Raw genomic sequence first — 113375 nt, 5'->3', positions numbered from 1 at the left:
CCGTCGTCTACACGATTGCCGAAGCGCATCAGCAGGCCGACCTCACTGCCGAGCCCGACATGGTGTTCGCGACGTACGTGATGATCCACGAACGTGGCGAGTGGCGCATCGCGCACATCCATGCGAGCCCGATCCCCGAACAGGCGGCCGGGCAGTTCGCCGCCAAGATCCGCCACGGGCAAGGCCCGCTGCATTGAATGACTTGACGAACACGCGGGGCGATCATGAGTACGGCTTCTCCGCCCACACCGCTTGACGGGGCCCACGGCCCCGACGACGACACACTGCGCTATCGCGCACCGCGCTGGCTGCCCAACAGCCACGCGCAAACCATCGTGCCGGCGCTGTTCGCGCGACGACCGGTCGTCGCGTACCGGCGCGAGCGATGGGAAACGCCCGATCACGACTTCATCGATCTCGACTGGGTCGCGCATCTCGACAGCGCGGCGCCGCGCCCCGACGCGCCGCTGTTCGTGCTGTTCCACGGCCTCGAGGGCAGCTCCGGCTCGCACTACGCGCTCGCGCTGATGGCCACCGCGCGCGCGAAGGGCTGGCACGGCGTGGTCCCCCACTTCCGCAGCTGCAGCGGCGAAATGAACCGCCAGCCGCGCTTCTACCACCTCGCGGACAGCGCCGAGGTCGACTGGATCCTGCGCCGCCTCGCCGCGCAGCATCGCGGGCCGATCGTCGCCGCCGGCGTGTCGCTCGGCGGCAACGTGCTGCTGCGCTGGCTCGGCGAGCACCGCAGCGACACGTCGATCGTGCGCGCCGCCGCCGCGATCTCGACGCCGCTCGACGTGCACGCAGGCGGCCGCGCGCTGTCGCAGGGTTTCGCGATGGTCTACACGCGCAGCTTCCTGAAGACGCTGAAGCGCAAGGCGCTCGTCAAGCTCGAGCAGTTCCCCGGCCTGTTCGACCGCGACGCGATGCTGAAGGCCGTGACGATGCACGACTTCGACGACATCGTCACCGCGCCGCTGCACGGCTTCAGCGACGCGAACGACTACTGGACGAAGGCGACCACCCGCCCGCTGCTGCCCGCGATCGACGTGCCGACGCTGATCCTCAACGCCCGCAACGATCCGTTCCTGCCCGCATCGGCGCTGCCCGGCCCGGCGGACGTGTCGCCCGCCGTCGAGCTCGACCAGCCCGAGGACGGCGGCCATGCGGGTTTCATGACCGGGCCGTTCCCGGGCCGGCTCGACTGGCTGTCGGTGCGGGTGTTCGGCTATTGCGCCCGGTTCGTCGATCATGGATGACATCGTCAGGCAGGCGCTCGCCAAGTGGCCGGACGTGCCGCACTGCACCGGCTGGCTGCTGCTCGACCGGCGCGGCGACTGGCGCCTGCGCGACGATGCGGCGCAGGCGGCCGGCGCGCTCGGCTCGCCGATCCGCCACGCCGCGCTGATCGCGTTCATCGCCCGCAACTACGACGCCGACGAACACGGCCAGTGGTTCTTCCAGAACGGGCCGCAGCGCGTGTACGTCGAACTCGCGTATACCCCATGGATCGTGCGGCTCGCCGAGCGGGACGGGCAGCTGGCGCTGGCCGACCAGGCCGGCCGGGCGTTCGAGCCGCACGAAGCGTGGCTCGACGATGCGGGCGGCGTGCTGTTCCGCGACGCCGGCACGCCGCCGCGCGTGGCCGCGCTGCACGATCACGACCTCGGGCTGTTCGCCGATCACGCGGATCTCGACGCGACGCCGCCCGTGCTGCGCTGGCGCGACGGCCATGCGCTGCCGCTCGGCGAGATCGCGCGCGACGACGTGCCCGCGCGCTTCGGGTTCGTCGCGAGCCCGGCCGAACGCGCAGGCAGCGCGAACGGGCCCTAGCTCCGGCCGTTCTTCTCGTCCTCGCGCTCTTCCTTGTAGCGCGCCTCGAACTCCAGCAGGCGCGCGTTGATCATCGACTGGTCGTAGAACGACACGTCCTTCGCGTCCCGCGCGTCCTTCAGCTGGCGAATCGCCGACGGCCACGCGCCGTCGAGCGCAAGCTTCTCCGCGAGCGCGCGGCGCCGCGCGAGCACGTCGCCGTGGCCGTCGCTCGCCTTCGCGAGATAGTCCCACCAGTCCGGCTGCTGCGGATCGGCCTGCGCCTGCGTGCGGGCGAGCGCCTGCGCTTCTGCGTAGCGGCGCGCGGCCAGCAGCGCCTGCAGATGCGCGACGATCGCCGCGTGCGACGCCGGCCAGCGCAGCTGCGCGAGCGCCGCGAGCCGAACCGCGTCGTCGGTGCGCCCCGCGCGGCGCGCGAGGTCCGCCGCCAGCACGTCGAGGCTCGGCGAGCTCGCGGCGGGATCGTCGTCGCGGCGCGCGCGCGCGTCGAACGCGGCGCGCGACGCGGCCAGCGCCTGGCCGGCCGCGTCGTACTGGTCGAGCAGCGTGTTCGCGAGCGCCACGCCGTACCAGTTCGCAGCGACGTTCGACGCCGTGTGGTCGTCGATCTCGAGCTGCATCCGGCGCGCCTCGGCCGCGATGTCGGTCGGCGCGCGGTTCTGCAGGATGCGCAGCCGCGCACGCACGAATCCGTACTCGGCCGACTGGTGCGGCTGGCGGTACGGCGCGCGGCGCGCGCGATCCTCCATGTCGGCGATCCGCTCGCCGGTCAGCGGGTGGGTGCGCGCATAGGCCGGCACGCCCGCGTCGCCCATCGACGCGCGGTCGAGCCGCTCGAAGAAGCCCGGCATGCCGTACGGGTCGTAGCCCGCGCCCGTGAGCAGCTGGAAGCCGACGCGGTCGGCCTCGCGTTCAGCGGAACGCGAGAAGCGCAGCTGGTTGTCGACCGCATACGCCTGCCCGCCCATCGCGATCGCGCTGCCGAGGTCGCCGCTGCGCGCGAGCACGCCGGCCAGCACGCCGAGCAGCATCGACGCGAGCGCCGTGTAGCCGGTCTTCTCGCTCGCGCTGATCATCCGTGCGATATGCCGCTGCAGCACGTGGCCCATCTCGTGGCCGACCACCGACGCGAGCTCCGATTCCGTCTGCGTCGTGACGAACAACCCGCTGTTGATGCCGATGAAGCCGCCCGGCATCGAGAACGCGTTGATCTGCGGGTCGCGCACCGCGAACAGGTCGAAGTCGGGCGCATAGCCGCCGATGAAGCGCGCGGCCGCCGCGGCCGCGAGCCGCGCCGCCATCGCGTTCAGGTAATCGCGGGCGAGCCAGTCGTCGAGATAGTCAGGGTCGCGCCGCACCTCGCGCATCACGCGCTCGCCGAGCCGGCGCTCGGCCTGCGGGGTCATCGCGCCGCCGGAGCCGTCGCCGAGGTCGGGCAGCTGCAGCGCGCGCAGCGGCCCGCGCAGGCTCGCGGCCGGGCCCGCGGCACGGTCGGTGCCCGAGAACCGGCTTTCGGCGCCGCCGTAGGTGCCGAACACGTCCGGCGCGATGCCGGACGGCACGGTCGAGATCGACGGCACACCGGCAGGCGCCGACTCGAGCGGCAACGCGCCCGTGCGCTGCGCGAAGCCGTCGGGCGGCAGCGTCAGGGCCGCCGACAGCAACACGACGAGCAACTGTTTGACACGCATGGCAGGATGATGGCGACGCCGTCCCGCGCGCAGCGCGCGCTTCGCGGCGATTGGTATGAATATCGTGGCCATTGTACCGGCGGCGCGGCAGCTGTCCCGCTCGGCCGATGCGCCAACTGCGCGCCGGCGCCGCGCACGCCGCTGCTATGATAGGCGCCCGTTGAAGGAGCACGACATGTCTGGACTCACCCACTTCGATGCCGCCGGCCACGCACATATGGTCGACGTCGGCGACAAGCAGGAAACGCGGCGCATCGCCGTCGCACGCGGCACGATCCGGATGCTGCCGGCCACGTTCGAACTGATCCGCGACGGCAAGGCGAAGAAAGGCGACGTGCTCGGCGTCGCGCGCATCGCGGCGATCCAGGGCGCGAAGCGCACCGCCGACCTGATTCCGCTGTGCCATCCGCTCGCGCTGACCCGCGTGGCCGTCGATTTCGAACTCGACGACGCGCTGCCGGGCGTGCATTGCGTCGCGCAGGTCGAGACGCTCGGGCGCACCGGGGTCGAGATGGAGGCGCTCACCGCGGTACAGGTCGGGCTGCTGACCGTGTACGACATGTGCAAGGCCGTCGATCGCGGAATGGTGATCACCGAGGTGAGCGTGCGCGAGAAGCGCGGCGGGAAGTCGGGGGACTGGAAGGCGCAGGCGTAAGGCCCCCGACCTCGAAGCCGGGCCTTCCCCGGCTGGTCAATTGCCCCCTGTCACGCTGGGCGGCAGCGTGACGCCCGACAGCTTCCACGACCATAACCCCTGGCGTTTGAAGATGAAGTCGATCGGTTCGTCCTGGTCACGCTGCGCCGTCACGGCAACCGTCGACCAGTTTCGATACCTGACCGAATAAGCGACGCGGCTCGCATCCGGCGTCGGCGCCGCAGCGGACGCCGGCGCGGCGGCAGGCCCGCCCGGCTGCCTGGAGCTCGCATCGGCCATCATGTGCATCACGCCGGCCGGCGTCACCATCGTATCGATAAACTGGTTGACGACACTCACGCCGAGCATCAAGCCGATATCGGCGAATGGATTTTGCTTGAGTTGCGGGTCGCTGGACAGCTTGTTTTGCATCACCATCGTGAACTGCGTCCGCAAGCTTTCGCGAAATGCCGGAAAATCGACATTGGAAGAAAATGCGTCGTAATCCTTTTCGATAATGTCCGATCGCATTGAGTGAAGCGTCATGTATGGGCTGGCATAGCTGGCGACCGCGCCCAGCACCACGATAGCCCCCGCGACCGCCATCAGCGATTTTTTCTTCATGGTCTCTCTCGTCTCTATTGGAGTTTCGGCAGTTTATCGAAATCCGCCGGGCGGCATACGGACACCCGAACGCCTGTGAACCGGCGGCTTGTCTTCCATTCGCGTGTGTGTAGAATTCGGAAAAAATTGAATTCATGACAACGCTGCGGCGTTTCATGGCTCATTCGAACAATCTGGTGAACCCGGTCGAAGGCCGCTTCGCAAATACCGAAGCGGCCTTTGTTTTGATTTAAGCGAACGCAAGCGGCGCCCCTGCCCGAAAGATCCGATCCCGCCATGAACAACACGCTGAAACGCGCCACGCTGACGCTTGGCCTGCTCGCCGCTTCGTCCGTCGCCTTCGCGGCAGGCACCTGCCCCGCCGCCGACACGGCAGCCCGCGCGGCGCTCGACGCACAGCGCCGCCTGCAGCAGATCCCCAGCCCGCAGAGCGCCGACGGCGACGCCGGCGTGTTGCCCGCGCAGCGCGACGCGATCCGCGCGTACAAGCAGGCGCTGGTCGGCGCGCTCGACGCACGGCTTGCATGCAGCGACGAGCGCATCGAACCGGCGGCGCTGCAGCGTACGCTCGCCGCCGCGCTCACCGCGCCCGCCGCCAAGCCGCAATCGAAGGGCAACGATTCCCCGTTCGGCGCGGACCTCGCCGTGCATGTCGAACGCGCCGCCGCGCCGCGTCCGGTCATGTTCGTGCGCGCCAGCTTCGGCATCACGTGCGGCGACGACAACCTGCTTGCCGGATACGCGTGGGAAGGCGGCGGCTGGCGGCGCGTGCTGCGCTGGCAAGCCGACGACTACCAGGACATCTCCGGCGCGTACGGCGGCGGCTACCAGTTCACGCCGCTGCCGGGCGGGCAGATCCTGATCGTGCACGGCACGCCGTGGTGCTCGTCGCGCTGGAGCGTGTTCGGCGCCGACGTCGTCATGCCGGCCGGCGGCACGGCCGCGCAACGCACGCTGTTTCACCTCCGTCAGGGCTACGCGATCGACGACGACGGCGTGCGGGTGAAAGCGCGCCCCGACGGCTTCGAGCTGCGGATGACGGTCGGCTCGCTCGACAGCGACGTGATGACGCGCGCCGGCATCTACCGCTACCGCATCGATGGCGACACCGTGCGCCGCGTCCAGCCCGCCGCCGCGAACGGCCGGGACTTCGTCGACGAATGGCTGAAAGTGGACGACGCGCTCGCGCGCGAATGGAGCGACCCGGCGGCGGCCGCCGCCGCGCTGAAGGCGCGGCAGGCGCTCAACGAGCGACGCAAGGCGCCCGATACGTCGTTCGCGTACGGGCCGGTGCGCGGGTGCTCGGCCGCGAAGGACCGCTACCAGGTCGAGATCGCGCTGACCGGCAAGTCAGACAAGCCCGTTGCAGCGCGTTACGCGCTGATCCGGCAGGAAGCCAACGGCTTCACGCTGCTCGGCCTGCAGGACGCGCCGGAGCCGAGTTGCCGCGGCGCGAACCTGATGCCGCGCCGCTGACGTCAATTGCCGCGCCGCGGCTCGAACACGAACGGCTGCGTCAGCGTGAACGGGTTCGCCGCGGGCCCGGTCTGCGTGCAGGTGGCGCGCGCCATCGCGTCGGCCGCGGCCCGGTCTGCCGCGGCATTGCGGCTGCTGGTCGTGACCGTCACGTTTTCCGCCACCCCGGAGGTCGTCATCAGCGCCCGCACCAGCACCGTCGCGGGACGCGCGAGCGGCTTCGCCGTGTCCGGATAGACGGCGCGCGGGATAGTGCAGGTCAGCTTGCTGTCTTGCAGCGACGACGCCGCGCAGCCGGCGAGCAGCGCGGCGACGACGGGCAGCGCAAGGTAGGTCGGGCAGTTAGCCATGTTCGAGTTGGAGTCTGTTGCATTGCTTCAGGGCGAGCCGCCGCGCGCCTGTGTTCCCCGAGGCTGCGACGACCGGATGCTGCCGCCGGCGATACCCGTCCGGATCGACGGGCATCGCGACGCTTGCGCGCATTGTGCGCGCGCTGCCCGGCCGGCGGCGGCGATTTGACGATACTTGACGCCAATCCGTGCAGACCGCCCGGAATGCGCGATCTGCACGGTAATCGATGCGGCGCCGACCGCGCCGGGCCGATCGGCGGGCGGGCTTAGTCGGCGTCCTCGTCGTCCGAGTCGTCGAGCGCGTCGGCCGGCACTTCGCCGTACTTCGCGACCAGCGTCGCCTTGAACGCCTTCAGCGACGGCTGCTCGTCGCACAGCTTGTACAGCGCCGCGAGCTGCTGCGGCCAGTCCTTCAGCTCCTTCGCGAACACGTGCAGGCGCACGACCGTATCGAGCGCGTCGGCCTCGCGGCCGTCCAGCGCCTGCAGCACCGCATAGCGGCGCAGCACGGTCTCGCCGGGCAGCAGCGCGATTGCGCGTTCATGCGCCGCCAGCTTCGCCGGCAGCGCGTCGCGCGAGATCGTGAGCAGCGTCGCCGCGCCATAGTCGCCCCACGCGCCGAACAGCAGCGACGGCGCATCGCGATACTGCGCGGCCGGGTCGCTGCCGTAATACAGCACTTCCGCGCGCTGGTAGTCGCGCAGCACCGGCACCACCGCCAGCAGGCCGCCGAACGTCAGCACCGCGAACAGCCCGAACGCCGCGCCGCTCGGCACGATGCGCAGCGGCTTCACCTCGAGCAGGCCGATCACGAACATCACCGGCAGCAGGAAGAACATGTACTGCTGCGGATACTCGACGAGCGCATGCATCAGCACGATGCCGACCAGCGCGAAACCGAACACGCGCGCGCTCGACTGCGGCGCGCGGGCCGCACGCACGAACCACAGCACGAGCGTGACGAGCAGCACGCCGAGGCCGATTGCGCCGGACTTCGCGAGCAGGTCGATGAAGATGTCGTGCGAGTTGTTCGCGATCTCGACGCCGCCGAGCGCGCGCGCGAGCGCGAACTGGTGCGACGGGAATTCACCCCAGCCGACGCCGAGCAGCGGATGCTCGCGGAACATCGTGAGCCCGTACTTCCACAGCGCGAGGCGCGGCGCGATCTGCCCGGCATCGCGCATCCGTTCGGCCGCCGACTCCGCGAGATTCAGGTGGTAGTGCACGTTGGCCCAGCGCACGGCGCCGTTCACCGCGACGAACACGGCAAGCAGCAGCACGGGCATCAGCCACGCACGCGCGCGCACGTTGGCCGGCACGCCCGGCTTGCCGCGCGATTCGGCCCAGGCCATCCAGAAGCCGGCCACCGCCATCACCGCGACCTGCAGCCACGGCCCGCGCGACACCGTCAGCGCGAGCCCGCCCGACAGCACGACGGACAGCAGGAGCCACGCCCACACGGCGAGCCGGCGCGTCTGCACGAGATACAGCGCGCCAGCGAGCGCGAACGCGATGTAGGTGGCCAGGTGGTTCGCCTGCGCCATGTTGCCGTACGGCCGGCGGTCGACCGCGATGTTGTACACCACGACGAAGGGCGTCAGCGCCGACTCGAAGCGGAACAACTGCACGACCTGGCAGAACACGGCGAACACGCCGCCGATCAGCAGCGCGCCCGCCATCATCCGCGCGGCCGATTCGGCAAGCTGCTCGCGCGCCAGCACGTAACCGGCCTGCATCGCGACCAGCGCCGCGCCGAGATAGCCGACCGCGAGCCAGTTCATCGACGGCACCCGCAACGGCATCAGCGCGACCTGCGCGACGAGCACGGCCGCGAAGGCGAGCGGCGCGGCGAACGCGGCCGGCGCCGCGAACGGCGCGGCCGGACGGCTCGCGCGCACCAGCAGGATCGCGGTCGCGCCCAGCAGCAGGTACAGCACCAGCGCGGAAAACTCGGAATAGAACGTCGGAATCGGATACGTGTGATTCGTGATCGCGTAAGGCACGATCATGGCAACCGCCAGCGCGACGAGCGGCAACGAGCGGGAAAAAGAAGTGGGCATGAGCAAACCGGAGATCAGCAACCGGCGCACTATACAAAACTTTCCCCGCTCTGTGCGGCGCGGTGGCGCGGAACGCACGCTACGCGCGACACTCCGCCGGCGCGTACCTGGCCGGCAGCGTCGCGCCGTCGGCCGGCAGCGGCCCCGCGCCCGGCGCCGGCAGCGACGACGCCTGCTTGCCGGCGGCGAAGCACTCCCACGTGATCGCGCCGGCCTGCATCGCGCCCTTCTTGAGCGCGACCCGGGCCGTCGGCGCATCGGCCTTGTCGGGCGCCGACGGCACCAGCACGAGCGTGTTCGTGCCGGCGGCCGCCACGCGGGCGGTAAAGACGACCGAAATCTGGCCCGTGTCGTCGTCGATCTGCACCGACTCGACGTTGCGGGTGGCGGCCGGCGGGCTGTAGCCGCCGCCGAGGCCCGCGCCGCTCGCCGCGTTGTCCGCGACCGCGAGCCGCGCGGACGATGCGAGCGCGAGCCCCTCGCCGACGCGCGAGCGCGCAAGGTAATCCTGGTAGGCGGGAATCGCATAGGCGGCAATGACGCCGACGATCGCCAGCACGATCATCAGCTCGATCAGCGTGAAACCGGCGGGACGCCGGCGCGCGCGCTGCAGATCGACGGCGAAACGGCGGAACAGGGAAACGGAAAAGGCTTCGAACATGACAGGCTCCGGAAACGAAAAACGCCTGCCGATCCAGGCAGGCGTTTCGATCGTAGCCAGCGGGCCGTGCGGCCGGCAGTCGGCCGGACGGCCAACGCGTCAGTGCGAACCGGATGCCCCCGACGCGCGGCGCTTCCTCAGCGCGTAGCCGGCCGCGACGACGAGCAGCGCGCCGGCGATGCTCGCGCCATGGATCGCCGCCGGCGTGTCGAGCAGCGGCCAGCGGTCGCCGGCCGGGTCGTTCACCATCAGCCCGCCGGCGATCCAGCCGAGCAGCCCCGCGCCGAGCGTGACGACTACGGGGAAGCGGTCGAGCATCTTCAGCACCAGCGTGCTGCCCCACACGATGATCGGCACGCTGACGACGAGCCCGAAGATCACGAGCGCGAGCCGGTGCTCGGGGTCGGCCCGCTCCGCCGCGCCGGCGATCGCGATCACGTTGTCGAGGCTCATCACCGCGTCGGCGATCACGATCGTCTTCACGGCCGCCCACAGCTTGTCGGCCGGCTTGATGCCGTCGTGCGCGTCGGCGGCCGGCGCCATCAGCTTGATGCCGATCCACAGCAGCAGCACGCCGCCCGCGAATTTCAGGAACGGCACGTCGAGCAGCACGACCGCAAACGCGATCAGCACGACCCGCAGCGCGATCGCGCCGGCAGTGCCCCAGATCACGCCGCGCAGCCGCTGGCTCGCCGGCAGGTTGCGGCACGCGAGCGCGATCACGACCGCGTTGTCGCCGCCGAGCAGGACGTCGATGACGACGATCTGGAGCACGGCGCCCCAATGAAGCGTGGACAGGAATTCGAGCATGGGCAAAAGCGGGAAGAAAAGTCGGCCTGGCGGATGCGGCCCGGCCTCAGGACGGCATGCCGCGAGCGTAACAAAAAAAACGCCGGCAAAGCCGGCGTTTTCTGCAGGACGAACCCACGCGGAATTTACAGCGCCTTCTTCAGCAGGCGGCCCATTTCCGACGGGTTGCGCGTGACGGTGATGCCGCACGCTTCCATGATTTCCAGCTTCGCTTCGGCCGTATCCGCACCGCCCGAGATCAGCGCGCCTGCGTGGCCCATGCGCTTGCCCGGAGGCGCCGTGACGCCCGCGATGAAGCCGACGACCGGCTTCTTCATGTTGTCCTTGATCCACTCGGCGGCATTGGCTTCGTCCGGACCGCCGATTTCGCCGATCATCACGACCGCATCCGTATCCGGATCATCGTTGAACATCTTCATCACGTCGATGTGCTTCAGACCGTTGATCGGGTCGCCGCCGATACCGACTGCCGACGACTGGCCGAGGCCCAGTGCCGTCAGCTGCGCAACGGCTTCATACGTCAGCGTACCCGAACGCGACACGACGCCGATGCGGCCCTTGCGGTGGATGTGACCCGGCATGATGCCGATCTTCAGTTCGTCCGGCGTGATCGTGCCCGGGCAGTTCGGCCCGAGCAGCAGCGTCTTGCGGCCTTCGCGACGCATGCGGTCCTTCACTTCGATCATGTCGCGGACGGGGATGCCTTCCGTGATGCAGATCGCGAGATCGAGGTCGGCTTCGACCGCTTCCCAGATCGCAGCCGCCGCGCCTGCCGGCGGAACGTAGATGACCGACACGGTCGCGCCGGTTTCTGCCTTCGCTTCCTTGACGCTCGCGTAGATCGGAATGCCTTCGAAATCTTCGCCGGCCTTCTTCGGGTTCACGCCCGCGACGAATGCTTCGCGGCCGTTTGCGTATTCACGGCAGGCGCGCGTGTGGAATTGACCGGTCTTGCCGGTAATGCCCTGCGTGATGACCTTCGTGTCCTTGTTGATCAGAATCGACATGTATTTTGACCTCTGTTCGATTGGCGTCGCGTGCAAACCGCGCCGCCATACCTATTCATTGAGCGCGCTTACTTGCCTGCGGCAGCCGCGACGACCTTCTGCGCAGCCTCTTCCATGCTGTCAGCCGAGATGATCGGCAAGCCCGAATCGGCCAGCATCTTCTTGCCCAGGTCTTCGTTCGTGCCCTTCATGCGCACGACGAGCGGCACGTTCAGGTTCACGGCCTTCGAACCGGCGATCACGCCTTCCGCGATCACGTCGCAGCGCATGATGCCGCCGAAGATGTTCACGAGGATCGCCTTCAGGTCCGGGTTCTTCAGCATCAGCTTGAACGCTTCGGTGACCTTCTCGGTCGTGGCGCCACCGCCGACGTCCAGGAAGTTCGCCGGCTCGCCGCCGAACAGCTTGATCGTGTCCATCGTCGCCATCGCGAGGCCCGCGCCGTTCACGAGACAGCCGATGTTGCCGTCGAGCGAGATGTACGCGAGGTCGAACTTCGACGCTTCGATTTCAGCCGGATCTTCTTCGTCCAGGTCGCGGTACGCGACGATTTCCGGGTGACGGAACAGCGCGTTCGAGTCGAAGTTGAACTTCGCGTCGAGTGCGATGACCTTGCCGTCGCCGGAGACGTTCAGCGGGTTGATTTCAGCCAGCGATGCGTCGGTTTCCCAGAATGCCTTGTACAGGCCTTGCAGGATCGCGCGCGCTTGCGGAATCGAAGCAGCCGGCACGCCGATCTTCGCGGCGAGGTCGTCGGCTTGCGCATCGAGCAGGCCCGTCGACGGCTCGACGATGACCTTGTGGATCAGTTCCGGGTGCTTCTCGGCAACTTCCTCGATGTCCATGCCGCCTTCGCTCGAACCCATCAGCACGATCTTTTGCGAGATGCGGTCGACGACCAGGCTGACATACAGTTCCTGCTTGATGTCCGCGCCTTCTTCGATCATCAGACGGTTGACCTTCTGGCCTTCCGGACCGGTCTGGTGCGTGACGAGCTGCATGCCGAGGATCTGGTTCGCGTATTCGCGAACCTGCTCGATCGACTTCGCCACCTTCACGCCGCCGCCCTTGCCACGGCCACCCGCGTGAATCTGAGCCTTCACGACCCAAACCGGGCCGCCGAGCTCTTCCGCCACCTTGACGGCTTCGTCAACCGAGAACGCCGGCTTGCCGCGCGGTACCGCGACTCCGAATTTCCGCAGGATTTCCTTACCCTGGTACTCGTGAATCTTCATGCGTGATTCCCTTCAGTCTGAGAGTTGGATGAAAAGTCGCTTAAGGACGCTTCTTCGAATGATTTCCGTTCATTCCTTCGTGCCGTCCCCAACGGGCATGTCCGATTCCGGCCGACTCGCGCCATACCAGCGCGGGTAGAACTGCTGCACCACCTCGCCGTCGAACCGGAGCGCGCGGCAGCGGCCCAGCTGGAACGGCGGCTCGGCGGGCGCGCCGTCGTCATGATCCGGCCGCTCGCCGCCGCCTTCCTGCACGCTCCACACGTCGCCGGCGAACGCCTGGATCGCCGCCGTCGGCAGCACGGCGCACAGCTCGGTGAGATGGGAGCAGCCCGCGACGCCGGACAGGAGCCGGTTCGCATCGCGACGGAAGTGACGGAAGAGATTGAGCCCGACGAGGGCCCGATAGGCGGGATTGGCGGACTGGCAGTGGCCCGGATATGGCACCCATTCCGACGACGCTTCGGCGTCGACGATATTGAGGTCACGATCGATGGTCACGCGCAGCCAGAGTTCATGAATCGGCAGGCCGTTCGGCCGGATGCCCGATGCAAGCGCGACGTCGCGCGGCTTGTGATCGGTCAGACAGGCTTCGATGTCCCACAAGCCGTCTTCGCGCTCGTAGGCTTCCGCTCGGATTGCGCGTCGATGTCGCAACTGACGGGGCACGGGCTCGGATAGCGGCATGCTGGAGGTTGAGGCCGAAGAGGAAAACCCGAGGATTTTAGCATATCGGGTATTTGAGACAGTTTGCCGCAACGGGGGGTATTCCCGTGTGTCGGGAAGCCGTTGCAATGCAGCAAAATCGCGCGCCGCGCGCGAGCGGAATGCTCAGTCGGCGCCGAACAATTCGTCGCCGCACTTGAGCAACTTCACGATGGTCGCGCTCGAGAAGCCGCGCGCGGCCAGGAAGCGTGCCTGCTTCGCGCGCTCGGCGGGCGTTTGCGGCAGTGCACCGAATTTCTTGCGCCAGACGGCCTGCGCGCGCGCCCATTCGGTCTCGCGAAGCTGCGCATTCACCTCCTCGACGAGCGCATCGCCAACCGCATGGCGCTTCAGCTCGTTGACGATCCGCGCGGCCCCGACACGCGACGCGCGGCGATGCACGAGACTCTCGGCGAAACGCGCGTCGGACAGCCAGCCGTCCTGCTCCAGCGCATCCAGCACCGGCTCGACGGACTCGTCCTCGCCGGCATAGGGCGCGAGCTTGCGCGCGAGTTCGGCGCGGCTGTACTCGCGCCGGGACAGGTAGCCGAGCGCGCGGCCCTTCAGCGAGCGGGCCGGTTTCGATGACGATGCCCGGGTGGACACCCCGCCCCCTGCTTCGGCTTCGGCGCCGGAGCGCGCGCCGGATGGCCGGCGCGTGCGGCGCGGATTCTGGCTCGTGCGGGTATAGACGTCTTCCGTCGCCGCCCCGGAGGCGGCGGACGCGCGATCGCGCGGGAAGGCGACACCGGACACGCGGCGGCGCGCCCGGTCGTGCGCGTCGAACGACTCGTCGTGTTCGAACGGATCGTCCGGTGCGCTGATCTCAAACGAAACGAGGGCATCGTCGGATGCCCTCGTCGCGGTGCGGTTCGCGGCTTGCGCCGCGGACCGCCGGCCGGTGCCGGGGGAGGCAGCGCGCCGGCCGGAGCCGCCCGGCGCATCGCGCCCGTCGTGCTCCTTCGGCTCGCCCGCATCATCCCGGCGCCTGACCATCACTCTTCTTCGTCCATCGCCTCGGCTTCGTTGCCTGCGCCATCGGGCATCGCGGCGACGCCGAGCGATTCGCGAATGCGGTTCTCGATCTCGCGTGCGATTTCCGGATTCTCGCGCAGGAATTCACGCGCGTTGTCCTTGCCCTGGCCGATCTTCTCGCCGTTGTAGCTGTACCAGGCGCCCGCCTTGTCGACGATCTTCGCCTGCACGCCAAGGTCGATGATCTCGCCCTGACGCGAGATGCCCTCGCCGTACAGGATGTCGAAGATCGCTTCGCGGAACGGCGGCGACACCTTGTTCTTGACGACCTTCACGCGGGTTTCGTTGCCGATCACCTCGTCGTTCTTCTTGATCGAGCCGATCCGGCGGATGTCGAGACGCACCGACGCATAAAACTTGAGCGCGTTGCCGCCCGTCGTGGTTTCCGGGTTGCCGAACATCACGCCAATCTTCATACGAATCTGGTTGATGAAGATCACGAGGCAGTTCGTGCGCTTGATCGTGCCGGTCAGCTTGCGCAGCGCCTGCGACATCAGGCGGGCCTGCAGGCCCGGCAGCGAATCGCCCATCTCGCCTTCGATTTCGGCCTTCGGCACGAGCGCCGCGACCGAGTCGATGACGATCATGTCGATCGAGCCCGAGCGCACCAGCGCGTCGGTGATTTCCAGCGCCTGCTCGCCGGTGTCCGGCTGCGAGATCAGCAGCTCCGGCACGTTCACGCCGAGCTTCGACGCATATTGAACGTCGAGCGCGTGCTCGGCGTCGATGAACGCGGCCGTGCCGCCCAGCTTCTGCAGCTCGGCGATCACCTGCAGCGTCAGCGTGGTCTTGCCCGACGATTCCGGACCGTAGATCTCGACCACGCGGCCGCGCGGCAGGCCGCCGACGCCGAGCGCGATATCGAGACCCAGCGAGCCCGTGGACACGACCTGGATGTCCTCGGCCGCCTCGCCGTCGCCCATGCGCATGATCGACCCTTTGCCGAACTGCTTCTCGATCTGCGCGAGTGCGGCGGCCAGCGCCTTGCTCTTCTCGGCAGTCAGCCCGGAGCCTTTCTTGCTATCTTCCATGAATCGTCCTTTGCTATGATGAGCAGCGTCTGATATAGGTGCGCCGGTTTCGATCCGCAGCGCGCGAATGCAGACACTGTATAAAAAAACAGTGTTTTGTGCAAGCCCGCAATGCGGGGCGTGCAACACACGAACCACTTCGGAGACAGCCGCGCCGGCGCGTGTCGCCCCGCCGGCCACCGGTCACGCACATGCGAATTCTCATCGCCGAAGATGACAGCATACTCGCGGACGGCCTCACCCGGTCACTCCGCCAATCGGGCTATGCGGTCGACCACGTGAAGAACGGCGTCGAGGCCGACACGGCCCTGTCGATGCAGTCGTTCGACCTGCTGATCCTCGATCTCGGCCTGCCGAAGATGCCCGGCCTCGACGTGCTGAAGCGCCTGCGCGCGCGCAATTCCAACCTCCCCGTGCTGATCCTGACCGCCGCCGACAGCGTCGACGAGCGCGTGAAGGGCCTCGACCTCGGCGCCGACGACTACATGGCCAAGCCGTTCGCGCTCAACGAGCTCGAGGCGCGCGTGCGTGCGCTGACCCGGCGCGGCGCGGGCGGCGGCCCGACCGTCGTGCGGCACGGTTCGCTCGCGTTCGACCAGGTCGGCCGCATCGCATACGCGAACGACCGCGTGCTCGACCTTTCCGCGCGCGAGCTCGGCCTGCTCGAGGTGCTGCTGCAGCGGATCGGCCGCCTCGTGTCGAAGGAGCAGCTCGTCGACCATCTGTGCGAATGGGGCGAGGAAGTCAGCAACAACGCGATCGAAGTCTACGTGCACCGGCTGCGCAAGAAGATCGAGCCGAGCGGCGTGCGGATCGCCACCGTGCGCGGCCTCGGCTACTGCCTCGAGAAAGCCGCCCCCGCGAGCCCCGCCGACGCGGCGGCGCCGCAGCCCGCGCCGGCCGGCACGCCGCGCTGACGGCCGGCCGTCGCCGCCATGGCCACGCCGGCCCAGCCCCGCCACCCGAGCGGCGAACCCGCTTCCGCCGCCGACGCCGCGCGCGACGCGCACTACGAGAACCCGTTCGCGCCGCCCGACGAGACCGACCCGCCCGACCCCGCGCGGCCGCGCTCGCTGTTCGGCGAGATCCTCGACTGGATGCTCGCGCCGCTCCTGCTGCTGTGGCCGATGAGCATCGCCGTCACCTATCTGGTGGCGAAGACGATCGCGAACGGGCCGTTCGACCGCGCGCTCGAGACCAACGCGTACGTGCTCGCGCGACAGATCCATCCCGTCAACGGCGTCGCCGAGCTGACGCTGCCGCAGGCGACGCGCGACTTCCTGCGCGCAGACAACGTCGACAGCGTTTACTTCCAGGTGCTCGGCGCGCGCGGCGAGCTGGTCGCCGGCGAAGCCGACCTGCCGCTGCCACGCGACGAGGATCGCCCGCCGCCGGGCGTCGTCGTATTCCGCGACGACCTGCTGCGCGGCAACGACGTGCGCGTCGCGTATACAACCGTCGCGCTGCCGCAGGCGAGCGGCACGCAGCCGGTGCTCGTGCAGGTCGGCGAGACGCTCGACAAGCGCAACGCGCTCGCGAACGACATCATCAAGGGCGTGATCCTGCCGCAGTTCGTGATCCTGCCGCTCGCGATCCTGCTCGTGTGGTTCGGGCTGTCGCGCGGGCTCGCGCCGCTCAACGCGCTGCAGGCGCACATCCGCGCGCGGCGGCCGGACGACCTGTCGCCGGTCGAGGCGCAGCGCGCGCCGCCGGAGATCGAGCCGCTCGTCACGTCGTTCAACGACCTGCTCGCGCGCCTCGAGCAGAACATGGCGCTGCAGAAGCGCTTCATCGCCGACGCCGCGCACCAGATGAAGACGCCGCTCGCCGGGCTGCGCACACAGGCGGAATTTGCGCTGCGCCACCCCGTGCCGGCCGACGTGCAGCGCTCGCTCGAACAGATCGCGACGAGCTCCGAGCAGGCCGCGCGGCTCGTCACGCAGCTGCTCGCGCTCGCGCGCGCCGAGAACCGCGCGAGCGGGCTGACGTTCGCGCCCGTCGAGATCGGCGCGCTCGCGCGGCGCGCGGTGCGCGACTGGGTGCAGGCCGCGCTCGCGAAACGCATGGACCTCGGCTACGAGGGCCCGGACGCCGGCGACGATGGCGCGCCGCTCGACGTCGCCGGCAACCCGCTGATGCTGCGCGAGATGCTCGGCAACCTGATCGACAACGCGATCCGCTATACGCCGGAAGGCGGCCGCATCACCGTGCGCGTGCGCGCCGAGCGCGCCGCGGGGTGCGTGCACCTCGAGGTCGAGGACACCGGCCCCGGCATTCCGGCCGCCGAACGCGAGCGCGTGCTCGAGCGCTTCTACCGGATTCTCGGCCGCGAAGGCGACGGCAGCGGCCTCGGGCTCGCGATCGTACGCGAGATCGTCGCGCAGCACGGCGGCACGCTGACGCTCGACGACCATGTCTACCAGGCGACGCCGCGCCTCGCCGGCACGCTCGTGCGCGTGACCCTGCCATTGGATGCGCCGGCCCCGGAGTAACCCTGACGTGCGCCGCAGCATCTTGCCGCGATAACGCGACTTGCGCGAACTTGCATGCCGTTCGCAGAACGATCGAAGAAAAAGGACGCCCCTCCACCACGGGTTAACGTGCACGCGCCGGGCGCCCGCGAGTCAGTGCGCCGTAAGTTTGCCCGCCAATAATCGTCGACAGGCTCGCTCCACGAGGCGGCCGCACACCTATATCAAGAGACTTGGAGACGATTCATGGCTACGTTAGGCGGGCACATTGCGCACTCGCCGATGACGGGCGAAGAGAAGAAGGTGATCTTCGCGTCGTCGCTCGGCACCGTGTTCGAGTGGTACGACTTCTATCTGGCCGGCTCCCTCGCGGCCTACATCAGCAAGAGCTTCTTCTCCGGCGTCAACCCGACGGCCGCCTTCATCTTCACGCTGCTCGGCTTCGCGGCCGGCTTCGCGGTGCGGCCGTTCGGCGCGATCGTGTTCGGCCGCCTCGGCGACCTCGTCGGCCGCAAGCACACGTTCCTCGTGACGATCGTGATCATGGGCGTGTCGACCTTCGTGGTCGGCTTCCTGCCCGGCTACGCGTCGATCGGCTTCGCCGCGCCGGTGATCTTCATCGCGATGCGGCTCCTGCAGGGCCTCGCGCTCGGCGGCGAGTACGGCGGCGCCGCGACCTACGTCGCGGAACACGCGCCGTCGCACCGGCGCGGCTTCTACACCGCGTGGATCCAGACGACCGCGACGCTCGGCCTGTTCCTGTCGCTGCTGGTGATCCTCGGCGTGCGCACGCTGATCGGCGAGCAATCGTTCGGCGCGTGGGGCTGGCGCATCCCGTTCATCGCGTCGATCCTGCTGCTCGCGGTGTCGGTGTGGATCCGGCTGCAGTTGAACGAGTCGCCGGTGTTCCTGCGCATCAAGGCCGAGGGCAAGACGTCGAAGGCGCCGCTCACCGAAGCGTTCGGCCAGTGGAAGAACCTGAAGATCGTGATCCTCGCGCTCGTCGGCCTGACGGCCGGCCAGGCGGTCGTGTGGTACACGGGCCAGTTCTACGCGCTGTTCTTCCTCACGCAGACACTGAAGGTCGACGGCGCGAGCGCGAACATCCTGATCGCGATCTCGCTCCTGATCGGCACGCCGTTCTTCGTGTTCTTCGGCTCGCTGTCGGACCGGATCGGCCGCAAGCCGATCATCCTCGCGGGCTGCCTGATCGCGGCGCTGACCTACTTCCCGCTGTTCAAGGCGCTCACGCACTACGCGAACCCGCAGCTCGAGCTCGCGACGATGAAGGCGCCGATCACCGTCGTCGCCGATCCGGCCGCCTGCTCGTTCCAGTTCAACCCGGTCGGCACGTCGAAGTTCACGAACTCGTGCGACATCGCGAAGAGCGCGCTCGCGAAGGCCGGGCTGAACTACGAGAACGTCGCGGCGCCGGCGGGCGCCACCGCGCAGATCAAGGTCGGCGACACCGTGATCGACGCGTATGACGGCAAGGCGGCCGACGCGAAGGCGAAGGGGGCGGCGTTCGACAAGACGCTCGCCACGACGCTGAAGTCGGCCGGCTATCCGGCGAAGGCCGACCCCGCGCAGCTCAACTGGCCGATGACGATCGTGGTGCTGACGATCCTCGTGATCTACGTGACGATGGTCTACGGCCCGATCGCCGCGATGCTGGTCGAGATGTTCCCGACGCGGATCCGCTACACGTCGATGTCGCTGCCGTATCACATCGGCAACGGCTGGTTCGGCGGCTTCCTGCCGGCGACCGCGTTCGCGATCGTCGCGGCGCAGGGCAACATCTACTCGGGGCTGTGGTATCCGATCGTGATCGCGCTGATCACGTGCGTGATCGGGCTGCTGTTCGTCAAGGAGACCAAGGACTCGAACATCTACGCGCAGGATTGACGGGTGCGGCCATGACCGGGGCGGCAACTTCTTTTCAAGGATATGAAAAAAGGTGTTGACACCCCGGTTAGGCTTCAGCATAATTCAGTTCTTCGGCGAATTAGCTCAGTCGGTTAGAGCGACGGAATCATAATCCGCAGGTCCGGGGTTCGAGTCCCTGATTCGCCACCATATGCAGCAAGAAAAGGGCTTAGCTACGGCTAAGCCCTTTTTGTTTTTGTCGATGCGAACGCATACGTTGCGTTTCATTTCGCAAGCAGCCGCTTGCAGCGCACTCCCCCGCAACACATCCCCCTCGATACGTCACGCCTGCCCGCGCAGCCGAGGCCCGGCCGCATGCGCCCACGAGCGCCGCCCTCGGGTTCAACCGGAGTTCACCGCCCGGCACGCGTTTTATAATGCAACCAATTCCCCGGGCAAATCCCGTGCTTCGTCTTCGCATGCAGTCGGACCGCCCCACCCATCGCACTCGTTCCGGCTCATTTCCGTGGAGGACACCATGGCCAAGCGCATCAGCCACAACAGCAGCGCGTGCGGAGTCGCCCGCCCGCTCGACGTGATCGGCGACGGATGGTCGCTGCTGATCGTGAGAGACGCGTTCGGCGGCCTGCGGCGCTTCGGCGAATTCCAGGAAAGCCTCGGGCTCGCACGCAACATCCTCGCGTCGCGCCTGCGCCATCTCGTCGAGCACGGCGTGTTCGAAACCGCGCCGGCGTCGGACGGCAGCGCGTATCACGAATACGTGCTGACCAGGAAGGGCCGCGCGCTGTTTCCGTTGCTCGTCGCGCTGCGGCACTGGGGCGAGGATTACTGCTTCAAGCCCAACGAAGCGCACGTCAGGCTCGTCGACCGCGAATCGGGCCGCCTCGTCCCGCACGTCGAAGTGCGCGCGCACGACGGGCGCACGCTCGCGCCCGAAGACACGATCGTCAAGTTTCCGCCTGCGCGCGCATCGTCCGCCGCGTCGAAGAAGAAGCCCGCGCGCTGAGCGCGCGGGCGCAACCGCCCGCATGACGCCGCGGCAGCACATATGGCGCTGCCGCGCCCGCACGCTTCGGACACGCGCCATCTCAAGTTGCATTTTGCAACTCATTGACCTACATTGGTCACTCGTCCGACTTCTCGCGCGATGCGCGGCCGATGCATGAACCGGCCTCATGGGCCGCACTCGCATCGGCATGCGCGCCCGGGCCGAGCCGCACATCGCCAATCACCTTTCCATTCCGCCATGCATCCGACACTCGCCGCCGATCTCGCCAACCTCGACGCCTTCCTCGACGACACGCGCCGCCATGCGGTCGCGGCCCTGTCATCGCTCGACGCGCGCCCCGCCGCCGTCGCCCCGCCGCCGGCCAGCCCGACGCCGCTGCCGGAGCATGGCGCAGGGCTCGACGGCGCGCTGGCGGAATTTACCGCGCGCTGGGCGCCCGGTTTCTCCGGCAGCGCGGGGCCGCGCTACCTCGGCTTCGTCACGGGCGGCGCGACGCCCGCGTCGCTCGCCGGCGACTGGCTGACCGGGATCTACGACCAGAACCCGACCGCAGGCATCGACAGCGCGGCGCCGGACCTGGAGCGCGAGACGATCGCTCGGCTGCGGCAACTGTTCGGCCTGTCCGACGCGCAGCAGGGCGTGTTCGTCACCGGCGCGACGATGTCGAATCTCGTCGGCCTCGCGCTCGGCCGGGAATGGCTCGGCGAGCGCAAGGGCGTGCGCGTGTCCGAACAGGGCGTCGCCGCGCTCGGCGACGTGCGCGTGCTGTCGGCGACGGCGCACTCGAGCGTCTACAAGGCACTGTCGGTGCTCGGCATTGGCCGCCAGGCCGTGCGCAAGGTCGCGACGCTGCCCGGGCGCGAAGCGATCGACATCGCCGCGCTCGAGGCCGCGCTGGCCCAGCAGAACGGCGAGCCGGCGATCGTCGTCGCGAACGCCGGCACCGTCAACACGGTCGACTTCGACGATCTCGCCGCGATTCACGCATTGAAGGCGCGCTATCCGTTCTGGCTGCACGTCGACGCGGCGTTCGGCGCGTTCGCCGCGCTGTCGCCGGAACACGCGCCGCTCGTCGCGGCGCTCGATGCGGCCGACTCGATCTGCATCGACCTGCACAAGTGGCTGAACGTGCCGTACGACGCCGCCGTGCAGTTCACGCGCCGCCGCGACCTGCAGGTGCGCGTGTTCCAGAACAGCGCCGCCTACCTCGGCGTGCCGACCGACAACCCCGACTTCGTCCACCTGACGCCGGAAAACTCGCGTCGGCTGCGCGCGCTTGCGACCTGGTTCTCGCTCGCCGCGTACGGCCGCGCGGGCCATGCGGAAATCGTCACGCGCAACATCCGGCTCGCGCAGTCGCTCGGCGAGCGGATCGGCGCGCAGCCCGGCTTCCGGCTGCTCGCCCCCACGCGGCTGAACGTCGTGTGCTTCACGCTGGCCGATGCGCCCGACGAAGCGCGCATCGGCGCGTACGTGCGCGCGGTGCGCGATCTCGGCGACGCGTTCATCACCAGCACGGTCTATGACGGCGTATGGGGGCTGCGCGTCGCGTTCTCCAACTGGCGGACCGGCGAAGCGGACGTTCCGCGCATCTTCGATTCGCTGAAACAGGCGCTCGCCACACTGCAGCACTGACGCGGCCGGCGCGTTCCGGCCGGGCATCCGGACGCGCCCGCGCACAAGACCGCACTGCCATCCACGGTATAGGTTGCATAACGCAACTCGATGGATTACGCTCCGCGCAGTTTCATTTTAAAACTCCAAGACGGAAGCAGGCCGTGCGTTGCGCACAGTACCGTCAATCCATTCGAATCGCCCCACCCGCCAGCGAGGTGTCGATGTCCACGCAGAGTGTCCTGTCCGCCGAATCGACGCCCTCGGCCCTGCGCAGCTGGCTCGCCATCGTCGTGCTCGGCATCGCCACGTTCACCATCGTCGTCACCGAATTCGCGCCGGTCGGCCTGCTGACGCTGATCTCCGACGACCTGCACCAGAGCCCGTCGACCGTCGGCCTGCTGGTCACGGTCTACGCGGCGATCGGCGCCGTCAGCGCGCTCGGCTCGGCGGTGATGCCGAGCCGCTTGCCGCGCAAGCCGCTGCTGCTCGTGCTGATGCTGATCCTCGTCGCGTCGAATGCCGCGGCGATGTTCGCGCACAGCTTCTCGTCGCTGATGGTCGCGCGGATCATCGGCTCGGCCGGGCACGGCCTGTTCTGGGCGATGGTCGCGGCGCTCGCGACGCAGATCGCGCCGCCCAACCGGATGGGGCTCGCGACGTCGATCGTGTTCGGCGGCGTGTCGATCGCGAACGTGATCGGCATTCCGCTCGTCAACCTGATCGGCCAGCAGCACGGCTGGCGGTTCGCGTTCGGCGCGCTCGCGCAGCATCCCGCGTTCGCCGGCACGCGCCCCTGATCGCACGTCGCCACCCGTCACGTTCACGTTCCAAGTTCGACAGGAGCCTGCATATGAGCAATCGAGTCTGCCTGATCACCGGCGTCGGCAGCGCCACGGGCGCGTCGATCGCGCGACGCTTCGCCCGCGACGGCTATCGCGTCGCGATGCTGGCGCGCAACCTCACGCGCCTGCAGGATTTCGAGCGGGAGATTCCCGGCAGCCGCGCGTTCGCGTGCGACGTCGCGGATCTCGACGCGCTGGCGACGACGATCGACGCGGTACGCGCCGAACTCGGCAAGCCGTCGGTCGTCGTGCACAACGCGGTGTCCGCAACCTTCGCGACGTTTCTCGACGCCGATCCGGCGCGGCTCGAGCGCAATTTCCGCGTGAATACGACCGCGCTGCTGCACCTCGCGCGCGCATGCGCGCCCGACATGATCGCGGCCGGCCACGGCGCGATCGTCGTGACCGGCAACACCGCGTCGTTGCGCGGCAAGCCGAACTACGCGCTGTTCGCGCCGACCAAGGCCGCGCAGCGCATCCTCGCCGAAGCGCTCGCGCGCGATCTCGGCCCGAAGCGCGTGCACGTCGGCTACGTGATGATCGACGCGGCGATCGACACGCCGTGGCTCGGCGAGGACGGCCGCGACCGGCCGACCTGGGTCGAACCGCCGGCCGACTGGCCGTTCGCGCGCGACGCGTATTTCGCGCACCCCGACGCGATCGCCGACGAAGTGTTCCACGTCGCGCACCAGCATCCGTCCGCGTGGTCTTTCGACTACCTGATACGCCCGTTCGCCGAGAAGTGGTAGCGCGCCCCGCGCCGCTACGCCGCCACCGGCCCGCGCGCCGGCTCGCCCGCGCGGGCCCCCAGCCGCCCGCGCCAATCTTCCCCGCCCTCCAGCGCCGGCGTCGACTCGAACAGCTCCGCGATCCAGTCGGCGAACACGCGCACCTTCGCGGACAGGTGCCGGTTGTGCGGGTAGACGATCGAGATCGGCTTCGGTTTCGGGTTGCAGCCGGGCAGCACCTCCAGCAGCGACCCGTCGAGCAGGTTCGGCAGCACCATGAACAGCGTCGGCTGGATCATCCCGAAACCTTCGACGCCGCAGGTCACGTAGGCATCCGAATCGTTGACCGTGACGCTCGCGCTCATCCTGACCTCGACTGGCTTGCCGTCGATCACGAACACCCACGGTATCGGCCGCGCGCCGTGGCTCGCGCGGAAATTCACCGCGACGTGCTCGGCGAGATCGGCGATCTCGTGCGGATCGCCGTGTCGCTTCAGGTAATCGGGCGAAGCGCAGGTCACGCGCTTGAGCATCCCGATCCGCCGCGCGACCATCGACGAATCCTCGAGCGGCCCGACGCGGATCATGCAGTCGATGCCCTCCTCGATCGGATCCACCGGCCGGTCGGACAGCCCGAGATCGAGCGTGATCTCCGGATAGCGCTGCCGGAACGCCGACAGCGCGGGAATCACGATCCGCCGCCCGAGCGAACCCGGCATGTGGACGCGCAGCACGCCGCTCGGCTTGCGGTTGCCCGTCTGGAAACTCGCATCGGTTTCCGCGATCTCGGCGATGATCTTCACGCAATGTTCGTAGTACGCGGCGCCTTCGGGCGTCAGCGACAGCCGGCGCGTGGTCCGGTGCATCAGCCGCACGCCGAGCAGCGCCTCGAGATTCTGGATGATCGTCGTCACCGATGCGCGCGGCATCGACAGCGTATCCGCCGCACGCGTGAAGCTGTTCGCGTCGACCACGCGGGTGAAGACTTCCATTGCCTGGATACGGTCCATGCTGCCCCCTTCGATTCGCCAGCGGAACAGGACAGCATAGAGCCCGTGGAAGGGGCGGCACAAGCCCCGCCCCATTGTTCGCGATTGCAGAATAGTTGAATGTTTCGGACTGGGAATCGGCGCCGATTCGCGCAGGTCGCGCCGCTCACCCGGCGAACCGTTCCCGATATGCCTGCGGCGTGACGCCCAGCACGCGCACGAAGCCGCGCCGCAACGTTTCCTCGGAGCCGAATCCGCAGCGCTCGGCGATCCGCTTGAGCGGCCACGACGTGTCGCCGAGCAGCCGCTGCGCGGTCTCGATGCGGATCTGCTCGACGGCGCGCGCGGGCGTGCGCCCGGTTTCCGCGCGGTAGTGGCGCACGAAGCTGCGCTCGCTCATCCGCGCGCGCTCGGCGAGCACGGGCACGGACAGGTCGCCGCCCAGGTGCTCGGCGATCCATGCGTGCAGTTCGCCGAAGCGGTCCCCGTAGCGGTTCCCGAAGCGGTTCCCGAAGCGATCGCCGACGCGCTCCGCGCTGCGCTGCATCGACAGCGTCGCGCTGAATTGCGCCTGCCCGCCCGGGCGCTTCAGGAACACGACCAGCTCGCGCGCGACATCGAGCGCGATCGCGCGCCCGAGATCCTCCTCGACGAGCGCGAGCGCGAGATCGATGCCGGCCGTCACGCCCGCCGAGGTCCACAGCGCGCCCTCGCGGATGAAGATCGGATCGGCTTCGACGCGGATGCGCGGGTAGCGCGCCGCCAGCTCGTCGCAGCGGGTCCAGTGCGTGACCGCGCGGCGGCCGTCGAGCAGGCCCGCCTCGGCCAGCAGGAAGGCGCCCGTGCAGACCGACGCGACCCGCCGCGCGCGTTCGGCCTGCCGGCGGACCCAGCGGACCAGCCGCGGGTCGCGCGACGCCGCGTGCACGCCCTGGCCGCCGGCGACGATCACCGTGTCGGCGGGCCGCCCGCCCGCGCGCAGCGCATCGGCCATCACGACGAGGCCCGCCGACGTGGCAACCGGCCCCGCTTCCGCGGCCACGACGCGCGGCGCATACGGCGCGGGCTGCCCGCGCTCGTTCGCGAGTTCGTTGACGGACGCGAACACCTGCAGCGGCCCGGCCACGTCGAGCAGTTGCGCGCCGGGAAACGCCAGCACGAGGATCGAACGCGGAGCGGTGGACATGGCGATTGGCGGAAAACGTGGGAGAGATGGCAATTTCGCCAAACACTACCCGCCTAGAATCGATCTGTCCAATCTGTCCTTCGCGCACCGCCCGCGGCGCGCCACTCGATCCTTCGGAGGGTTCACATGGCTCTGCAAATCGGCTTTCTCGTGTTTCCGGGCGTTCAGCAGCTCGACCTCACCGGCCCGCACGACGTGCTCGCGTCGCTGCCGGACGCTGTGGTTCACCTGGTGTGGAAGAGCCGCGAGCCGGTCGCGTCGAGCAGCGATCTCGCGCTGACGCCGACCCGCACGTTCGCCGATTGCCCGCCGCTCGACGTAATCTGCATTCCGGGCGGCATCGGCATCAACGCGCTGCTGACCGATGCGGAGACGGTCGCGTTCGTCCGGCAGCGCGCGGCGGCGGCCCGCTACGTCACGTCGGTGTGCACCGGCGCGCTGCTGCTCGGCGCGGCGGGGCTGCTGCGCGGGCGCCGCGCGACCACGCACTGGGCGTTCCATGAACTGCTCGAGCCGCTGGGCGCGGTGCCCGTGCGCGAGCGCGTCGTGCGCGACGGCAACCTGATCACGGGCGGCGGCGTGACCGCCGGCATCGACTTCGCGCTGACGATCGCCGCGGAACTGGCCGGCGACGACGAAGCGCAGGCGATCCAGCTGGAGCTCGAGTACGCGCCGGCGCCGCCGTTCGACGCCGGTTCGCCCGATACCGCGCCGGCCGCGGTCGTGCAGCGGGTGCGCGAGCGCTCGGCGGCCGTGCTCGCCCGGCGCCGGCAGGCGGTCGAGCAGGCCGTCGCCGCGATGCCGCGCTAGCCTGACGCTGCCGCCGCCGGCGCCCGATCGCGCGCCGGCGAACCGCCGCCATCCTTTCATCGAGCCCTGACCATGAACGTCTTCCGCAGCGCCGCATTCACGGCCGAGCGCGCCTGGGGCGCGCTCGACATCGCCAGCCTGAACGGCATCACGGTCCGCCTGCACTGGACCGACCAGCCCTATCGATGGCACGTCAACGACGGCGACGAGGTGTTCGCCGTGCTCGACGGCCGCGTCGAGATGCGTTACCGCGAAGCCGGCGTCGAACGGTCCGTCCTGCTCGCGGCCGGCGACGTGCTGCACGCGCCGGCCGGCACCGAGCACGTCGCGCACCCGCTCGGCGAGGCGCGCATTCTCGTCGTCGAAACCGAGGGGAGCGTCTAGTGCGGCCGCACGGCATCGCCCGAAATCGGGCCGATGCCGATCGCGCGATCTTGATAGACTTGCGCGCACACGCTCATACGGGATCCACGAATGAATCTCTACACCAAGGAAGGCAAACCGCTGCAGGTCGGCGGCCAGATCGTATTCAGCCGGACGGGGCGGGTGGTCGGACGCATCCGCGGCAGCAAGGTGTTCGGCCGCGACGGCCGCTACGTCGGCACGATCGCCGGCGATCGTCTCGTCTACCGCTCGACCGACAGCATCGCGGTGGGCGCGCCGTTCGCCGCGGCCAACCGGGCCAGCGTCGCGAGGCCGCACCGCGTCGCGTCGGTGGTCTGGGGCAGCGAGCCCGCGATCCCGGCCTGACGCGCCGCGCCGGCACGCGACAAATGAAGCGGCCCGCGCCAATGGCGCGGGCCGCTCTTTTTTATGCCGGCGTATGCGCGCCTAGCCGGAAATCGTCCCGGTTGCCTGCGACGGAATCAGCTTCGGCATCGGCTGGCACAGACACTGGCACAGGTCATGCTCGAGCGCGACGACCTTGCCCATCACGGTCATCGTGCGCTCGCCGCCGTCGGACACGATCACGCCCGGCGTCTTGCACGCGGCGCAGAACACGGGCGCGCCGAGATAGGCCAGCGGCCGGCCGTCGAACGACGATTCGGCGATGCCGTCGAGCACCACGCCGCCATGATCGGTGGTGTCGCCTTTCAGAATGAATTTGCGGGTCATGTTGTCGGATCTTCCCTCGGGGATGCCGCGATCCGCGGCCGCGCGGCCGCCGTCGGGCGTTCTCGGTATCCGCCCGTCGGTCGCGGGCGTGGCGTGAGCATATCACCGCCGCGGCGCCCGGCACCGGCGCCCCGCCGTCACACGAACAACGCGATGCTGAGCGCCGCGCCGCACAGGTACGTGCCGAGCGCGCCGACGAAGCGCGCGGGATTCGGCCTCGACATCGTCCGCCACGCGAGCAGGCCGGCCACGAGCAGGCACCGGCAGGCGGTCGCGGCGACGATCAGCGACAACACCGCGCCCGACGGCTCGTGCGCGCCGTGGTAGAGAAACAGCACCGCAAGGAACGGCGCATATTCGGCGGTGTTGCCGTGCGCGCGCACCAGCTTGCGGAGCGGATTCGTCGGATCCTCCGCGCAGCCCGAGCCGATGGTGGTGCGAAAGCGGCCGACGGAGACGGCCAGCCCGAGCCCGAACAGCAGGAGACCGAGAACCGCGGTGCAGGCGAGCGCGATGGAATTCATGTGCATGGGGACACCGGACAGGAGTGGAAACGGATTGCGATTGTCGCGGATCGTACCCTCGTCCGGCCGCTTCGGCCAGTTGACGCCCCCACCGACAACGCCCGCCCGGGCGGTTTGCGTCCGCCCAAAACGAAACGGCCGGCCGCCCGCGCCGAAGCGGACGTGCCGGCCGTGGCCCGGCGCGCCGGGCATGCGCGTTACACGCGCTCGACCACCGCGCCCGGTTTGACCTGAGCGCCTTCCGCGGTCGCGCCTTGCGCGCCCGCTGCGTCGACGCCGTCGTTCTCCGCGCCGAGCTGCCCTTCCCACTTCGCGATCACGGCGGCGGCGATCGAGTTGCCGACCGCGTTGGTCGCCGAGCGGCCCATGTCGAGGAACGTGTCGACGCCCATGATCAGCAGCAGCCCCGCTTCCGGCAGGTTGAACTGGTTGAGCGTCGCGGCGATCACGACGAGCGACGCGCGCGGCACGCCGGCCATCCCCTTCGAGGTCAGCATCAGCAGCAGCAGCATCGTCAGCTGCGTGCCGAGCGGCAGGTGGATGCCGTACGCCTGCGTGATGAACAGCACGGCGAACGTGCAGTACATCATCGAGCCGTCGAGGTTGAACGAATAGCCCATCGGCAGCACGAAGCTCGAGATCTTGCGGTTCACGCCGAACCGGTCGAGCGCGTCGAGCAGCTTCGGATACGCGGCTTCCGAGCTGGCGGTGGCGAACGACAGCAGGAACGGCTCGCGGATCAGGCGGATCAGCGAGAACGTGCGCTTGCCGAGGAACACGAGGCCCGCGAGCGTCAGCATGCCCCACAGCAGCGCGAGCGCGAGGTAGAAGCTGCCCATGAACTTGGCGAACGTCAGCAGGATGCCGAGGCCCTGCGTGGTGATCGTCGACGCGAGCGCCGCGAACACCGCGATCGGCGCGAACCACATCACCGCGCCGGTGACCTTCAGCATCACCTGCGCGAGATCCTCGATCACGCCGGTCAGGCGCCGGCCCTTCTCGCCGAGCGCGGACAGCGCGGTGCCGAAGAAGATCGAGAACACGACGATCTGCAGGATCTCGTTGTTCGACATCGCCTCGCCGATCGACTTCGGCACCAGGTGCGTGACGAAGTCCTTCAGCGTGAACGCGCCCGTCTTCAGGTTGGTGGCCGCGTCCGAGGCCGGCAGCGGCAGGCTCAGGTGGCTGCCCGGCTGCAGCAGCGTCGCGGTCACCAGGCCGAACAGCAGCGACACGAACGACGCGATGACGAACCAGCCGAGCGCCTTCACGCCGACCCGGCCGACCGCGTTGGTGTCGCCCATGTGGGCGATGCCGACGGTCAGCGTCGCGAACACGAGCGGCGCGATGATCATCTTGATCAGGCGCAGGAAAATATCGGACAGCAGCGACACGTAGCCGGCAATCTCCTTCGTGACCTTGGGGTCGGGAAACGCGCTGTGACAGCCGTAGCCGACCGCGATGCCGAGGATCATCGCGATCACGATGTAGGAGGTGATGTTGCGTTTCTTTTGCATAACGAATCCCGTTGCCCGGGCAAGCTTTAAGGATGTCTGAAAGGCGGGCGCGCGATGGCGTCCTGGGCGGGTCCGGGCGCCCCGCGGCGCGCATCATAACAGACCCTATCAGGCCCCATTTTGACGCGGCGCGAACCGGACAAATACGGGCGCAGGGTAGTCAACCAAATTCGCCGCCCCAACACCCATGCGCATTTCGAATACCGCCGGCCGAAAACGCGCATGGCGGGTACGGAACCTGCCTGACGTGTGCCACGGCGGTGCGGCGCCGCACCGATCCGGCCCGCTCACTCCGCCGCCCGCGGGAATGCGCGTTGCGAGCACGCATCTCTGTGTGGAACCGTCCTTGGCAGCAGGCCGTGGACGACTAAACTGGTTCTTAATGGGGTGCGGCCGGAGCCTGCCCCCACAGGGAGACGCCGCTATGAATCGGCCGCTGAATCGAATCCTGCCGCGGGTGACCGGCATTGCGTCGGTCTGGACGTGGATCAAATGGTCGCTGCTGGCCACGGTGCTGATCGCGGTCGCGATCGTCGCCCGGCTGGTGCAGGTCGAAATCGAGACCTCGCGGCTGCAGGCCCGCTACCTGTCCGACCTGACCCGCGACGTCGGCTATGCGGTCGAAGCCGGCGCGAGCGACCACGTGCGGTTCCCGGCCAACGGCCCGTACGACGAACGGCTCGGCTACGCGATGATCCCGGGGTTCCAGGCGCGGCTGCTCGCGCGCGGCTTCGTCGTCAGCAAGCAGGTGCGCGATTCCGAGCGGATGCTCGCGCTCGCCGATCGCGGCCTGTTTCTTCCGTACGACGAAAAGGACCAGACCGGGCTGATGCTGTTCGATTCGACGGGCGCCCCGCTGTTCGCGACCACCTTCCCGCAGCGCGTCTATCGCGACTTCGACGCGGTGCCGCGCGTGGTCGTCGATGCGCTGCTGTTCATCGAGGATCGCTACCTGCTCGACCCGAGCCAGCCGAACCGCAACCCGGCGATCGACTGGGGGCGCTTCGGCCGCGCGATCGTCGACCAGGGCCTGCACGTCGTCAACCGTCATCAGGCGCGGCCGGGCGGCAGCACGCTCGCGACGCAGATCGAGAAATTCCGCCACTCGCCCGGCGGCCGCACCGCGACGCCGCCCGAGAAGCTGCGGCAGATCGCGTCGGCGTCGGTGCGCGCATACCTGAACGGCCCGCAGACGATGGCCGCGCGCCGCACGATCGTCGTGCACTACCTGAACTCGGTGCCGCTCGCGGCGCGGCCGCACATCGGCGAGATCACCGGCATCGGCGACGGGCTCGCCGCGTGGTACGGGCGCGACTTCAACGACGTGAACCGGATCCTCGCCGCGCCCGCCACGGCCGAGAACCTCGATGCGCAGGGCGAGGCGTTCCGCCAGGTGCTGTCGCTGATGATCGCGCAGCGCGCGCCGTCGTATTTCCTGAACGGCGGCTACCCGACGCTGCAGCGGCTGACCGACAGCTACCTGCGGCTGCTCGCCGCCGGCGGCGTGATCACGCCCGCGCTGCGCGACGCCGCGCTCGCCGCGCAGATCGACCGCGCAAAGCCGCCCGCTGCGGCGCACGTGCAGTCGTTCATTTCGCGCAAGGCGATCACGTCGGCGCGCGCGTCGCTGCTCTCGGCGCTCGGCCTCGACGATCTTTACCAGCTCGACCAGCTCGACCTGCAGGCGACCAGCACGCTCGACAACGGCGTGCAGCAGGCGGTCGCCGAGCGGCTCGCGAAGGCGGCCACCCGCGACGGCGCGCAGGCCGCGGGCCTGTACGGCTACGAGATGCTCGCGCCGAAGGACGATCCGTCGCACCTCACGTACAGCTTCACGCTGTACGAGCGGCGCAACGGCGCGAACGTGCTGCGCGTGCAGACCGACAGCGTGAACCAGCCGTTCGACGTCAACCGCGGCGGGCGCATCAACCTCGGCTCGACCGCGAAGCTGCGCACGCTGATCACGTACCTGCAGATCGTCTCCGACCTGCACGCGCGCTACGGCGCGCTGTCGAACGCAGCGCTTGCGCGCGTGCGGCCCGACCCGCTCGACAACCTGTCGCGCTGGGCGCTCGACTATCTGTCGCACACGCGCGACCGCTCGCTGCAGGCGATGCTCGACGCGGCCGTCGAGCGCAAGTATTCGGCGAGCCCCGACGTGTTCTACACGGGCGGCGGCGCGCAGGTGTTCAGCAACTTCGAGAAATCGGACAACCACCGGATCCTGACGCTGCACCAGGCGTTCGAGCATTCGGTGAACCTCGTGTTCGTGCGGCTGATGCGCGACATCGTCCACTACGAGATGATCCGCACGTCCGGGCCGTCGACGTCGTGGCTCGGCGATCCGGAACAGCGCCGGCAATACCTGCAGCAGTTCGTCGACGGCGAGAGCCAGGTCTACGTGAAGCGCTTCTACACGCGCTACGCGGGCAAGCCCGCGGACAGCGCGCTCGCGCTGATGCTGAAGGACGTGCGCAAGTCGCCGCCGAAGCTCGCGACCGTGCTGCGCAGCGTCGCACCGAACGAATCGCTCGCGTGGTTCAGCGCGCAGATGCGCGCGCAGCTGAAGGGCACGCCGGCCGCGACGATCGACGACGAAGATCTCGCCGCGCTCTACGCGAAATACGCGATCGACCGCTTCAACCTGAACGACCGCGGCTATATCGCGAGCGTGCATCCGCTCGCGCTGTGGACGCTCAACTACCTGCGCGCGCATCCGGACGCGAAGCTCGCCGACGTGCAGCGCGACAGCCGCGACGCGCGCTTCTACACGTACTCGTGGCTGTACAAGACGCGCTACCACGGCACGCAGGACCGGCGCATCCGCCGCATGGTCGAGGTGCGCGCGTACGCGGCGATCAGCAAGTCGTGGCGCGAGCTCGGCTATCCGTTCGCCGAAGTCACGCCGTCGTACGCGGCGGCGATCGGCGCGTCGGGCGACCAGCCGGACGCGCTCGCGAAGCTGATCGGGCTGATCGCGAACGGCGGCGCGAAGGCGCCGACCGAGACGATCTCGCGGCTCGACTTCGCGAAAGGCACGCCGTACGAGACGCATTTCGTGCGCGCGGCGGCGCAGCCGCAGCCGACGCTGTCGCCTGAAATCGTCGACGTCGTGCACGAACTGCTGCGCGACGTCGTGCAGAGCGGCACCGCGCGGCGCCTCGCGGGCGGCATGACGCTGCCGAGCGGCAAGACGCTCGAGGTGATCGGCAAGACCGGCACCGGCGACCAGCGCTTCAACGTCTATGCGCGCGGCGCGCGGCTGATCGAGTCGCGCAAGGTGAACCGCAGCGGCACGTTCGTGTTCATGCTCGGCGACCGCTTCTTCGGCGTGCTGACGGCGACCGCGCACGAGCCGTACGCGGCGCGCTACGACTTCACGAGCGCGATGGCGGTGCAGTTGCTGAAATCGATGGCGCCGGCGCTCGCGCCGCTGATCGAGCGGCCGGCCGCGAGCGGCCCGCAGGCCGAGGCGCCCGCGCCGCCGCAGGGGCGCGCGCAGGCGTCGTGAGCGCGCCGCTCAGTGCGAGCGGCCGTCGTAATGCGTGACCGGCAAGGTGTCGACGTCGACGTCGTCGAGGCAGCGCACGTTGATCGCCGCCATCCGGTTGCCCTTCGGATCGGTGCCCTCGCCGAACGTGTGGATCCCGCAGCGCTTGCAGAAGCGATGCTGGATCACGTGCTTGTTGAACGTGTAGGTCGCGAGGTTCTCTTCCGGCGTCAGCAGGTACAGGCTCGTGCGCGGCACGAACCACATCAGCGCGGCCTTGCGCCGGCAGATCGAGCAATTGCACGCCATCACGCCCGTCAAGTCGCCGTCCACCTCGAACTGCACGTCGCCGCAATGGCAGCTGCCTCGGTAAAGCATGGTCGTCTCCTGTCTGGCCCGCTCGAATCGGCGGCCATTGGTCAAGTCGCGGTGATGCGCTTACAGTAGCGTGCCGCCGGCGCCCCCGCAACGTCCGGCGCCCACCGACGATCGAGGAGACCGACATGCTTGAACTTCGCCCCGGCTGCGAATGCTGCGACAGGGACTTGCCGCCCGATTCCGCCGACGCGCGGATCTGCACGTTTGAGTGCACGTTTTGCGCCAGCTGCACCGACACGGTCCTGAAAGGACAATGCCCGAACTGCGGCGGCGAACTGGTCGCGCGGCCGCGCCGCCCGGCGAGCCTGCTCGCGAAATATCCGGCGTCGACGCAGCGGGTTCTCAAGCCCAACGGCTGCGCGGCCGCCTGAGCGGCGCTATCCCGGCCTCGACGCGGCGCGCCCCGCCCCGCGTCATCCCATCACGTCGACTCGATGCGCGCGCGGGTGACCGCGAGCAGCGCCGCCATCGCGCGGCGCGCGCCTTGCGCGTCGCGCGCGCGGATCGCATCGCACACGGCCAGATGCTCGGCGAGCGACGCGTTGTACACGTCGGCGCGGCGCGCATTCAGCCGCAGCTGCGCCTCGAGCGTGCGGTCGATCAGCGCGCCGAGCGGCACCAGCAGCTCGTTGCCGCCCGCCTCCAGCACGCTCAGGTGAAACTGCAGGTCGGCGCGCACCCATTCGTCGACGTTGCGCGCGTCGGCCATCGCGCGCGCGGCCGCGTCGACCGCTTCGAACGTGTCGAGCCCGTGCGCGCGCGCGGCGAGCGCGGCCGCATGCGGCTCGACCATCTCGCGCATCTCCTGCAGCTTCAGCGCGAACGCGAGCGGCGGCGCGACGCGCGCGTACCAGTCGAGCAGGTCCGCATCGAGCAGGTTCCACGCTCGGCGCGGCCGCACCCGCGTGCCGACCTTCGGCCGCGATTCGACGAGCCCCTTCGAGGTCAGCGTGCGCAGCGCCTCGCGCAGCACCGTGCGGCTCACGCCGAACATCTCCATCAGCTCGGGCTCCCTCGGCAGCAGCGATTCCGGCGGGTAGTCGCCGCGCAGGATCGCCGTCGCGAGCCGGAATGCCGTCTGTCCATGCAGGTCGTGTTGAATGGTCGTTCTCCCGGAATGCGAACAGCCCGGCCCAAGGCCGGGCTGCCCACTATCTGCGCAATAGTGCTATTAATACTATTTTTCGATCGTATCCGCTAGGATAGCCGCAAAGTCCCTCCCCTGGAGACCCGCGTCATGAAGATCACCCGCCTCGAAACCTTCGTCGTCCCGCCGCGCTGGCTGTTCCTGAAGATCGAGACCGACGAGGGCATCGTCGGCTGGGGCGAGCCGGTGGTCGAAGGCCGCGCGCACACGGTCGAAGCGGCCGTGCACGAACTCGCCGACTACCTGGTCGGCAAGGATCCGCTGCTGATCGAGGATCACTGGCAGGTGATGTACCGCGCGGGCTTCTACCGCGGCGGGCCGATCATGATGAGCGCGATCGCGGGCGTCGACCAGGCGCTGTGGGACATCAAGGGCAAGCATCACGGCGTGCCCGTGCATGCGCTGCTCGGCGGCCAGGTGCGCGACCGCATCAAGGTCTATTCGTGGATCGGCGGCGACCGGCCGAGCGACGTCGCGAACAACGCGCGCGCGGTCGTCGAACGCGGCTTCAAGGCGGTGAAGATGAACGGCTCCGAGGAGCTGCAGATCGTCGACACCTACGACAAGGTCGAGCAGGTGATCGCGAACGTCGCGGCCGTGCGCGACGCGGTCGGGCCGCACGTCGGCATCGGCGTCGACTTCCACGGCCGCGTGCACAAGCCGATGGCGAAGGTGCTCGCGAAGGAGCTCGACCCGTACCGGCTGATGTTCATCGAGGAGCCCGTGCTGTCGGAGAACGCCGAGGCGCTGCGCGACATCGTCAACCAGACCGACACGCCGATCGCACTCGGCGAGCGGCTCTACTCGCGCTGGGATTTCAAGCACATCCTCGCGGGCGGCTACGTCGACATCATCCAGCCCGACGCGTCGCATGCGGGCGGCATCACCGAGTGCCGCAAGATCGCGACGCTCGCGGAATGCTACGACGTCGCGCTCGCGCTGCACTGCCCGCTCGGCCCGATCGCGCTCGCCGCGTGCCTGCAGCTCGACGCGGTCAGCTACAACGCATTCATCCAGGAACAGAGCCTCGGGATCCACTACAACCAGGGCAACGACCTGCTCGACTACCTGCGCAACCCCGAGGTGTTCCGCTACGACGGCGGCTTCGTGACGATCCCGCAGGGCCCGGGGCTCGGCATCGACGTGAACGAGGAGAAGGTGCGCGAGATGGCGAAGACCGGCCACCGCTGGCGCAACCCGGTGTGGCGCCACGCGGACGGCAGCGTCGCCGAATGGTGATGGCGGGCGCGGCGCCGCGCGGGCGCCGCGGCGTTCGATAACGCCGGCGTCAGCCGAGCGCCGCGAAGCCCGGCACGCTGGCGGCCAGCACCGCGGCCGCGACGAACACGCCGAGCATCGTCAGCCCTTCGAGATGCAGGACGTTACGGAACGTGTGCGCGTCCTCGGTCGACGCGGTGCGGCGCAGGCGCGGCAGCGCGGAGAAGCGGTTCAGCCCGCCGAGCACCAGCGCAAGCGCAATCAGCAGCGCCTTCAGCAGCAGCACGCGGCCCCACGCGCTGCCGTCGAGCGGCGCGAGCGAGCCGCCGAGCCCGCGCAGCGCGTTGAGCGCGCCGGTGCCGAGCACGAACACCACCGCGACGATCGACGTGCGCGACAGTTGCTGCCCGATGCGGATCAGCGCGCCGCGCGCGACCGACGAGCCGAGCGCCGGCAGCACCGCGAGCCCACCCGCGAGCACGAGCCCGCCCCACACCGCGGTGACGAGCAGGTGCAGCGTCTGCACGGCGGCAGCCGCCGAGAACAGGCCTGTGTCGGCCACGTGGCCGAGCAGCGCCTTGCCGGCCGCGATCACGATCACCGCGAGCCACAGCACCGCATACGCGAGCGGGCCGTCCGGCCGCAGCAGCGCGGCGACGGCCAGCACGAGCGCGCCGCCGAACGCGACACTCCACGCGAAGCCCGCGTGAGTTTGCGCGAGCACCGTCGGAATCGCGCCGAAGGCGCCGCCGAGCCCCGCGCCGCTCATCGCCGCCGCTTCATAGACGAGCCAGCCGAGATCCGCGAGCACCAGCACCGCGGCCGCCGCCGCGAGCGAATGCTGCGCGCGCAGCCAGGCCAGATGCGACGGCGCGATGACGGGCCGCGCGCCGTCCTTCGCGAGCCAGCCCTTGAGCAGCGCCGAACCCACCGCCATCGCGAAGGCGGCGTCCATCAGCGCGGCGAGCGCGACCTGCCCGATCCACAAGCTGTCGACTCTCATCGCGCACGCCCTCCGTTGCGGCCGCAACGGGACGGCATGCCGGCGGCGCGGCGGCGGGATGGACAACGGGAGGCGGGCAACGGCACGGTAGAAAACGTCATCGATGAATCCGGAAACAGGGGGGAACGACACGATCTGCGGCGGAGGCGGCGCCGCGCGACCCGCGAGTGTACGGTCTTCGATGGCCAAAACGCACGCCGGTTCACACCGGGACCACACGACGCGCGTCAAATTGTCGCAAGTCGCAAACAGACAGGAATCGATGACTATTAGCCAAATAGCCGTCATTACCCATCGATGATAGAATGCCGCGTCGCAGCAGCCCGGCTGCCCCTGCCTTCATGCCGAGCCGGTCGTAGCCCGGACAGGTCCCCGACGAATAATCATGGAGTCTCGTGTGTCTTCAAGACGCCTCTTCCGTCCGCTGCTCGCCGTTCTGTTGATCGGCGGAGCGGGCCTTATGAGCGCTGCCCAAGCGCAGACCAAGCCCACGGAGCAAGCCCAGGCCCATCAGGCGCCGCTCAAGGCGCCCGATACCATGGCCGAGCGCGTGCGCGGCTGCACGGCCTGCCATGGCGTCCATGGCCAGGGCACGGACAACGATTACTTCCCGCGTCTTGCCGGCAAGCCGGCCGAGTACCTGTACAACCAGCTCGTCAACTTCCGTGACGGCCGGCGCAAGTACCCGCCGATGAACTATCTGCTGACGTACCTGAACGACGACTACCTGCGCGAGATCGCCGAGCACTTCTCGGCCGAACGCCCGCCGTACCCGGCGCCGGCGAAGCCGAGCCTGCCGGCCGCGACGCTCGCGCGCGGCAAGCAGCTTGCGACGCAGGGCGATCCGTCGCGCAAGCTGCCGGCCTGCGTGGCCTGCCACGGCGCGACGCTCACCGGCATGCAGCCGGCGATCCCGGGCCTCGTCGGCCTGCACGCCGACTACCTGAGCGCGCAGCTCGGCGCATGGCGCTCGGGCAACCGCCACGCGAAGGCGCCGGATTGCATGCACGACATCGCCGCCAAGCTTTCCGACGAAGACGTGACCGCCGTGACGGCATGGCTCGCCGCCCAACCGGCGCCCGCCAACCCCGTGCCGGCCCCGGCCCGCGCGATGAAGACTCCGCTTGCCTGCGGCAGCGAACCGCAATAAGGCTAGGGAGACAGACACAATGAAACGCAAGTCCCTGTTTGCACTCTCGGCTGTCGCGATCGTCGCGGCAGCGGCCCTCGTGCCGGTCCTGTGGCCCGGCAACGACACGCTGCACGGCGCCGCCGCCGTCGCGGCCACGCCGGCCGACCAGGCCGCGCTGATCAAGAAGGGCGAATACCTCGCGCGCGTCGGCGACTGTATCGCGTGCCACACCGTGCGCGGCGGCAAGTCGTTCGCGGGCGGCCTGCCGATGGCGACGCCGTTCGGCACGATGTACACCCCGAACATCACGCCGGACGACCAGAACGGCATCGGCAAGTGGACGTCGGACGACTTCTACCGCGCGATGCACACGGGCCGCTCGAAGGACGGCAGCCTGCTGTACCCGGGCTTCCCGTTCGCGAGCTACACGAAGGTCACGCGCGCGGATTCCGATGCGATCTACGCGTACCTGCGCTCGGTCGCGCCGGTGTCGGTGCCGAGCCGTCCGCATGAACTGAAGTTCCCGTTCAACAACCGCAACCTGCTGATCGGCTGGCGCACGCTGTTCTTCAAGGAAGGCGAATACAAGCCGGATCCGACCAAGTCGGTCGAATGGAACCGCGGCGCGTATCTCGTCGAAGGCCTCGGCCACTGCTCGATGTGCCACACGTCGATCAACATGATGGGCGGCCCGGTGAACTCGTCGGCATTCGCCGGCGGCCTGATCCCGCTGCAGAACTGGTACGCGCCGTCGCTGACGAACGACAAGGAACTCGGCCTCGGCGACTGGCACGTGCAGGAGCTGTCCGACCTGCTGCAGGCCGGCGTGTCGCAGAAGGGCGCGGTGTTCGGCCCGATGGCGGACGTGGTTCACAACAGCCTGCAGTACATGAGCGACGAAGATACGCGCGCGATGTCGACGTACCTGAAGTCGATCCCGCAGAAGGCTGAAGCGCCGAAGAACATGCAGTACGAGCCGTCGAAGCAGTTCGGCAACGTGCTGCTCGAGCAAGGCAAGAAGATCTACGCGGACAACTGCGCGACCTGCCACGCCGAAAACGGCCAGGGCAAGCCGCCGGCCTATCCGCCGCTCGCGCAGAACCACTCGATCATGATGGAATCGGCCGTGAACCCGATCCGCATGGTGCTGAATGGCGGCTATCCGCCGAGCACGTTCAAGAATCCGCGTCCGTACGGGATGCCGCCGTTCGCACAGTCGCTGTCGAACCAGGAGGTTGCGGCAGTCGTCTCGTACATCCGGATGTCGTGGGGCAACAACGGTTCGCCGATCTCGCCGCAACAGGTGAGCGACCTGCGTTCCGCACCGCTCGACTAAACGACGCGTAACGCAAACGGGGCGCGGCTGCGGGAAACCGCGGCCGCGCCCTTTTGTCTTTTTGCGACGCCATTCCCCGCGCAGGCCGCGCGAGGCGTCGCCGACCATAACACCCAAGAGCCGTATCTATATGTCTTTCGAATCCCTCGGCCTGGCCGAACCGCTCGTCAAGGCGGTCAATGAGCTGGGCTATACGTCCCCCACCCCGATCCAGTCGCAGGCGATCCCCGCCGTGCTCGGCGGCGGCGACCTGCTCGCCGGCGCGCAAACCGGCACCGGCAAGACCGCCGGCTTCACGCTGCCGATCCTGCAGCGCCTGCACACCTTCTACGCGGAACACCACAACGCGAAGCGCGCGGTGCGCGCGCTGATCCTCACGCCGACGCGCGAACTCGCCGCCCAGGTCGAGGAAAGCGTGCGGGCGTACAGCAAGTACCTGAAGCTGCGCTCGACCGTGATGTTCGGCGGCGTCAGCATCAATCCGCAGATCGATGCGCTCCGGCGCGGCGTCGACATCGTCGTCGCGACGCCGGGCCGCCTGCTCGATCACATGCAGCAGAAGACGATCGACCTGTCGAATCTCGACATCCTCGTGCTCGACGAAGCCGACCGGATGCTCGACATGGGCTTCATCCACGACATCAAGCGCGTGCTCGCGAAGCTGCCGCCGCGCCGCCAGAACCTGCTGTTCTCCGCGACCTTCTCCGACGAGATCAAGGCGCTCGCCGACAGCCTGCTCGATTCGCCGGCGCTGATCGAGGTCGCGCGCCGCAACACGACCGCCGAATCCGTCGCGCAGAAGATCCACCCGGTCGACCGCGATCGCAAGCGCGAGCTGCTCACGCACCTGATCCGCGAACACAACTGGTTCCAGGTGCTGGTCTTCACGCGCACCAAGCACGGCGCGAACCGGCTCGCGGAGCAGTTGACCAAGGACGGCATCAGCGCGATGGCGATCCACGGCAACAAGAGCCAGTCGGCGCGCACGCGTGCGCTGTCGGAGTTCAAGAACAACACGCTGCAGGTGCTCGTCGCGACCGACATCGCCGCGCGCGGCATCGACATCGACCAGCTGCCGCACGTCGTCAACTTCGACCTGCCGAACGTGCCGGAAGACTACGTGCACCGGATCGGCCGCACCGGCCGCGCGGGCGCGACGGGCGAAGCGGTGTCGCTGGTGTGCGTCGACGAGAAGCAGTTGCTGCGCGACATCGAGCGGCTGATCAAGCGCGAGATTCCGCAGGAAGTGATCGCGGGCTTCGAGCCCGATCCGAACGCGAAGCCGGAGCCGATCCAGCAGCGCCGCGGCCAGCAGCCGCGCGGCGGTAATGGTGGCAATGGCGGCGGCGGTGGCGGCAATCGCGCGCCGCGCGGCGGCGCGTCAGGCCAGCCGGCCGCGAAACGCGACGGCGCCGCGCAACCGAAGGCCGCCACGGCGAAGGCCTCGAAGCCGCGCAATTCCGGCAATTCGGGCAACGGCGGCAACAGCGGCCGCCCGGGCAACGGCGGCGGCAATGCGGCCCGCCCCGCCAGCGGCAACGCCGCGCACGCGAACCGCAACCGTTCGTCGCGCAGCGGCCAGCGCGGTCACTGAAGCCGCGCGGCCGCGCGCCGCAGGTGCTCGACCTGGCGCTGCCAGCGCTCGAGCACCGCGGTGCGCGCCCCTTCCAGCGCAAACGTGACGCCCGTCGCGAGACGCGCATAGCCGACCCGCTGCGCATCGCCGTGCGCGATCGTCGCAGCGAATCCGGCCAGCCCGCCGAACGCCCCTTCGAGCGGCGCGACCTTCAATTGCGCCTGCAGGAACGCGCCGTCGTCGACCAGCGTCAACGCGGCGGTGCGCCGCTGCGCGAGCGCGCGTGCCGCACGCGAGCTCGGCCACAGCGCGAGCAGCAGCACGCGCGCATCGCGCGCATAGATTTCGCCGACGCTGAGCAGCGTCGTGCGCAGCTGGCCGTCGTCGGTCGCGACGATCAGCTGCGCCGCGACGTCGGCCTTGCGGTCGAGCGCGGTGCCGTCGAACAGCGACACGACGGACGGCGGCCACGCGTCGAACGTCCATTGCTCGAGCGCGTGGCGATGCGAATCGGTCATGATGGGGCGGCCTCGTCGAATGGCGGATGATGGCGCAGCATACCCGCGACCGGCCGGCCCGTGGCGGGATCAGCGGAAGAACACGTGCTGCGTGAGCTTCGTGAGCGGATAGTGGATGCCCGGCTGGATCTTCGCGGGCAGGTCGAGCGGCTTGAGCAGCATCTTGATGCACATGTCGGCCGACAGGTTGCGCCGCACGAGCGAACTGATGCGCGCGACCCGCGCACGGCTGTATTCGCTGTCGCCGATGCGGTCCGGATAGCGGATCGCGAACACGTGTCGCAGCGCGATCTCCGAATCCTCGTTCTTGATTTCCATCACGCGGCGCATCAGCGCGCCGAGCACGGCGAGCCGGCCATTGCCTTCGAGCCGGTTGTACTTCTTGAAATATTTGAAGAAGTGCTTGTAGTGGCGCACTTCGTCCGTGCGGATGTTGTCGGTGATTTCCTTCAGCACGGGCTCGTCCGAGCACTCGTTGATCGCGCGATAGAGCGTGGCCGTGCCTGTCTCTACGACGCAGCGCGCGACCATCTCGAGCGCGCGGGTTTTCTCGAACGCATCGATCGAGCAGGTCTTCGAATACTCGTCGAAGAAGTTCGCGAACGCGGTATCCCAGTCGAACTCGGGCCACACGTGCGCGATATACGCCTTCAGCGCGCGGCCGTGCTGCAATTCTTCGTGCTCCCATGCATTGTTGAGCCACGCGGATACTTCCGGATCGTCGTTGAAGAACTCGCTCAGGTTGCTCGTGTAGAGATCCGAACCGCTCTCGATGAACGACGCCGCGCACAGCAGCAGCAGCAAATCCTCGTTCGCCGCGGCGCGCTGACGATCGATCCGGTTCAGGTCGATGTCCTCGATTCGCCACGGCATGACATGCGTCGTTTCAGTGTGCATGGTGTTGCGCTCCCAGTCGCCCCATCCGGCGACCGACCCACGCCCGCGGCGTGGGCGCCGGCCTTTTCGAATGCGGCGTGATGCTTGACGTTATTAGGAATGGGTCCGGCCGAACCATGCAGGCATCTTAGCCGGACTTCGATGATCGTGCTTCAGAGCACTGACCATGCCCGGACGGCGCAGTTCCGCGCCGTTCATTGCCGTTCGTTAGACAAGTCCTTCGAACACGTCTCGCGCGAACGCAACGGGCGGCCGCCTGGCCGCCCGTTCGTCATGCCCGCTGGAAGCGAACCGTCAGAAACCGTCAGAAGCTGGCCGCCAGCCCGTCGCGCCGGCTGTCGCTCGCGGCCACATAGCCGCGCTCGGGATCGTCGCGGTCGAGCCGCCACACGAACTGGCCCGAGCCGAAATCCATGTAAGGATCGTCGATCGACTGGATCGTATGGCCGCGCGCGGCGAGCGCGTCGACCGTCGCGCGCGCCATCGTCGATTCGACGTCGAGCGTGAAATCGCGGTTGACCTTCCAGCGTGGCGCGTCGCACGCGGCCTGCGGCTGCTGGCCGTAGCCGAGCATCCGCACGACGGTCTGCAGATGGCCCTGCGGCTGCATGTCGCCGCCCATCACGCCGAAGCTCATCACCGCATGGGTGCGCCCGTCGACCTCCTCGGTCACGAACGCCGGAATGATCGTGTGGAACGGCCGCTTGCCGCCCGCGACGACGTTCGGCGACGCAGGGTCCATCGAGAAACCGTGCCCGCGGTTCTGCAGCGCGATCCCCGCGCCGGGCACGACGAGCCCCGAGCCGAAGCCCATGTAGTTGGACTGAATGAAGCTCACCATCATCCCGCGCTCGTCGGCCGCCGACAGGTAGATCGTGCCGCCCGACGGCGGCCGGCCGTGGCCGAAGTGCGTCGCGCGCGCCGGGTCGATGCGCTTCGCGCGCTCGGCGAGGTAGGCATCGTCGAGCATCTGCGCGGGTGTGACCTCCATCGCGCGCGGGTCGGCGACATAGCGGTAGACGTCGGCGAACGCGAGCTTCATCGCCTCGATCTGCAGGTGCTGCGACTCCGGCGAATCGACCGGCCACTCGGCGGCGCCCGCCTGCTCGGCGATGCCGAGCGCGATCAGCGCGGCGATGCCCTGCCCGTTCGGCGGGATCTCGTGAATCGTGCAGCCGCGATAGCGCTTGCCGATCGGCTCGACCCATTCCGGACGATACGCGCGCAGGTCGGCTTCGGTCAGCGCGCCGCCGCCGTCGCGCGCGAACGCCGCGATGCGCTCGGCGAGCGCGCCCTCGTAGAACGCGCGCGCGCCGTCCTTTGCGAGCGTGCGAAGCGTGCGCGCATGGCCGGGCAGGCACACGCGCTCGCCCACCTCGGGCGCGCGGCCGCGCGGCATGAAGGTGTCGGCGAAGCCCGGCAGCGCGTGCAGCTCGGGCACGGCGGCCGCCCACTTGTGCGCGACGATCGGCGGCACCGCATAGCCGCGCTCGGCGATCTCGATCGCCGGCTCGAGCAGGTCGGCGAACGGCAGCGAGCCGAACTTCGCGTGCAGCGCCTCCCAGCCCGCGACCACGCCCGGCACCGTGACCGTGTCCCAGCCGCGCGTCGGCTTGCGCGCGCGGCCGTGCGCGTCCTCGCCGTGGCGGCGGCGGAAGTAGTCGACGTTCCACGCGGCCGGCGCGACGCCCGACGCGTTCAGCCCGTGCAGCGTGCCGCCATCCCATACGAGCGCGAATGCGTCGCCGCCGAGCCCGCACGACACCGGCTCGACCACCGTGATCGCCGCCGCGGCCGCGAGCGCCGCGTCCACCGCGTTGCCGCCCTTCCACAGCATCCGCAGGCCCGCCTGCGCGGCGAGCGGGTGCGACGTCGACACCACGTTGCGGGCGAACACCGGGATGCGCGTGGTCGGATACGGGTTGTGCCAGTTGAAGCCAGTCATCGGTTCCACCTCGTCGGAAGCTGAAGGGGCGCGGGCGAGCGCGCGGGCAATCCGCCATTGCAGCGCGAGCGGCGCGATCCGGCAAATTCATTTGTCACATGAATCCATGCATGCCGCGCATGAATGCGCCGGCGACACGCCGGCCGGCGGCGTCCGGCATGCCGGCCGAACGCCCTTACAATACCCGCTCCGTCTTCACGACTTCGCCACCGAGCCATGACCCGAGACCCCCGCCTCACCCTCAACGCGCGCCAGCAGGAATTGCTCGAATGGGTGCAGCGCGACGGCTTCGTGACCGTCGACGATCTCGCCGCGCATTTCGCGGTGACGCCGCAGACGATCCGCCGCGACGTCAACTGGCTGGCCGACCTCAACCTGCTGCGCCGCTACCACGGCGGCGCGAGCCTGCCGACGAGCTCGGAGAACGTGTCGTACACCGCGCGCCAGCGGATGTTCCACGACGAGAAGCGGCGCATCGCGGCGCTCGCCGCGTCGCACATCCCCGACCAGGCGTCGCTGTTCATCAACCTCGGCACGACCACCGAGGAGGTCGCGCGCGCGCTGAACCGCCATCACGGGCTGCACGTGATCACCAACAACCTGAACGTCGCGTCGATGATGAGCGGCTACCCCGACTGCGAGGTGCTGATCACGGGCGGCATCGTGCGGCCGTGGGACAAGGGGATCGTCGGCGAGCTCGCGATCGACTTCATCCGCCAGTTCAAGGTCGACTACGCGATCATCGGCACGTCGGCGATCGAAACCGACGGCACGCTGCGCGACTTCGACACCCGCGAGGTGCGGGTCGCCGAGGCGATCATGCAGCATGCGCGCACCGTCTACCTCGTCGCCGACCACTCGAAGGTCGGCCGGCCGGCGCTGGTGCGCCAGGGCCACCTGAGCCAGGTGCATGCGCTGTTCACCGACAAGCCGCTGCCGCCGGAGATGGCGGAGACGGTCGCCGCCGCCGGCACCCAGGTGTACGTCGCCGAATGACGGCGGCGATGCTGCACCGCACCTGAAACTTCAAGTGAAATCAAGAAGTTGGCGCGGCAACCGAACCGCTCGCGGCACATTCTTCTGTCAAACGGAAAATTAACGGGGCGCGATTTGGCGTTGCCGAATCGCTCGACTAGACTCCAGTTCCCCGGCCCGTTCGCTCGTTCCCGCCTGTGCCCAGGCGCGTGCGAATCGCATGGCCGGCGAATGCAGCTTTTCCCCCCAAGCCATACCCCGCCGGGTATCGCGCGTCGGCCGCGGGGCCGGATGCGCGGGCAGTCCGAATGCCATGGAGAGAACGATGCTGAGTCCGCATGAATTCGCCACGCTATTGCTTGTGAAGGATGCTCCCGATCAGGCCAACATGGATCGCGATGAGCTCGACGCCCTGCTCGAGCAGCAACTCGTCCGCCTCGAAGGGCTCGGATCGGGACGCAAATACTGCGTGACCGAGACGGGTGACGCGGCGCTGCGTTCCATCAAAGTCCGCTATTCCTGACCTGACCGCGCGCGCCGGCCCGCCGGCCGCGCTGTTCCCCTCCCGCCTGCCGCCACCCGCGACGCTCAGCCGCCGCGCAGCGTCGGATCGACCGCCGCGCGCCAGCTGATGGCCTTCGCGCGCGCGTCGTTCAGATACGCGACCCAGCCGGCCCGCGCCGGCGCATCCGGCGCCGCGTAGCGCGCCGAAAGTTCGTTTACGAACGCGCAATAGTTCGCTTCCGACACCCCGCGATACCGCTTCGCCACATACGCGTCGTACAGCGCCGAATAGACCGGCTGCGCGTCCGCACCCCAGTCGCGCGCGGCGCCGCCGCATGAAGTCTGCAGCGTCGCGAACGACGGCCCCCGCCAGCTGCCGTCGAGCGGCGGCGTGCCGACGCAGCCCGCCAGCAGCACGGCGAACGCGCCGGCCCACATCCCTAGGGTCTGTTTGCATATGGAACGCACATGCGATTTCGGGCATTCCCCTGGAATGGCTTTTTTAAAGTTTGGGGTTGCCACGAGAACGGCCGCTCGCCGCGTTGCGCTCCTCGCGAATACGTCCAGTATTCGCGGCGTCGCGCGCCTCGCGAGCGGCCGTTCTCGTGGCAACGCATGTGCTTTCCATATGTAAACAGACCCTGGTCGCATGATTCACCTCGAAAAACGGTCGATTCGCCCAGTATCGTCCCGGATCGCGGAATGCGCCACCCGCCCCTCTTTATCGAACTTTACTTTTTCGAATTCGTTCGTTAAATTTCGAATCCGAACATTTTGTGTTCGTCAATTTCCATCAGACGATAAGGACAGCAGGTGACCCAACCGAATCGCTACGATCTGCTCGTCGTCGGCGGCGGCATCAACGGCGCGGGCATTGCGCGCGATGCGGCCGGCCGCGGCCTGTCGGTCCTGCTCTGCGAGCAGGACGATCTCGCGTCGCACACGTCGTCGGCCAGCACGAAGCTGATTCACGGCGGCCTGCGCTATCTCGAGTACAAGGAATTCGGGCTCGTGCGCAAGGCGCTGCAGGAGCGCGAGACGCTGCTGCGCGCGGCGCCGCACATCATGTGGCCGCTGCGCTTCGTGATGCCGCACATGCCGAACCTGCGTCCGGCCTGGCTGATCCGCATCGGCCTGTTCCTCTACGATCACCTTGCGAAGCGCGAGCTGCTGCCCGGCTCGCGCGGCATCGACATGCGCCGCCATCCGGCCGGCGCGCCGCTGATCGATTCGATCAAGCGCGGCTTCGTGTATTCCGACGGCTGGGTCGACGATGCGCGCCTCGTCGTGCTGAACGCGCTCGACGCGAAGGAGCGCGGCGCCGAGATCCTCACGCGCACCAAGCTGGTGTCCGCCGAGCGGCGCGGCGACGAATGGGAAGCGCGGCTGCAGCACGCGGACGGCTCGATCCATGTCGTGCATGCCCGCGCGATCGCGAACGCGGCCGGCCCGTGGGTCGGCGACGTGCTGCACGGCGCGCTCGGCCGCGGCGCGCAGCACAGCGTGCGCCTCGTGAAGGGCAGCCACATCATCACGCGCCGCCTGTTCGATCATGATCACGCGTACATCTTCCAGAACCCGGACAAGCGGATCATCTTCGCGATTCCGTACGAGCGCGACTTCACGCTGATCGGCACGACCGACGTCGAATACACGAGCGATCCGGCCAAGGTCGCGATCGACGGCAACGAGACGCAGTACCTGTGCGACTCGATCAACCGCTACTTCAAGCGCAAGATCGCGCCGGCCGACGTGCACTGGACCTATTCGGGCGTGCGCCCGCTGCTCGAGGACGAGAACGCGGCGAACGCATCGGCCGTCACGCGCGACTACCGCCTCGAGCTGGACGACGGCGCGGGCGCGCCGCTGCTGTCGGTGTTCGGCGGCAAGATCACGACGTTCCGCAAGCTCGCGGAAGAAGCCGGCGACATGCTGTGCCGCGCGCTCGGCCGCGACGCCGCGCCGTGGACGGCCGGCGCGCCGCTGCCGGGCGGCGACATCGCCGATGCGAAGTTCGACGTGTTCGCCGGGCAGTTCGCGAAGCGTCACCCGTGGCTGCCCGCCGCGCTCGCACGCCGCCTGGCGCGCGCGTACGGCACGCGCGCCGAGCGCGTGGTCGGCGGCGCGAAGTCGCTCGCCGAGCTCGGCGCGGAAATCGCGCCCGGCATCCACGAAGCCGAACTGCGCTACCTGCGCGACGTCGAATGGGCGACCCGCGCGCAGGACGTGCTGTGGCGCCGCTCGAAGCTCGGCCTGCACGTCGCGCCGGGCACGCTCGACACGGTGACGGCCGCGCTCGACGCGTGGTTCGCCGCCGCGCAAGTGCATCACGCCTGACCGATTCACGACTCACCCAGACGCGCCGCCTTCGTGCGGCGCGCATCACAACTAAGCCAATTACGGATGGAGATGAGAGACATGCAGGATCAGTACATTCTCGCGCTCGACCAGGGCACGACGAGCTCCCGCGCGATGCTGTTCGATCGCCAGGGCAATATCGTGTCGACTGCGCAAAAGGAATTCGAGCAGATCTACCCGCAACCCGGCTGGGTCGAGCACGACCCGCAGGAAATCTGGTCGACGCAGGCCGGCGTCGCCGCCGAGGCCGTCACCCGCACGGGCCTGAACGGCACGTCGATCGCCGCGATCGGCATCACCAACCAGCGCGAAACCACGATCGTCTGGGATCGCGAGACGGGCCAGCCCGTCTACAACGCGATCGTCTGGCAGGACCGCCGCACCGCCGACTTCTGCGACGCGCTGAAGGCGCAGGGCCTCGAGGCGAAGGTGCGCGCGAAGACGGGCCTGCCGATCGACGCGTACTTCTCCGCCACCAAGATCCGCTGGATCCTCGACAACGTGCCCGGCGCGCGCGACAAGGCGCAGCGCGGCGAGCTCGCGTTCGGCACCGTCGACAGCTGGCTCGTGTGGAACTTCACGAAGCACGAGCTGCACGTGACCGACGTGACGAACGCGTCGCGCACGATGCTGTTCAACATCCACACGCGCCAGTGGGACAACGAGCTGCTCGAACTGCTCGACATCCCGCGCAGCATGCTGCCGGAAGTGAAGGCATCGTCCGAGATCTACGGCCACACGAAGACCACCGTCTTCGCGTCGAAGATCCCGCTCGCGGGCATCGCCGGCGACCAGCAGGCCGCCCTCTTCGGCCAGATGTGCACGACGTCGGGCATGGTGAAGAACACCTACGGCACCGGCTGCTTCCTGATGATGAACACCGGCAGCAAGCCGATCGAGTCGAAGAACAACCTCGTCACGACGATCGCCTGGCAGATCGGCGACGACGTGCAGTACGCGCTCGAAGGCAGCATCTTCATCGCGGGCGCGGTCGTGCAGTGGCTGCGCGACGGCCTCGGCATCATCAAGAGCGCGGCGGAAATCGAAGCGCTCGCGGAAAGCGTGCCGCACACCGACGGCGTGTACCTCGTGCCCGCGTTCGCCGGCCTCGGCGCGCCGCACTGGAACGCGCGCGCGCGCGGCTCGCTGTTCGGCGTCACGCGCGGCACGACGTCCGCGCACCTCGCGCGCGCGGCGCTCGATTCGATCGCGTACCAGTCGCTCGACGTGCTCGCGGCGATGGAAGCCGATTCCGGGATCAGCGTCGGCGAGTTGCGCGTCGACGGCGGCGCCAGCGCGAACAACCTGCTGATGCAGTTCCAGGCGGACCTGCTCGGCGTCGACGCGGTGCGTCCGCAGATCACCGAGACGACCGCGCTCGGCGCGGCCTATCTCGCGGGCCTCGCGATCGGCTACTGGAAGAACCTCGACGAACTGCGCAGCCAGTGGCAGCTCGACCGCCGCTTCTCGCCGTCGATGCAGAAGGAGCAGGTCGAACGCTGCATGTCGGGCTGGCAGCGTGCGGTGCGCGCCGCGAAGGCGTGGGCCGACGACACCCAGTAACCGTCCGCGGCAACCACGCAATACAACAATGCAGGCGGGCCGCGCGACGCGCGAGTCCGCCGCAACCTACGAGAGACAACATGTCACCTTATTTCGCAGAATTCATCGGCACCGCGATCCTCGTGCTGCTCGGCAACGGCGCGGTCGCCAACGTGCTGCTCGCCAACACCAAGGGCAAGGGCGCCGACCTCATCGTGATCGTGTGGGGCTGGGCGATGGCCGTCTTCGTCGCCGTCTACGTGACCGCGTCGTTCAGCGGCGCGCACCTGAACCCGATCGTCACGGTCAGCCTCGCGCTCGCGCACAAGTTCGCGTGGTCGAAGGTCGGCGGCTACATCCTCGCGCAGATGCTCGGCGGCATGGCGGGTGCGCTGCTCGTGTGGCTCGCGTATCGCCAGCACTTCGCGAAGGAAGCCGATCCGGACCTGAAGCTCGCGGTGTTCTGCACCGCGCCGGCGATCCGCAGCGTGCGCCACAACGTGCTGACCGAAGCGATCTGCACGTTCGTGCTGATCCTCGGCGTGCTGTATCTCGCGTCGCCGCAGGTCGGCCTCGGCGCGCTCGACGCGCTGCCGGTCGGCCTGCTCGTGCTCGGCATCGGCATCTCGCTCGGCGGCCCGACCGGCTACGCGATGAGCCCGGCGCGCGACCTCGCGCCGCGCCTCATGCACGCGCTGCTGCCGATTCCCGGCAAGCGCGACAGCGACTGGCGCTACGCGTGGATTCCGGTGATCGGCCCGCTGCTCGGCGGGTCGCTCGCGGCGGGGCTGTACCTGTCGCTGCACGTGCCGCACTGACGCACCCGCTACGCAGACGCTGCGCGCGTCGACACCCGACAGCCCGCGCGCCGCAAGGCCGCGGGCTGTTTTTCATCCGCCCGGCGCCGACGGCAGCGTCTTCAGCTTCACGCCCGCATCGGCGAGCGCCGCGGGCGCCACCGGCGCACCGCGCTCGTCGGCGCCTGCCTCGCGAGCATCTCGCGATCCTCGGACGGGCACCCCGAATCGGCGACGTCGATCGGCTTTGCGCTGCTGTCCGCGCTGATGTTCGGGCTCGGGTTCTGGCTGCAGGGCGCCTTCGCGGTCAAGAGCCTCGGCGTCGTCGGCGCGCTGTGGATCTACTGCCTGACCGCCGTCGTGATCCTGTTCACGACGCTCGCGCAGCGGCGCAAGCTGGCCGCGCTGCCGCGCTCGATCGTCGCGCCGATCATGTCGATCAGCCTGTTCAACCTGCTCGGCTTCTTCACGCTCGCCTACGGCGCGACCACCGGGCACGTGGCGATCGTCACCGTCCTCAGTTCGCTCGCGAGCGGCGTCACCGCGCTGCTCGGCTTCTTCGTGCGCGGCGAGCGGCCGAGCGCGCTGCAGTGGCTCGGCATCGCGACGATCATCGCCGGCGTGGTGACGCTCAGGCCGACGCCGCAGGTGCTGATGGGCTGAGTGGCGGATCGCGCACGGCTTCGTTGGCGGCACGCGCGTGAAAGCACGTATCATGGCGGCTGAAGGGCGTCGCCGACGCCCTGCTTCTTCACCGCCATGCTCGATCACCTCATCTGCGACTGCGACGGCGTGCTCGTCGACAGCGAAGTCATCGCCGACCGCGTACTCCTCGAAACGCTGTCCGCCACATTCCCGCACATCGATTTCGAGGCCGCCGCGAAAACCGCGTTCGGCCAGCAGACGTCGCGCTTCCTCGCCGGCCTCGAAACGCGCTACGGCATCACGATGCCCGGCAACTTCATCGAGACCATCGAGCACAACATCGAAGCGGGGCTCGCGCAATCGCTCGCGCCGATCACCGGCGTGCGCGACGCGCTGCTGCAAGTGGGCCTGCCCGCGGCGGTCGTGTCGAACAGCCGCCTCGCGCGCGTGCGCAGCTCGCTGAAGCGCGCGGCGCTCACCGAGATCTTCGGCGAGCGCGTATTCAGCGCCGAGCAGGTCGCACGGCCGAAGCCCTACCCCGACGTCTACCTGCATGCGGCAAGCACGCTCGGCGTCGCGCCGGCGCGCTGCATCGTCGTCGAGGACAGCGTGTCGGGCCTGAATGCCGCGCGCGCGGCCGGCATGAAGACGATCGCGTTCGTCGGCGCGAGCCACATCCCCGACAATTACGCGGACGCGCTGCGCGCGATGGGCATCACGCGGATCATGCGCCACATGGACGAGCTGCCGTCGCTCGTCGCCGCCGGCATGCGCGGCGAGTTCGGCGACGTGCAGTCGTAATTCCGGCGACGCCTCCTGCGGGCGCGGGCGCGTCGCTTGTCATGCGTCGCGATGCGCCGCGCGGGACGCAGTGGTCGGTCAGGCCACTGGTGCGCGCCTTCAACCGGCTGGGGATTCGTCAGGAACGGATGAGCCCCGGCCGTTCGATCAGGCTTCGCTGAGGCAGCCTTCGCGCGCGGCCGCCAGCGCCTCGCGAAACTCGACCAGCTCCGCGATCGTCAGCATCGGCAGGCCGTGCTGTTGCGCGAAACGCGCGACGTCGTCGCCGCGCGTCATCGTGCCGTCCGGGTTCATCAGCTCGCACAGCACGCCGGCCGGCTTCAGCCCCGCGAGAATCGCGAGGTCGACCGTGCCTTCGGTGTGGCCGCGGCGCGCGAGCACGCCGCCCGGCTGCGCGCGCAGCGGGAACACGTGGCCCGGGCGGACGATGTCATGCGGCACCGCGTCGTCGGCGATCGCCGCGCGGATCGTCGTCACGCGGTCGGCCGCCGACACGCCCGTATGCACGCCTTCGCGCGCCTCGATCGACACCGTGAACGCCGTGCCGTTGCGGCTCTCGTTGGTCTGCACCATCGGCGGCAGCTCGAGCGCGCGCACCTTGTCGTCGGTCAGGCACAGGCAGACGATGCCGCTGCACTCGCGGATCAGCAGCGCCATCGTCTCGGGCGTGATGCGCTCGGCGGCGACGATCAGGTCGGCTTCGTTCTCGCGGTCGTGATCGTCCTGCAGCACGACCGCGCGGCCCGCGCGCAATGCGTCGAGCGCGGCGGCGATGCGCGGCGGCACCGGTTCGGCGTCGAGCAGAGGAAGGTCGGCGAAGGCGTCGGCGGGCGCCGACGAACGGGGCAAAGCGGCAGAGGTAAAGGACATGTGAAACGCTCCTCGCAATTCGATGTGGGCGAAAAACGTTTCAGGGCATTGCAAACAGACAGAACGACGATCCGCCTCGCGCGCGGCGCAAAGCGGCCCTGACGGACATGACTATCTGCACATCTTCTCTCATCCGGACTGTGACCGTCGGCTCTGGCATTCGACCAGATCTGCTGACCCCGCGCAGGCTGCGCGGGCGCTCGCGGGCTCGCCGGCTTACGCCAGCCTACCGCCGGTGGGGAATTCCGCCCCGCCCTGAAGACGCACTGATTGCCGGAAAAACCGGCCGGCAAAGCATACAACAGCTGCACGCGCGGCGCAGCGAACTTCATGCAAGACCTTACTGACGACGCCGTCTAACGACACCGTCCGAATGGACTGGCGCGGCCGGCCAGGTGCGGCCGGCCAGGTGCGCCTAGCCCGCCGCCCGCGCCGCATCCGGCACGAGCCAGCGCGGCGGCACCTCCGGGCTCACCGTCACGCGAAACGCGCGCGCCTCGCTGTCGCCCGGGTTGCGCAGGCTGTACGGCTGGTCGGCGTCGAACACGATCGCATCGCCGGTCGCGAGCAACTGGCGGCGCTCGTGCACGCTCACCTCGAGCGTGCCCTCGCTGACCACGAGGTTGACCGTCGTGCCCGGCGCGCGGCGCGCGCCCGGCTCGGTGTGCAGCGGCGCGATCCGCAGCTCGTGGAACTCGGCCGCGGCCGGCTCGCCTTCCGGATAGAGCGCGCGCGCCGAGAAGCGCCCGTTCGAGCTGACGACGCGCGATGCGCGCTCGGCCGCGAGATGCTCGAAGCCGTTCACCGCATGGCGGCGCAGGAACGCCGCGACGGACACCTTCAGCGCCGCGGCGATCTTGCACAGCACCTTGATCGACGGCACGCTGCGCGCCGACTCGATCTGCGCGAGCATCGCACGCGACACGCCGGACAGCCGCGCGAGCGCATCGAGCGACAGTTGCCGCTCGGCGCGCAGCCGCGCGAGATTGACGCCGACGACCTGCTCGAGCACGTCGAGCGACGCCTGCGTCCGGACATCGACGGCATTGCCGGACTCCACGGAAGACACATCGCGCACCAGCGCCAGGGGTGAATACATTGCATTGCCTCCGGGCCGCGGCGCGGCCCTGCGAATGATGGGGTAAGCCGGATGGGTATCGGGTTGCGCCTCGATCGAAGCGCGTACCGAGACGCTATCACCCGGCTTTCCACGGGCAAACGAAGTTATCTTCACACCGTTATCAGCATCGCGGAGGAATGCGTTCCGCCACGGTCCGTTCCCACGCTATTGCGCCGTCGCGCGCGTTGCACGCTGCGCCGGGCCGCGCGCATCGAGCCGCGCCGCGAGCCACGTGACGGCGAGCGCCGCGCCGGTCACCGCGGCCGCGACCCACGGCAGCGCATCGAGCGCGACGCCGTGGCCGAGCGCGAGGCCGCCGAGCCACGCGCCGCCCGCATTGCCCACGTTGAACGCGCCGATGTTGAGGGTCGACGCGAGATGCGGCGCGCGCGCCGCCTTCTCGACGACGCGCGCCTGCAGCGGCGGCACCGTCGCGAACGCCGCGATCCCCCACACGAACACGGTCACGGCGGCCGCGACCGGCTGGTGGCTCGTCTTCGCGAACACGGCCATCACCGCGATCAGCGCGACGAGGATCGCCATCAGCGACGGCATCAGCGCGCGGTCGGCGAGCTTGCCGCCGAGCGTGTTGCCGATCGTCAGGCCGGCGCCGAACAGCACGAGGATCAACGCGACCGCGCGCGGCGAATAGCCGGCCACGCTTTCGAGGATCGGCGCGATATAGGTGAACACGACGAACACGCCGCCGAAGCCGAGCACGGTCATCAGCAGCGCGAGCCACACCTGCGGCTCCTTCAGCACGCGCACTTCGCGGCCGAGCCCGATCGGGCCGCCGTCGTGGCGGTTCGGCACCCATGCGGCGATGCCCGCGAGCGACGCGACGCCCAGCGCCGCGACGATCCAGAACGACGCGCGCCAGCCGAGCAGCTGGCCGACGAACGTGCCGAACGGCACGCCGAGCACGTTCGACAGCGTGAGGCCCGTGAACATCAGCGCGATCGCGCTCGCGCGCTTGTCGGCCGGTACGAGCGACGCCGCGACCACCGCGCCGATCCCGAAGAACGAGCCGTGCGCGAACGACGTGACGACGCGCGCGACCATCAGCATCGCGTAGCCGGACGCAATCGCGCACAGCACGTTGCCTGCGATGAAGATCGCCATCAGCAACTGCAGCGCGGTCTTGCGCGGCATGCGGCTCGTCAGCACCGCGAGCAGCGGCGCGCCCGCCGCGACGCCGAGCGCGTAGCCGGTCACGAGCAGGCCGGCCGACGGCAGCGACACCGCGAGGTCGCGCGCGACCTCGGGCAGGAGGCCCATGATGATGAATTCGGTGGTGCCGATGGCGAAGGCGCTGATCGCAAGCGCCAGCAACGGGACGGGCATGGTGTTCTCCGGGAGCGGCGGGCGCGGCGCCGCAACGGTGCCGCGCCGCACAAGATGACGGGACGTGCGCGCATTCTCCGGAATCCGCCGATTTTTGATAATTGGCGTAGCATTTGAATCATTTTCAAAAATTATTGGAAAACCGGATGGACCGACTGGGCGATATCCGGCTGTTCGTCGAAGCGGCGGAGCTGGGCAGCCTGTCCGCCGCCGGGCGCAAGCTGAACCTGACGCCGGCCGCCGCGAGCGCGCGTCTCGCCAAACTCGAGGCGCAGGTCGCGACCCGCCTGTTCGAACGCTCGACGCGGCAGCTGCGGCTCACCGACGAGGGCCGCCTGTACCTGAACTGCTGCCGCCAGGCACTGCAGGCGCTCGACGATGCGGATGCGATGCTGCAGGCGGGCCGCAATGTCGTCGGCGGCAAGGTGCGGCTGTCGTCGACGTCCGATTTCGGCCGCAACCAGCTGCTCGCCTGGCTCGACGCATTCACCGCGCGATATCCGGACGTGACGTTCTCGCTGACGGCGGCCGATTCCTCGTTGAACCTGTGGCAGGACGAGATCGACCTCGCGATCCGCTTCGCCGCGCCGCCCGACAGCGCGCTGATCGCCCGCCGGCTCGCCGCGAACCGGCGCGTGCTGTGCGCGTCCCCGGCGTTCGTCGCGCGGCACGGCACGCCGCGCGATCCACACGATCTGGCCCGCTTTCCGTGCATCGTGATCACGCTCGCATCCGGGCCGCTGAACGCGTGGCGCTTCACGCGCGACGGCGAGGTGCAGACCTACACGGTGCCGCTCGCGAACGCGTTCGAGACGAACGACGGCGGCCTCGCCCGCGAGTGGGCGCTGCGCGGCCACGGGATCGTGCAGAAGTCGATCTGGGATGTCGCGGACGACGTGCGCGCGGGGCGGCTGCGCGTGCTGCTGCCCGAGTGGCGGCAGGACGACGCGCCGCTGCATGCGATTCATCACAGCAGGCGCTACATGGCGCCGCGCGTGCGCGTGCTGCTGGATTTCCTCGTCGAACGCTTCGCGCGCGAGGAGGCGGCGCTCGACGACCTGCTGAACGCGTGCCGCTGAGTGCACCGCGGCCGGAGGATGGCCGGCGGGTCACGGGGTCCGAACGCAGCCGCGCCGGCGTCGCGCCGCCGCAACCGGCCGGCCGCCCGGGGCGGTGCGAAAAGCTATAATGAAAGGCTTTCCCGACGGCTTTTTCCCGCGTGCGCTCCCGCGCACATCCCCGCGCATCACGTGCCCGGGGCCGGACGACGGCCGTCCCGATTCACCCTTGACGACGCCCCCAGGTCAACCACTGCGAACGGCGAATCCCCATGACCAAGAAAGTTTACGTAAAGACCTTCGGCTGCCAGATGAACGAGTACGACTCGGACAAGATGGTGGACGTGCTCAATGCCGCCGAAGGCCTCGAAAAGACCGACACCCCCGAAGACGCGGACATCATCCTGTTCAACACCTGCTCGGTGCGCGAGAAGGCGCAGGAGAAGGTGTTCTCCGACCTCGGCCGCGTGCGCGAGCTGAAGGAAGCGAACCCTAACTTGCTGATCGGCGTCGGCGGCTGCGTCGCGAGCCAGGAAGGGGCGTCGATCGTGTCGCGCGCACCGTACGTCGACCTCGTGTTCGGCCCGCAAACCTTGCACCGCCTGCCGCAGATGATCGACGCGCGCCGCTCGAGCGGCCGCGCGCAGGTCGACATCACGTTCCCCGAGATCGAGAAGTTCGACCACCTGCCGCCCGCGCGCGTCGAGGGCCCGAGCGCGTTCGTGTCGATCATGGAAGGCTGCTCGAAGTACTGCAGCTACTGCGTGGTGCCGTACACGCGCGGCGATGAAGTGTCGCGCCCGCTCGACGACGTGCTGACCGAGGTCGCCGGCCTCGCCGACCAGGGCGTGCGCGAAGTCACGCTGCTCGGCCAGAACGTGAACGCGTACCGCGGCGCGCTGACGGCCGGCGCGAGCGAGATCGCCGATTTCGCGACGCTGATCGAATACGTCGCCGACATCCCCGGCATCGAGCGGATCCGCTACACGACGTCGCACCCGAAGGAATTCACGCAGCGCCTGATCGACATGTACGCGAAGGTACCGAAGCTCGTGAGCCACCTGCACCTGCCGGTGCAGCACGGCTCCGACCGGATCCTGATGGCGATGAAGCGCGGCTACACGGTGCTCGAGTACAAGTCGGTGATCCGCAAGCTGCGCGCGATCCGCCCCGACCTGTCGCTGTCGACCGACCTGATCGTCGGCTTCCCCGGCGAGACCGAGGCCGACTTCGACAAGATGATGGCGCTCGTGCACGAGATGAGCTACGACACGAGCTTCTCGTTCATCTACAGCCCGCGCCCCGGCACGCCGGCCGCGAACCTGCACGACGACACGCCGCGCGAGGTCAAGCTCAAACGCCTGCAACATCTGCAGGCGACCATCGAGGAGAACGTCGCACGCATCAGCCAGTCGATGGTCGGCAAGGTCGAGCGCATCCTCGTCGAGGGGCCGTCGCGCAAGGACCCGAACGAACTCGCGGGCCGCACCGAGAACAACCGGGTCGTGAATTTCCCGGCGCCGCTCGCGTCGCACCCGCGCCTGATCGGCCAGATGATCGACGTGAAGATCAATCACGCGTATCCGCACTCGCTGCGCGGCGAGCTCGTGCTCGCGCACGACGACGCGAGCACGGCCACGCACTAGGGTCGGTGTGCGCATGGAACGCGCATGCGAATGCCCGAAATCGCTCGCAGGGCAAGAAGTGAGGAGCGCCGTTTGGCCGAGCCAAACAAGCGACGAACGACGCCGCCATGCGGGCGATTTTGGGCATTCCCCTAGAATGTATCCTTTAGTTTCGGGTTGCGACGAGAACGGCCGCTCGCCGCGTTGCGCTCCTTGCGAATACGCCTGGTATTCGCAGCGTCGCGCGCCTCGCGAGCGGCCGTTCTCGTCGCAACGCATGCGCGTTCCATGCGCACACCGACCCTAGTTCCACCAGGAGCCCGACGCCACTTTGAAGACCACCCAACCACTGGAATTCACCGCGCCGCGCGACGACAACGCGCGCCTCGCGAATCTCTGCGGCCCGCTCGACGAAAACCTGCGGCAGATCGAACAGGCGCTCGACGTCACGATGCAACGGCGCGGCCACCGGATCACGATCCGCGGGCGCGGCGCGAAGCTCGCGCTCACCGCGCTCGAAAACTTCTACAACCGCGCGCGCGATCCGCTGTCGGTCGACGACATCCAGCTCGCCCTCGTCGAGGTGCGCCACACGGGCGGCAACGGCCGCGTCGAGGACACCCTCGACGTGCGCTTCCGCGGCGACCCCGACCATCCGTTCGACGAGCCGGTGATGCGCATCGACGACGAGGAACTCGAGGAGCCCGCGCCGAAGCTCTACACGCGCCGCGCCGACCTGCGCGGCCGCACGCCCGCGCAGCGCGAGTACCTGAAGCAGATCCTGTCGCACGACATCACGTTCGGCATCGGCCCGGCCGGCACCGGCAAGACCTATCTCGCGGTCGCGTGCGCGGTCGACGCGCTCGAGCGCGACCAGGTCAAGCGCATCGTGCTGACGCGCCCGGCCGTCGAGGCCGGCGAGCGGCTCGGCTTCCTGCCGGGCGACCTCGCGCAGAAGGTCGATCCGTACCTGCGGCCGCTGTACGACGCGCTGTACGACCTGCTCGGCTTCGACAAGACGGCGAAGATGTTCGAGCGGCAGATGATCGAGATCGCGCCGCTCGCGTACATGCGCGGCCGCACATTGAACCACGCGTTCATCATCCTCGACGAGGCGCAGAACACGACGCCCGAGCAGATGAAGATGTTCCTCACGCGGATCGGCTTCGGCTCGAAGGCGGTCGTCACCGGCGACACGAGCCAGGTCGACCTGCCGCGCGCGCAGAAGAGCGGTTTGATCGAGGCGCAGCAGGTGCTCGGCGGCGTGCGCGGCATCGCGCTCACGCGCTTCACGAGCGCCGACGTCGTCCGGCATCCGCTCGTCGCGCGCATCGTCGAGGCGTACGACGAGTTCCACGCGCAGCACAAGGACGCCTGACACCCTCGCGCGTCGCCCCGGCCCGGCCCGCCCGATGGCGCGCCGGGCTTTTTTTCGGCCGCGCGGCGAGCGGTCGAATTCGGGTGGGATCGGCCGTTTGGTGTATGCTCATCGCGTTCCAATTGCCCGACGCGTCATGAAATCGTCCCGCTCCAGCAAGTCCGCCCGTGCCGACAAGGCCACGTCCGAAACACCCCGCCTTTCCCTGTTCGACGCGAAAGGCAAGGTCAGGTCCATCGATGCATCGGGGCTGCGGATCGACTTTGCCGACGGCCGCAGCCTGATGTTCGACCTGTCGGGCAGCTCCGGCGAAGCCGCCGTCGCGATCGTCGCGCAGCACACCGATCCGGCGATGCGCGCGAAGCTCGCGCTGCAGCCCGAACACTACGACAGCGTGACGCTGCACGTCGGCGCGGAGCCCGCGCCGCGTGACGTCGGCGCCGACGGCGAACCGCTTCGCGAGCCCGAGCTCGACCTCGCCGTCCAGTACGGCGACGATCTCGACGCCGCCGCGCGCAAGGCGCTCCCGAAGCGCAAGCTGATCGCCGAATGGATCGCGCCCGCGCTGTTCGCCGATGCGCAGCTCACCGTGCGCTTCGTCGGCGAGGAGGAAGGCCGCGCGCTGAACGACAGCTACCGCCACAAGGATTACCCGACCAACGTGCTGACCTTCGCGTACGACGACGCGCCGGACGGCACCGTGATCGGCGACCTCGTGCTGTGCTGCCCGGTCGTCGAGAAGGAAGCGCACGAACAGGGCAAGCCGCTCGTCGCCCACTATGCGCACCTGCTCGTGCACGGCGCGCTGCACGCGCAGGGCTACGACCACGAAACGAGCGACGAGGACGCGGCCGAGATGGAAGCGCTCGAAGTCGACATCCTCGCCAAACTGGGCTTCCCGAACCCGTACCGTTAAGCCGGGCCGTCACCGATGCGCAACGCCGCCCCGCTCCCGCCTGCGTACCCGCCGTCGATCGGCGAGGGACGGCTGCTGACGGAAGACGAGCTCGCGGCGTCGCTCGCGCACACGATGCGCGACTGGGACGGGCAGCGCGATCTGTGGCTGTTCGGCTATGGGTCGCTGATCTGGAACCCCGGCCTGCCGACCATCGACGCGCTGCGCGGCAAGGTGCACGGCTACCACCGCGGCCTGTACCTGTGGTCGCGCGTGAACCGCGGCACGCCGGAGCGCCCGGGCCTCGTGCTGGCGCTCGACCGCGGCGGCTCGTGCAGCGGCATCGCGTTCCGGCTCGCCGGCGCGACCGCGCAGCCGCACCTCGAAACGCTCTGGAAACGCGAGATGCCGATGGGCTCGTACCGGCCCGCATGGCTGCCGTGCTCGCTCGAGAACGGCGAACGCGTGCAGGCGCTCGCATTCGTGATGCGCCGCGACGCGCCGACCTATACCGGCAAGCTGACGGATCCCGTCGTGAAGGAAGTGTTCGGCTGCGCGGCCGGCCGCTACGGCACGACGCTCGACTACGTGAGCCGGACCGTCGACGCGCTGCGCGCGAGCGGCATTCCCGACCGCGCGCTGGAAGGGCTGCTCGCGCGCTGCCGGTAACGCCGCGCGGCGCCACCCGCCGGCCCGCCGCCCTGTTCATCTTCGAAGGAGGCCGCGATGAAACTGTCGGGCTCGCCACGCTTCAAAGCCGCCGTACTGATCGTCGCCGCGGCCCTGTCGTTGTCCGCCTGCGGCGTGCTCGGCTGCGGCGGCGCCGCCGCGAACGGGATCGCCGCCGGCGGCTGCTCGGCCGGCATGCGGTTCTGAGCGCCGTTCCGGCATGCCTGCGCCCGGCGGCCAATCGTCGCAGCGGCCGGCTGCCCGCGCCGGATTTTGTCCGCCGCTGCCTCGCCGCGCCTTTCTGAGATAGGATGGAAAGCAAGGGACGGCGCGGCGCCGAGCCGGTCCGTCCCCGAGCGGGGCCCGCGCGGCTGCCCGCCCTGGCCGGACGGCCGGGTGACACGGCCGCGCCATGCCCTTGGTGTATCCTTGCCAATTCCGTGACAGCGCGCCCCGACATGAGCCGGGCGCACCACCATGAACGATTCGTATCCCAGTCGAAAGTCCAACGACAAACCGCATGAAAAGCGCTCGCTGCTCGAGCGCCTGACCGACTTCATCTCGCCCGAGCCCGAATCCCGCGGCGAGTTGCTCGAAATCCTCCAGGACGCGCACGAACGCAACCTGATCGACGCCGATTCGCTGTCGATGATCGAAGGCGTGTTCCAGGTTTCCGACCTGTGCGCGCGCGACATCATGGTGCCGCGCGCACAGATGGACGCGATCAACATCGCCGACAAACCCGAGGATTTCATCCCGTTCGTGCTCGAGAAGGCGCACTCGCGCTACCCCGTCTACGAAGAAAACCGCGACAACGTGATCGGCGTGCTGCTCGCGAAAGATCTGCTGCGCTTCTACGCGGAAGAGGAGTTCGACGTGCGCGGGATGCTGCGCCCCGTCGTGTTCATTCCGGAATCGAAGCGCCTGAACGTGCTGCTGCACGACTTCCGGGTCAACCGCAACCACCTGGCGATCGTCGTCGACGAGTACGGCGGCGTGGCGGGCCTGATCACGATCGAGGACGTGCTCGAGCAGATCGTCGGCGACATCGAGGACGAATATGACTTCGACGAGGAAGCCGGCAACATCATCGCCGCGCCGGACGGCCGCTACCGCGTGCGCGCGCTGACCGAAATCGAGCAATTCAACGACGCGTTCGGCACCGATTTCTCCGACGACGAAGTCGACACCATCGGCGGCCTGATCACGCACCATTTCGGGCGCGTTCCGCATCGCGGCGAGAAGGTGCAGCTCGGCAACCTCGTGTTCGAGATCCAGCGCGGCGACGCGCGCCAGGTGCACGTGCTGCTGGTGCGCCGCAATCCGCTCGCCAGCCGACGCGCCGAAACGTCGCACGAGGACTGACCGCCGCGCGGCGTCACTTTCAACCACCGCTTCGCCATTTTCGCTTCGCATGGACGATCCGATCCCGTCCCGCCCGGCTGGCGGCCTTTTCGCGCCGGCGCCCGGCCGCACGCTGCCGCGCTGGCACTACCCCGCCGCGCTGCTCGCCGGCGCGGCCAATACCCTGACGTTCGCGCCGACGCCGCACGGCGGCTGGCTGCAGCTCGCCGTATTCGTCTGGTTTTTCGCGCAGCTCACGCGCACCGCAAGCTGGCGCAGCGCGGCGCTGACGGGCGGCGCGTTCGGCTTCGGCAACTTCATCAGCGGCATCTGGTGGCTCTACATCAGCATGCACGTGTACGGCGAGATGGCCGCGCCGCTCGCCGGCGGCGCGCTGGTGCTGTTCTCGCTCTACCTGTCGCTGTACCCGGCGTTCTCGGCCGGGCTGTGGTCGTTCTGCGCGGGCCATGCGTGGCACCGCCGCGCCCCCGACCCGCGGCCGTTCGCGCCGACCTGGCACGGCGCATTTGCGTTCGCGAGCGCCTGGGCGCTCGGCGAGTGGCTGCGCGGCACGCTGTTTACCGGTTTTCCGTGGCTCGCGAGCGGCTATCCGCAGGTGGACGGCCCGTTCGCGGGCTTCGCGGCGATCGTCGGCGTGTACGGCATCGGCTGGGTGCTGGCGCTGTTCGCCGCGCTGGTCGTGCAGGCGCTGGCCGCCGCGCGCCCGTCGCCCGCGCGGGAAACGGGCGCAGCCGGCAAGCGGCCCGTGCGGATCGCGGCGCCGGCCGGCGTCGCGCTCGCGCTGGTGGTCGCCGGCATTGCGCTGTCGCAGGCGGCGTGGACCGTGCCCGCGAACGCGCCGCTCGACGTCCGGCTGCTGCAGGGCAACGTGAAGCAGGACATCAAGTTCGAGCAGGAAGGCATCGACGCGGCGATCAAGATGTACCAGCAGATGATCACCGAGAAGCCGGCCGACCTGATCGTCACGCCGGAAACCGCGATCGCGGTGATGATCCAGGAACTGCCCGAGCCGTTCGCGCGCGCGGTGCGCAAGTTCAGCGACGGCACCGGCACGTCGGTGCTGTTCGGCGCGGTCGGCGCGTCGGTGACCGACGACGGCCGCTACGTCGACTACACGAACAGCCTGTACGGCGTGACGCCGAACTCGCGCGACATCTACCACTACGACAAGCACCACCTCGTGCCCTTCGGCGAATTCATCCCGTGGGGGTTCCGCTGGTTCGTGAACCTGATGAAGATGCCGCTCGGCGATTTCGCGCGCGGCGCGCCGGTGCAGAAGCCGTTCCTCGTGCGCAACCAGCCGGTGATGGCCGACATCTGCTACGAGGACATCTTCGGCGAGGAGATCGCCGCCACCATTCGCGACAATCCGCAGCCGCCCGGCGTGCTCGTCAACGTGACGAACCTCGCGTGGTTCGGCGACACGATCGCGCTCGACCAGCACCTGCAGATCGCGCGGATGCGCGCGCTCGAGACAGGCCGGCCGATGCTGCGCGCGACCAACACCGGGATGACCGCCGCGATCGACGCGCGCGGCCGCGTGCTGGGCCAGCTCAAGCCGTTCACGATCGGCTCGCTCGACGTGCGCATCGAAGGCACCAGCGGCTTCACGCCCTACGTGACGAGCGGCAACAACACCGTGCTCGCGGTGTCGTTCGTGCTGCTCGCGTTCGGGTTCACGTTCGGGCCGGGGCGGCGGCGCAACGGCAAGCCGGCGCGCGGCGGGCAGGCGTGACGTAGCCGGGTTCCCGCGGCCGTCGCTCACGCGACCGGCGGCGGGAACCCGGCCCGGCAGCATGGCCGGACCTTCGATCAGGCGCGCCGCGGCGCCTGCTCCGCCATCTGCCGCAAATCCCGCGCAACCGCCTCCATCACCGCCCCCCACTCGCCGAATGCCGGCTGCCGGTACAGCGTCGCGCCCGGATACCACGGGCTGTCGCGCCGCTCGAGCAGCCACGGCCAGTGCGGGTTCACGTCGAGCAGCACCCACGTCCGCGCGCCGAGCGCGCCGGCCAGATGCGCGACCGACGTGCACACGGTGATCACGAGATCCAGTGCGCCGATGAACGCGGCCGTGTCGTCGAAGCTCGCCAGTTCGGCGGTGTGATCGGCGATCGGCAAGCCGGCCGCGCGTGCGGCGGCGACATCGGCCTGCGCGCCCGGCTGCAGCGAATGGAACGCGACACCGTCGATCCCGCGGAACGCCTCCACGTAGCGCTCGATCCCGACGCGCCGGAACGGGTTGCGCTGGTGCCCCGCGCTGCCCGTCCAGACGAGTCCCACCTTGAGCCGCCTGTCCCCACCCAGCCGCGCGCGCCACGCATCGCGCGCATGCGCATCGGCCCGCAGATATGGCACCGACGACGCCAGCGTCGCATCGCCCGTGCCGAGCATCAGCGGCAGGCTGATCAGCGGCACTTCATAGTCGAACCGCGGCAGCGCATCGACGCCGCCGCCCGCGCTGAAAACATCCGCATGCGCGCCGAGGCTGCGCTGCATCAGCGCGCCCATCTGCGGAAACGTGTTCCATGCCAGCCGCCCACCCTCGCGATGCACGCGCTCGGCAAGCGGCGCGACGAAGCGGCAGAACTGCAGCACGTCGCCCATCCCCTGCTCGCCCCAGACGAGCAGCGTCTTGCCCGCCAGCGGCTCGCCCCGCCAGCGCGGGCCGGGCAGCGCCGGCAGGCGCCCGCGCAACTCGCCGGAGCCGTCCCAGCGCGCCTCGTGCTCGCGCCAGCCGGCCGCATAATCGCCGCGCACGAGATGAATGATCGCGAGGTTGAAGCGATACGACGCATCGCCGGGCGCCAGTGCGCACGCGCGCGCCGCGTAGCGCTCGGCGTCGTCCCAGCGCTGCGCCTCCTTCATCGTCAACGCGACGTTGTTCATCGCGAGCGCATTGTCGGGCGCGATCGCGACGAGCCGTTCCGCGCACGCGAGCGCGCCCGTCAGATCCTGCCCGGCCAGCCGCGCGACGACGAGGTTGATCCACGCCTGCACGTCGTGCGGATCGACGTTCACCGCCTCCTCGAGCAGCGCGACCTCCTCCGCGCGATCGCCGCCCGACAGCCGCAGCGCGATCGCCAGGTTGTTGCGCAGCGACGGCAGGTCGGGCTCGCTCGCCAGTGCGGCGCGATAAGGCGCGACCGCTTCGGCGTGGCGGCCGTCCATCTGCAGCGCGTAGCCGAGGTTGAACCGGGCGGCCGCATTCGGATGCAGGCGTGCGCACCGGTCGGCGAGGGCAACCGCATCGGCCGTGCGCTGCCGCCCGGCGAGCGCGATCGTGAGCCGTGCGAGCGATGCCGTGTCGACGGCGTGCAGATGCGCGGCGGCGGCGAGCCATAGATCATGTGCGGCGTGCTCGCCGCGCGCCTGCGCGTCGGCGGCCCGTTCGAGCAGCGCGAGCAGCGGCGGCAGCAGCGGAACCAGGAAGTCGTTCGAATCGTCCATGCGGTCGGAAACGGTAAGGGCACGTTCGCGCGCATGCCGCGCGAACCGGAATACGCGCATCTTAGCGCCCGCGCGACCCGATGCGGCGCCTGCCGGCGCATGCGCGAACCGCGCCGCCGGCCGGAGCTCGATACGCGTTCGCCGCCGTTCCGGCCGCACCCCGCGCCGATCCGGTAAAATTGCACGTTTCAGCACACTAACAAGCCGCGCCGCCGCGCGAGCCGACCCTCCGGGCCCGCCCGGAGCGCCGCCCGCAACGGAGCGCCAGCGCCACGAAGGCTCTTCATGCTTACGTTTCAGCAAATCATCCTGACGCTGCAGTCCTACTGGGACAAGCAGGGTTGCGCTCTGCTCCAGCCCATCGACATGGAAGTCGGCGCGGGCACCTCGCACGTCCACACGTTCCTGCGCGCGGTCGGCCCCGAGCCGTGGCGCGCCGCGTACGTGCAGCCGTCGCGCCGGCCGAAGGACGGCCGCTACGGCGAGAATCCGAACCGCCTGCAGCACTACTACCAGTACCAGGTCGTGCTCAAGCCGGCGCCGGAGAACATCCTCGACCTGTACCTCGGCTCGCTGGAAGCGCTCGGCTTCGACCTGAAGCAGAACGACGTGCGCTTCGTCGAGGACGACTGGGAGAACCCGACGCTCGGCGCGTGGGGCCTCGGCTGGGAAGTGTGGCTGAACGGCATGGAAGTGACGCAGTTCACGTACTTCCAGCAGGTCGGCGGCCTCGACTGCAAGCCGGTGCTCGGCGAGATCACCTACGGCCTCGAGCGCCTCGCGATGTACCTGCAGAAGGTCGAGAACGTCTACGACCTGATCTGGACCGAATGGGAAGAACAGGGCCCGGACGGCCCCGAGCTGCGCCGCCTGACCTACGGCGACGTCTACCACCAGAACGAAGTCGAGCAGTCGACGTACAACTTCGAGCACGCGAACGTCGACCTGCTGTTCACGTTCTTCAACAGCTACGAAGCGGAAGCGAAGCGGATGATCGACGCGCAGCTCGCGCTACCCGCATACGAGCTCGTGCTGAAGGCCGGCCACACGTTCAACCTGCTCGACGCGCGCGGCGCGATCTCGGTGACCGAGCGCGCGGCGTACATCGGCCGCATCCGCGCGCTGTCGCGCCTCGTCGCGCAGGCGTATTACGAATCGCGCGAGAAACTCGGCTTCCCGATGCTCGGCAACCCGCCGGGCGTGCCGGGCCTCACCTCCGATGCCCAGGAAGCCGCGCAGCCGGCCTGGGTGCCGCCGCTGAAGGCCGAACGCAAGATCGATCAGGACTGACGAGACTTCTTCACATCATGACGCACAATCATCCCGCCCCCCTGCTCGTCGAACTGCTGACCGAAGAGCTGCCGCCGAAGGCCCTCGCGCGCCTCGGCGACGCGTTCGCCGAAGGCCTTGCGCAGCGCCTCGCGGCGCGCGACCTGATCGAAGGCGAGCTCGTCTTCGAGCGCTATGCGACGCCGCGCCGCCTCGCCGTCGTCGTGCAGAACGTGCGCGCGGTCGCGCCGGAAAAGCAGGTCCGTGAAAAGGTGCTGCCGGTGTCGGTCGCCCTCGACGCGGAAGGCAAGCCCACCGCCCCGCTCGCGAAGAAGCTCGCGGCGCTCGGCCACCCGAACCTGTCGGTCGCCGATCTCGAGCGCGCGCAGGACGGCAAGGCCGAAGCGTTCTTCGTCAACTACGCGGCCGCCGGCGCGACGCTCGCCGACGGCCTGCAGGCCGCGCTCGACGAAACCCTCGCGAAGCTGCCGATCCCGAAGGTCATGACCTACCAGCGCCCGGACGGCACCGACGTGCAGTTCGTGCGCCCGGTGCATCGCCTGACCGCGCTGCACGACAACCGCATCGTGCCCGTCACCGCGTTCGGCATCGACGCCGGCGACACGACGCTCGGCCACCGCTTCCTGTCCGACGGCCTCGTCGCGATCACGCACGCGAGCGCCTACGCGAGCACGCTGCGCGACAAGGGCCGCGTGCTCGCCCACTTCGGCGACCGCAAGGAAACGATCCGCACGCAGCTGAACGAGCACGCGAACGGCGACACCGTCGTGATGCCGGAAGCGCTGCTCGACGAAGTGACGTCGCTGGTCGAATGGCCGGTCGTCTATCCGTGCCGCTTCGAGGACGAATTCCTGCAGGTTCCGCAGGAATGCCTGATCCTCACGATGCAGACCAACCAGAAGTATTTCGCGCTGACCGACGTCGCCGGCAAGCTGCGCTCACGCTTCCTGATCGTGTCGAACATCGAGACGAAGACGCCGGGCGAGATCGTCGAAGGCAACGAGCGCGTCGTGCGCCCGCGCCTCGCCGACGCGAAGTTCTTCTTCGAGCAAGACAAGAAGAAGCCGCTCGCGGATCGCGTGCCGCTGCTCGCGAACGTCGTCTATCACAACAAGCTCGGCTCCGCGCTCGCGCGCGTCGAGCGGCTCGAGGCGCTGGCCGGCGAGATCGCGCCCGCGATCGGCGCCGACGCGGCGCTCGCGCAGCGCGCCGCGCGTCTCGCGAAGGCCGACCTGCTGACCGACATGGTCGGCGAGTTCCCCGAGCTGCAGGGCACGATGGGCACGTACTACGCACGCCACGACGGCGAGCCGGACGACGTCGCGATCGCGTGCACCGAGCACTACCAGCCGCGCTTCTCGGGCGACACGCTGCCGTCGACGCCCGTGTCGACCGCGGTCGCGCTCGCCGACAAGCTCGAGACGATCGTCGGCATCTGGGGCATCGGCCTCGCGCCGACCGGCGAGAAAGATCCGTTCGCGCTGCGCCGCCACGCGCTCGGCGTGCTGCGCGTGCTGCTCGAGAAGCAGTTGCCGCTCGACCTGATGTCGCTGCTGCGCGTCGCGCATGCACGCTTCGCGGCCGTGCCGGAAGTCGCCGAATCGACCGACGCGATCTTCGCGTTCTTCATGGACCGCCTGCGCGGCCTGCTGCGCGAGCGCGGCTACACGGCCGGCGAAGTCGACGCGGTGCTGAGCCTGAACCCGACGCGCCTCGACGACATCGTCGCGCGCCTCGACGCGGTGCGCGAATTCACGCGCCTCGCGGAAGCCGAGGCGCTGGCCGCCGCGAACAAGCGGATCTCGAACATCCTGAAGAAATCGGAAAGCGCGGCGAACGGCGCGGTGCAGCCGACGCTGTTCGTCGAAGCGGCCGAGAAGGCGCTGCACGAGCAGCTCGCGCAGGTGACGCCGCGCGTGCAGTCGCAGCTCGAAGCGCATGCGTACACGGGCGCGCTGTCGGCGCTCGCCGCGCTGCGCGCGCCGGTCGACGCGTTCTTCGACGGCGTGATGGTCAACGCCGACGATCCGGCGCTGCGCGCGAACCGTCTCGCGCTGCTGTCCGCGCTGCACCAGCAGATGAACTGCGTCGCAGACATCTCGAAGCTCGCCGCATAAGAAGGGCCGCACGATGCCGACCAGTCTCACCAGGAAGCTCGTCGTCCTCGATCGGGACGGCGTGATCAACGTCGATTCGGACGCGTTCGTCAAGTCGCCCGACGAGTGGATCCCGCTGCCCGGCAGCCTCGAGGCGATCGCGCGGCTCAACCATGCGGGGTATCGCGTGGTGGTCGCGACCAACCAGTCCGGCATCGGCCGCGGCCTGTTCGACATGGCGACGCTGAACGCGATGCATCTGAAGATGCATCGCGCGGCGGCGGCGGTCGGCGCGCGCATCGACGCGGTGTTCTTCTGCCCGCACACGGCGGAAGACCACTGCGACTGCCGCAAGCCGAAGCCCGGCATGATGCAGATGATCGCCGAGCGTTTCGAGATCGATCCGGATCACACGCCGGTGGTCGGCGATTCGCTGCGCGACCTGCAGGCCGGCATCGCGCTCGGCTTCCAGCCGCACCTGGTGTTGACCGGCAAGGGCAAGAAGACGCTCGCCGCGGGCAACCTGCCGCCCGGCACGAAGGTCCACGACGACCTGCGCGCGTTCGCGCTCGACTTCCTTTCACACGAACACGAGTGATGCGGCTGCCGCGCGCATCCTCCCTTACGCCAGACACACGCCGATGCGCTTCGTCCGCTCCCTGCTGCTGCTGATCTACTTCATCCTGTACACGGTGCCGTACGCGACCGCGTGCTTCATCGCCTTTCCGTTCCTGCGCGCCGACGCGCGCTACTGGATGGCGGCCGGCTGGTGCAAGTCGACGCTGTGGGTCGTGCGCTGGCTGAACGGCATCCGCTACCGGATCGAAGGCTACGAGAACCTGCCCGACGGCCCGGCCGTGCTGCTGTCGAAGCACCAGTCCGCCTGGGAGACGCTCGCGTTTCCCGCGCTGATGCCGAAGCCGCTGTGCTACGTGTTCAAGCGCGAGCTGCTGTACGTGCCGTTCTTCGGCTGGGCGCTCGGCATGCTGCACATGGTTCATATCAACCGCAAGGAAGGCAAGAACGCGTTCGGCTCGGTGATCAGCCAGGGCAGGAAGCGGCTCGCGGAAGGCGCATGGGTGATCATGTTCCCCGAAGGCACGCGCACGCCGGTCGGCAAGCAGGGCAAGTACAAGACGGGCGGAGCGCGCTTCGCGATCGAGACCGGCGCGCCGGTCGTGCCGATCGCGCACAACGCGGGCAATGTGTGGCCGCGCAATTCGTTCACGAAATACCCGGGCGTGGTCACGGTGTCGATCGGCAAGCCGATCGACTCGGCCGGCCTCACGCCCGACGCATTGAACTCGCAGGTCGAAGCCTGGATCGAAGCGGAAATGCGCCGCATCGACCCTGGCGCGTACCGCTCGCCGGACAATTCCGCAAGGCGTAATGCCGCGCGCGTCTGAGTCACCCGGGCTGTCCCCGTTGCGCACCACAAGACGAAGCGAACTGATGAAGAAGCGTCCGCGGCCACGACCTGCCGTCGTGGCCCTCGATCATCGCCAGCTGGACCTGCCGCTCTTCGACGGGCCGGCCGCCGCGCCGTCCGCGCCCGCTGCACCGCCCGCGCCGCCTGACGCGGCGCCCGGCGCGGCCCCGGCGCCCGATCCCGCCCGCGACCGTTCGCGCGTGCGCACGTTCGCGCTCGACAGCCGGGTGCTCGAATATCGGTTGAAGCGCTCCGCGCGCCGCACGATCGGCTTCACGATCGACGGCAGCGGGCTGACGATCACCGCGCCGCGCTGGGTCACGCTCGCCGACATCGAGGCGGCGATCACCGAGAAGCAGCGCTGGATCTTCGCGAAACTCGCGGAATGGAAGACGCGCACCGAGCAGCGCGCACTGCCGCAGATCGACTGGCGCGACGGCGCGCAGCTCCCGTACCTGGGCAAGTCGGTGACGGTCGCGCTCGCGTCCGATGCGGGCACCGTCGCGTTCGACGGCGACGCGCTGCGGCTCGCGCTGCCGCTGCCCGCGCAGGCCGACGCGCAGCAGATCAAGGATCGCGTGCAGGGCTGGCTGCAGGGCGAGGCGAAGCGGATCTTCGGCGAACGTCTCGCGCACTACGCGGACAAGCTCGGCGTCACGTATTCGATGTATGCGCTGTCGTCGGCCGCGACGCGCTGGGGCAGCTGCTCTAGCGACGGCAAGATCCGCCTGAACTGGCGGCTGATCCATTTCCCGATGTCGATCATCGACTACGTCGTCGCGCACGAGCTGTCGCACCTGCGCGAGATGAACCACAGCCCGCGCTTCTGGCAAACCGTCGAATCGATCTTTCCGGAATTCCGCGAAGCGCGGCATACGCTCAAGCATCACCCGCCCGAGCTGCTGCCGGCGCTCTGAAAACGAACGGGCGGCGCGGGACACCCCGCGCCGCCCGTCTCGCGACGCGCATCGCGCGCGCCGCGGCCGCTTCATCCGGCGCTCAGTGCGCCTTCTTCTGGATGAACTCGATCTTGTAGCCGTCCGGATCCTCGACGAACGCGATCACGGTCGTGCCGTGCTTCATCGGGCCCGCTTCGCGCGTGACCTTGCCGCCCTGTGCCTTGATCCGGTCGCACGCCGCGTATGCATCGTCGACTTCCAGCGCCAGATGCCCGAAACCCGTGCCGAGGTCGTACGACGGGGTATCCCAGTTGTGGGTCAGCTCGATCACCGTGCCCGTGCTTTCGTCCTCGTAGCCGACGAACGCGAGCGTGAACCTGCCTTCCGGATAGTCGTTGCGACGCAGCAGTTTCATGCCCAGCAACTCGGTGTAGAACCTGATCGAGCGGTCGAGATCGCCGACTCGCAGCATCGTGTGCAGCAAACGCATTTCTTGTACTCCATGGGGACTTGCCTGAACGGCAGACTCTACCAGAGTCGGGGGGATCCCGCCGGGCGCGCCCCGCGCACACGCCGGTGGCGGTCGCGAGCCTCGCGTACAGTCGGTGATCGTCGCGTTCGTCAGCTATCTGTCGTGGTTCTGGCTGCCGACCCGCCACATCGCGTCGCGGCTGTCGGTGTTCACGTTCCTGTCGCCGCTGTTCGGCGTCGCGTTCGGCGTGCTGCTGCTCGGCGAATCGGTCGGCTGGCGCTTCGTGTCCGCCGCGGCGCTGGTGTCGATCGGGATCGGCTTCGTCAACGCGCCTGCGCGCGACGCGGTCCGGCATCGCCGCTCCGCACCAATGAACAAGGCTGCCCGCCAGGGCAGCCTCGAAGTCCGGCGCGCGGCACGCACCCGCCGCGCTGGCTATCCGGCCTTGCGCACCGCCGCGAGCGCCTGCGCGACGCCGACATACTCGGCCACGCTCACGTCTTCCGCGCGGCGCGCGAGATCGAAGCCGAGCGCATCGAAATCGATCGTCTCGCGATAGTCGCCGAGCGTATTGCGCAGCATCTTGCGGCGCTGCGAGAACGCCGCCGTCACGATTTCGCCGAGCAGCACGGGATCGACGTCCGGCAGTTCGTGCGGCTCGTACGGAATCATCCGCACGATCGCCGAATCGACCTTCGGCGGCGGCTGGAACGACTCCGGCGGCACGTCCATCATCTTGTCCATCACGTAGCGGTACTGCAGCATCACGGACAGGCGCGAGAACGCCTTCGAGCCCGGTTCGGCGACCATCCGCTCGACCACTTCGTTCTGCAGCATGAAATGCTGGTCGACGACCACGTCGGCGAACGTCATCAGGTGGAACAGCAGCGGGCTGGAAATGTTGTACGGCAGGTTGCCGACGATGCGCAGCGACGGCTTGTCGCCCGCCGCCGCGAGCGCGCGGAAGTCGAACGCGAGCGCGTCGCCCGCGTGCAGCTCGAGCAGCGGGCCGAAGCGCTTCTGCAGCCGGGTAATCAGGTCACGGTCGAGCTCGACCGCATGCAGCGGCGATTCGGGCGTCGCGAGCCGCGCGATCAGCGGCTCGGTCAGCGCGCCGAGGCCCGGGCCGATCTCGACCATCCGCTGGCCGCGCGCCGGGCCGATCGTCGCGACGATCGAGTCGATCACGCCGTGATCGACGAGGAAGTTCTGCCCGAAGCGCTTGCGCGCGAAATGGCCCTGGTGCTGTCTGCTGTTCGACATCGACTGAAAAAAACGAAAACGCGTTGAATGGAATCGGGCCGGGCCGCTTTGCCGGGCCGCGTCAGGCCGCGCGGCGATGGCGCGCCATCGTGACCGCGGTATCGAGCGCGGCGATCATGCTGCCCGGATCGGCGCGGCCGGTGCCGGCGAGATCGAGCGCGGTGCCGTGATCGACCGACGTGCGGATGATCGGCAGGCCGAGCGTAACGTTGATCCCCTCGCCGAACGTCGCGTACTTGAGTACCGGCAGGCCCTGGTCGTGAAACATCGCGAGCACGCAGTCCGCATCCGCCAGATAGCGGGGCTGGAACAGCGTGTCGGCCGGATACGGGCCGCGCGCATCGATGCCCTGCGCCTTCGCGCGGGCGAGCGCGGGCTCGATCACGTCGATCTCCTCGCGGCCGAGATAGCCGTTCTCGCCGGCGTGCGGGTTGAGCCCCGTCACGAGGATGCGCGGCGCGGCGAGGCCGAAGTCGCGCCGCAGGTCGCGATCGATGATGGCGAGCGTCTCGAGCAGGCCGTCGATCGTCAGCGCGGCCGACACGTCCTTCAGCGGCAGGTGCGTCGTCGCGAGCGCGACGCGCAGCGGCGTCGCGCCGGTGCCGGCCAGCATCATCACCACGCGCGGCGTGCCGGTGCGCTCGGCCAGGTATTCGGTATGGCCCGTGAACGGCACGCCCGCATCGTTGATCGTGCTCTTCTGCAGCGGCGCGGTGACGATCGCATCGTATTCGCCCGCGAGCGCGCCGTCGATCGCCGCGTCGAGCAGCGCGAGCACGTAGCGGCCGTTCGCGGCGTTCAACTCGCCTGCGCGCGCGGGCGCGGCGAGCGGCTGGCCCGCGACGGCAATCCGCCCGCCGGCGACGAGCGCCGGCCAGTCCGCGCCAACCGCCGCCGCGCGCCCGGCGAGCAGCGCCGCGTCGCCGAGCACCGTGAAGCGCGCGTCCGGCCAGCGCCGCGCGGCGTCGCGCAGCGCCTGCACGGTCAGCTCCGGACCGACGCCGGCGGGCTCGCCGGTCGTGATCGCGATATGCAGCGCGGGCGACGTCATCGGCGGCTCGCTCAGTTCTGCGGGCCGAAGCCGCCGATCTTGAACTGCACGTACGACGAATCGCGCAGCTCGCGCAGCCAGTCGGCATACGCCTGCTCGGCCTTGCGCTGGCCGATCGCCTGGCGTGCGATGTCCATCTGCTGCTGCACCGAGCCTTCGGACTCGCGGCGCTCCAGCACCTGGATCAGGTGGTAGCCGTATTCGGTGCGCACGGGAATGCTGACCTGGCCGTCCTGCAGGTTGTTCATCGCGCGCTCGAACTCGGGCACCGTCTCGCCGGGGCTGATCCAGCCGAGATCGCCGCCTTGCGATGCCGAGCCGTCCTGCGAATAGGTGCGGGCGAACTTCGCGAAATCGCCGCCGGACTCGACCTGCTTGCGGATGTCGATCAGCTGCTGGCGCGCCTGGCCTTCGGACTTGCCTTCGCCGACGCGCAGCAGGATGTGGCGCACGTGCGTCTGCACGATCTTCGGCGCGGCGGCCGACGCGCCCTGGCTCTGGCGGCGGTCGACGAGGCGCACGATCTCGAAGCCGTCCGGCACGCGCACGAGCGTCGGATTGACCTGGCCCGGACGCAGCTTCGACGCGGCCGCGACGACGTCGGCCGGCAGCGCGCCCGGCGACTTGAAGCCGAGATCGCCGCCCTTCTTCGCGTCGTTCGCTTCCGAGTTGTTCTTCGCGAGGCGCTCGAAATCCGCGCCCGACACCGCCTGCTGCAGCAGCCCTTCGGCCTTCTTCTGCGCGGCCTCGATTTCGGCCTGCGGCGCATTGGTCGGCGCCTTCACGAAAATGTGCTGGAAGCGCAGGTCCTGCTGCTGCGACGCGTTCGGCCCGCGCTGGCTCGCGATATAGCTCGCGACTTCCGCGTCCGACACGGTGATCTTGCCGTCGACCTCGCGCTCGCGCAGCTTCGACAGCGTCAGCTCGGTGCGCGCGTCGCCGCGGAACACGCTCCAAGGCACGCCTTGCGCCTCGATCCGCGCGCGGTACTGGTCGAGCGTCATGCCGTTCGCCTGCGCGAGGCGCTGCAGCGTCGACTGCACGGCCGCGTCGTCGACCCGGATCCCGTCGTCCTTGGCTTTCTGCACCTGGATGCGCTCGAGCACCATCTGGTTCAGCACCTGCGCGCGCATCTGGTCGAGCGGCGGCACCGGCGCATTCTGCTGTTGCAGGCGGCGCGAGATCAGGCCGACGCGCTGGTCGAGCTCGCGGCCCGTGATCACGTCGTTGTTGACGACCGCGACGACTTCATCGGTGAGCTGCGCGCCTTGCGAGCCGAGCGCCTGCGCCGCGGCCGGCGCGGCGGCGAGCAGCGCGGCGGACGCGGCGAGGCCGGAGACGACTGCCGCGAAGCGAAGGGTTTTCTTCATTGCCACTGATACTCCATTGAAATCGTGCTGATCCGGTGCCGGCGCCGTGTTCCGCTCGCGGACGCCCCGGCGTTAGTCGTAGTTGCTGAAGCGCGACAGCGGCGGCGCCGCCGGCGGCAACGGCATGTAGCCCGGCACCCCGGCCCGGAACGCGTTCACGAGGCCGTTGTCGATGCTCGACAGCCCCTTGAGCGTCAGCTGCGCCATGAACCGCGTCGCCGAAGTCTGCTGTTGCGACGAGTTCACGCCGTTCGCATACCGCTGGATACCGACCCCGAGCGCCCAGCAATCGGCGTCGTATTGTAAGCCGACCAGCCCGTCGATCACCCGGTCGCCCGAGAAGTCGTAGTTGAAGCGGCCGACCGCATACAGCCGGCGGGTCAGCGGCCACTGCGCGGACACCAGGAACTGGTTGATCGGCCGGCCATCGAGCGTCTGGGTCGCGCGCGTGTAGCGGTAGCCGACGTTGATCACCTTGCGCAGCTCGGGGCTGTAGCCGAAACCGATGCTCGATTTCACGAGCTGGTTGTTGTTCTGGTTGTACTGGAACGCCGTTTCCGACGCGAAACCCGAGCCGAGCTTGAGCGCGGCGCCCGCGATCAGGTCCGAGTGGCGCGCCTGCGACGCGGCCGGGGTCGACTTCAGCGTCACGCGCTGGTCGGTGAAGTAGTACTGCTGCGCGATCATGAAGCGCGCGCGCTCGTCGCCGGTGCGCGGATCGATGAAGCGCGACGTCAGCCCGGCCGTCAGGCGGTTCGCGTCGGCGAACCGGTCGTTGCCGACGAACGTGTTCGGCTGGTAGATCTCCGCGAGGCCGAAATCCGATTCCGCGGTGTCGAACAGCGGCGCGTTCGACTGGTTGCGGTACGGCGTATACACGTAATACAGGCGCGGCTCGAGCGTCTGGATGAAATCCTGGCCGAACAGGCGCACCGAGCGGTCGAAGATCAGCCCCGAGTCGAAGCTGACCGTCGGGATCGATTCGGTGAAGCGCTTCGGATTGTTCGGCGTGTTCGACGCCACGTAGCTCAGGTCGTACGACGCGAAGTGATACTGGACCTTCGGCACCGCGAAGTAGCCGGGGCCGTAGATGCCGTACGCGATGTACGGGTTGAACACGACCCGGTCGCCCTGCGTCGTGTCGGCCGTCGTGATGCGGAAACGCGAATAGTCGGCTTCCGCGCCGAAATCGAAGCCGCCGACGTTGTACTTCGTGTACTTCACGTTCAACTGCGGTTCGCGGCCGTACGGCGGCGCGCTCGACGGCGGCAGCGTCTGCCAGTGCTGGTAGCGCGCGAGCACCGACCACGGGCCGTTGTTGTACGTGAGCCCGGCTTCCTGCTGGTACAGCGTCTGCGTGCCGGTCACGAACTGGTTCGAGATGGACGCGAGGTCTTCCGGATAGGTGTTGTCCGAGACCTTGTTGTAGTAGACGTAGCCGCCGAAGCCGCTGCCGAAGTTCTGCTGGTGCTGCCAGTAGATCGCGTAGCGGTTGCGATGCGCGAGCCGGTCGTCCGGCAGGTACTCGCCCGTGAGCGTGCCCGAATAGCTCGCCGACAGGTAGCGGAACGTCGCCTGCGTCTGCACCCCGCGCTTCGTGATGATGCGCGGCGTGATCGTCAGGTCGCGGTTCGGCGCGATATTGAAGTAGTACGGCAGCGACAGCTCGAACCCGTTGTTCGAGTTGATCGAGAACGTCGGCGGCAACAGGCCGCTGCGCCGCTCGCCCGACAGCGGGAACGTCAGCCACGGGCTCGCGAAGATCGGCACGCCCTGGAAGAACAGCACGCCGTTGCGGGCCGTGCCCTCGTCGGCACCCGTGTCGAAGTCGAAGCGGCTGCCCTTGATGTACCACGCGGGATTCGTCGCGCACTGGCACGCGGTGTAGGTGCCGTTGACGAACACCGAACGCTCGGCGTCGAGCAGGTCGACGCGCTCCGCGCTGCCCGAGCCGCCCGTCGTGCTGAAATGGTACTTCGGCGCCGTCATGAAGCCCTGGTTCGCCTCGACCTTCAGATGCGCCTCGGGCCCGCTGAACGACGTGCCGGCGTTGACCACGCGGACCTGGCCGTACGCATCGGCCGTGTCCGTATCCTGGTCGTAATGGATCGCGTCGGCCTTCACGACCGCGTCGCCGCGGCGGAGCTCGGCCGAGCCCTTCGCGGCCAGGTCCTGCTCGGCCGTGCCGCTCGTGTGGTCGGCGATCACGAAGGTGGCCGGCTTCGCGCCCTCCTTCAGCGGATGCTCCTCGAGCTGGGGCGCGAGGCGAAGATCCCACGGCGAGTCGAGCGGCTGCGGCTGCGCAGCCGCACCCGTCAGCTGCGCGTGCGACACCGCCGGCACGAGGCCGGGCACGGCCAGGAGCGCGAGCGCGAGCCGCCGTTTGCGCGGCACCCCGTCACCGGGGAAAACATTCGGGAATAGCGGTTTGGGCGGCATCTATCGTTTGGCGAATCGCCCCTCGTCAACCCGTGCGCTCGCGCATCGCGGCCCGCGCAATCGAACCGTGACTGCGGCTGAGCGCAAACCAGGGGAGGCGATCGGGCGAACGGCGCGACAGGCAGCGGGCCTGCACGGCAGATGCTGACGCGGGGCGCGTCAAAAAAGTCGTGGGGTATTATATGGCAAGACGTTCCCCCCTCCTCCGAGTTTCATGACGCCCCCATCCGACGATTCCCGCCTCGACGCGCTCACCGCCTGGCTGCACCCGCTCGCCGAGCGCTACGCCCTCGATCTCGCCACCCTTGCGCCCGCGTCCGAGGACGCCAGCTTTCGCCGCTATTTCCGCGTCGCAGCCGCGTCGCAGCCCGGCGGCTCGCTGATCGCCGTCGACGCGCCGCCGCCCGAGAAATGCCGCGAGTTCGTGCAGGTCGCCGGGCTGCTCGCCGGCGCGGCCATCCACGCGCCGCAGGTGCTGGCCCACGATTTCGACGCCGGCTTCATGCTCGTGACGGATCTCGGCCGGACATCGTACATCTCGGTGCTCGACCCGGCCGATCCGCTCGCCGCCCGGCCGCTGATGCGCGACGCGCTCGATACGCTGATCCGTTTCCAGCTGACGTCCGCGCCGGGCGTGCTGCCGCCGTTCGACGACGCGTTCCTGCGCCGCGAGATGGAGCTGATGCCCGAGTGGTACATCGGCCGGCACCTCGGCAAGACGGTCAGCGACGCGATGCGCGGCACGCTCGAGCGCACCTTCGCGCTGCTGATCGCGAGCGCCCGCGCGCAGCCGCAGCGCTTCATGCTGCGCGACTTCATGCCGCGCAACCTGATGGTCTGCACGCCGAACCCGGGCGTGCTCGACTTCCAGGACGCGGTGGAAGGCCCGCTGACCTACGACGTCGTGTCGCTGCTGCGCGACGCGTTCATCAGCTGGGACGAGGAATTCGAGCTCGACTGCTTCGCGTACTACTGGGAAAAGGCGAAGAAGGCCGGCCTGCCGGTCGATCCGGACTTCGGCGAGTTCTACCGCCAGCTCGAATGGATGGGCCTGCAGCGGCACATCAAGATCCTCGGCCTGTTCGCGCGCATCAACTACCGCGACGGCAAGCCGGCCTACCTCGCGGATCTCCCCCGCTTCCTCGCATACGCGCGCAAGGTCGCGCTGCGCTACCGCCCGCTCGTGCCGTTCGCGAAGCTGCTCGACGAGCTCGAAGGCACGACGGCCGACGTCGGCTATACGTTCTGAAGATGAGTCATCCTCTCACCACGGCGATGATCTTCGCCGCCGGGCGCGGCGACCGGATGCGCCCGCTCACCGACACCTGCCCGAAGCCGCTGCTCGCGGTGGGCGGCAAGCCGCTGATCGTCTGGCAGATCGAGCGGCTCGCGCAGGCGGGCATCGAGACCATCGTGATCAACCATGCGTGGCTCGGCGCGCAGATCGAAGCCGCGCTCGGCGACGGTGCGCGCTGGGGCGTGCGGCTAGTCTATTCGGCCGAAGTCGACGCGCTCGAAACGGCGGGCGGCATCGCGCAGGCGCTGCCGCTGCTCGAGCGCGACGGCCGGCCGGCCGTCTTCGTCGCGGTCGCGGGCGACGTGTTCTGCGAATTCGACTACCGGGCGCTCGCCGCGCATGCGGCGCGGATGGCCGCGCTCGACACGCCCGCGATGCATCTCGTGATGGTGCCGAACCCGCCGTTCCATCCGTCGGGCGATTTCGCGCTCGGCGACGACGGCCGGCTGTCGCTCGACGGCGCCGCGCGCGTCACGTTCGGCAGCATCGGCCTGTACGACACGCGGATGTTCCACGACCTCGCGCCCGGCACGCGGCGCGCGCTCACGCCGTACTTCCGCGCGACGATCGAAGCCGGCCGGGCAAGCGGCGAGCTGTACGAAGGGATCTGGGAAAACGTCGGCACGCCCGCGCAGCTCGGCGAGCTCGACGCGCGGCTGCGCGCCGCGCGCTGACCGGAGCGGGCCGCGCTCCGTGCGCCGGCCCGCTCAGACTTCCTCGGCTTCTTCCCCGCCCGCCGCCGCGCGCTGCTGCTGCAGCGCCCACATCTGCGCATACAGCCCGTCCGCGCGCACGAGTTCATCGTGCGTGCCGCGTTCGACGATCCGCCCGTGATCCATCACGAGAATCTGCTGCGCGTGCACGACCGTCGACAGCCGGTGCGCGATCACGAGCGTCGTGCGATGCCGTGCGATCTGCTCGAGCTCGTGCTGGATCGCGCGTTCCGAGCGCGAGTCGAGCGCGGAGGTCGCCTCGTCGAACAGCAGGATCGGCGGGTTCTTCAGCAGCGTGCGCGCGATCGCGACGCGCTGCTTCTCGCCGCCCGACAGCTTGAGGCCGCGCTCGCCGACCGGCGTGTCATACCCCTTCGGCAAGCTCTCGATGAAATCGTGGATATGCGCGGCGCGCGCGGCCGCGATCACCTCGTCGCGGGTCGCGGTCGGCCGGCCGTACGCGATGTTGTAGTAGATCGAATCGTTGAACAGCACCGTATCCTGCGGCACGATGCCGATCGACGCGCGCAGCGAATCCTGCGTCACGTCGCGGATGTCCTGCCCGTCGATGCGGATCGCGCCGCCCGCCTGCCGGTCGAGATCGTAGAAACGGAACAGCAGGCGCGACAGCGTCGACTTGCCCGAGCCGCTGTGGCCGACCACCGCGGTCGTCGTGCCCGCGTCGATCGTGAACGTGACGTCGTGCAGGATCGACCGGGCCGGCTCGTACGCGAAGTTCACGTGCTCGAAGCGCACCTGCGCGCCGGCCACCGCGAGCGGCGGCGCATCGGGCGCATCCGCGACTTCCTTCGCCGCCGACAGCAGCCCGAACATCCGGTCCATGTCGGTCAGGCTCTGCTTCAGCTCGCGATATACGACGCCGAGGAAATTCAGCGGAATGTACAGCTGCAGCATGAACGTGTTGATCAGCACCAGGTCGCCGAGCGTCAGCTTGCCGGCAAGCACGCCCTGCGTCGCGCGCCACAGGATGAACACGAGCCCCGTGCCGATGATCGCCTGCTGGCCGAAGTTGAGCACCGACAGCGAGTTCTGCGAACGGATCGCGGCCTTGCGGTAGCGCTTCAGGTTCTCGTCGTAGCGCTGCGCCTCCCATTCCTCGTTGCCGAAGTACTTGACCGTCTCGTAGTTGATCAGCGAATCGATCGCACGCGAATTCGCGCGCGAATCGAGCTCGTTCATCGTGCGGCGGAAATGGGTGCGCCAGTTGGTGACCTTCACGGTGAACACGATGTATGTGATCAGCGCGGCGAACGTCACGTACGCGTAGTAGGCCTCATATTTGACGATGAAGAAGCCGAGCACGAGGCCGACCTCGACGAGCGTCGGCAGGATGCTGTACAGCGAATACGAGATGAGCTGCTGGATGCCGCGCGTGCCGCGCTCGATGTCGCGCGACATGCCGCCCGTCTGGCGCTCGAGGTGGAACCGCAGCGACAGCCCGTGCAGGTGCCGGAACACCTGCAGCGCAAGCTGGCGCACCGCGCTCTCGGTCACCTTCGAGAACAGGATCTCGCGCAGCTCGGTGAACAGCGACGTCGACAGCCGCACCAGCGCATACGCGATCACGAGCAGCCCGACGCCGCCCGCGAGCACGATCGCGGCCGACTGCTCGGCGCGGCCGAGCGCGGTGAGCTGCTGCACCCCGGCGAGATGGTCGACGATGCGCTTCATCACGACCGGCACGCCGAGGTTCGCGACCTTCGCGCCGATCAGGCAGCCGAGCGCGAGCAACACGCGCCATTTGTAGGTCGTCAGGTAAGGCAGCAGCGAACGAATGGTCTGCCAGTCGTTGCGGGGCCCGGATTGAAGCGGCGCGGGCTCGCCGGAAGCGGGAAATCGGCGCATGGGGGACAGGGCGGTCGGCGGTGCGCGCCGGGCTGCATGGCCGCCGGCTCACCCGCTTTCTCGTACAATTTGCGAACGTTGTATTGTCGCAGAAGCCGGTTCGCGCCGCTGTCGGCGGCCTGCCCGGCCGCCCGCGCGGGCCGGCGCGTCTTATTACAGGATGAAAGCTTCGCCATGACCGACTCCCCGCTCGCCCTCCCGCAAAAACAGCCCGCCCTGCGCGTCGTCCCGCAACCGTCCGACGCGAACGTCCACGGCGACGTGTTCGGCGGCTGGATCATGTCGCAGGTCGACATCGCCGGCTCGATTCCCGCGAGCCAGCGCGCGAACGGCCGGGTCGCGACCGTCGCGGTCAATTCCTTCGTGTTCAAGCAGCCGGTGTTCGTCGGCGACCTGCTGAGCTTCTATGCGACCGTCACGCGCACCGGCAACACGTCGGTCACGGTCGACGTCGAAGTATTCGCGCAGCGCATGCGCCTTGCCGGAGAAGTCGTCAAGGTGACCGAAGCGACGCTCACCTACGTCGCGACGGGCCCGGACCGCAAGCCGCGCTCGCTGCCGCCGCTCGCGTAACGTCCGGGGGCCGGCACGGCCGCCGCGTCAGTGCGTGGCCGTCAGCCCGAATTCCCGCATCGCCGGCAGGAAATCGTGGTTCAGCTTCGGCTTGCGCGACAGCTTGACCAGCACGTAGCGCTGGAACGGCGCGAGCCGCTGCCATTGCCCGACGTCCGGCGCCGGCAGCCCCGCCAGCGCACTCTGCTGCACCAGCGCATCGGGCACCCGCTCGGTGCTGCGCCAGGTCGGCTGATCGTCCGGCTGGAACCAGCTCGGCTCGAGATCGGCGTGCGTGCGCAGCATCTCGAACAGCGCGTGGTCGAAATTGGGTTCGATCGCGGTGTCCTCGTCGGCGGGGAAGCGGGCGAGCAGCTTGCGATCCTCGAGCGGCAGCAATTGCCACTGCTCGAGCGAGATCCGCAAGCCGAAGCGGTCGAGGTTGAAACGCACGATCATCGGGATGTACGTGAAATTTTCCGATGAATCGCGTTCGAAATTGAAAAGCAACGGCGTGTCGCTGAGTCCCATGGCATGACCTGAAGTGGCGAATACCGGCGCGGCCGGCCTGCCTGGGGTATTTTAGAACCTCTGCGCGCGAATGGCGGCCCGATCGGCATTCCGCCCCGCGCGCGTCCAATCAACGGGAGCCAGTGTGAATCCGACCGAATCCGCCGAACCGCGCGGCGCGATCGAGCTGTCCGTGCGCCGCACGCGCGGCGACGCCGCCGAGACGGCGATCGACCACGTCGGCCAGGAATGGCCGGTCGCGCTCGTCTTCAACGGCATTTCCCACGCGGTGATGATGTGCACGCCGCGCGACCTCGAGGCGTTCGCGGTCGGCTTCGCGATCTCGGAAGGGATCGTCGCGCGCGGCAGCGACATCAAGGACATCGAGGTGATCCTGCACGCCGACGCGCCGCTGCCGCATGCCGAAGTCCATCTCGAAGTCGTCCAGCAGGCGTTCGCCGCGCTGAAGGACAAGCGCCGCGCGCTCGCCGGGCGCACCGGCTGCGGCGTATGCGGGATCGAAAGCATCGACCTGCTCGACCTGGCGCCGGAGCGGGTGCCCGACACCGGCTTTCTCGCGCGCCTCGCGCCCGACGCGCTCGCGCGCGCCGCGCGCGAGCTGCCGGCCCACCAGGCGTTGACGCAGCTCACCGGCGGCCTGCACGCGGCCGCGTGGTGCGACGCAACAGGCGCGATCCATGCTGCGTTCGAGGACGTCGGCCGCCATAACGCGCTCGACAAGCTGATCGGCTCGCTCGTGCTGGCGCGCGCCGACACGACCGACGGCTTCGTGTTCCTGTCGAGCCGCGCGAGCTACGAGCTGGTGCGCAAGGCGGCGCGCGTCGGGATCCCGATGGTCGCGACCATTTCCGCGCCGTCGTCGCTCGCGATCGCGATCGCGCGGCAGGCCGGCCTGCGGCTCGTCAGCTTCTGCCGCGCGACCGGCTACGTGGATTACGACACCGTGTGACGCAGCTCGGCGCCCGCCGGCGCGGGCGTGCCCGGCGCAGGCGGCGCGCTGGTCCGCTCGCTGGTCCGGTTGCCGAGGTAGTCGGTCCAGTAATGGTGCTCGGTATCGTAGAGCTTGCAGCGGCGGGCCGTGTCGAAATACCAGCGCCAGCTGAAGGGCTGCACGACGATGCGCCCGGGCAGCATGTCCTCCAGCTTCGCCTGCGCGGGCTTGAGCTGGTAGAGCGGCACGCTCATGTCGACGTGGTGGGCGGTGTGCTCCATGATGTGGTGCAGCAGGCCGCCGATGCCGAAGCGGAACGTCAGGTGCAGCGTGGTCGACACGAACGGCGCGGCATTCGACCACTCGGTCCGGTTCGCATGCCACGCGATGCGCGGATCGGTGTGGTGCACGTACACGACGAAGCCGATCATCGAGACCCAGAACAGGAACGGCACCAGCACGCCGGTCGCGAGCAGCAGCGCGACCGGCTGCCGCGTCGCCAGCGCCACCCACACGACGGCGGCGATCCACACGGCCGCGAAGCCGGTCACCAGCAGGCAGTCGCGCCGGAACACGGGCCGCGACGCGCCGATATAGGTTTTGGTCGGGAAATACATCCTCAGCCACCAGACCTCGACGAGATAGTAGAGCCCCGGCGCCCAGCCGCTGCGATAGATGCGATCGAGCATGCGGCGCACCGGCGACAGCGCGGCGAACTCCGCCGGCGTATGCGGCGCCCACACGAAGTCGAAGCCCTTCAGGTTCGTATAGCCGTGATGCACCACGTTGTGGCCGACTTCCCACAGGCTGTACGGCGTCAGCGACGGCAGGAACGCGATGCGGCCGAGCCAGCGGTTCAGCCGGCGATGGGGCGTCAGGCTCTGGTGGCACGCGTCGTGCCCGATGATGAAGAGCCGCCCGGTGATGAAGCCGGCGGCCATCCCGCACGCGATCTTGCCGACGATCGACGGGATCAGCAGCGCGCCCGCGAACGCCGCGAACAGCAGCAGGTAGTCGAGCACGAGCAGCGCGACCGGGCGCATGATCTCGCGCGTCGCGAACGGCACGAGCCACGCGCGAATGACCTTGCGATGGGGGATCGGCTCGTCGGGACGAACCGGTGTCTGGGAATCGTTGTTGACCATGATGCAGCAAGGCGCGCGAATCGCGCGCCCCCGAAAGGAAACCAGCCGCGCGACGTGCGCGGCGCGAATGCATGACCCGGATGCCGGTTAGCGCGACATCATGTTCATGCTGACGTTGTGCATCACCCACAGCGTCCCGAAGATCAGGATCAGCGCGGTGAGCACCGTGTAGCTGAACGCCATCACGTTCCAGCGCTGGCTGGACGAGGCGTTCATGTGCAGGAAGCAGGCGAGATGCACGACGATCTGCACGAACGCGAGCACCGCGAGCGTGATGATCGCCGCCTTCGGCGCCAGCATGCCGCCCATCACGAGGCCGAACGACGCGGCCGTCAGCAGCACCGACAGCACGAAGCCGACCATGTAGCCGCGGGCCGTGCCGTGCGCTTCGTCGTGGTGTATGAGTTCCGAATGGGCCATTTAGATCACGCTCGCGAGATAGACGAAGGAAAACACGCAGATCCAGACGATGTCGAGGAAGTGCCAGAACAGGCTCAGGCACATCAGGCGCCGGACGTCGCGCTCGGTCATGCCCGGGCCGCGCGCGATCTGCACGACGAGCACGACCATCCACAGCAGGCCGACGGCGACGTGCAGCCCGTGCGTGCCGACCAGCGTGAAGAACGCCGACAGGAACGCGCTGCGCTGCGGGCCCGCGCCCTCGGCGATCAGGTGCGAGAACTCGCGCATTTCCATCGCGAGAAACGCCGCGCCGAGCACGAACGTGACCGCGAGCCAGACGAACACCGTGCCGCGCCGGCGGCGCTGCGCGCCGAGCATCGCGAAGCCGTACGTGATGCTCGACAGCAGCAGCACGGCGGTCTCGAGCGCGACGCCCGGGATGTCGAACAGGTCCTTCGCGCCCGGGCCGCCCGCATACTGGTTGCCGAGCACCGCGAAGGTCGCGAACAGCGACGCGAAGATCACGCAGTCGGTCATCAGGTACAGCCAGAACCCGAACACCGAATGCGACGGCGGATGCGCGTGCGCCCCCGGATGGCGGGCCGCGCCCGCGAGAGTTTGAGATGACATCAGTTCGCCTCCAGTTCGGCTTCCGGCGACGGCGCGCGCATCCGCACGCCCGTGCGTTGTTCCTCGATCTTGCGGACGGTATCCGCCGGGATGAAATAGCCTTCGTTGTCCTGCGCGCTGTACAGCACCACCGTCGCGACGATGCCGACCAGGCCGGCGATCGCGAGCCACCAGATGTGCCATACCAGCGCGAAGCCGAGCAGCAGGCTGAACACGCCGACGAACAGGCCCGCGCTGGTATTCGACGGCATGTGGATGTCCTCGTACTTGACGTTCTTGCCGAGCCCGAGACCGAGGCCCTTCGCCTTGCGGTACGCAAGCTCGTCGAGCTCATGCACGTTCGGCGTCACGGCAAAGTTGTAGACCGCCGGCGGCGACGACGTCGCCCATTCGAGCGTGCGGCCGTTCCACGGGTCGCCGGTCGCGTCGCGATACTGCGGCAGGTGGCGGTTCCGCCAGCCGACCCACACCGAAGCGACCTGGCACACCACGCCGAGCGCAATCAGCACCACGCCGAACGCGGCGACCAGCAGCCACGGCTGCCAGGCCGGGTTGTCGTAGTGGTTCAGGCGGCGCGTCATGCCCATGAAGCCGAGCACGTAGAGCGGCATGAACGCGACGTAGAAGCCGGCCAGCCAGCACCAGAACGCGCGCTTGCCGAATTTCTCGTCGAGCTTGAAGCCGAACACTTTCGGGAACCAGAAATGAACGCCCGCGAAATAGCCGAACACGACGCCGCCGATGATCGTGTTGTGGAAATGCGCGATCAGGAACAGGCTGTTGTGCAGCACGAAGTCCGCGCCGGGAATCGCCAGCATCACGCCCGTCATGCCGCCGAGCGTGAACGTGACCATGAAGCCGATCGTCCACATCACCGGCGCCGTGAACTCGACGCGCCCGCGGTACATCGTGAACAGCCAGTTGAAGATCTTCACGCCGGTCGGGATCGCGATGATCATCGTCATGATCCCGAAGAACGCGTTCACGTTCGCGCCCGAGCCCATCGTGAAGAAGTGGTGCAGCCACACGAGAAACGCCAGCACCATGATCGCGCACGATGCGTACACCATCGTCTTGTAGCCGAACAGCGGCTTCTTCGCGAACGTCGCGATCACTTCCGAATAGATGCCGAACGCGGGCAGCACGAGGATGTATACCTCCGGATGGCCCCACGCCCAGATCAGGTTCAGGTACAGCATCGCGTTGCCGCCCGCCTCGTTCGTGAAGAAGTGCATGTCGAGGTAGCGGTCGAGGCCGAGCAGCGCGAGCGCGACCGTCAGGATCGGGAACGTCGCCATGATCAGCACGTTCGAGCACAGCGCCGTCCACGTGAACACCGGCATCTTCATCAGCGTCATGCCCGGCGCGCGCATCTTGATGATCGTCACGAAGAAGTTGATCGCGGTGATCAGCGTGCCGACGCCGGAGATCTGCAGCGCCCACAGGTAGTAGTCGACGCCCACGCCGGGGCTGAACTGCAGCTCGGAGAGCGGCGGATACGCGAGCCAGCCCACCTGCGCGAACTCGCCGATCACGAGCGAGATGTTCATCAGGATCGCGGCCATCGCCGTCATCCAGAAGCTCAGCGAATTCAGGAACGGGAACGCGACGTCGCGCGCGCCGATCTGCAGCGGCACGATCAGGTTGAAGAACGCGACCAGCAGCGCCATCGCCATGAAGAAGATCATGATCACGCCGTGCGCGGTGAAGATCTGGTCATAGTGATGCGGCGGCAGGTAGCCGGGGCCGTTGTACGCGAGCGCGAGCTGCAGGCGCATCATCACCGCGTCGGCGAAGCCGCGCAGCAGCATCAGCACCGCGACGACCAGGTACATCACGCCGATCTTCTTGTGGTCGACCGAGGTCAGCCATTCGCTCCACAGCCATTTCCAGCGGCCGGTGGCCGTCAGCGTGGCGACGATGCCCAGCACGACGAGCCCCATGAAGGCGCTCGCCCCCATGATGATGGGCTGGTCGAACGGGATCGCCGAAAGTGTCAGTTTGCCGAACATGCGTTACCCCTTCGTCGTACAGGCGGCGTCCTTCAGGTCGAGGACGTGCCCGTCGTTGTATTTCGCGATGATGTTGTGAAACAGCTTCGGGTCGACCGTCGAGAAGTAGCGCACCGGCGCCTTCTCGCTCGGCTGCGCGACGGTGCGGTATGCGGTCATGTCGAGCCGGTCGGACGAGGCCTTCACCTTCTGCACCCATGCGTCGAACTGCTCGCGCGGCTCGGCGAGCGTGCGAAACTTCATGTCGGAGAAGCCGCGGCCGCTGTAGTTGGCGGACACGCCCGCGAAGTCGCCCGCCTCGTCGGCGATCAGGTGCAGGCGCGTCTGCATGCCGGCCATCGCGTAGACCTGGCTGCCGAGCTGCGGGATGAAGAACGAATTCATCACCGAATCCGACGTGATGCGGAAATTCACCGGCGTGCCGACCGGAATCGCAAGCTGGTTCACCGACGCGATGCCGAGCTCCGGATAGATGAACAGCCATTTCCAGTCGAGCGCGACGACCTCGACGTCGATCGGCTTGACCGACGACTCGAGCGGCTTGTACGGGTCGAGCTCGTGCGTGGTCTTCCACGTGAGGATGCCGAGGAACAGGATGATCAGCGTCGGCACCGTCCAGATCACGACCTCGATCGCGGTCGAGTGCGACCACTCCGGCGCATAGGTTGCATTGCGGTTCGACGCGCGGTAACGCCATGCGAAGAACAGCGTGAGCAGGATCACCGGCACGACGACGATCAGCATCGTCCATGTCGAGGTCGCGATCAGCGCTTTCTCTGCGACGCCCACCGCGCCCTTCGGATCGAGCACGTGAAGATCGCTGCATCCGGCGAGTCCCGCCAGCAGCCCGATGACGGGGGCTGCGCGCGCCCCGCCGGTGATTCGTCTGATCATCGTTCGTTTGCCTGAGTGTCGTTGAGAAGGACTGCCGGGGTCGTGTACCCCCGCCGTCGCGCGGCGCGTGTCGACCGCAGCGACCTGCGCGCGAACTTTACGGAATGTTGCGGCGGTGCATCTTGACGACGAACAAACTTCGCCGATTTCCGCTAAAACGAGCCGAAAGCGGCGGCGGCGCCGGCTCGGGGCGATGTCCGTCAACCTCAGGCGGGGCAAGGGATTCGCGCGTCGGGGCGCGCAGCGCGTGGTGGGTGAGCGGTCGCGGCGAACGGGCGAAAGATCGCAGTGGTGCACCGCGACATGAAGGGCGTTGAAAGCCGATGGCGGGCGCAAATGAAAGCGCCCCGCGGATGCGGGGCGGCATGACTTCAGGCCGGCGCGGCGACGATCATCGGCCGCGCGCTCGCAGGCCGCGTCAGTCGAACTGGCGGAAGTCCGGCTTGCGCTTCTCGAAGAACGCGGTCATCGCCTCGCGCGCTTCCGGCTCGCGCAGCATCGTGCTGAAGTGCTGCGCCTCCTGCGCCATCCGCGCGGGCACCGCCGCACCGCCCGTATCCTTCAGCAGCGCCTTCGTCACGCGCAGCGACGAAGCCGGCAGCGCGGCGAGCTTCGCCGCCTGCTTCGCCGCGAACGCATCGAGCTCGGCGGCCGGCAGCACGCGGTTGACGATGCCGATGCGGTGCGCCTCGAGCGCATCGAACGCCTCGCCGAGCAGCAGCTTCTCGGCCGCCACCTGATGCCCGGCCAGGCGCGGCAGCAGCAGGCTCGACCCGGCCTCCGGGCACAGCCCGAGCTGCACGAACGGCAGCGAGAACGTGGCCGTGTCGGCCGCGTAGACGAGGTCGCAATGCAGCAGCATCGTCACGCCGACGCCCACCGCCACGCCCGGCACCGCGGCGACGATCGGCTTCGACGCGCTGCTGATGCGCGCGAGAAACTGGAACACCGGCGCGCTGTCGTCCTTCGGCGGCGCCTTCAGGAAGTCCTCGAGATCGTTGCCCGCGCTGAAGTTGCCGTCGCCGCCGCGCAGCAGGATCACGCGAACCGCCTTGTCCTCCTGCGCTTCGCCGAGCGCGTCGGCCATCGTCTGGTACATCGCGGCCGTCAGCGCATTCTTTTTCGCGGGCCGCGCAATGGTGATCGTCATCACGCCGTTGGCGCGTTCCACCTGGATGTCCGTCACAAGCGTCTCCTTGGCTGTATCCATTCCGAATGACAAAAACGGTGCGCGAGCTCGTGGCCCGCGCACCGTCGTACTGCTGTTCGCCTCGCTTACAGGCGTTCGATGATGCCCGCGGCGCCCATGCCGGTGCCGACGCACATCGTCACCATCCCGTACTTCAGGTTGCGGCGGCGCAGGCCGTGCACGACGGTCGCGGCGCGGATCGCACCGGTCGCGCCGAGCGGGTGGCCGAGCGCGATCGCGCCGCCCACCGGGTTCACCTTCGACGGATCGAGGCCGAGCTCGCGGATCACCGCGAGCGACTGGGCGGCGAACGCCTCGTTCAGCTCGATCCAGTCGAGATCGTCCTGCTTCAGGCCCGCGGCCTTCAGCGCGGCCGGAATCGCTTCCTTCGGGCCGATGCCCATGATTTCCGGCGGCACGCCGCGCACCGCGAAGCTCACGAAACGCGCGAGCGGCGTCAGGTTGAACTGCTTGAGCACCTTCTCCGACACGACGAGCAGCGCAGCCGCGCCGTCCGACGTCTGCGAGCTGTTGCCGGCCGTGATCGAACCCTTGTTCGCGAACACCGTGCGCAGCTTCGCGAGGCCTTCGAGCGACGTGTCCGCGCGCGGGCCTTCGTCGAGCGAGATCGTGCGCGTCTTCACGTCGATCTCGCCGGTCGCGAGGTTCGGGAAGCGCTCGGTGATCGTGTACGCGGCGATCTCGTCGTTGAACTCACCGGCCTGCTGCGCGGCGAGCGCCTTGCGGTGCGACTCGAACGAGAACGCGTCCTGGTCTTCGCGGCTCACCTTCCAGCGGTCGGCAACGCTCTCGCCGGTCATGCCCATCCCGTACGCGATGCCGAAGTCTTCGCTGCGATCGAAGATGTGCGGCGACATCGACGGCTTGTTGCCCATCATCGGCACCATGCTCATCGATTCGCAGCCGCCCGCGAGCATCGCGTCCGATTCGCCGACGCGGATGCGGTCCGCCGCCATCGCGAGCGCGGTGATGCCCGATGCGCAGAAGCGGTTGACCGTCACGCCGGCGACCGTGTTCGGCAGGCCCGCGAGCAGCGCGCCCATCCGCGCGACGTTCAGGCCCTGCTCGGCTTCCGGAATCGCGCAGCCGATGATCGCGTCCTCGATCAGCTTCGTGTCGAAGTCCGGCACATGTGCGACGGCCGACTTGATCGCGTGCACCAGCAGCTCGTCCGGGCGCGTGTTCTTGAAGACACCGCGCGGAGCCTTGCCGATCGGCGTGCGGCTGGCGGCGACAATGTATGCGTCTTGCAGTTGTTTGCTCATTTCAGACTCCTTGCCTGTCCACTCGCTCAGTTACGCACCGGCTTGCCGGTCTGCAACATGCCCATGATCCGTTCCTGCGTCTTCTGCGTGCCGAGCAGCTCGACGAACGCGCGGCGCTCCAGCGCCAGCAGCCATGCCTCGTCGACCAGGCTGCCCGCCTCGACGTCGCCGCCGCACACCGCTTCCGCGATGCGGCTCGCGATCAGGAAATCGTGGTCGCTGATGAAGCGGCCGTCGCGCATGTTGACGAGCGATGCCTTGATCGTCGCGATCGCCGAGCGGCCCGCCACCGGCACGTCCTTCGCCTTCAGCGGCGCGCGGTAACCCGTGTCGGCCAGCGCGCGCGCTTCCTTCTTCGCGGTGTCGAGCAGCTCGAACACGTTGAAGACGATCGTGTCGGACGGCTTCACGTAGCCCATCGCGCGCGCATCGTGCGCGGAGGCCGAGACCTTCGCCATCGCCGCGTTCTCGAACGACTTCGTGACGAACTTCAGGATGTCGGTGGTCGCGTTGGCCGCGGTGGCCGCGTCCGCCGCGCGCAGCGCCGCTTCCTTCAGGCCGCCGCCCGCCGGCACGAGACCGACGCCCACTTCGACGAGGCCGATGTAGCTCTCGACGTGCACCACGCGCTTCGCGCTGTGCAGCATCAGCTCGCACCCGCCGCCGAGCGCGATGCCCGACACGGCCGCGACCACCGGCACGTTCGCGTACTTCACGCGCAGCATGCCTTCCTGGAACTTCTTCACGAACGGCTCGATGCCCTTCGCGCCGCCCATCATGAACGCCGGCATCGCCTCTTCGAGGTTCGCGCCCGCCGAGAACGGGCCGCCCGGCGCGCCGAGCTTCAGCGACGTCGGCTGCCAGATCACCACGCCCTTGTAGTCCTTCTCCGCGAGCTCGATCGCCTGCACGAGGCCGTCGATCACGCTCGGCCCGATCGTGTTCATCTTCGACTTGAACGACACGATCACGACGTCGTCCTCGCCCGCGCGGTCGTCGACCCATGCGCGCACCGCATCGGTCTCGAACAGCGTCTTGCCGTAGGTCTTCGGGTCGGCGCCGGCTTCGCCGAGCAGCGGCGCACGGAACACTTGCTTCTTGTAGACGGCCAGGTCCGAACGCGGCACGAAGCGCTTCGACGCCGGCGCCCACGAGCCTTCGGCCGTGTGCACGCCGCCCTTCTCGGCCACCGGGCCTTCCAGCACCCACGACGGCAGCGGCACGTTCGCGAGCGCCTTGCCGGCCGCGATGTCTTCCTGCACCCACTCGGCAACCTGCTTCCAGCCGGCGGCCTGCCAGCCTTCGAACGGGCCTTCGTTCCAGCCGAAGCCCCAGCGGATCGCGAGGTCGACGTCGCGCGCGTTGTCGGCGATCGACTCGAGATGCACGCCGATGTAGTGGAACACGTCGCGGAAGATCGCCCACAGGAACTGCGCGTGCGGATGGTCCGTTTCACGCAGCAGCTTCAGGCGCTCGGCCGGCGGGCGCTTCAGGATGCGGCCGACCGTTTCGTCCGCCTTCGCGCCCGAATCGACATAGGTGCCCGTCTTCGCGTCGAGCACCTTGATCGCCTTGCCTTCCTTCTTGTAGAAACCGCCGCCCGTCTTCTGGCCGAGCGCGCCCTGCTTCACCAGCTCGGCGAGCACGGCAGGCGTCTGGTAGACCGGGAAGAACGGATCGTCGGCGAGGTTGTCCTGCATCGTCTTGATCACGTGCGCCATCGTGTCGAGGCCGACCACGTCCGCGGTGCGGAACGTCGCCGACTTCGCGCGGCCGAGGCGGCTGCCGGTCAGGTCGTCGACTTCGTCGAAGCGCAGGCCGAACTTCGCGGCCTCGGTGATCACCGCGAGGATCGAGAAGATGCCGACGCGGTTCGCGATGAAGTTCGGCGTGTCCTTCGCGCGCACGACACCCTTGCCGACGACGCTCGTCAGGAACGTCTCGAGCTGGTCGAGGATTTCCGGGCGCGTGTGCGCGGTCGGGATCAGCTCGACGAGGTGCATGTAGCGCGGCGGGTTGAAGAAGTGCACGCCGCAGAAGCGCGCCTTCAGCTCGTCCGAGAACCCTTCGGACAGCTTCGTGATCGACAGGCCCGACGTGTTGGTCGCGAAGATCGCGTTCGGCGCGATGTGCGGCGCGACCTTCTTGTACAGGTCGTGCTTCCAGTCCATCCGCTCGGCGATCGCCTCGATCACGACGTCGCACTCGGCGAGCTTCGCGATGTCATCCTCGTAGTTCGCGGCCTCGAGGTATTTCGCGTCGTCCTTCACGCCGAACGGCGCGGGCGACAGCTTCTTCAGGTTCTCGATCGCCTTCAGCGCGATCGCGTTCTTCGGGCCTTCCTTGGCCGGCAGGTCGAACAGCAGCACGGGTACGCGCGCGTTGACGAGGTGCGCGGCGATCTGCGCGCCCATCACGCCGGCGCCCAGCACGGCCACCTTGCGAATGATGAAATTGCTCACGGGATATCTCCGGATAGTGCCGCGCGGCGCGGATCGTATCAATGGCGGCGCGGCGATGTAGGTACCAGGAACCGTATCGGCCGGGCGACGCGCGGTGCGCGCGCCGCCCGGCGTCCGATCAGAACAGCGATTCGTCGACTTCCATCATCGTCTTCGAGCCGGCGCGCGCGGCGCGGATCGTCGATGCGGTCTCGGGCAGCAGGCGCGCGAAGTAGAAGCGTGCGGTCGCGAGCTTCGACTTGTAGAACGGATCGCCCGACGCTTCCTTGTCGAGCGCGAGGCGCGCCATGCGGGCCCAGAAATACGAGAACACGAGGTGGCCGACGGTGCGCAGGTACGGCACGGCGGCGGCGCCCACTTCGTCCGGGTTCTGCATCGCCTTGATGCCGATTTCCATCGTCAGCTTCTGCACCTTCTCGCCGATGTCGGCGAGCGGGTTGACGAACTCGGACATCTCCGGCTTCACGCCTTCGGCCTCGACGAAGTCGGACACGATCTTGCCGAACTTCTTCAGCTTCGCGCCCATGTCGCCGAGCACCTTGCGGCCCAGCAGGTCGAGCGACTGGATCGAGTTCGTGCCTTCGTAGATCATGTTGATCCGCGCGTCGCGCACGTACTGCTCCATGCCCCACTCGGAGATGAAGCCGTGGCCGCCGTAGATCTGCATCGCGTGGTTGGTCGACTCGAACGCGTTGTCGGTCAGGAACGCCTTGATGATCGGCGTGAGCAGCGCGACGAGGTCGGCCGCTTCCTTGCGCACCGCTTCGTCGCCGTGCGACAGCTCCTTGTCGATCTGCAGCGCGGACCAGTACGTGAACGCGCGCGCGCCTTCCGCATACGCCTTCTGCGTGAGCAGCATGCGGCGCACGTCCGGGTGCACGATGATCGGGTCGGCCGGCTTGTCCGGCGCCTTCGGGCCCGTCAGCGAGCGCATCTGCAGGCGCTCCTTCGCGTACGTCAGCGAGTTCTGGTACGCGACTTCCGTGAGGCCGAGGCCCTGCATGCCGACGCCGAGGCGCGCGGCATTCATCATCACGAACATCGCGTTGAGGCCCTTGTTCGGCTCGCCGACCATCCAGCCCTTCGCGTTGTCGAGGTTCATCACGCAGGTCGAGTTGCCGTGGATGCCCATCTTGTGCTCGATCGAGCCGCACTTGATGCCGTTGCGCTCGCCCGGCTCGCCCGCCGCGTCGGGGATGAACTTCGGCACGATGAACAGCGAGATCCCCTTCGTGCCTTGCGGTGCGTCCGGCAGGCGCGCGAGCACGAGGTGGATGATGTTCTTCGACATGTCGTGCTCGCCGCTCGAGATGAAGATCTTCGTGCCGCTGATCGAGTACGAGCCGTCGCCGTTCGGTTCGGCCTTGGTGCGCAGGATGCCGAGGTCGGTGCCGCAGTGCGGCTCGGTCAGGCACATCGTGCCCGTCCATTCGCCGGACACGAGCTTCGGCAGGTACTGCTTCTGGAGTTCCGGCGCGCCGTGCGCGTGCAGGCATTCGTAGGCGCCGTGCGACAGGCCCGGATACATCGTCCATGCCTGATTCGCCGAGTTCAGCATTTCGTAGAGCGCGTTGTTCACGAACGCGGGCAGGCCCTGGCCGCCGTAGTCCGGATCGCAGCCGAGCGCCGGCCAGCCGGCCTCGACGTATTGCTGGTAGGCCTCCTTGAAGCCGGTCGGGGTCTTCACGACGCCGTCGCCGACGTACGTGCAGCCTTCACGGTCGCCGACCTGGTTCAACGGGAACAGTACCTCGGAGCAGAACTTGCCCGCTTCTTCGAGGACCTGGTTGATCGTGTCGGCATCGAGGTCCGCATGCCTGGGCATGTGCTTGACTTCGGCTTCGACGTTCAGAAGCTCGTGCAACACGAATTGCATGTCGCGCAGCGGCGCGGCGTACTGTCCCATGACTCTCTCCAAAGTAGGGCTATCGCTCGAGCTCCCGGCGGGCGGATCACGCGCCGCTAACGGCTCTCGCTCTGATACGAAACAATCGTCTTTTCCAGCGCGGCCCACGTGAGGCGCACCGCGTCCGGCGTATGCAGGAAGCGCGCGTCGTGATGCAGGCCGAGCGTGAAGCTGTACAGCTCGAAGAGCATCAGGTCCGGATCGGTATCCGTACGCAGATGGCCTTCGTCCTTTGCCTGCGAAATGGCGCGCAGCAGCGCGGCGCGCCAGGCGGTCACGCTCGCCATCAACTGCTCGCGCACCGAGCTGTCGGGCCGGTCGTCGTACTCGACGGCCCCGCTGATGTAGATGCACCCGGTCGTCACCTCCTGGATGCGCTTCTCCATCCAGCGCGCCAGCATCGCCCGCAGGCGCGGCAGTCCGCGCGGCTCGCGCAGGCTCGGAAAGAACACCTCGTTCTCGAAACGATGGTGATACTCGCGCACGACTTCCACCTGCAGGTCCTCGCGCGATCCGAAGTGCGCGAACACGCCGCTCTTGCTCATCTGCATGCGCTCGGCCAGCAGGCCGATCGTCAGCCCCTCCAGCCCGTCACGGCTGGCGAGGTCCAATGCAGCTTCGAGTATCGCGGCACGCGTCTGTTCGCCTTTTCGCATAGCTATTTCTGTAACCGTTCGGGGGTTCAAATAAAATCGAACGGCCGTACTATTATTGAGTGCGACCGCCCGCGAAACAAGGAAATTATTAGAAACCGGTGTCTAACCGAGTCGCTATTTTGCGCGATTCGGGCGGCCTTGGAAGCGGTTTTCCGCACGGCCGTGCTGAAAGATGTGAAGTGCCTGCTTAATCGTAGCTGCCGACCGTCAGCGCCTTCATCACGGTGCGGTACGCCGTATAGGCGAGCCAGTTCAGGATACGCTCGCCCAGCGGGCGCGCCGCGTAGCGCGCCGGGTCGATCGCGCGGCCGTCGGCGAACGCGGCGGCGATCGCGTCGCGCAGCTCGTTCGTCACCGCGTCGTGCCGCACCAGCACGACATTGGCCTCATTGTTCAGCATCAGGCTCAGCGCGTCCAGATTCGACGAGCCGACCGTCGCCCAGTTGTCGTCGATCACCGCGACCTTGCCGTGCAGTATCGTCTTGTCGTATTCGGCGACGCGCACGCCGGCGCGCAGCAGCGTGTGATACAGGAACGGCACCGCGGTATCGAGCGACGCGAACTCGTTGCGGCCGATCAGGACCCGCACGTCGACGCCGCGCCGCGCGGCACCCGTCAGCGCGCGGCGCAGCTTGCGGCCCGGCATGAAATACGGGTTCGCGAGCAGGATCTGCTGGCGCGCCTTGCCGATCGCGGCGAGGTACGCCTTCTCGATCGTGCGGCGGTTCACGACGTTGTCGCGCGCGACGAACGCGACGCTCGGCTCGGTCACGATCCGCAGCGCGCCGGCCTTGATCCAGCGGTGGCTGCGCATCCAGCGGCGGAACATGTCCGGAAACGCGTCGCCGCCGGCCAGCCCGGCCGCGTATTGCGCGTACGGCTTGTGGCCGAACTGGATCCGGTGCCACTGCAGCTCGAACGCGGCGCGCACGTCGGACACGACGGGCCCCGTCATCTCGACGCTGAAGTCCCAGCGCGGATGGTCGAGCGTTGCACCGTTCTGCGCATGGTCGTCGACGATGTTGATCCCGCCGCAGTAGGCGTACGCATGATCGACGACGGCCAGCTTGCGGTGCGTGCGCGAGAAGCCGAAGCGGCCGAACAGGTAGCGGTTGTAGATGCAGTGCTCGATGCCCGCCTGTGCCCACGCGTCGAACAGCGGCAGGCGCGCGGTGCCGACGCCGTCGGTGATCACCCGCACCCGCACGCCGCGGCGCGCGGCCCGCAGCAGCGCATCCGACACGGGCCTTCCCGCCGCATCGTCGCAGAAGATGTAGGTTTCGAGCATCACCTGCTCGCGGGCGGCGTCGATCCGCCCGATCAGCGCGGCGAAGAACGCGTCGCCGCTCTGGCACAGCCGCACGGTATTGCCCGCCGTGAACGCCAGCCGCGATGCGGAGCCCCGCTCCTGCAGGAACATCTGGCGCAGCTGCGCGAAGCGCTTGCGGGCTTCGCCGTTCATGCGGACCCGGGCAGGCTGTCCGGCGACGCGTGAACCGGCCCGGCGCGCTCGGGCAACTGCAGGATCGCCTCGGCATTCGACGGCGAGTAGCAGCGCGCGGCCGCGTCGCGATACGGCAGCCATGCATAGTCGACGTGCTCGCGCGGCGCGAGCGTCACGTCGACGCGACGCGGCACGCACAGCCCGAACCAGTGCTCGGTGTTGCGCGTGACGCCGGGCGCGTAACGATGCAGGTACTGCGGGTAGATGCTGTATTCGATCCGGTGCCGCCAGTCGACGAGCGCGCTCGCGGGCACGTCCGGACTGCCGACCACGATGCCCGTTTCCTCGGCCACTTCGCGCGCGGCGGTGACGGCGAGCGGCTCGTCGAGCGTGTCCTTCGAGCCGGTGACCGACTGCCAGAACTCGTGCTGGTCGGCACGCTTGATCACCAGCACGTCGAGTTCGGGGGTATAGATCACGACGAGAACGGATTCGGGGATTTTCGGCGACTTCGTCATCTTTGTTTCATCCGGCGCGCCGAACGTGCGGCGGGTGCTGCGACTGTACCGCAAAAAGCGAAAAAGGCGCACCACGGCGCCTTTTTCATCGTGCGTCGCGCGTGTCGCCACGCGCGCGGCAAAAGCGAAGGAGACCTTACGCCTTCGGCTGTTCCGGCTGACGCAAGCGGATGTGCAGCTCGCGCAGCTGGCGCTCGTCGACCGGGCTCGGCGCTTGCGTGAGCAGGTCCTGCGCACGCTGCGTCTTCGGGAACGCGATCACGTCGCGGATCGAGTCGGCGCCGGCCATCATCGTGACGATGCGGTCGAGACCGAATGCGATACCGCCGTGCGGCGGCGCGCCGTACTGCAGCGCGTCCAGCAGGAAGCCGAACTTGAGCTGCGCTTCCTCCGCGCCGATCTTCAGCGCGCGGAACACCTTGCTCTGCACTTCCTCGCGGTGGATACGCACCGAGCCGCCGCCGATTTCCCAGCCGTTCAGCACCATGTCGTACGCCTTCGCGAGGCAGCGGCCCGGGTCGGTCTCGAGATACTCGAGATGCTCGTCCTTCGGGCTCGTGAACGGGTGGTGCGCGGCAACGTAGCGCGCGTCTTCGTCGTCGTATTCGAACATCGGGAAGTCGACGACCCACAGCGGCTTCCAGCCGGCTTCGACGAGGCCGCTCGCCTTGCCGAATTCCGAGTGGCCGATCTTCAGTCGCAGCGCGCCGAGGCTGTCGTTGACGACCTTCGCACGATCCGCCGCGAAGAAGATGATGTCGCCGTCTTCCGCGCCGGTGCGCTCGAGGATCGCCGCGATCGACGCGTCGTGCAGGTTCTTGACGATCGGGCTCTGCAGGCCGTCACGGCCCTTCGATTTTTCGTTGACCTTGATCCACGCGAGGCCCTTCGCGCCGTAGATGCGCACGAACTCGGTGTAGCCGTCGATGTCGCCGCGCGACAGCTCGGCGCCCTTCGGCACGCGCAGCGCCGCGACACGGCCGTCCTTCGCGTTGGCCGGCGTGCTGAATACCTTGAACTCGACGTCCTTCATCGCGTCGGTCAGCTCGGTGAACTCGAGCTTCACGCGCAGGTCCGGCTTGTCCGAGCCGAAGCGCGCCATCGCTTCCGAGTACGGCATGACCGGGAATTTCGCATCCAGCTCGACGTCGATCGTCGTCTTGAAGATGTGACGGATCATGTCCTCGAACAGGTCGCGGATTTCCTGCTCGCCGAGGAACGACGTCTCGCAGTCGATCTGCGTGAATTCCGGCTGACGGTCGGCACGCAGGTCCTCGTCACGGAAGCACTTGGTGATCTGGTAGTAGCGGTCGAAGTTCGCGACCATCAGCAGCTGCTTGAACAGCTGCGGCGACTGCGGCAGCGCGAAGAACTGGCCCGCGTTCACGCGCGACGGCACGAGGTAGTCGCGCGCGCCTTCCGGCGTGCTCTTCGTGAGCATCGGCGTCTCGATGTCGATGAAGCCCTGCTCGTCGAGGTACTTGCGCGCCTCGATCGCGACGCGGTAGCGCAGGCGCAGGTTGTGCTGCATCTGCGGGCGGCGCAGGTCGAGCACGCGGTGCGTGAGGCGCGTCGTTTCCGACAGGTTGTCGTCGTCGAGCTGGAACGGCGGCGTGACCGACGCGTTCAGCACGGTCAGCTCGTGGCACAGCACTTCGATCTTGCCGCTCTTCAGGCCGGCGTTGACCGTGCCTTCCGGACGGTTGCGCACGAGGCCCTTCACCTGGACGCAGAACTCGTTGCGCACGCCTTCGGCGGTCGCGAACATCTCCGCGCGATCCGGATCGCACACGACCTGCACGAGGCCTTCACGATCGCGCAGGTCGATGAAGATCACACCGCCGTGGTCGCGGCGGCGCTGCACCCAGCCGCACAGCGACACGGTTTGGCCCAGCAGGTGTTCGGTCACGAGACCGCAGTATTCAGTTCGCATCGACATGATGTTTGCTTTCGTTCGGTTTGATCAACGGGCGCCGCAACGCGGCCCGGGCAATGATTCTTTACAGCGGCGGCTCGACGGGGCGGCGGGCGGGCGCCGGGGCCGGCGCCGGGGGCGCCACCACGCCCATCGAGACGATGTACTTCAGCGCGGCATCGACCGACATGTCGAGTTCGATGACTTCGCTCTTCGGCAGCATCAGGAAGAAGCCGGACGTCGGGTTCGGCGTCGTCGGGATGTACACGCTCACGTATTCTTCCGTCAGATGATTGACCACGTCGCCGCCGGGCGTGCCGGTCAGAAACGCGATCGTATACGAGCCGCGGCGCGGATATTCGATCAGCAGCGCCTTGCGGAACGCATTGCCGCTGCTCGACAGCAGCGTGTCCGACACCTGCTTGACGCTCGTGTAGATCGGCCCGACGACCGGGATGTGCCGCACGACCGCGTTCCACCACGTGACGAGCTTCTGGCCGATGAAGTTCTGCGTCGCGAGCCCGACGACGAAGATGAACGCGAGCGTCAGCACCGCGCCGATCCCCGGCACCCGGAAGCCGAACATCCGCTCCGGCTGCCACGACTCCGGCAGCAGCAGCAGCGTCTGATCCATCGTGCCGATGATGAGACCGAGCACCCACAGCGTGATCGCGAGCGGGACGAGAACCAGCAGGCCGGTCAGAAACACCGATTTCAGGGTCGTCTTTTTCATCATCTGCCGTCAAAAAACCGCGCCGGAGGCGCGGATTGCGCGCGGCCCGGACGGGCCGCGCCAGTCAACTGCCGGCCGCGGGCGTCGCCGACGGCGCGGGCGCGCTCGCCGCAGGGGCGCTCGCCGTGTTGTCCGTGCCCGACGCCGGCGCGGCGGCCGGCGCCGCTTCGCCCGACGCGGGCGTGCTCGCCGTCGCGCTGGTGCCGCCCGAGCCGCCGCGGAAATCGGTGACATACCAACCCGAGCCCTTCAGCTGGAAGCCCGCAGCGGTCAGCTGCTTGCGAAATGCATCCTTCCCGCATTCGGGACATTGCGACAGCGGCGCGTCGCTCATCTTCTGGAGCACATCCTTCGCGAAACCGCACGCTTCGCATCGATAGGCGTAGATCGGCATGATTTTTTCCCGCAGAAACTAGAAACGGCTTGCAAAACCTTGAATTATATCCGAAACCCCAACGCGCCCCGGCAATCGCCGCGACGCGCCGGCGTCAGCGGCGGCGCCACGTGAGCCAGCGCTCGCGCCCGTCGAACACGGGCAGCGAATCGGCCACCGGCAGATCCTCGATCAGCTCGAAGTGCGGCCCGAGCAGCGCGTCGAGTTCCGCGCGATCGATGCCGAACGGCGGCCCCTTCGGCGTCGCGCCGATGAAGAAGTAACCTGCCAGCACGCCGCCCGCCGGCAGCAGCGCGGCCATCTTCTGCGCGTAGTCGGCACGCCGGTCGCGCGGCAATGCGCACAGGAACGCGCGTTCGTAGACCCACTGCACGTCGAACGGCGGCGCATATGCGAAGAAATCCGCCTGCTCGACGACGCCCGCGTGCACGCCGAGCTGCGCCTGCGCGGCGGCAACCGCCTGCGCGGCAAAATCGATCGCCCGCACGGGCCAGCCGGCCTGCGCGAGCCACCCGGCTTCCTGCGCGCTGCCGCAACCGGGAATCAGTACCGCGCACGGCTCGCGACGGCCCGCGAACGCGCGAAAGCCGTCGGGCACGCCGCCGTATTCCCACGGCGTCACGCCGCGCGCGAAGCGCTCGTCCCAGAACGATGCGTGACCGGGGTCACGCGTCGAGAAATCCGCTGCGACCGGGGTAGCCGGCGAAGGGTCACGGGTCGGGTCGGGCATCGCGGCTCTCCTTCCTTGCGTCACGCGCTGTAGGCAAGCGCGAGCAGCACCCGCGCGACCAGCGCGCCGACGCCCACGGCCAGGCCGAAGATCAGCAGCGCCTGCAGCAGCCGGTTGGTGCGCTTCTGCTCGACCAGGATCTGCCGCATCAGCTCCTCGCTCGCCGCGCGCGGCGCGTCGTGGCGCGCGGCCATCGCGTGGTGGATCAGGCGCGGCAGTTGCGGCAGCGTCTTGCTCCATTGCGGCGCCTCGACCTTGAAGCGCTCGTACCAGCCGCGCAGGCCGATCTGCTCGGTCATCCAGCGCTCGAGATACGGTTTCGCCGTCTTCCACAGGTCGAGCTCGGGGTCGAGCGAGCGGCCGAGCCCCTCGACGTTCAGCATCGTCTTCTGCAGCAGCACGAGCTGCGGCTGGATCTCGACGTTGAAGCGGCGCGACGTCGAGAACAGCCGCATCAGCACCTGGCCGAGCGAGATGTCCTTCAGCGCGCGGTCGAAATACGGCTCGCACACCGCGCGGATCGCGCTTTCGAGCTCCTCGACGCGCGTGTCCGGCGGCACCCAGCCCGACTCGAGGTGCAGCGTCGCGACGCGGTGATAGTCGCGCTTGAAGAATGCGAGGAAGTTCTGCGCGAGGTAGTTCTTGTCGAAATCGGACAGCGCGCCGATGATCCCGAAATCGAGCGCGATGTAGCGGCCGAAAGTCTTCGGGTCGAGGCTCACCTGGATGTTGCCGGGGTGCATGTCCGCATGGAAGAAACCGTCGCGGAACACCTGCGTGAAGAAGATCTCGACGCCTTCGCGCGCGAGCTTCTTGATGTCGACGCCCGCCGCGCGCAGCGTCTCGACCTGGCTGATCGGCACGCCCGTCATGCGCTCCATCACGAGCACCTGCGACGTCGAGAAATCCCAGAACATCTCCGGCACGAGCAGCAGGTCGAGGCCCGCGAAGTTGCGGCGCAGCTGGCTGCCGTTCGCCGCCTCGCGCATCAGGTCGAGCTCGTCGTGCAGGTACTTGTCGAATTCGGCGACCACCTCGCGCGGCTTCAGGCGCCGGCCATCGGCCCACATGCGCTCGGTCCAGGTCGCGATGTCGCGCATCAGCGCGAGATCGGAATCGATCACGGGCAGCATGTTCGGGCGCAGCACCTTCACGGCGACCGACTTGCCCGCATGCACGCCCTGCTTGAGCTTCGCGAAATGCACCTGCGCGATCGACGCGCTCGCGACCGGCTCGCGCTCGAACTCGTCGAACAGCTCGTCGACCGGCGCGCCGAGCGATTTCTCGATGATCGAGATCGCGACCGACGAATCGAACGGCGGCACCTGGTCCTGCAGCTTCGCGAGCTCGTTCGCGAAATCGACCGACAGCAGGTCGCGGCGCGTCGACAACACCTGGCCGAACTTCACGAAGATCGGGCCGAGGCTCTCGAGCGCATGGCGCAGCCGCACCGCGGGCGGGTCGGAATAGCGGCGGCCGATCGTCGTGATGCGCAACAGCAGCTTCACGCGCCGGTCATCGATGCGGGACAGCATGACCTCGTCGAGGCCGAAACGGATGACGGTGTAGACAATCTTGATGAAACGGAAAATGCGCATGCCCGGCGGCCCTCAGTGCGTGCCGCGCGGGCTGCCGCCCGCACGTACGCCGGTTTTTTGTTCGAGTCGCTCGACCCGCTTCTCGACGCGGGCGAGCGCGTCGCGCGCGCGCGCCAGTTCGGCGTCGAAGTCCGCGAGCGACGCACGCCGGACCACTTGCGGATTCTCGTCGAGCCAATACTCGGCGAGAGAATCGAGCACATTGCGGCCGGTGCGGCGCGCGCGGGCGCCCGCGTCGCGCACGACCGTCGCGATCCGGTGCGCAGCCGCGTCGCCGACCAGCTTCGCGAGATCTTCTTCCGGTTCCCAGCGCAGGTGCTCGGCCAGCTTCGCGATCTGCGTCGCGAACTCCGCGTCGCCCTCGATCTTCACATGCTTCATCACGGCCGGCTGCCCGCCCTGCAGGAACGCGGCCACGGTGTCGCCGGCCAGCGCGATCGACACGTCGACGTGCTGCGCCTCCTGCGCATCGACCGCGCTCAGATAGCCATCGGGCTGCACCAGCAGCGTGAGCGTGACGGGCGGCACGTCGAGACGGGCGGTCTTGCCCGCATAGGGAATCAGGCGGTCACGCGCCCAGGATTCGCGCGCGAGCAGGTGATTGACAGCAGCAGCAAAAGGCTTGGCGGCAAAGGTCATCGGGCTGGGAAAGAAAAAACCCGCGCGGGCCGGACGCCCGCGCGGGTTTCTATTGTAACGTCGGATCGGCTGCGACCCGTGTCCGACCGCAAGCCCGGGCGGCAAGCGGTCGCAGCCGGCGCTCAATGTGCGTTGAGCTGCTGGATCCCCGCGAGCAACCAGCCCTGGCCACCCGACTTCGTCAGGTTCCAGACTTCATCGAACGGCGCGGCCGGCGCACTCGCCGATTCGCGGATCAGGCCGTGGAAGCGGACGCTCGCCGACTGCTCGATGCCGCGATGCTCGATCGCGACCAGCTCGGCGTCGAGCTGCACGACGTCGGTCTGGTTCGCCTCGTTGCCGCGCGAGTCGAGGTCGATCTTGATCTCCGCGAACATTTCAGGCGTCGTGAACTCGCGGATGTCGGCCAGGTTGCCCTGGTCCCACGCGGCCTGCAGGCGCACGAAATAGACCTTGGCGCTGCGCACGAACGCTTCGGTGTCGAAGCCCGCCGGCACCTGCAGCGGCGCCGCGGCCGCACCTGCCGCCGACGCCGCCCCCGCGCCGCCGCCGAACACGCTCTGCGCTTCGTTCGCGTAGCTGCTGCCGCTGCCGGCCTGGAACGACGGGCCTTGCGAGTAGTTGCCCGACGCCGACGCCGAGCCGCCCGCCGAATACGCCGGCTCGTTCGAGCGGCGGCGGTTCATGAACTTGCGGATCAGCCAGATGCCGACCGCCGCGAGCAGCGCGATCACGATCAGGTTCGACATCATGCCGGCGAACGCCTCGCCCAGGCCGAAGTGCGACAGCAGCGCCGCGATGCCGAGACCGGCCGCGAGGCCGGCGATCGGCCCGAGCCAGCGCGAGCGGTTGGGTGCGGCCGGTGCGGGTGCGGCCGGGTTCGCGCGCTGCGCCTGCGACGGCGCGGCCTGCTGCATCGGCTGCTGGGCCGGCGGCGTGGCCTGGCGCTGCGTGACCGTGGAGTTCTGGCGGCCGATGCTGCGCCCGCCGCCCACACGCTTGGCTTCAGCGTCGAGCGATGCGAACGTGCCGGCCGTCAGCAGGCCGACCATCAGCATCGTGCCGAGCCGTCGCGCCCAGGGCTTCGACGGCTTGCTACGGTTGAACAACGAACGCGATTGGGACATCAGCATCTCCAGATGTAAGGCAAATGTATGGAAAGAACCCCTTAGTACTTGGTTCCTAGGTGTAAAGCTACCACGCCACCTGACAAATTGTAATATTTGACGGCATCGAGGCCCGCTTGTTCCATCATCGTCTTCAGCGTGTCCTGATCGGGGTGCATGCGGATAGATTCAGCAAGATACCGGTAACTATCGGCATCTTTCGCGAACTTGTCGCCAAGCCACGGTAATACTTTGAAAGAATACAGATCGTACGCTTTTTTCAGCGGTTCCCAGACTTTCGAGAATTCCAGCACCATCACGCGGCCGCCGGGCTTCGCGACGCGGCGCATCTCGGCGAGCGCGGCGTCCTTGTGCGTCATGTTGCGCAGCCCGAACGCGACCGTGACGATGTCGAAGTAGTTGTCCGGAAACGGAATTTTCTCGGCGTCGCACAGCAGCGACGGCGTCACGATGCCCTTGTCGAGCAGCCGATCGCGGCCGACGCGCAGCATCGATTCGTTGATGTCCGTGTGCCAGACCTCGCCCGTCGGCCCGGCGGCCTTCGCGAACGCCTTGGTCAGGTCGCCCGTGCCGGCCGCGATGTCGAGCACCCGGTAGCCGGGGCGGACGTTCGCCTGCGCGATCGTGAATGCCTTCCACGCGCGGTGCATGCCCGCCGACATCAGGTCGTTCATCAGATCGTAGTTGCTCGCGACCGAATGGAACACGCCCGCCACTTTCTTCGCTTTATCGTTTTCCTCGACGCTTTCGAAGCCGAAGTGGGTTTTGCTCATCGCGGTGATCCTCAGTAAATGGCAAGACGGCGCCGAGAGCCGGCGCCGTCGTTCAGTGGCAGTGGCCGTGCGACGCGCCCGCCGCCGGCATCGGGGCGTCGCGATCGACGCCCGCCGCCTTCAGTTTGTCGAAATAGTCGCGCCAGAGCGCGTCCTGGCGCGTGGCCAGCTCGTACAGGAAATCCCACGAATAGATGCCGGTCGAATGGCCGTCCGAGAACGTGGGCTGCAATGCGTAGTTGCCGACGCCCTCGAGCGCGGTGATCGTCACCTCGCGCTTGCCGGTCTGCAGGGTTTCCTGGCCCGGCCCGTGGCCGCGCACCTCGGCCGACGGCGAATAGACGCGCATCAGCTCGAACGGGATGCGGTAGCTCTCGCCGCTCGGGTACTGCAATTCGAGCACGCGCGACACCGCGTGCACGACGACGCCCGACGGAATCGGGGTCGTGGAAGTCAAACCGCTCATGGCTGCCTCGAATCGGTCACTCGTTGAATCTCTTCGCGCACCGCATTGTGCAGCAACGTGGCCTGCGCGGTACGCAGGCGCAGCAGTGCCTCGGACACGCTGCGCTGCCGCGGCGCCCACACGGGCTGCGGGAAATGCGCGTCGTTCGAAAAGCGCGGGATCACGTGCCAGTGCACGTGCGGCACCATGTTGCCGAGGCTCGCGAGATTCACCTTGCTCGGCTGCATCACGCGCCGCACCGCGCGCTCGACCGCGCAGACGACATCCATCACGCGGGCGCGCTCGGCGTCGGCGAGATCGGAGAACTCGGCCACGTGCGCGCCCCAGATCACCCGGCAGAAGCCCGGGTAGTCGTGCTCGCCCGTTGCCAGGACGACGCGCAGCACGTCGTCCTGCCACAGCACCTCGCCGCCGTCTTCACGGCAAAACACGCATTCCATCGTCGGTCCCCTGTGTCGATGAGAGTCAGCGCTTCAGCGCTGACTCCGGCCCCATGCACAGCTAGTGCGGTCAAGCCCGCATTAGACCAGCACGCGCTCGATCCCGCCATGGTTCGCGCGTGCAACGTAGTCGGCCATCCAGTTCTCGCCGAGCACCTGGCGCGCGATCTCGACGACGATGTAGTCGGCCTCGATGTTCGCATCCTCGTTGTAGCGCGACAGGCCCTGCAGGCACGACGGGCAGCTGGTCAGGATCTTCACGTCCGCGCCGTTGGACGCCGACGCCGGCGCCGGCTCGCCGCCGGCCACGACCGGGATGCTGCGCAGTTTTGCCGCACCCTTGCGGATCTCCTCTTCCTTGCGGAAGCGCACCTGCGTCGACACGTCCGGACGCGTGACCGCGAGCGTACCCGACTCGCCGCAGCAGCGCTCGTTCTTCTCGATCTTGTAGCCGTCCTTCTCCGAGCCCATCAGCTCGTTGACGAGCTTGACCGGATCCATCGTCTTGATCGGCGTATGGCACGGGTCGTGATACATGTAGCGCGTGCCCGTCACGCCGTCGAGCTTCATCCCCTTCTCGAGCAGGAACTCGTGGATGTCGATGATCCGGCAGCCCGGGAAGATCTTGTCGAATTCATAGCCGGCGAGCTGGTCGTAGCAGGTGCCGCACGACACGACCACCGTCTTGATGTCGAGGTAGTTCAGCGTGTTCGCGACCCGGTGGAACAGCACGCGGTTGTCGGTGACGATCTTCTCGGCCTTGTCGTACTGGCCGGCGCCGCGCTGCGGATAGCCGCAGCACAGGTAGCCCGGCGGCAGCACGGTCTGCACGCCCGCCTCCCACAGCATCGCCTGCGTCGCGAGGCCGACCTGCGAGAACAGGCGCTCCGAGCCGCAGCCCGGGAAGTAGAACACCGCTTCCGAATCGACGGTCGTCGTCTTCGGGTTGCGGATGATCGGCACGATCTTGTTGTCCTCGATGTCGAGCAGCGCGCGCGCCGTCTTCTTCGGCAGGTTGCCCGGCATCTTCTTGTTGACGAAGTGGATCACCTGCTCGACCACCGGCGGCTTGCCGACGGTCGCCGGCGGGTGCGCGGTCTGCTTCGCCGTGACCTTCTTCAGCAGGTCGTTCGCGACCCGCTGCGCCTTGTAGCCGAAGCCCATCATCACGCTGCGCGCGGCGTTGATCGTCTGCGGATTGGTCGCGTTCAGGAAGAACATGCCCGCGGCCTGGCCCGGGTTGAACTTCTTCTTGCCCATCTTGCGCAGCAGGTTGCGCATGTTCATCGTGACGTCGCCGAAGTCGATCTTCACCGGGCACGGCGTCGCGCACTTGTGGCAGACCGTGCAATGGTCGGCCACGTCGTTGAACTCGTCCCAGTGCTTGATCGACACGCCGCGCCGCGTCTGCTCCTCGTACAGGAACGCCTCGACCAGCAGCGAGGTGGCGAGGATCTTGTTGCGCGGGCTGTACAGCAGGTTCGCGCGCGGCACGTGGGTCGCGCACACCGGCTTGCACTTGCCGCAGCGCAGGCAGTCCTTCACCGAATCGGCGATCGCGCCGATGTCGGACTGCTTCATGATCAGCGATTCGTAGCCCATCAGCCCGAAGCTCGGCGTGTACGCGTTGCGCAGGTCGGCGCCGTCGAGCAGCTTGCCCTTGTTGAAGCGGCCGTTCGGATCGACGCGCTGCTTGTATGCGCGGAATTCGGCGATCTCGTCGTCGGTCAGGAACTCGAGCTTCGTGATGCCGATGCCGTGCTCGCCGGAGATCACGCCGTCGAGCGAACGCGCGAGCGTCATGATGCGCGCGACCGCCGCGTGGGCGTCCTGCAGCATCTCGTAGTTGTCGGAGTTGACCGGCAGGTTCGTGTGGACGTTGCCGTCGCCCGCGTGCATGTGCAGCGCGACGAACACGCGGCCGCGCAGCACCTGCTTGTGGATCGCCTGCGCCTCGTCGAGGATCTGCTTGAACGCGCCGCCGTTGAAGATCGCGCGGAGCTCCGCGCGGATCTCCTGCTTCCACGAGATCCGCACCGTGCGATCCTGCGTGACGTGGAACACGTTCACGCCCGGCTGCTGGTCGACGCGATCCGCGAACTTCTCGGCGAGCGCCTCGTAGCCGAGCTGCACGAGGTAGTGCTGCGCCTCGCGCAGCGGCATGTCGAGCCGGTCGCGCACGAATTCCCAGCGCGCACGCACCCGCTTGAGCAGCTCGAGCGCCTGCTGCACGCGGTCTTCCAGCAGCTCGGCGCTCGGGATCTCGTTCGCGTCGTCGGTCTTGCCGAGCGGCAGGTTGCCGGTGCGGAAGAACGCTTCCAGCGCGTCGATCAGCTGCAGCTTGTTCTTCAGCGACAGCTCGATGTTGATCCGCTCGATGCCGTCGGTGTACTCGCCCATCCGGTTCAGCGGGATGACGACGTCCTCGTTGATCTTGAACGCGTTGGTGTGCTTCGCGATCGCGGCGGTGCGGCTGCGGTCGAGCCAGAAGCGCTTGCGGGCCTCCGCGCTGACCGCGACGAAGCCCTCGCCGCTCTTGCCGTTCGCCATCCGGATGACTTCCGACGTCGCGTGCGCGACCGCATCGGCATCGTCGCCGACGATGTCGCCGATCAGCACCATCTTCGGGAACGCGTTGCGCTTGCTCTTGGTCGCGTAGCCGACCGCGCGCAGGTAGCGCTCGTCGAGGTGCTCGAGGCCCGCGAGGATCGCGCCGCCCTGCTTCGACGTCTCGAACAGGTAGTCCTTGATCTCGACGATGCTCGGAATCGCCTCGCGCGCCTGGCCGAAGAACTCGAGGCAGACGGTGCGCGTGTGCGCGGGCATCTTGTGCAGCACCCAGCGCGCGGACGTGATCAGCCCGTCGCAGCCTTCCTTCTGCACGCCCGGCAGGCCCGCGAGGAACTTGTCGGTGACGTCCTTGCCGAGGCCTTCCTTGCGGAACCGGCGGCCCTCGATCTCGAGCATCTCGCTCTTCAGCAGCTTCTCGCCCGGCGCGTACGCGCCGTCGAACCACTTCAGCTCGAAGCGGGCGACCGGAATGTCGTGGATCTTGCCCTGGTTGTGCTCGTGGCGCGTGACTTCCAGCCAGTTGCCGTCCGGGTCGACCATCCGCCACCAGGCCAGGTTGTCGAGCGCGGTGCCCCACAGCACGGCCTTCTTGCCGCCCGCGTTCATCGCGACGTTGCCGCCGATGCAGGACGCGTCGAGCGAGGTCGGATCGACCGCGAACACGTAGCCGGCCGCTTCGGCCGCCTCGGTCACGCGGCGCGTGACGACGCCCGCGCCGGAGAAGATCGTCGGCACCTTGTGCGCGACGCCCGGCAGCTCCGTGAGCTCGACCGCGCCGAGCTGCTCCAGCTTTTCGGTGTTGATCACGGCAGAGAACGGCGTGAGCGGCACCGCGCCGCCCGTATAGCCGGTGCCGCCGCCGCGCGGGATCACCGTCAGGCCGAGCTCGAAGCAGGCCTTGATCAGGCCCGCGATCTCGGCTTCGGTATCGGGGGTCAGCACGACGAACGGGTATTCGACGCGCCAGTCGGTCGCGTCGGTCACGTGCGACACGCGCGACAGCCCGTCGAAGCGGATGTTGTCCTTCTGCGTGCAGCGGCCGAGCGCCTTGGTCGCGCGGCGGCGCAGTTCGGCCATCTTGTCGAATTCGTCCGCGAACTCGTCGACCGCGCGCTGCGCGGCGGCCTCGAGCGCCCCGACGCGCACCGCGCGCTCGCGGCCCGCGTCGTCCTGGTGGGCGGTCAGGTCGGCGCGGCGGCGCTTCTCGATCTCGCCCAGGCGGTGGTTCAGCGCCTCGATCAGCAATGCGCGGCGCTTCGGGTTGTCGAGCAGGTCGTCCTGCAGGTACGGGTTGCGGCGCACGACCCAGATGTCGCCCAGCACCTCGTACAGCATCCGGGCCGAGCGGCCGGTGCGGCGCTCGGCGCGCAGCTCGTCGAGCACGGCCCACGCTTCCTCGCCCAGCAGGCGGATCACGATCTCGCGGTCGGAGAACGAGGTGTAGTTGTACGGAATCTCGCGCAGACGGGGCGCGGGGTCGGCGGCGACGGCGGCGGCCGCGCCATGCGGATCGAAAACTTGTGGTGCGTTCATGTTCGGACGACTCGGAGGGCCGATACACCGTGCAGGGGCGTCGGCGAGCGCGGTGGGCGCAATCTTGGGGAAATCTGTTCTGTTACCAGGCGGGCGACCGCATTGCGTGGGGTCGATACGGCCTGGCGGCACTCGGAGCCATCACCACGATCGCGCGCGGCGCGCATGCCGTTCCGCCGCGGGGCTGGCTGCGCGCGGCGACGGCGTCGAAGGGGCGATCCGAGGGTGCCTCTGCATCTTCCGATCCTTGATTCAAAACGAAATTCTAACTCATGATCGGGCATCGCGTGAGGGGTCGGACTGGCTGTGGGGGTATGGCCGGAAGCCCCGCCAGCCGGGGCGCAGCGCGATTTCGTGCGGCCATTCGCCGTCCGTCCGGTCGGTAACCGGCCGGTTAAGCGCGGAAAAAACCGGCCGCCTGCCCGCAATACGGTGCGCGATCGCATGGGCTGGGAGGCAAAGGCGCCTTGGCGCTATCATTGATCTTTTATGTCTGCATCCGCACTGCACGCGAGCGCCCATGGCATCCCACGACTATCTGAAGAAAATCCTCACCGCGCGCGTCTACGACGTCGCGATCGAGACGGAGCTCGAACCGGCCCGCAACCTGTCGGCCCGGCTGCGCAACCCGGTTTACCTGAAGCGCGAGGACAACCAGCCGGTGTTCTCGTTCAAGCTGCGCGGCGCGTACAACAAGATGGCGCACATTCCGGCCGACGCGCTCGCGCGCGGCGTGATCACGGCATCGGCAGGCAACCACGCGCAGGGCGTCGCGTTCTCGGCGGCGCGCATGGGCGTGAAGGCCGTGATCGTCGTGCCGATCACGACGCCGCAGGTGAAGGTCGACGCGGTGCGCGCGCACGGCGGCCCGAGCGTCGAGGTGATCCAGGCGGGCGAATCGTATAGCGACGCGTACAAGCATGCGCTGCAGGTGCAGGAAGAACGCGGCCTCACGTTCGTCCACCCGTTCGACGATCCATACGTGATCGCGGGCCAGGGCACCATCGCGATGGAGATCCTGCGCCAGCACCAGGGCCCGATCCACGCGATCTTCGTGCCGATCGGCGGCGGCGGGCTCGCGTCCGGCGTCGCCGCGTACGTGAAGGCGGTGCGCCCGGAGATCAAGGTGATCGGCGTGCAGGCCGAGGATTCGTGCGCGATGGCGCAGTCGCTCAAGGCCGGCCAGCGCATCGAGCTGAGCGAAGTCGGCCTGTTCGCGGACGGCACCGCGGTGAAGCTCGTCGGCGAGGAAACCTTCCGGCTCTGCGGTGAATATCTCGACGGCGTCGTGACGGTCGACACCGACGCGCTGTGCGCGGCCATCAAGGATGTGTTCCAGGACACGCGCAGCGTGCTCGAGCCGTCCGGCGCGCTCGCGGTCGCGGGCGCGAAGCGCTACGCGGAGCACGAAGGCATCGAGAACCAGACGCTCGTCGCGGTCACGTCCGGCGCGAACATGAACTTCGACCGGATGCGCTTCGTCGCCGAGCGCGCGGAAGTGGGCGAGGCGCGCGAGGCCGTGTTCGCGGTCACGATCCCCGAGGAACGCGGCAGCTTCAAGCGCTTCTGCTCGCTCGTCGGCGAGCGCAACGTCACCGAGTTCAACTACCGGATTGCCGATGCGCAAGCCGCGCACATCTTCGTCGGCGTGCAGATCAAGCGCCGCGGCGAATCGGCGGAGATCGCCGCGAACTTCGAGTCGCACGGCTTCCAGACGGTCGACCTGACGCACGACGAGCTGTCGAAGGAGCACATCCGCTACATGGTCGGCGGCCGCTCGCCGCTCGCGCACGACGAACGCCTGTTCCGCTTCGAATTCCCGGAACGCC

At 68.4% G+C, this 113375-nt stretch carries 102 protein-coding genes, 1 tRNA gene, 2 pseudogenes and 1 riboswitch (2 of these 106 only partly in view); of the genes and pseudogenes, 48 read left to right on the top strand and 57 right to left on the bottom strand.

The window, feature by feature from the left end; genetic code table 11:
• The 3 genes in view from ABFO07_RS05335 to ABFO07_RS05325 are tightly spaced (at most 27 nt apart) and all read left to right on the top strand, a layout consistent with a single transcriptional unit that may run on beyond the window.
• Positions 1-197, top strand: partial view of a nuclear transport factor 2 family protein gene (locus ABFO07_RS05335; protein WP_059557157.1) — the 3' portion only. The gene continues 250 nt to the left of window position 1, outside the view; the window shows 197 of its 447 coding nt (coding positions 251-447); its start codon lies beyond the left edge, outside the window; it ends in the stop codon at positions 195-197.
• A 27-nt stretch (positions 198-224) separates the two neighbouring features.
• Complete coding sequence (locus ABFO07_RS05330; RefSeq protein ID WP_059557154.1) at positions 225-1259, top strand: hydrolase; 1035 nt, start codon at positions 225-227, stop codon at positions 1257-1259.
• Positions 1252-1833 carry a DUF2946 family protein gene (locus ABFO07_RS05325; RefSeq protein ID WP_059802146.1) on the top strand — a complete coding sequence of 194 codons (582 nt, stop codon included), beginning with the start codon at positions 1252-1254 and terminating at the stop codon, positions 1831-1833. The genes ABFO07_RS05330 and ABFO07_RS05325 overlap by 8 nt, the downstream gene beginning before the upstream one ends.
• Here the strand turns inward: ABFO07_RS05325 and ABFO07_RS05320 are convergent.
• Entirely contained in the window at positions 1830-3524 is a 1695-nt protein-coding gene (locus ABFO07_RS05320) for a M48 family metalloprotease (protein WP_347468499.1), read from the bottom strand. The two genes, ABFO07_RS05325 and ABFO07_RS05320, sit on opposite strands and share 4 nt — an antisense overlap.
• A 175-nt stretch (positions 3525-3699) precedes the next feature.
• On the opposite strand from ABFO07_RS05320, the gene moaC reads away from it, so the two are divergent.
• On the top strand, positions 3700-4179 hold the full coding sequence (gene moaC, locus ABFO07_RS05315) for a cyclic pyranopterin monophosphate synthase MoaC (protein WP_059557143.1): 480 nt from the start codon (positions 3700-3702) through the stop codon (positions 4177-4179).
• Positions 4180-4215: 36 nt separating this feature from the next.
• Here the strand turns inward: moaC and ABFO07_RS05310 are convergent, their stop codons facing one another.
• A complete protein-coding gene (locus tag ABFO07_RS05310) occupies positions 4216-4782 on the bottom strand; it encodes a DUF2939 domain-containing protein (RefSeq protein ID WP_059879775.1) in 567 nt (188 codons plus the stop codon).
• 276 nt (positions 4783-5058) lie between these two features.
• Here ABFO07_RS05310 and ABFO07_RS05305 point away from each other — a divergent pair, with 276 nt between their 5' ends.
• Positions 5059-6258, top strand: coding sequence for a hypothetical protein (locus ABFO07_RS05305; protein WP_060351046.1), 1200 nt, complete (start codon positions 5059-5061; stop codon positions 6256-6258).
• Between the two features lie 2 nt (positions 6259-6260).
• Here the strand turns inward: ABFO07_RS05305 and ABFO07_RS05300 are convergent, their stop codons facing one another.
• The 9 genes from ABFO07_RS05300 to recA all read right to left on the bottom strand — a co-directional run bounded on the left by ABFO07_RS05300 (position 6261) and on the right by recA (position 15152).
• Positions 6261-6608: a TonB family protein gene (locus ABFO07_RS05300; RefSeq protein ID WP_059892673.1), complete on the bottom strand. Its 348-nt coding sequence runs from the start codon at positions 6606-6608 to the stop codon at positions 6261-6263.
• A gap of 266 nt (positions 6609-6874) precedes the next feature.
• Positions 6875-8668, bottom strand: a complete 1794-nt coding sequence (locus ABFO07_RS05295; RefSeq protein ID WP_059892756.1) for a PglL family O-oligosaccharyltransferase — start codon at positions 8666-8668, stop codon at positions 6875-6877.
• A 79-nt stretch (positions 8669-8747) separates the two neighbouring features.
• Complete coding sequence (locus ABFO07_RS05290) at positions 8748-9329, bottom strand: pilin (RefSeq protein ID WP_059557127.1); 582 nt, start codon at positions 9327-9329, stop codon at positions 8748-8750.
• A 99-nt stretch (positions 9330-9428) separates the two neighbouring features.
• Positions 9429-10139, bottom strand: a complete 711-nt coding sequence (locus ABFO07_RS05285) for a TerC family protein (RefSeq protein ID WP_059992989.1) — start codon at positions 10137-10139, stop codon at positions 9429-9431.
• A 125-nt stretch (positions 10140-10264) separates the two neighbouring features.
• Positions 10265-11146, bottom strand: a complete 882-nt coding sequence (gene sucD, locus ABFO07_RS05280; RefSeq protein WP_006477916.1) for a succinate--CoA ligase subunit alpha — start codon at positions 11144-11146, stop codon at positions 10265-10267.
• Positions 11147-11214: 68 nt separating this feature from the next.
• Positions 11215-12381 (bottom strand): ADP-forming succinate--CoA ligase subunit beta, encoded by a 1167-nt coding sequence (sucC, locus tag ABFO07_RS05275; protein WP_006755512.1) that lies wholly within the window; start codon positions 12379-12381, stop codon positions 11215-11217.
• A 69-nt stretch (positions 12382-12450) separates the two neighbouring features.
• The gene (locus ABFO07_RS05270; RefSeq protein ID WP_081059660.1) at positions 12451-13068 is read right to left on the bottom strand and encodes a DUF2889 domain-containing protein; all 618 of its coding nucleotides are present in this window, start codon (positions 13066-13068) and stop codon (positions 12451-12453) included.
• A 144-nt stretch (positions 13069-13212) separates the two neighbouring features.
• Positions 13213-14082: a recombination regulator RecX gene (gene recX, locus ABFO07_RS05265; protein ID WP_060149665.1), complete on the bottom strand. Its 870-nt coding sequence runs from the start codon at positions 14080-14082 to the stop codon at positions 13213-13215.
• Positions 14082-15152, bottom strand: a complete 1071-nt coding sequence (gene recA / locus ABFO07_RS05260) for a recombinase RecA (RefSeq protein WP_059879788.1) — start codon at positions 15150-15152, stop codon at positions 14082-14084. The genes recX and recA overlap by 1 nt, the downstream gene beginning before the upstream one ends.
• A 191-nt stretch (positions 15153-15343) precedes the next feature.
• Here recA and ABFO07_RS05255 point away from each other — a divergent pair, with 191 nt between their 5' ends.
• The 8 genes from ABFO07_RS05255 to ABFO07_RS05220 all read left to right on the top strand — a co-directional run bounded on the left by ABFO07_RS05255 (position 15344) and on the right by ABFO07_RS05220 (position 23727).
• The gene (locus ABFO07_RS05255) at positions 15344-16069 is read left to right on the top strand and encodes a response regulator transcription factor (protein ID WP_059566050.1); all 726 of its coding nucleotides are present in this window, start codon (positions 15344-15346) and stop codon (positions 16067-16069) included.
• Between the two features lie 18 nt (positions 16070-16087).
• The gene (locus ABFO07_RS05250; RefSeq protein WP_059879791.1) at positions 16088-17644 is read left to right on the top strand and encodes a sensor histidine kinase; all 1557 of its coding nucleotides are present in this window, start codon (positions 16088-16090) and stop codon (positions 17642-17644) included.
• Between the two features lie 225 nt (positions 17645-17869).
• Entirely contained in the window at positions 17870-19528 is a 1659-nt protein-coding gene (locus ABFO07_RS05245) for an MFS transporter (protein ID WP_059879793.1), read from the top strand.
• A gap of 94 nt (positions 19529-19622) precedes the next feature.
• Positions 19623-19699 (top strand) — tRNA-Met (locus ABFO07_RS05240).
• Positions 19700-20027: 328 nt separating this feature from the next.
• Positions 20028-20516 carry a winged helix-turn-helix transcriptional regulator gene (locus ABFO07_RS05235; RefSeq protein WP_347468492.1) on the top strand — a complete coding sequence of 163 codons (489 nt, stop codon included), beginning with the start codon at positions 20028-20030 and terminating at the stop codon, positions 20514-20516.
• Positions 20517-20756: 240 nt separating this feature from the next.
• Complete coding sequence (locus tag ABFO07_RS05230) at positions 20757-22154, top strand: pyridoxal phosphate-dependent decarboxylase family protein (protein ID WP_347468490.1); 1398 nt, start codon at positions 20757-20759, stop codon at positions 22152-22154.
• A gap of 203 nt (positions 22155-22357) precedes the next feature.
• Positions 22358-22933 (top strand): MFS transporter, encoded by a 576-nt coding sequence (locus ABFO07_RS05225; RefSeq protein WP_060149663.1) that lies wholly within the window; start codon positions 22358-22360, stop codon positions 22931-22933.
• Between the two features lie 53 nt (positions 22934-22986).
• On the top strand, positions 22987-23727 hold the full coding sequence (locus ABFO07_RS05220; protein ID WP_059879806.1) for an SDR family NAD(P)-dependent oxidoreductase: 741 nt from the start codon (positions 22987-22989) through the stop codon (positions 23725-23727).
• 14 nt (positions 23728-23741) lie between these two features.
• Here the strand turns inward: ABFO07_RS05220 and ABFO07_RS05215 are convergent, their stop codons facing one another.
• Positions 23742-24716, bottom strand: a complete 975-nt coding sequence (locus tag ABFO07_RS05215) for a LysR family transcriptional regulator (protein WP_059879808.1) — start codon at positions 24714-24716, stop codon at positions 23742-23744.
• Positions 24717-24861: 145 nt separating this feature from the next.
• Complete coding sequence (locus ABFO07_RS05210; RefSeq protein WP_124490259.1) at positions 24862-25881, bottom strand: GlxA family transcriptional regulator; 1020 nt, start codon at positions 25879-25881, stop codon at positions 24862-24864.
• 126 nt (positions 25882-26007) lie between these two features.
• Between ABFO07_RS05210 and ABFO07_RS05205 the strand changes: the two genes are divergently transcribed.
• From ABFO07_RS05205 to ABFO07_RS05195, 3 genes are all read left to right on the top strand, one after another.
• Positions 26008-26691 carry a DJ-1/PfpI family protein gene (locus tag ABFO07_RS05205; protein WP_059923413.1) on the top strand — a complete coding sequence of 228 codons (684 nt, stop codon included), beginning with the start codon at positions 26008-26010 and terminating at the stop codon, positions 26689-26691.
• A 72-nt stretch (positions 26692-26763) separates the two neighbouring features.
• Complete coding sequence (locus ABFO07_RS05200; protein ID WP_059566060.1) at positions 26764-27075, top strand: cupin domain-containing protein; 312 nt, start codon at positions 26764-26766, stop codon at positions 27073-27075.
• 90 nt (positions 27076-27165) lie between these two features.
• A complete protein-coding gene (locus ABFO07_RS05195) occupies positions 27166-27441 on the top strand; it encodes a hypothetical protein (RefSeq protein ID WP_059879816.1) in 276 nt (91 codons plus the stop codon).
• Between the two features lie 81 nt (positions 27442-27522).
• On the opposite strand, the gene ABFO07_RS05190 is transcribed toward ABFO07_RS05195, so the two are convergent.
• From ABFO07_RS05190 to ABFO07_RS05180, 3 genes are all read right to left on the bottom strand, one after another.
• Complete coding sequence (locus tag ABFO07_RS05190) at positions 27523-27807, bottom strand: PAAR domain-containing protein (RefSeq protein WP_059879820.1); 285 nt, start codon at positions 27805-27807, stop codon at positions 27523-27525.
• A gap of 137 nt (positions 27808-27944) precedes the next feature.
• Entirely contained in the window at positions 27945-28331 is a 387-nt protein-coding gene (locus ABFO07_RS05185; protein ID WP_059958592.1) for an MAPEG family protein, read from the bottom strand.
• Positions 28332-28528: 197 nt separating this feature from the next.
• Positions 28529-29848 (bottom strand): dicarboxylate/amino acid:cation symporter, encoded by a 1320-nt coding sequence (locus ABFO07_RS05180; protein WP_059879823.1) that lies wholly within the window; start codon positions 29846-29848, stop codon positions 28529-28531.
• A gap of 424 nt (positions 29849-30272) precedes the next feature.
• Here ABFO07_RS05180 and ABFO07_RS05175 point away from each other — a divergent pair, with 424 nt between their 5' ends.
• The gene (locus ABFO07_RS05175) at positions 30273-33359 is read left to right on the top strand and encodes a transglycosylase domain-containing protein (RefSeq protein WP_347468486.1); all 3087 of its coding nucleotides are present in this window, start codon (positions 30273-30275) and stop codon (positions 33357-33359) included.
• A gap of 9 nt (positions 33360-33368) precedes the next feature.
• Here the strand turns inward: ABFO07_RS05175 and ABFO07_RS05170 are convergent, their stop codons facing one another.
• Positions 33369-33716 (bottom strand): GFA family protein, encoded by a 348-nt coding sequence (locus ABFO07_RS05170; protein WP_059566065.1) that lies wholly within the window; start codon positions 33714-33716, stop codon positions 33369-33371.
• A 125-nt stretch (positions 33717-33841) separates the two neighbouring features.
• Here ABFO07_RS05170 and ABFO07_RS05165 point away from each other — a divergent pair, with 125 nt between their 5' ends.
• On the top strand, positions 33842-34087 hold the full coding sequence (locus ABFO07_RS05165) for a DUF1272 domain-containing protein (RefSeq protein ID WP_059879832.1): 246 nt from the start codon (positions 33842-33844) through the stop codon (positions 34085-34087).
• 50 nt (positions 34088-34137) lie between these two features.
• On the opposite strand, the gene ABFO07_RS05160 is transcribed toward ABFO07_RS05165, so the two are convergent.
• The gene (locus ABFO07_RS05160) at positions 34138-34806 is read right to left on the bottom strand and encodes a FadR/GntR family transcriptional regulator (protein ID WP_347468642.1); all 669 of its coding nucleotides are present in this window, start codon (positions 34804-34806) and stop codon (positions 34138-34140) included.
• A gap of 147 nt (positions 34807-34953) precedes the next feature.
• Here ABFO07_RS05160 and dgoD point away from each other — a divergent pair, with 147 nt between their 5' ends.
• Entirely contained in the window at positions 34954-36102 is a 1149-nt protein-coding gene (gene dgoD / locus ABFO07_RS05155; RefSeq protein WP_060149659.1) for a galactonate dehydratase, read from the top strand.
• A 49-nt stretch (positions 36103-36151) separates the two neighbouring features.
• Here dgoD and ABFO07_RS05150 read toward each other — a convergent pair whose 3' ends face one another.
• A complete protein-coding gene (locus ABFO07_RS05150; RefSeq protein ID WP_347468483.1) occupies positions 36152-37084 on the bottom strand; it encodes a CopD family protein in 933 nt (310 codons plus the stop codon).
• Between the two features lie 385 nt (positions 37085-37469).
• Here ABFO07_RS05150 and ABFO07_RS05145 point away from each other — a divergent pair, with 385 nt between their 5' ends.
• The 3 genes from ABFO07_RS05145 to ABFO07_RS05135 all read left to right on the top strand — a co-directional run bounded on the left by ABFO07_RS05145 (position 37470) and on the right by ABFO07_RS05135 (position 41146).
• Positions 37470-38234, top strand: a complete 765-nt coding sequence (locus ABFO07_RS05145) for a c-type cytochrome (RefSeq protein WP_059802179.1) — start codon at positions 37470-37472, stop codon at positions 38232-38234.
• Between the two features lie 19 nt (positions 38235-38253).
• A complete protein-coding gene (locus ABFO07_RS05140; protein WP_059566071.1) occupies positions 38254-39552 on the top strand; it encodes a c-type cytochrome in 1299 nt (432 codons plus the stop codon).
• A 130-nt stretch (positions 39553-39682) separates the two neighbouring features.
• Positions 39683-41146, top strand: a complete 1464-nt coding sequence (locus tag ABFO07_RS05135) for a DEAD/DEAH box helicase (RefSeq protein WP_060014571.1) — start codon at positions 39683-39685, stop codon at positions 41144-41146.
• Here the strand turns inward: ABFO07_RS05135 and ABFO07_RS05130 are convergent.
• The 3 genes from ABFO07_RS05130 to ABFO07_RS05120 form a co-directional block, all read right to left on the bottom strand.
• Positions 41140-41646 carry a hypothetical protein gene (locus ABFO07_RS05130; protein WP_059879845.1) on the bottom strand — a complete coding sequence of 169 codons (507 nt, stop codon included), beginning with the start codon at positions 41644-41646 and terminating at the stop codon, positions 41140-41142. The genes ABFO07_RS05135 and ABFO07_RS05130 overlap by 7 nt on opposite strands.
• A gap of 69 nt (positions 41647-41715) precedes the next feature.
• Positions 41716-42543: a ferritin-like domain-containing protein gene (locus ABFO07_RS05125; RefSeq protein ID WP_059566074.1), complete on the bottom strand. Its 828-nt coding sequence runs from the start codon at positions 42541-42543 to the stop codon at positions 41716-41718.
• A 304-nt stretch (positions 42544-42847) separates the two neighbouring features.
• Positions 42848-44488, bottom strand: coding sequence for a gamma-glutamyltransferase family protein (locus ABFO07_RS05120; protein ID WP_347468480.1), 1641 nt, complete (start codon positions 44486-44488; stop codon positions 42848-42850).
• Positions 44489-44704: 216 nt separating this feature from the next.
• Between ABFO07_RS05120 and ABFO07_RS05115 the strand changes: the two genes are divergently transcribed.
• Together ABFO07_RS05115 and ABFO07_RS05110 are read left to right on the top strand one after the other, a co-directional pair.
• The gene (locus ABFO07_RS05115; protein WP_017334115.1) at positions 44705-45484 is read left to right on the top strand and encodes a DeoR/GlpR family DNA-binding transcription regulator; all 780 of its coding nucleotides are present in this window, start codon (positions 44705-44707) and stop codon (positions 45482-45484) included.
• A 304-nt stretch (positions 45485-45788) separates the two neighbouring features.
• Positions 45789-45986 carry a phage tail assembly chaperone gene (locus ABFO07_RS05110; protein ID WP_026045169.1) on the top strand — a complete coding sequence of 66 codons (198 nt, stop codon included), beginning with the start codon at positions 45789-45791 and terminating at the stop codon, positions 45984-45986.
• A gap of 65 nt (positions 45987-46051) precedes the next feature.
• On the opposite strand, the gene ABFO07_RS05105 is transcribed toward ABFO07_RS05110, so the two are convergent.
• Positions 46052-46405 carry a hypothetical protein gene (locus tag ABFO07_RS05105; RefSeq protein WP_059566076.1) on the bottom strand — a complete coding sequence of 118 codons (354 nt, stop codon included), beginning with the start codon at positions 46403-46405 and terminating at the stop codon, positions 46052-46054.
• 375 nt (positions 46406-46780) lie between these two features.
• Here ABFO07_RS05105 and glpD point away from each other — a divergent pair, with 375 nt between their 5' ends.
• From glpD to ABFO07_RS05080, 5 genes and pseudogenes are all read left to right on the top strand, one after another.
• The gene (gene glpD / locus ABFO07_RS05100; RefSeq protein ID WP_059879851.1) at positions 46781-48304 is read left to right on the top strand and encodes a glycerol-3-phosphate dehydrogenase; all 1524 of its coding nucleotides are present in this window, start codon (positions 46781-46783) and stop codon (positions 48302-48304) included.
• 81 nt (positions 48305-48385) lie between these two features.
• The gene (glpK, locus tag ABFO07_RS05095) at positions 48386-49888 is read left to right on the top strand and encodes a glycerol kinase GlpK (RefSeq protein ID WP_059566078.1); all 1503 of its coding nucleotides are present in this window, start codon (positions 48386-48388) and stop codon (positions 49886-49888) included.
• An 80-nt stretch (positions 49889-49968) separates the two neighbouring features.
• A complete protein-coding gene (locus ABFO07_RS05090; RefSeq protein WP_059802193.1) occupies positions 49969-50685 on the top strand; it encodes an MIP/aquaporin family protein in 717 nt (238 codons plus the stop codon).
• Positions 50686-50838: 153 nt separating this feature from the next.
• Positions 50839-51327, top strand: a pseudogene (locus ABFO07_RS05085) (EamA family transporter); the annotation flags it as partial.
• 96 nt (positions 51328-51423) lie between these two features.
• The gene (locus tag ABFO07_RS05080) at positions 51424-52110 is read left to right on the top strand and encodes an HAD family hydrolase (protein ID WP_059802195.1); all 687 of its coding nucleotides are present in this window, start codon (positions 51424-51426) and stop codon (positions 52108-52110) included.
• Between the two features lie 147 nt (positions 52111-52257).
• Here ABFO07_RS05080 and ribB read toward each other — a convergent pair whose 3' ends face one another.
• The 3 genes from ribB to ABFO07_RS05065 all read right to left on the bottom strand — a co-directional run bounded on the left by ribB (position 52258) and on the right by ABFO07_RS05065 (position 55444).
• On the bottom strand, positions 52258-52980 hold the full coding sequence (gene ribB / locus ABFO07_RS05075) for a 3,4-dihydroxy-2-butanone-4-phosphate synthase (protein ID WP_059566080.1): 723 nt from the start codon (positions 52978-52980) through the stop codon (positions 52258-52260).
• Between the two features lie 117 nt (positions 52981-53097).
• A riboswitch (FMN riboswitch) is annotated at positions 53098-53247 on the bottom strand.
• A gap of 148 nt (positions 53248-53395) precedes the next feature.
• Positions 53396-54079, bottom strand: coding sequence for a helix-turn-helix domain-containing protein (locus ABFO07_RS05070; protein WP_059566081.1), 684 nt, complete (start codon positions 54077-54079; stop codon positions 53396-53398).
• Between the two features lie 186 nt (positions 54080-54265).
• Positions 54266-55444 carry an MFS transporter gene (locus ABFO07_RS05065; RefSeq protein WP_059566161.1) on the bottom strand — a complete coding sequence of 393 codons (1179 nt, stop codon included), beginning with the start codon at positions 55442-55444 and terminating at the stop codon, positions 54266-54268.
• 146 nt (positions 55445-55590) lie between these two features.
• Between ABFO07_RS05065 and ABFO07_RS05060 the strand changes: the two genes are divergently transcribed.
• The 8 genes from ABFO07_RS05060 to lnt all read left to right on the top strand — a co-directional run bounded on the left by ABFO07_RS05060 (position 55591) and on the right by lnt (position 64169).
• The gene (locus ABFO07_RS05060) at positions 55591-56523 is read left to right on the top strand and encodes a LysR family transcriptional regulator (RefSeq protein WP_059566082.1); all 933 of its coding nucleotides are present in this window, start codon (positions 55591-55593) and stop codon (positions 56521-56523) included.
• Between the two features lie 251 nt (positions 56524-56774).
• Positions 56775-58148, top strand: a complete 1374-nt coding sequence (gene miaB / locus ABFO07_RS05055) for a tRNA (N6-isopentenyl adenosine(37)-C2)-methylthiotransferase MiaB (RefSeq protein ID WP_059802197.1) — start codon at positions 56775-56777, stop codon at positions 58146-58148.
• A 310-nt stretch (positions 58149-58458) separates the two neighbouring features.
• Positions 58459-59505 carry a PhoH family protein gene (locus ABFO07_RS05050; protein ID WP_059879855.1) on the top strand — a complete coding sequence of 349 codons (1047 nt, stop codon included), beginning with the start codon at positions 58459-58461 and terminating at the stop codon, positions 59503-59505.
• Positions 59506-59641: 136 nt separating this feature from the next.
• Positions 59642-60421 carry an rRNA maturation RNase YbeY gene (gene ybeY, locus ABFO07_RS05045; RefSeq protein WP_059566085.1) on the top strand — a complete coding sequence of 260 codons (780 nt, stop codon included), beginning with the start codon at positions 59642-59644 and terminating at the stop codon, positions 60419-60421.
• Between the two features lie 15 nt (positions 60422-60436).
• Positions 60437-61069 (top strand): gamma-glutamylcyclotransferase, encoded by a 633-nt coding sequence (locus ABFO07_RS05040; protein WP_059566086.1) that lies wholly within the window; start codon positions 60437-60439, stop codon positions 61067-61069.
• Between the two features lie 57 nt (positions 61070-61126).
• Positions 61127-61276, top strand: coding sequence for a hypothetical protein (locus ABFO07_RS05035; protein ID WP_196482817.1), 150 nt, complete (start codon positions 61127-61129; stop codon positions 61274-61276).
• Between the two features lie 270 nt (positions 61277-61546).
• Positions 61547-62434 (top strand): HlyC/CorC family transporter, encoded by an 888-nt coding sequence (locus tag ABFO07_RS05030; protein ID WP_059566087.1) that lies wholly within the window; start codon positions 61547-61549, stop codon positions 62432-62434.
• 49 nt (positions 62435-62483) lie between these two features.
• Positions 62484-64169, top strand: a complete 1686-nt coding sequence (lnt, locus tag ABFO07_RS05025; protein WP_059892695.1) for an apolipoprotein N-acyltransferase — start codon at positions 62484-62486, stop codon at positions 64167-64169.
• A gap of 77 nt (positions 64170-64246) precedes the next feature.
• Here lnt and ABFO07_RS05020 read toward each other — a convergent pair whose 3' ends face one another.
• A complete protein-coding gene (locus tag ABFO07_RS05020; protein WP_059923406.1) occupies positions 64247-65884 on the bottom strand; it encodes a tetratricopeptide repeat protein in 1638 nt (545 codons plus the stop codon).
• 285 nt (positions 65885-66169) lie between these two features.
• On the opposite strand from ABFO07_RS05020, the gene glyQ reads away from it, so the two are divergent.
• The 5 genes from glyQ to ABFO07_RS04995 are packed head-to-tail and all read left to right on the top strand — an operon-like array spanning position 66170 to position 71616.
• Entirely contained in the window at positions 66170-67174 is a 1005-nt protein-coding gene (glyQ, locus tag ABFO07_RS05015; protein ID WP_081059656.1) for a glycine--tRNA ligase subunit alpha, read from the top strand.
• Between the two features lie 17 nt (positions 67175-67191).
• The gene (gene glyS / locus ABFO07_RS05010; RefSeq protein WP_059804010.1) at positions 67192-69291 is read left to right on the top strand and encodes a glycine--tRNA ligase subunit beta; all 2100 of its coding nucleotides are present in this window, start codon (positions 67192-67194) and stop codon (positions 69289-69291) included.
• Positions 69292-69304: 13 nt separating this feature from the next.
• Positions 69305-69868, top strand: a complete 564-nt coding sequence (gene gmhB, locus ABFO07_RS05005) for a D-glycero-beta-D-manno-heptose 1,7-bisphosphate 7-phosphatase (protein ID WP_059566091.1) — start codon at positions 69305-69307, stop codon at positions 69866-69868.
• Positions 69869-69911: 43 nt separating this feature from the next.
• Positions 69912-70676 carry a lysophospholipid acyltransferase family protein gene (locus ABFO07_RS05000; protein ID WP_059566092.1) on the top strand — a complete coding sequence of 255 codons (765 nt, stop codon included), beginning with the start codon at positions 69912-69914 and terminating at the stop codon, positions 70674-70676.
• A gap of 46 nt (positions 70677-70722) precedes the next feature.
• On the top strand, positions 70723-71616 hold the full coding sequence (locus ABFO07_RS04995) for a M48 family metallopeptidase (protein ID WP_059566093.1): 894 nt from the start codon (positions 70723-70725) through the stop codon (positions 71614-71616).
• 82 nt (positions 71617-71698) lie between these two features.
• On the opposite strand, the gene gloA is transcribed toward ABFO07_RS04995, so the two are convergent.
• The gene (gene gloA, locus ABFO07_RS04990) at positions 71699-72088 is read right to left on the bottom strand and encodes a lactoylglutathione lyase (RefSeq protein ID WP_060014576.1); all 390 of its coding nucleotides are present in this window, start codon (positions 72086-72088) and stop codon (positions 71699-71701) included.
• Between the two features lie 80 nt (positions 72089-72168).
• On the opposite strand from gloA, the pseudogene ABFO07_RS04985 reads away from it, so the two are divergent.
• Positions 72169-72410 (top strand): annotated as a pseudogene (locus ABFO07_RS04985) (EamA family transporter); the annotation flags it as partial.
• A 95-nt stretch (positions 72411-72505) separates the two neighbouring features.
• On the opposite strand, the gene rsmA reads toward ABFO07_RS04985, so the two are convergent.
• From rsmA to ABFO07_RS04965, 4 genes are all read right to left on the bottom strand, one after another.
• On the bottom strand, positions 72506-73333 hold the full coding sequence (gene rsmA / locus ABFO07_RS04980) for a 16S rRNA (adenine(1518)-N(6)/adenine(1519)-N(6))-dimethyltransferase RsmA (protein ID WP_059804019.1): 828 nt from the start codon (positions 73331-73333) through the stop codon (positions 72506-72508).
• 61 nt (positions 73334-73394) lie between these two features.
• Positions 73395-74384: a 4-hydroxythreonine-4-phosphate dehydrogenase PdxA gene (gene pdxA, locus ABFO07_RS04975; protein WP_059906585.1), complete on the bottom strand. Its 990-nt coding sequence runs from the start codon at positions 74382-74384 to the stop codon at positions 73395-73397.
• 11 nt (positions 74385-74395) lie between these two features.
• Positions 74396-75754 (bottom strand): peptidylprolyl isomerase, encoded by a 1359-nt coding sequence (locus ABFO07_RS04970; protein ID WP_059879869.1) that lies wholly within the window; start codon positions 75752-75754, stop codon positions 74396-74398.
• 72 nt (positions 75755-75826) lie between these two features.
• The gene (locus ABFO07_RS04965; RefSeq protein WP_060149651.1) at positions 75827-78193 is read right to left on the bottom strand and encodes an LPS-assembly protein LptD; all 2367 of its coding nucleotides are present in this window, start codon (positions 78191-78193) and stop codon (positions 75827-75829) included.
• 214 nt (positions 78194-78407) lie between these two features.
• Here ABFO07_RS04965 and ABFO07_RS04960 point away from each other — a divergent pair, with 214 nt between their 5' ends.
• Positions 78408-79442 carry an aminoglycoside phosphotransferase family protein gene (locus tag ABFO07_RS04960; protein ID WP_060149650.1) on the top strand — a complete coding sequence of 345 codons (1035 nt, stop codon included), beginning with the start codon at positions 78408-78410 and terminating at the stop codon, positions 79440-79442.
• Positions 79443-79444: 2 nt separating this feature from the next.
• Positions 79445-80164, top strand: a complete 720-nt coding sequence (gene murU, locus ABFO07_RS04955; protein ID WP_059958500.1) for an N-acetylmuramate alpha-1-phosphate uridylyltransferase MurU — start codon at positions 79445-79447, stop codon at positions 80162-80164.
• A 33-nt stretch (positions 80165-80197) separates the two neighbouring features.
• On the opposite strand, the gene ABFO07_RS04950 is transcribed toward murU, so the two are convergent.
• The gene (locus tag ABFO07_RS04950) at positions 80198-82069 is read right to left on the bottom strand and encodes an ABCB family ABC transporter ATP-binding protein/permease (RefSeq protein WP_059566102.1); all 1872 of its coding nucleotides are present in this window, start codon (positions 82067-82069) and stop codon (positions 80198-80200) included.
• Positions 82070-82243: 174 nt separating this feature from the next.
• On the opposite strand from ABFO07_RS04950, the gene ABFO07_RS04945 reads away from it, so the two are divergent.
• A complete protein-coding gene (locus tag ABFO07_RS04945; RefSeq protein ID WP_059566103.1) occupies positions 82244-82642 on the top strand; it encodes an acyl-CoA thioesterase in 399 nt (132 codons plus the stop codon).
• Positions 82643-82669: 27 nt separating this feature from the next.
• Here the strand turns inward: ABFO07_RS04945 and ABFO07_RS04940 are convergent, their stop codons facing one another.
• Positions 82670-83152 carry a nitrate reductase associated protein gene (locus tag ABFO07_RS04940; protein WP_059566104.1) on the bottom strand — a complete coding sequence of 161 codons (483 nt, stop codon included), beginning with the start codon at positions 83150-83152 and terminating at the stop codon, positions 82670-82672.
• A gap of 124 nt (positions 83153-83276) precedes the next feature.
• On the opposite strand from ABFO07_RS04940, the gene fdhD reads away from it, so the two are divergent.
• A complete protein-coding gene (gene fdhD / locus ABFO07_RS04935; RefSeq protein WP_059879884.1) occupies positions 83277-84101 on the top strand; it encodes a formate dehydrogenase accessory sulfurtransferase FdhD in 825 nt (274 codons plus the stop codon).
• Here fdhD and ABFO07_RS04930 read toward each other — a convergent pair.
• The 23 genes from ABFO07_RS04930 to ABFO07_RS04820 all read right to left on the bottom strand — a co-directional run bounded on the left by ABFO07_RS04930 (position 84086) and on the right by ABFO07_RS04820 (position 111546).
• On the bottom strand, positions 84086-85228 hold the full coding sequence (locus tag ABFO07_RS04930; protein WP_059879887.1) for a fatty acid desaturase: 1143 nt from the start codon (positions 85226-85228) through the stop codon (positions 84086-84088). The two genes, fdhD and ABFO07_RS04930, sit on opposite strands and share 16 nt — an antisense overlap.
• A gap of 87 nt (positions 85229-85315) precedes the next feature.
• Positions 85316-85648, bottom strand: coding sequence for a cytochrome o ubiquinol oxidase subunit IV (gene cyoD / locus ABFO07_RS04925; RefSeq protein WP_059566107.1), 333 nt, complete (start codon positions 85646-85648; stop codon positions 85316-85318).
• Entirely contained in the window at positions 85649-86260 is a 612-nt protein-coding gene (gene cyoC / locus ABFO07_RS04920; protein WP_059566108.1) for a cytochrome o ubiquinol oxidase subunit III, read from the bottom strand.
• Positions 86260-88272 (bottom strand): cytochrome o ubiquinol oxidase subunit I, encoded by a 2013-nt coding sequence (cyoB, locus tag ABFO07_RS04915; RefSeq protein WP_059906582.1) that lies wholly within the window; start codon positions 88270-88272, stop codon positions 86260-86262. Before cyoB ends, cyoC begins: the two co-directional genes overlap by 1 nt.
• Positions 88273-88275: 3 nt before the next feature.
• Positions 88276-89166 (bottom strand): ubiquinol oxidase subunit II, encoded by an 891-nt coding sequence (cyoA, locus tag ABFO07_RS04910; protein ID WP_059566110.1) that lies wholly within the window; start codon positions 89164-89166, stop codon positions 88276-88278.
• 418 nt (positions 89167-89584) lie between these two features.
• A complete protein-coding gene (locus ABFO07_RS04905) occupies positions 89585-90352 on the bottom strand; it encodes an enoyl-CoA hydratase (protein ID WP_059566111.1) in 768 nt (255 codons plus the stop codon).
• A gap of 89 nt (positions 90353-90441) precedes the next feature.
• Positions 90442-91641 carry an acetyl-CoA C-acyltransferase gene (locus ABFO07_RS04900; RefSeq protein WP_059923401.1) on the bottom strand — a complete coding sequence of 400 codons (1200 nt, stop codon included), beginning with the start codon at positions 91639-91641 and terminating at the stop codon, positions 90442-90444.
• 26 nt (positions 91642-91667) lie between these two features.
• Positions 91668-94103 carry a 3-hydroxyacyl-CoA dehydrogenase/enoyl-CoA hydratase family protein gene (locus ABFO07_RS04895; protein WP_059879893.1) on the bottom strand — a complete coding sequence of 812 codons (2436 nt, stop codon included), beginning with the start codon at positions 94101-94103 and terminating at the stop codon, positions 91668-91670.
• A 118-nt stretch (positions 94104-94221) separates the two neighbouring features.
• Positions 94222-96009 (bottom strand): acyl-CoA dehydrogenase C-terminal domain-containing protein, encoded by a 1788-nt coding sequence (locus ABFO07_RS04890; protein WP_347468465.1) that lies wholly within the window; start codon positions 96007-96009, stop codon positions 94222-94224.
• Positions 96010-96065: 56 nt separating this feature from the next.
• Positions 96066-96665, bottom strand: coding sequence for a TetR/AcrR family transcriptional regulator (locus ABFO07_RS04885; RefSeq protein ID WP_017334175.1), 600 nt, complete (start codon positions 96663-96665; stop codon positions 96066-96068).
• A 187-nt stretch (positions 96666-96852) separates the two neighbouring features.
• Entirely contained in the window at positions 96853-98127 is a 1275-nt protein-coding gene (clsB, locus tag ABFO07_RS04880) for a cardiolipin synthase ClsB (protein WP_347468463.1), read from the bottom strand.
• Entirely contained in the window at positions 98124-98627 is a 504-nt protein-coding gene (gene nudB, locus ABFO07_RS04875) for a dihydroneopterin triphosphate diphosphatase (RefSeq protein WP_347468462.1), read from the bottom strand. The genes clsB and nudB overlap by 4 nt, the downstream gene beginning before the upstream one ends.
• Positions 98628-98763: 136 nt before the next feature.
• On the bottom strand, positions 98764-100566 hold the full coding sequence (gene aspS, locus ABFO07_RS04870) for an aspartate--tRNA ligase (RefSeq protein ID WP_059566116.1): 1803 nt from the start codon (positions 100564-100566) through the stop codon (positions 98764-98766).
• Positions 100567-100627: 61 nt separating this feature from the next.
• Complete coding sequence (locus tag ABFO07_RS04865) at positions 100628-101278, bottom strand: DUF502 domain-containing protein (protein WP_017334179.1); 651 nt, start codon at positions 101276-101278, stop codon at positions 100628-100630.
• Between the two features lie 61 nt (positions 101279-101339).
• On the bottom strand, positions 101340-101669 hold the full coding sequence (locus tag ABFO07_RS04860; RefSeq protein WP_059804045.1) for an FmdB family zinc ribbon protein: 330 nt from the start codon (positions 101667-101669) through the stop codon (positions 101340-101342).
• A gap of 94 nt (positions 101670-101763) precedes the next feature.
• Positions 101764-102399, bottom strand: a complete 636-nt coding sequence (locus ABFO07_RS04855; protein WP_059804048.1) for an SAM-dependent methyltransferase — start codon at positions 102397-102399, stop codon at positions 101764-101766.
• Positions 102400-102419: 20 nt separating this feature from the next.
• Positions 102420-103997, bottom strand: coding sequence for a ubiquinone biosynthesis regulatory protein kinase UbiB (gene ubiB, locus ABFO07_RS04850; protein ID WP_059566119.1), 1578 nt, complete (start codon positions 103995-103997; stop codon positions 102420-102422).
• A 12-nt stretch (positions 103998-104009) separates the two neighbouring features.
• On the bottom strand, positions 104010-104636 hold the full coding sequence (locus tag ABFO07_RS04845; RefSeq protein ID WP_059804051.1) for a ubiquinone biosynthesis accessory factor UbiJ: 627 nt from the start codon (positions 104634-104636) through the stop codon (positions 104010-104012).
• A 122-nt stretch (positions 104637-104758) separates the two neighbouring features.
• Positions 104759-105763, bottom strand: a complete 1005-nt coding sequence (locus tag ABFO07_RS04840; protein WP_347468458.1) for a Tim44 domain-containing protein — start codon at positions 105761-105763, stop codon at positions 104759-104761.
• A 41-nt stretch (positions 105764-105804) separates the two neighbouring features.
• Positions 105805-106536, bottom strand: coding sequence for a bifunctional demethylmenaquinone methyltransferase/2-methoxy-6-polyprenyl-1,4-benzoquinol methylase UbiE (gene ubiE, locus ABFO07_RS04835; protein ID WP_059566121.1), 732 nt, complete (start codon positions 106534-106536; stop codon positions 105805-105807).
• Between the two features lie 52 nt (positions 106537-106588).
• Positions 106589-107002, bottom strand: coding sequence for a gamma-butyrobetaine hydroxylase-like domain-containing protein (locus ABFO07_RS04830; protein ID WP_059566122.1), 414 nt, complete (start codon positions 107000-107002; stop codon positions 106589-106591).
• Entirely contained in the window at positions 106999-107442 is a 444-nt protein-coding gene (locus ABFO07_RS04825; RefSeq protein WP_059566123.1) for an HIT family protein, read from the bottom strand. Before ABFO07_RS04825 ends, ABFO07_RS04830 begins: the two co-directional genes overlap by 4 nt.
• An 81-nt stretch (positions 107443-107523) precedes the next feature.
• Positions 107524-111546 carry a DUF3683 domain-containing protein gene (locus ABFO07_RS04820; RefSeq protein ID WP_059804056.1) on the bottom strand — a complete coding sequence of 1341 codons (4023 nt, stop codon included), beginning with the start codon at positions 111544-111546 and terminating at the stop codon, positions 107524-107526.
• 520 nt (positions 111547-112066) lie between these two features.
• Between ABFO07_RS04820 and ilvA the strand changes: the two genes are divergently transcribed.
• Positions 112067-113375, top strand: partial view of a threonine ammonia-lyase, biosynthetic gene (ilvA, locus tag ABFO07_RS04815; RefSeq protein ID WP_059566125.1) — the 5' portion only. The gene runs 215 nt beyond the window's last position; 1309 of the gene's 1524 nt are visible here — the first part of the coding sequence; the start codon lies at positions 112067-112069; the stop codon falls past the right edge of the window.

The sequence above is a fragment of the Burkholderia stagnalis genome (assembly GCF_039848545.1).
GTDB classification, from domain to species: domain Bacteria; phylum Pseudomonadota; class Gammaproteobacteria; order Burkholderiales; family Burkholderiaceae; genus Burkholderia; species Burkholderia stagnalis.
The sequence above is the reverse complement of the archived record's forward strand: the minus strand, read 5'-3'. Positions and strand labels throughout refer to the sequence as shown.

Coding starts and splice junctions, on each gene's coding strand:
- ABFO07_RS05330 (WP_059557154.1), top strand. CDS start 225: ATGAGTACGGCTTCTCCGCCCACACCGCTTGACGGGGCCCACGGCCCC.
- ABFO07_RS05325 (WP_059802146.1), top strand. CDS start 1,252: ATGGATGACATCGTCAGGCAGGCGCTCGCCAAGTGGCCGGACGTGCCG.
- ABFO07_RS05320 (WP_347468499.1), bottom strand. CDS start 3,524: ATGCGTGTCAAACAGTTGCTCGTCGTGTTGCTGTCGGCGGCCCTGACG.
- moaC (WP_059557143.1), top strand. CDS start 3,700: ATGTCTGGACTCACCCACTTCGATGCCGCCGGCCACGCACATATGGTC.
- ABFO07_RS05310 (WP_059879775.1), bottom strand. CDS start 4,782: ATGAAGAAAAAATCGCTGATGGCGGTCGCGGGGGCTATCGTGGTGCTG.
- ABFO07_RS05305 (WP_060351046.1), top strand. CDS start 5,059: ATGAACAACACGCTGAAACGCGCCACGCTGACGCTTGGCCTGCTCGCC.
- ABFO07_RS05300 (WP_059892673.1), bottom strand. CDS start 6,608: ATGGCTAACTGCCCGACCTACCTTGCGCTGCCCGTCGTCGCCGCGCTG.
- ABFO07_RS05295 (WP_059892756.1), bottom strand. CDS start 8,668: ATGCCCACTTCTTTTTCCCGCTCGTTGCCGCTCGTCGCGCTGGCGGTT.
- ABFO07_RS05290 (WP_059557127.1), bottom strand. CDS start 9,329: ATGTTCGAAGCCTTTTCCGTTTCCCTGTTCCGCCGTTTCGCCGTCGAT.
- ABFO07_RS05285 (WP_059992989.1), bottom strand. CDS start 10,139: ATGCTCGAATTCCTGTCCACGCTTCATTGGGGCGCCGTGCTCCAGATC.
- sucD (WP_006477916.1), bottom strand. CDS start 11,146: ATGTCGATTCTGATCAACAAGGACACGAAGGTCATCACGCAGGGCATT.
- sucC (WP_006755512.1), bottom strand. CDS start 12,381: ATGAAGATTCACGAGTACCAGGGTAAGGAAATCCTGCGGAAATTCGGA.
- ABFO07_RS05270 (WP_081059660.1), bottom strand. CDS start 13,068: ATGCCGCTATCCGAGCCCGTGCCCCGTCAGTTGCGACATCGACGCGCA.
- recX (WP_060149665.1), bottom strand. CDS start 14,082: ATGGTCAGGCGCCGGGATGATGCGGGCGAGCCGAAGGAGCACGACGGG.
- recA (WP_059879788.1), bottom strand. CDS start 15,152: ATGGAAGATAGCAAGAAAGGCTCCGGGCTGACTGCCGAGAAGAGCAAG.
- ABFO07_RS05255 (WP_059566050.1), top strand. CDS start 15,344: ATGCGAATTCTCATCGCCGAAGATGACAGCATACTCGCGGACGGCCTC.
- ABFO07_RS05250 (WP_059879791.1), top strand. CDS start 16,088: ATGGCCACGCCGGCCCAGCCCCGCCACCCGAGCGGCGAACCCGCTTCC.
- ABFO07_RS05245 (WP_059879793.1), top strand. CDS start 17,870: ATGGCTACGTTAGGCGGGCACATTGCGCACTCGCCGATGACGGGCGAA.
- ABFO07_RS05235 (WP_347468492.1), top strand. CDS start 20,028: ATGGCCAAGCGCATCAGCCACAACAGCAGCGCGTGCGGAGTCGCCCGC.
- ABFO07_RS05230 (WP_347468490.1), top strand. CDS start 20,757: ATGCATCCGACACTCGCCGCCGATCTCGCCAACCTCGACGCCTTCCTC.
- ABFO07_RS05225 (WP_060149663.1), top strand. CDS start 22,358: ATGTCCACGCAGAGTGTCCTGTCCGCCGAATCGACGCCCTCGGCCCTG.
- ABFO07_RS05220 (WP_059879806.1), top strand. CDS start 22,987: ATGAGCAATCGAGTCTGCCTGATCACCGGCGTCGGCAGCGCCACGGGC.
- ABFO07_RS05215 (WP_059879808.1), bottom strand. CDS start 24,716: ATGGACCGTATCCAGGCAATGGAAGTCTTCACCCGCGTGGTCGACGCG.
- ABFO07_RS05210 (WP_124490259.1), bottom strand. CDS start 25,881: ATGTCCACCGCTCCGCGTTCGATCCTCGTGCTGGCGTTTCCCGGCGCG.
- ABFO07_RS05205 (WP_059923413.1), top strand. CDS start 26,008: ATGGCTCTGCAAATCGGCTTTCTCGTGTTTCCGGGCGTTCAGCAGCTC.
- ABFO07_RS05200 (WP_059566060.1), top strand. CDS start 26,764: ATGAACGTCTTCCGCAGCGCCGCATTCACGGCCGAGCGCGCCTGGGGC.
- ABFO07_RS05195 (WP_059879816.1), top strand. CDS start 27,166: ATGAATCTCTACACCAAGGAAGGCAAACCGCTGCAGGTCGGCGGCCAG.
- ABFO07_RS05190 (WP_059879820.1), bottom strand. CDS start 27,807: ATGACCCGCAAATTCATTCTGAAAGGCGACACCACCGATCATGGCGGC.
- ABFO07_RS05185 (WP_059958592.1), bottom strand. CDS start 28,331: ATGAATTCCATCGCGCTCGCCTGCACCGCGGTTCTCGGTCTCCTGCTG.
- ABFO07_RS05180 (WP_059879823.1), bottom strand. CDS start 29,848: ATGCAAAAGAAACGCAACATCACCTCCTACATCGTGATCGCGATGATC.
- ABFO07_RS05175 (WP_347468486.1), top strand. CDS start 30,273: ATGAATCGGCCGCTGAATCGAATCCTGCCGCGGGTGACCGGCATTGCG.
- ABFO07_RS05170 (WP_059566065.1), bottom strand. CDS start 33,716: ATGCTTTACCGAGGCAGCTGCCATTGCGGCGACGTGCAGTTCGAGGTG.
- ABFO07_RS05165 (WP_059879832.1), top strand. CDS start 33,842: ATGCTTGAACTTCGCCCCGGCTGCGAATGCTGCGACAGGGACTTGCCG.
- dgoD (WP_060149659.1), top strand. CDS start 34,954: ATGAAGATCACCCGCCTCGAAACCTTCGTCGTCCCGCCGCGCTGGCTG.
- ABFO07_RS05150 (WP_347468483.1), bottom strand. CDS start 37,084: ATGAGAGTCGACAGCTTGTGGATCGGGCAGGTCGCGCTCGCCGCGCTG.
- ABFO07_RS05145 (WP_059802179.1), top strand. CDS start 37,470: ATGGAGTCTCGTGTGTCTTCAAGACGCCTCTTCCGTCCGCTGCTCGCC.
- ABFO07_RS05140 (WP_059566071.1), top strand. CDS start 38,254: ATGAAACGCAAGTCCCTGTTTGCACTCTCGGCTGTCGCGATCGTCGCG.
- ABFO07_RS05135 (WP_060014571.1), top strand. CDS start 39,683: ATGTCTTTCGAATCCCTCGGCCTGGCCGAACCGCTCGTCAAGGCGGTC.
- ABFO07_RS05130 (WP_059879845.1), bottom strand. CDS start 41,646: ATGACCGATTCGCATCGCCACGCGCTCGAGCAATGGACGTTCGACGCG.
- ABFO07_RS05125 (WP_059566074.1), bottom strand. CDS start 42,543: ATGCACACTGAAACGACGCATGTCATGCCGTGGCGAATCGAGGACATC.
- ABFO07_RS05120 (WP_347468480.1), bottom strand. CDS start 44,488: ATGACTGGCTTCAACTGGCACAACCCGTATCCGACCACGCGCATCCCG.
- ABFO07_RS05115 (WP_017334115.1), top strand. CDS start 44,705: ATGACCCGAGACCCCCGCCTCACCCTCAACGCGCGCCAGCAGGAATTG.
- ABFO07_RS05110 (WP_026045169.1), top strand. CDS start 45,789: ATGCTGAGTCCGCATGAATTCGCCACGCTATTGCTTGTGAAGGATGCT.
- ABFO07_RS05105 (WP_059566076.1), bottom strand. CDS start 46,405: ATGTGGGCCGGCGCGTTCGCCGTGCTGCTGGCGGGCTGCGTCGGCACG.
- glpK (WP_059566078.1), top strand. CDS start 48,386: ATGCAGGATCAGTACATTCTCGCGCTCGACCAGGGCACGACGAGCTCC.
- ABFO07_RS05090 (WP_059802193.1), top strand. CDS start 49,969: ATGTCACCTTATTTCGCAGAATTCATCGGCACCGCGATCCTCGTGCTG.
- ABFO07_RS05080 (WP_059802195.1), top strand. CDS start 51,424: ATGCTCGATCACCTCATCTGCGACTGCGACGGCGTGCTCGTCGACAGC.
- ribB (WP_059566080.1), bottom strand. CDS start 52,980: ATGTCCTTTACCTCTGCCGCTTTGCCCCGTTCGTCGGCGCCCGCCGAC.
- ABFO07_RS05070 (WP_059566081.1), bottom strand. CDS start 54,079: ATGTATTCACCCCTGGCGCTGGTGCGCGATGTGTCTTCCGTGGAGTCC.
- ABFO07_RS05065 (WP_059566161.1), bottom strand. CDS start 55,444: ATGCCCGTCCCGTTGCTGGCGCTTGCGATCAGCGCCTTCGCCATCGGC.
- ABFO07_RS05060 (WP_059566082.1), top strand. CDS start 55,591: ATGGACCGACTGGGCGATATCCGGCTGTTCGTCGAAGCGGCGGAGCTG.
- miaB (WP_059802197.1), top strand. CDS start 56,775: ATGACCAAGAAAGTTTACGTAAAGACCTTCGGCTGCCAGATGAACGAG.
- ybeY (WP_059566085.1), top strand. CDS start 59,642: ATGAAATCGTCCCGCTCCAGCAAGTCCGCCCGTGCCGACAAGGCCACG.
- ABFO07_RS05040 (WP_059566086.1), top strand. CDS start 60,437: ATGCGCAACGCCGCCCCGCTCCCGCCTGCGTACCCGCCGTCGATCGGC.
- ABFO07_RS05035 (WP_196482817.1), top strand. CDS start 61,127: ATGAAACTGTCGGGCTCGCCACGCTTCAAAGCCGCCGTACTGATCGTC.
- ABFO07_RS05030 (WP_059566087.1), top strand. CDS start 61,547: ATGAACGATTCGTATCCCAGTCGAAAGTCCAACGACAAACCGCATGAA.
- lnt (WP_059892695.1), top strand. CDS start 62,484: ATGGACGATCCGATCCCGTCCCGCCCGGCTGGCGGCCTTTTCGCGCCG.
- ABFO07_RS05020 (WP_059923406.1), bottom strand. CDS start 65,884: ATGGACGATTCGAACGACTTCCTGGTTCCGCTGCTGCCGCCGCTGCTC.
- glyQ (WP_081059656.1), top strand. CDS start 66,170: ATGCTTACGTTTCAGCAAATCATCCTGACGCTGCAGTCCTACTGGGAC.
- glyS (WP_059804010.1), top strand. CDS start 67,192: ATGACGCACAATCATCCCGCCCCCCTGCTCGTCGAACTGCTGACCGAA.
- gmhB (WP_059566091.1), top strand. CDS start 69,305: ATGCCGACCAGTCTCACCAGGAAGCTCGTCGTCCTCGATCGGGACGGC.
- ABFO07_RS05000 (WP_059566092.1), top strand. CDS start 69,912: ATGCGCTTCGTCCGCTCCCTGCTGCTGCTGATCTACTTCATCCTGTAC.
- ABFO07_RS04995 (WP_059566093.1), top strand. CDS start 70,723: ATGAAGAAGCGTCCGCGGCCACGACCTGCCGTCGTGGCCCTCGATCAT.
- gloA (WP_060014576.1), bottom strand. CDS start 72,088: ATGCGTTTGCTGCACACGATGCTGCGAGTCGGCGATCTCGACCGCTCG.
- rsmA (WP_059804019.1), bottom strand. CDS start 73,333: ATGTCGAACAGCAGACAGCACCAGGGCCATTTCGCGCGCAAGCGCTTC.
- pdxA (WP_059906585.1), bottom strand. CDS start 74,384: ATGACGTCGCCCGCGCTGCATATCGCGATCACGACCGGCGAGCCCGCC.
- ABFO07_RS04970 (WP_059879869.1), bottom strand. CDS start 75,754: ATGAAGAAAACCCTTCGCTTCGCGGCAGTCGTCTCCGGCCTCGCCGCG.
- ABFO07_RS04965 (WP_060149651.1), bottom strand. CDS start 78,193: ATGCCGCCCAAACCGCTATTCCCGAATGTTTTCCCCGGTGACGGGGTG.
- ABFO07_RS04960 (WP_060149650.1), top strand. CDS start 78,408: ATGACGCCCCCATCCGACGATTCCCGCCTCGACGCGCTCACCGCCTGG.
- murU (WP_059958500.1), top strand. CDS start 79,445: ATGAGTCATCCTCTCACCACGGCGATGATCTTCGCCGCCGGGCGCGGC.
- ABFO07_RS04950 (WP_059566102.1), bottom strand. CDS start 82,069: ATGCGCCGATTTCCCGCTTCCGGCGAGCCCGCGCCGCTTCAATCCGGG.
- ABFO07_RS04945 (WP_059566103.1), top strand. CDS start 82,244: ATGACCGACTCCCCGCTCGCCCTCCCGCAAAAACAGCCCGCCCTGCGC.
- ABFO07_RS04940 (WP_059566104.1), bottom strand. CDS start 83,152: ATGGGACTCAGCGACACGCCGTTGCTTTTCAATTTCGAACGCGATTCA.
- ABFO07_RS04930 (WP_059879887.1), bottom strand. CDS start 85,228: ATGGTCAACAACGATTCCCAGACACCGGTTCGTCCCGACGAGCCGATC.
- cyoD (WP_059566107.1), bottom strand. CDS start 85,648: ATGGCCCATTCGGAACTCATACACCACGACGAAGCGCACGGCACGGCC.
- cyoC (WP_059566108.1), bottom strand. CDS start 86,260: ATGTCATCTCAAACTCTCGCGGGCGCGGCCCGCCATCCGGGGGCGCAC.
- cyoB (WP_059906582.1), bottom strand. CDS start 88,272: ATGTTCGGCAAACTGACACTTTCGGCGATCCCGTTCGACCAGCCCATC.
- cyoA (WP_059566110.1), bottom strand. CDS start 89,166: ATGATCAGACGAATCACCGGCGGGGCGCGCGCAGCCCCCGTCATCGGG.
- ABFO07_RS04900 (WP_059923401.1), bottom strand. CDS start 91,641: ATGAGCAAACAACTGCAAGACGCATACATTGTCGCCGCCAGCCGCACG.
- ABFO07_RS04890 (WP_347468465.1), bottom strand. CDS start 96,009: ATGGGACAGTACGCCGCGCCGCTGCGCGACATGCAATTCGTGTTGCAC.
- ABFO07_RS04885 (WP_017334175.1), bottom strand. CDS start 96,665: ATGCGAAAAGGCGAACAGACGCGTGCCGCGATACTCGAAGCTGCATTG.
- clsB (WP_347468463.1), bottom strand. CDS start 98,127: ATGAACGGCGAAGCCCGCAAGCGCTTCGCGCAGCTGCGCCAGATGTTC.
- nudB (WP_347468462.1), bottom strand. CDS start 98,627: ATGACGAAGTCGCCGAAAATCCCCGAATCCGTTCTCGTCGTGATCTAT.
- aspS (WP_059566116.1), bottom strand. CDS start 100,566: ATGTCGATGCGAACTGAATACTGCGGTCTCGTGACCGAACACCTGCTG.
- ABFO07_RS04865 (WP_017334179.1), bottom strand. CDS start 101,278: ATGATGAAAAAGACGACCCTGAAATCGGTGTTTCTGACCGGCCTGCTG.
- ABFO07_RS04860 (WP_059804045.1), bottom strand. CDS start 101,669: ATGCCGATCTACGCCTATCGATGCGAAGCGTGCGGTTTCGCGAAGGAT.
- ABFO07_RS04855 (WP_059804048.1), bottom strand. CDS start 102,399: ATGCCCGACCCGACCCGTGACCCTTCGCCGGCTACCCCGGTCGCAGCG.
- ubiB (WP_059566119.1), bottom strand. CDS start 103,997: ATGCGCATTTTCCGTTTCATCAAGATTGTCTACACCGTCATCCGTTTC.
- ABFO07_RS04845 (WP_059804051.1), bottom strand. CDS start 104,636: ATGACCTTTGCCGCCAAGCCTTTTGCTGCTGCTGTCAATCACCTGCTC.
- ABFO07_RS04840 (WP_347468458.1), bottom strand. CDS start 105,763: ATGTCCCAATCGCGTTCGTTGTTCAACCGTAGCAAGCCGTCGAAGCCC.
- ubiE (WP_059566121.1), bottom strand. CDS start 106,536: ATGAGCAAAACCCACTTCGGCTTCGAAAGCGTCGAGGAAAACGATAAA.
- ABFO07_RS04830 (WP_059566122.1), bottom strand. CDS start 107,002: ATGAGCGGTTTGACTTCCACGACCCCGATTCCGTCGGGCGTCGTCGTG.
- ABFO07_RS04825 (WP_059566123.1), bottom strand. CDS start 107,442: ATGGAATGCGTGTTTTGCCGTGAAGACGGCGGCGAGGTGCTGTGGCAG.
- ABFO07_RS04820 (WP_059804056.1), bottom strand. CDS start 111,546: ATGAACGCACCACAAGTTTTCGATCCGCATGGCGCGGCCGCCGCCGTC.